The sequence below is a fragment of the Parasediminibacterium schistidii genome (genome assembly GCF_046546515.1).
GTDB lineage: Bacteria > Bacteroidota > Bacteroidia > Chitinophagales > Chitinophagaceae > Parasediminibacterium.
In genome coordinates, this window is the sequence record NZ_JBKHKJ010000004.1 from 115,343 (window position 1) to 208,252 (window position 92,910).

79 protein-coding genes (1 of these 79 running past the window's edge) are annotated in these 92,910 nt (G+C 39.4%); 47 read left to right on the forward strand and 32 right to left on the reverse strand.

Annotated elements, in window-relative coordinates; translation table 11 throughout:
- From ACHFIY_RS03535 to ACHFIY_RS03580, 10 genes are all read left to right on the forward strand, one after another.
- Positions 1-988: the 3' portion of a PDDEXK nuclease domain-containing protein gene (locus ACHFIY_RS03535; protein ID WP_410844680.1), read on the forward strand. Its footprint begins 641 nt before the window's first position; 988 of the gene's 1,629 nt are visible here — the last part of the coding sequence; its start codon lies beyond the left edge, outside the window; the stop codon is at positions 986-988.
- Between the two features lie 674 nt (positions 989-1,662).
- Entirely contained in the window at positions 1,663-2,538 is an 876-nt protein-coding gene (locus tag ACHFIY_RS03540) for an AraC family transcriptional regulator (protein WP_410844681.1), read from the forward strand.
- Between the two features lie 180 nt (positions 2,539-2,718).
- Complete coding sequence (locus ACHFIY_RS03545) at positions 2,719-3,531, forward strand: sugar phosphate isomerase/epimerase family protein (protein WP_410844682.1); 813 nt, start codon at positions 2,719-2,721, stop codon at positions 3,529-3,531.
- A 56-nt stretch (positions 3,532-3,587) separates the two neighbouring features.
- Positions 3,588-4,085 (forward strand): hypothetical protein, encoded by a 498-nt coding sequence (locus ACHFIY_RS03550; protein ID WP_410844683.1) that lies wholly within the window; start codon positions 3,588-3,590, stop codon positions 4,083-4,085.
- 155 nt (positions 4,086-4,240) lie between these two features.
- Positions 4,241-4,642 (forward strand): nucleotidyltransferase substrate binding protein, encoded by a 402-nt coding sequence (locus ACHFIY_RS03555; protein WP_410844684.1) that lies wholly within the window; start codon positions 4,241-4,243, stop codon positions 4,640-4,642.
- Entirely contained in the window at positions 4,639-4,947 is a 309-nt protein-coding gene (locus ACHFIY_RS03560) for a nucleotidyltransferase domain-containing protein (RefSeq protein WP_410844685.1), read from the forward strand. Before ACHFIY_RS03555 ends, ACHFIY_RS03560 begins: the two co-directional genes overlap by 4 nt.
- A gap of 355 nt (positions 4,948-5,302) precedes the next feature.
- Positions 5,303-5,884, forward strand: a complete 582-nt coding sequence (def, locus tag ACHFIY_RS03565; RefSeq protein ID WP_410844686.1) for a peptide deformylase — start codon at positions 5,303-5,305, stop codon at positions 5,882-5,884.
- A gap of 193 nt (positions 5,885-6,077) precedes the next feature.
- Entirely contained in the window at positions 6,078-7,007 is a 930-nt protein-coding gene (locus ACHFIY_RS03570; protein WP_410844687.1) for a hypothetical protein, read from the forward strand.
- A 91-nt stretch (positions 7,008-7,098) separates the two neighbouring features.
- Positions 7,099-7,401 carry a type II toxin-antitoxin system HigB family toxin gene (locus tag ACHFIY_RS03575; RefSeq protein ID WP_410844688.1) on the forward strand — a complete coding sequence of 101 codons (303 nt, stop codon included), beginning with the start codon at positions 7,099-7,101 and terminating at the stop codon, positions 7,399-7,401.
- A gap of 69 nt (positions 7,402-7,470) precedes the next feature.
- Complete coding sequence (locus ACHFIY_RS03580) at positions 7,471-7,782, forward strand: helix-turn-helix domain-containing protein (RefSeq protein WP_410844689.1); 312 nt, start codon at positions 7,471-7,473, stop codon at positions 7,780-7,782.
- 256 nt (positions 7,783-8,038) lie between these two features.
- Here ACHFIY_RS03580 and ACHFIY_RS03585 read toward each other — a convergent pair whose 3' ends face one another.
- The gene (locus ACHFIY_RS03585) at positions 8,039-9,241 is read right to left on the reverse strand and encodes an IS4 family transposase (RefSeq protein ID WP_410844690.1); all 1,203 of its coding nucleotides are present in this window, start codon (positions 9,239-9,241) and stop codon (positions 8,039-8,041) included.
- A gap of 95 nt (positions 9,242-9,336) precedes the next feature.
- On the opposite strand from ACHFIY_RS03585, the gene ACHFIY_RS03590 reads away from it, so the two are divergent.
- Positions 9,337-10,137: a hypothetical protein gene (locus tag ACHFIY_RS03590; protein ID WP_410844691.1), complete on the forward strand. Its 801-nt coding sequence runs from the start codon at positions 9,337-9,339 to the stop codon at positions 10,135-10,137.
- A 143-nt stretch (positions 10,138-10,280) separates the two neighbouring features.
- Here the strand turns inward: ACHFIY_RS03590 and ACHFIY_RS03595 are convergent, their stop codons facing one another.
- Entirely contained in the window at positions 10,281-11,957 is a 1,677-nt protein-coding gene (locus tag ACHFIY_RS03595) for a DNA polymerase/3'-5' exonuclease PolX (RefSeq protein WP_410844692.1), read from the reverse strand.
- 129 nt (positions 11,958-12,086) lie between these two features.
- Here ACHFIY_RS03595 and ACHFIY_RS03600 point away from each other — a divergent pair, with 129 nt between their 5' ends.
- From ACHFIY_RS03600 to ACHFIY_RS03620, 5 genes are all read left to right on the forward strand, one after another.
- The gene (locus ACHFIY_RS03600; protein WP_410844693.1) at positions 12,087-12,473 is read left to right on the forward strand and encodes a hypothetical protein; all 387 of its coding nucleotides are present in this window, start codon (positions 12,087-12,089) and stop codon (positions 12,471-12,473) included.
- Between the two features lie 6 nt (positions 12,474-12,479).
- Positions 12,480-13,241 carry an O-methyltransferase gene (locus ACHFIY_RS03605; protein ID WP_410844694.1) on the forward strand — a complete coding sequence of 254 codons (762 nt, stop codon included), beginning with the start codon at positions 12,480-12,482 and terminating at the stop codon, positions 13,239-13,241.
- 57 nt (positions 13,242-13,298) lie between these two features.
- Positions 13,299-14,420, forward strand: a complete 1,122-nt coding sequence (locus tag ACHFIY_RS03610; RefSeq protein ID WP_410844695.1) for an NAD(P) transhydrogenase subunit alpha — start codon at positions 13,299-13,301, stop codon at positions 14,418-14,420.
- A 99-nt stretch (positions 14,421-14,519) separates the two neighbouring features.
- A complete protein-coding gene (locus ACHFIY_RS03615; RefSeq protein ID WP_410844696.1) occupies positions 14,520-14,828 on the forward strand; it encodes an NAD(P) transhydrogenase subunit alpha part 2 in 309 nt (102 codons plus the stop codon).
- A 116-nt stretch (positions 14,829-14,944) separates the two neighbouring features.
- Positions 14,945-16,369 (forward strand): NAD(P)(+) transhydrogenase (Re/Si-specific) subunit beta, encoded by a 1,425-nt coding sequence (locus ACHFIY_RS03620; RefSeq protein WP_410844697.1) that lies wholly within the window; start codon positions 14,945-14,947, stop codon positions 16,367-16,369.
- Positions 16,370-16,982: 613 nt separating this feature from the next.
- On the opposite strand, the gene ACHFIY_RS03625 is transcribed toward ACHFIY_RS03620, so the two are convergent.
- Positions 16,983-17,375, reverse strand: coding sequence for a hypothetical protein (locus ACHFIY_RS03625; RefSeq protein ID WP_410844698.1), 393 nt, complete (start codon positions 17,373-17,375; stop codon positions 16,983-16,985).
- A 362-nt stretch (positions 17,376-17,737) separates the two neighbouring features.
- On the opposite strand from ACHFIY_RS03625, the gene bioB reads away from it, so the two are divergent.
- The 3 genes from bioB (at position 17,738) to ACHFIY_RS03640 (ending at position 20,242) form a co-directional block, all read left to right on the forward strand.
- The gene (bioB, locus tag ACHFIY_RS03630) at positions 17,738-18,739 is read left to right on the forward strand and encodes a biotin synthase BioB (protein ID WP_410844699.1); all 1,002 of its coding nucleotides are present in this window, start codon (positions 17,738-17,740) and stop codon (positions 18,737-18,739) included.
- A 264-nt stretch (positions 18,740-19,003) separates the two neighbouring features.
- Positions 19,004-19,393 (forward strand): ribosomal maturation YjgA family protein, encoded by a 390-nt coding sequence (locus ACHFIY_RS03635; RefSeq protein WP_410844700.1) that lies wholly within the window; start codon positions 19,004-19,006, stop codon positions 19,391-19,393.
- 456 nt (positions 19,394-19,849) lie between these two features.
- Complete coding sequence (locus ACHFIY_RS03640; protein WP_410844701.1) at positions 19,850-20,242, forward strand: tetratricopeptide repeat protein; 393 nt, start codon at positions 19,850-19,852, stop codon at positions 20,240-20,242.
- A gap of 195 nt (positions 20,243-20,437) precedes the next feature.
- Here ACHFIY_RS03640 and ACHFIY_RS03645 read toward each other — a convergent pair whose 3' ends face one another.
- On the reverse strand, positions 20,438-21,568 hold the full coding sequence (locus tag ACHFIY_RS03645; protein ID WP_410844702.1) for an ATP-grasp domain-containing protein: 1,131 nt from the start codon (positions 21,566-21,568) through the stop codon (positions 20,438-20,440).
- 175 nt (positions 21,569-21,743) lie between these two features.
- Between ACHFIY_RS03645 and ACHFIY_RS03650 the strand changes: the two genes are divergently transcribed.
- The 3 genes from ACHFIY_RS03650 to ACHFIY_RS03660 all read left to right on the forward strand — a co-directional run bounded on the left by ACHFIY_RS03650 (position 21,744) and on the right by ACHFIY_RS03660 (position 25,037).
- Positions 21,744-23,087 (forward strand): oligosaccharide flippase family protein, encoded by a 1,344-nt coding sequence (locus ACHFIY_RS03650; RefSeq protein WP_410844703.1) that lies wholly within the window; start codon positions 21,744-21,746, stop codon positions 23,085-23,087.
- A 242-nt stretch (positions 23,088-23,329) separates the two neighbouring features.
- On the forward strand, positions 23,330-23,752 hold the full coding sequence (locus tag ACHFIY_RS03655) for an OsmC family protein (RefSeq protein WP_410844704.1): 423 nt from the start codon (positions 23,330-23,332) through the stop codon (positions 23,750-23,752).
- Positions 23,753-23,873: 121 nt separating this feature from the next.
- Positions 23,874-25,037 (forward strand): trans-sulfuration enzyme family protein, encoded by a 1,164-nt coding sequence (locus ACHFIY_RS03660; RefSeq protein WP_410844705.1) that lies wholly within the window; start codon positions 23,874-23,876, stop codon positions 25,035-25,037.
- 186 nt (positions 25,038-25,223) lie between these two features.
- Here the strand turns inward: ACHFIY_RS03660 and ACHFIY_RS03665 are convergent, their stop codons facing one another.
- From ACHFIY_RS03665 to ACHFIY_RS03675, 3 genes are all read right to left on the reverse strand, one after another.
- On the reverse strand, positions 25,224-26,330 hold the full coding sequence (locus ACHFIY_RS03665; RefSeq protein WP_410844706.1) for an SGNH/GDSL hydrolase family protein: 1,107 nt from the start codon (positions 26,328-26,330) through the stop codon (positions 25,224-25,226).
- Between the two features lie 73 nt (positions 26,331-26,403).
- Positions 26,404-30,984 carry a T9SS type B sorting domain-containing protein gene (locus ACHFIY_RS03670; protein WP_410844707.1) on the reverse strand — a complete coding sequence of 1,527 codons (4,581 nt, stop codon included), beginning with the start codon at positions 30,982-30,984 and terminating at the stop codon, positions 26,404-26,406.
- A 62-nt stretch (positions 30,985-31,046) separates the two neighbouring features.
- Entirely contained in the window at positions 31,047-32,030 is a 984-nt protein-coding gene (locus ACHFIY_RS03675; RefSeq protein ID WP_410844708.1) for a YitT family protein, read from the reverse strand.
- A 1,487-nt stretch (positions 32,031-33,517) separates the two neighbouring features.
- Here ACHFIY_RS03675 and ACHFIY_RS03680 point away from each other — a divergent pair.
- The gene (locus ACHFIY_RS03680) at positions 33,518-34,498 is read left to right on the forward strand and encodes a DUF3078 domain-containing protein (protein WP_410844709.1); all 981 of its coding nucleotides are present in this window, start codon (positions 33,518-33,520) and stop codon (positions 34,496-34,498) included.
- A 149-nt stretch (positions 34,499-34,647) separates the two neighbouring features.
- Here the strand turns inward: ACHFIY_RS03680 and ACHFIY_RS03685 are convergent, their stop codons facing one another.
- The 5 genes from ACHFIY_RS03685 to manA all read right to left on the reverse strand — a co-directional run bounded on the left by ACHFIY_RS03685 (position 34,648) and on the right by manA (position 41,532).
- Positions 34,648-35,556: a histone deacetylase family protein gene (locus ACHFIY_RS03685; protein WP_410844710.1), complete on the reverse strand. Its 909-nt coding sequence runs from the start codon at positions 35,554-35,556 to the stop codon at positions 34,648-34,650.
- A 184-nt stretch (positions 35,557-35,740) separates the two neighbouring features.
- Positions 35,741-38,719 carry a 4-alpha-glucanotransferase gene (locus ACHFIY_RS03690; RefSeq protein WP_410844711.1) on the reverse strand — a complete coding sequence of 993 codons (2,979 nt, stop codon included), beginning with the start codon at positions 38,717-38,719 and terminating at the stop codon, positions 35,741-35,743.
- Between the two features lie 344 nt (positions 38,720-39,063).
- Positions 39,064-39,543, reverse strand: a complete 480-nt coding sequence (locus tag ACHFIY_RS03695) for a YkgJ family cysteine cluster protein (protein ID WP_410844712.1) — start codon at positions 39,541-39,543, stop codon at positions 39,064-39,066.
- An 88-nt stretch (positions 39,544-39,631) separates the two neighbouring features.
- Positions 39,632-40,198, reverse strand: a complete 567-nt coding sequence (locus tag ACHFIY_RS03700; RefSeq protein WP_410844713.1) for a DUF6580 family putative transport protein — start codon at positions 40,196-40,198, stop codon at positions 39,632-39,634.
- Between the two features lie 125 nt (positions 40,199-40,323).
- The gene (gene manA, locus ACHFIY_RS03705; protein WP_410844714.1) at positions 40,324-41,532 is read right to left on the reverse strand and encodes a mannose-6-phosphate isomerase, class I; all 1,209 of its coding nucleotides are present in this window, start codon (positions 41,530-41,532) and stop codon (positions 40,324-40,326) included.
- A gap of 29 nt (positions 41,533-41,561) precedes the next feature.
- Between manA and ACHFIY_RS03710 the strand changes: the two genes are divergently transcribed.
- Together ACHFIY_RS03710 and ACHFIY_RS03715 are read left to right on the forward strand one after the other, a co-directional pair.
- A complete protein-coding gene (locus tag ACHFIY_RS03710; RefSeq protein WP_410844715.1) occupies positions 41,562-41,912 on the forward strand; it encodes a YraN family protein in 351 nt (116 codons plus the stop codon).
- 159 nt (positions 41,913-42,071) lie between these two features.
- Complete coding sequence (locus ACHFIY_RS03715) at positions 42,072-43,166, forward strand: acyltransferase family protein (protein ID WP_410844716.1); 1,095 nt, start codon at positions 42,072-42,074, stop codon at positions 43,164-43,166.
- A 149-nt stretch (positions 43,167-43,315) separates the two neighbouring features.
- Here ACHFIY_RS03715 and ACHFIY_RS03720 read toward each other — a convergent pair whose 3' ends face one another.
- Positions 43,316-43,705 (reverse strand): DoxX family protein, encoded by a 390-nt coding sequence (locus ACHFIY_RS03720; RefSeq protein WP_410844717.1) that lies wholly within the window; start codon positions 43,703-43,705, stop codon positions 43,316-43,318.
- A gap of 114 nt (positions 43,706-43,819) precedes the next feature.
- On the opposite strand from ACHFIY_RS03720, the gene ACHFIY_RS03725 reads away from it, so the two are divergent.
- Entirely contained in the window at positions 43,820-44,827 is a 1,008-nt protein-coding gene (locus tag ACHFIY_RS03725; protein ID WP_410844718.1) for a lipid A deacylase LpxR family protein, read from the forward strand.
- Between the two features lie 1,278 nt (positions 44,828-46,105).
- Here ACHFIY_RS03725 and ACHFIY_RS03730 read toward each other — a convergent pair.
- A complete protein-coding gene (locus ACHFIY_RS03730) occupies positions 46,106-46,351 on the reverse strand; it encodes a DUF4926 domain-containing protein (RefSeq protein ID WP_410844719.1) in 246 nt (81 codons plus the stop codon).
- 372 nt (positions 46,352-46,723) lie between these two features.
- Here ACHFIY_RS03730 and ACHFIY_RS03735 point away from each other — a divergent pair, with 372 nt between their 5' ends.
- A complete protein-coding gene (locus ACHFIY_RS03735; protein WP_410844720.1) occupies positions 46,724-48,376 on the forward strand; it encodes a T9SS type A sorting domain-containing protein in 1,653 nt (550 codons plus the stop codon).
- Positions 48,377-48,557: 181 nt separating this feature from the next.
- Here ACHFIY_RS03735 and dnaK read toward each other — a convergent pair whose 3' ends face one another.
- From dnaK to ACHFIY_RS03760, 5 genes are all read right to left on the reverse strand, one after another.
- On the reverse strand, positions 48,558-50,453 hold the full coding sequence (gene dnaK, locus ACHFIY_RS03740; protein WP_410844721.1) for a molecular chaperone DnaK: 1,896 nt from the start codon (positions 50,451-50,453) through the stop codon (positions 48,558-48,560).
- 161 nt (positions 50,454-50,614) lie between these two features.
- Complete coding sequence (gene bshB1 / locus ACHFIY_RS03745; RefSeq protein WP_410844722.1) at positions 50,615-51,343, reverse strand: bacillithiol biosynthesis deacetylase BshB1; 729 nt, start codon at positions 51,341-51,343, stop codon at positions 50,615-50,617.
- Between the two features lie 175 nt (positions 51,344-51,518).
- The gene (locus ACHFIY_RS03750) at positions 51,519-51,770 is read right to left on the reverse strand and encodes a type B 50S ribosomal protein L31 (protein WP_410844723.1); all 252 of its coding nucleotides are present in this window, start codon (positions 51,768-51,770) and stop codon (positions 51,519-51,521) included.
- A 160-nt stretch (positions 51,771-51,930) separates the two neighbouring features.
- Entirely contained in the window at positions 51,931-52,422 is a 492-nt protein-coding gene (locus ACHFIY_RS03755; protein ID WP_410844724.1) for a YajQ family cyclic di-GMP-binding protein, read from the reverse strand.
- A gap of 485 nt (positions 52,423-52,907) precedes the next feature.
- On the reverse strand, positions 52,908-53,867 hold the full coding sequence (locus ACHFIY_RS03760; RefSeq protein ID WP_410844725.1) for a hypothetical protein: 960 nt from the start codon (positions 53,865-53,867) through the stop codon (positions 52,908-52,910).
- Between the two features lie 57 nt (positions 53,868-53,924).
- On the opposite strand from ACHFIY_RS03760, the gene ACHFIY_RS03765 reads away from it, so the two are divergent.
- On the forward strand, positions 53,925-55,082 hold the full coding sequence (locus ACHFIY_RS03765) for a methionine aminotransferase (protein WP_410844726.1): 1,158 nt from the start codon (positions 53,925-53,927) through the stop codon (positions 55,080-55,082).
- 960 nt (positions 55,083-56,042) lie between these two features.
- Entirely contained in the window at positions 56,043-58,445 is a 2,403-nt protein-coding gene (gene lon, locus ACHFIY_RS03770; protein ID WP_410844727.1) for an endopeptidase La, read from the forward strand.
- Positions 58,446-58,708: 263 nt separating this feature from the next.
- On the opposite strand, the gene ACHFIY_RS03775 is transcribed toward lon, so the two are convergent.
- The 3 genes from ACHFIY_RS03775 to ACHFIY_RS03785 form a co-directional block, all read right to left on the reverse strand.
- Positions 58,709-59,083, reverse strand: coding sequence for a nucleotidyltransferase domain-containing protein (locus ACHFIY_RS03775; protein ID WP_410844728.1), 375 nt, complete (start codon positions 59,081-59,083; stop codon positions 58,709-58,711).
- Positions 59,080-59,502 carry a nucleotidyltransferase substrate binding protein gene (locus ACHFIY_RS03780; protein WP_410844729.1) on the reverse strand — a complete coding sequence of 141 codons (423 nt, stop codon included), beginning with the start codon at positions 59,500-59,502 and terminating at the stop codon, positions 59,080-59,082. The genes ACHFIY_RS03775 and ACHFIY_RS03780 overlap by 4 nt, the downstream gene beginning before the upstream one ends.
- Positions 59,503-59,609: 107 nt before the next feature.
- Positions 59,610-60,869, reverse strand: coding sequence for an alpha-amylase family glycosyl hydrolase (locus ACHFIY_RS03785; RefSeq protein WP_410844730.1), 1,260 nt, complete (start codon positions 60,867-60,869; stop codon positions 59,610-59,612).
- A 49-nt stretch (positions 60,870-60,918) separates the two neighbouring features.
- Between ACHFIY_RS03785 and ACHFIY_RS03790 the strand changes: the two genes are divergently transcribed.
- Together ACHFIY_RS03790 and ACHFIY_RS03795 are read left to right on the forward strand one after the other, a co-directional pair.
- A complete protein-coding gene (locus ACHFIY_RS03790) occupies positions 60,919-62,244 on the forward strand; it encodes an APC family permease (protein WP_410844731.1) in 1,326 nt (441 codons plus the stop codon).
- Positions 62,245-62,403: 159 nt separating this feature from the next.
- Positions 62,404-65,328, forward strand: a complete 2,925-nt coding sequence (locus ACHFIY_RS03795; RefSeq protein ID WP_410844732.1) for a M36 family metallopeptidase — start codon at positions 62,404-62,406, stop codon at positions 65,326-65,328.
- A gap of 188 nt (positions 65,329-65,516) precedes the next feature.
- On the opposite strand, the gene ACHFIY_RS03800 is transcribed toward ACHFIY_RS03795, so the two are convergent.
- Positions 65,517-68,177, reverse strand: coding sequence for a LamG-like jellyroll fold domain-containing protein (locus ACHFIY_RS03800; RefSeq protein ID WP_410844733.1), 2,661 nt, complete (start codon positions 68,175-68,177; stop codon positions 65,517-65,519).
- 222 nt (positions 68,178-68,399) lie between these two features.
- Here ACHFIY_RS03800 and rfbF point away from each other — a divergent pair, with 222 nt between their 5' ends.
- From rfbF to ACHFIY_RS03825, 5 genes are all read left to right on the forward strand, one after another.
- Positions 68,400-69,179, forward strand: a complete 780-nt coding sequence (gene rfbF, locus ACHFIY_RS03805; RefSeq protein ID WP_410844734.1) for a glucose-1-phosphate cytidylyltransferase — start codon at positions 68,400-68,402, stop codon at positions 69,177-69,179.
- Positions 69,180-69,217: 38 nt separating this feature from the next.
- Positions 69,218-70,267 carry an NAD-dependent epimerase/dehydratase family protein gene (locus ACHFIY_RS03810; RefSeq protein WP_410844735.1) on the forward strand — a complete coding sequence of 350 codons (1,050 nt, stop codon included), beginning with the start codon at positions 69,218-69,220 and terminating at the stop codon, positions 70,265-70,267.
- A gap of 6 nt (positions 70,268-70,273) precedes the next feature.
- Complete coding sequence (rfbC, locus tag ACHFIY_RS03815) at positions 70,274-70,822, forward strand: dTDP-4-dehydrorhamnose 3,5-epimerase (protein ID WP_410844736.1); 549 nt, start codon at positions 70,274-70,276, stop codon at positions 70,820-70,822.
- Between the two features lie 51 nt (positions 70,823-70,873).
- On the forward strand, positions 70,874-72,100 hold the full coding sequence (locus ACHFIY_RS03820; protein WP_410844737.1) for a methyltransferase domain-containing protein: 1,227 nt from the start codon (positions 70,874-70,876) through the stop codon (positions 72,098-72,100).
- A gap of 146 nt (positions 72,101-72,246) precedes the next feature.
- Positions 72,247-73,431, forward strand: a complete 1,185-nt coding sequence (locus ACHFIY_RS03825) for an RsmB/NOP family class I SAM-dependent RNA methyltransferase (RefSeq protein ID WP_410844738.1) — start codon at positions 72,247-72,249, stop codon at positions 73,429-73,431.
- Between the two features lie 140 nt (positions 73,432-73,571).
- Here ACHFIY_RS03825 and ACHFIY_RS03830 read toward each other — a convergent pair whose 3' ends face one another.
- Entirely contained in the window at positions 73,572-73,862 is a 291-nt protein-coding gene (locus ACHFIY_RS03830) for a hypothetical protein (RefSeq protein ID WP_410844739.1), read from the reverse strand.
- A gap of 228 nt (positions 73,863-74,090) precedes the next feature.
- Here ACHFIY_RS03830 and ACHFIY_RS03835 point away from each other — a divergent pair, with 228 nt between their 5' ends.
- Positions 74,091-74,423: a DMT family protein gene (locus ACHFIY_RS03835; protein WP_410844740.1), complete on the forward strand. Its 333-nt coding sequence runs from the start codon at positions 74,091-74,093 to the stop codon at positions 74,421-74,423.
- 16 nt (positions 74,424-74,439) lie between these two features.
- Here ACHFIY_RS03835 and ACHFIY_RS03840 read toward each other — a convergent pair whose 3' ends face one another.
- The 4 genes from ACHFIY_RS03840 to ACHFIY_RS03855 all read right to left on the reverse strand — a co-directional run bounded on the left by ACHFIY_RS03840 (position 74,440) and on the right by ACHFIY_RS03855 (position 78,925).
- Positions 74,440-75,624 carry a Fic family protein gene (locus ACHFIY_RS03840; protein ID WP_410844741.1) on the reverse strand — a complete coding sequence of 395 codons (1,185 nt, stop codon included), beginning with the start codon at positions 75,622-75,624 and terminating at the stop codon, positions 74,440-74,442.
- A 274-nt stretch (positions 75,625-75,898) separates the two neighbouring features.
- Positions 75,899-77,167, reverse strand: coding sequence for a hypothetical protein (locus ACHFIY_RS03845; protein ID WP_410844742.1), 1,269 nt, complete (start codon positions 77,165-77,167; stop codon positions 75,899-75,901).
- 76 nt (positions 77,168-77,243) lie between these two features.
- Positions 77,244-77,423: a DUF6728 family protein gene (locus ACHFIY_RS03850; protein ID WP_410844743.1), complete on the reverse strand. Its 180-nt coding sequence runs from the start codon at positions 77,421-77,423 to the stop codon at positions 77,244-77,246.
- A 167-nt stretch (positions 77,424-77,590) separates the two neighbouring features.
- The gene (locus ACHFIY_RS03855) at positions 77,591-78,925 is read right to left on the reverse strand and encodes an OmpA family protein (RefSeq protein WP_410844744.1); all 1,335 of its coding nucleotides are present in this window, start codon (positions 78,923-78,925) and stop codon (positions 77,591-77,593) included.
- A gap of 928 nt (positions 78,926-79,853) precedes the next feature.
- On the opposite strand from ACHFIY_RS03855, the gene ACHFIY_RS03860 reads away from it, so the two are divergent.
- Genes ACHFIY_RS03860 through ACHFIY_RS03870 form a run of 3 tightly spaced genes read left to right on the forward strand, consistent with a single transcriptional unit; the run spans position 79,854 to position 81,420 of the window.
- Positions 79,854-80,105, forward strand: coding sequence for a type II toxin-antitoxin system Phd/YefM family antitoxin (locus ACHFIY_RS03860; protein ID WP_410844745.1), 252 nt, complete (start codon positions 79,854-79,856; stop codon positions 80,103-80,105).
- Positions 80,106-80,121: 16 nt separating this feature from the next.
- A complete protein-coding gene (locus ACHFIY_RS03865; protein ID WP_410844746.1) occupies positions 80,122-80,400 on the forward strand; it encodes a Txe/YoeB family addiction module toxin in 279 nt (92 codons plus the stop codon).
- Positions 80,401-80,451: 51 nt separating this feature from the next.
- Positions 80,452-81,420, forward strand: coding sequence for a YpdA family putative bacillithiol disulfide reductase (locus ACHFIY_RS03870; protein ID WP_410844747.1), 969 nt, complete (start codon positions 80,452-80,454; stop codon positions 81,418-81,420).
- A gap of 107 nt (positions 81,421-81,527) precedes the next feature.
- Here the strand turns inward: ACHFIY_RS03870 and ACHFIY_RS03875 are convergent, their stop codons facing one another.
- A complete protein-coding gene (locus ACHFIY_RS03875) occupies positions 81,528-82,001 on the reverse strand; it encodes a hypothetical protein (RefSeq protein WP_410844748.1) in 474 nt (157 codons plus the stop codon).
- 191 nt (positions 82,002-82,192) lie between these two features.
- Between ACHFIY_RS03875 and fbp the strand changes: the two genes are divergently transcribed.
- The 5 genes from fbp (at position 82,193) to ACHFIY_RS03900 (ending at position 86,041) form a co-directional block, all read left to right on the forward strand.
- The gene (gene fbp / locus ACHFIY_RS03880) at positions 82,193-83,209 is read left to right on the forward strand and encodes a class 1 fructose-bisphosphatase (protein ID WP_410844749.1); all 1,017 of its coding nucleotides are present in this window, start codon (positions 82,193-82,195) and stop codon (positions 83,207-83,209) included.
- 121 nt (positions 83,210-83,330) lie between these two features.
- Positions 83,331-83,846, forward strand: coding sequence for a hypothetical protein (locus ACHFIY_RS03885; RefSeq protein ID WP_410844750.1), 516 nt, complete (start codon positions 83,331-83,333; stop codon positions 83,844-83,846).
- Between the two features lie 98 nt (positions 83,847-83,944).
- A complete protein-coding gene (locus ACHFIY_RS03890) occupies positions 83,945-84,709 on the forward strand; it encodes an ABC transporter ATP-binding protein (RefSeq protein WP_410844751.1) in 765 nt (254 codons plus the stop codon).
- Between the two features lie 241 nt (positions 84,710-84,950).
- The gene (locus ACHFIY_RS03895; protein ID WP_410844752.1) at positions 84,951-85,475 is read left to right on the forward strand and encodes a YfiT family bacillithiol transferase; all 525 of its coding nucleotides are present in this window, start codon (positions 84,951-84,953) and stop codon (positions 85,473-85,475) included.
- Positions 85,476-85,477: 2 nt separating this feature from the next.
- Positions 85,478-86,041, forward strand: a complete 564-nt coding sequence (locus tag ACHFIY_RS03900; protein ID WP_410844753.1) for an NUDIX hydrolase — start codon at positions 85,478-85,480, stop codon at positions 86,039-86,041.
- A gap of 318 nt (positions 86,042-86,359) precedes the next feature.
- Here the strand turns inward: ACHFIY_RS03900 and ACHFIY_RS03905 are convergent, their stop codons facing one another.
- Positions 86,360-86,878 carry an NUDIX hydrolase gene (locus ACHFIY_RS03905; RefSeq protein ID WP_410844754.1) on the reverse strand — a complete coding sequence of 173 codons (519 nt, stop codon included), beginning with the start codon at positions 86,876-86,878 and terminating at the stop codon, positions 86,360-86,362.
- 195 nt (positions 86,879-87,073) lie between these two features.
- On the opposite strand from ACHFIY_RS03905, the gene ACHFIY_RS03910 reads away from it, so the two are divergent.
- Entirely contained in the window at positions 87,074-88,699 is a 1,626-nt protein-coding gene (locus tag ACHFIY_RS03910) for an ABC-F family ATP-binding cassette domain-containing protein (protein WP_410844755.1), read from the forward strand.
- A 71-nt stretch (positions 88,700-88,770) separates the two neighbouring features.
- On the opposite strand, the gene ACHFIY_RS03915 is transcribed toward ACHFIY_RS03910, so the two are convergent.
- A complete protein-coding gene (locus ACHFIY_RS03915; RefSeq protein ID WP_410844756.1) occupies positions 88,771-89,481 on the reverse strand; it encodes a DNA alkylation repair protein in 711 nt (236 codons plus the stop codon).
- Between the two features lie 26 nt (positions 89,482-89,507).
- The gene (locus ACHFIY_RS03920; protein WP_410844757.1) at positions 89,508-92,183 is read right to left on the reverse strand and encodes an AsmA-like C-terminal region-containing protein; all 2,676 of its coding nucleotides are present in this window, start codon (positions 92,181-92,183) and stop codon (positions 89,508-89,510) included.
- 186 nt (positions 92,184-92,369) lie between these two features.
- Here ACHFIY_RS03920 and ACHFIY_RS03925 point away from each other — a divergent pair.
- Positions 92,370-92,910, forward strand: a 541-nt coding sequence (locus tag ACHFIY_RS03925; RefSeq protein WP_410844758.1) for a Uma2 family endonuclease, incomplete at its 3' end; no start/stop codon positions are given.

The following is a 92,910-nucleotide window of genomic DNA, read 5'->3' on the forward strand; positions in this document are numbered from 1 at the left end:
AAGTGCACTTATGACACATATTACAAAGCTATTGTTAGAGTTAGGTGATGGATTTGCCTTGATGGGCAGGCAAAAAAAATTTGAAGTAAGTGGTAAAGAATTTTTTATAGACTTATTGTTTTACCATACAAAGCTTAGGCGTCACATTCTCATTGAATTAAAAATTGGTGAATTTGAGCCTGAATTCGTCAGTAAAATGAACCTGTATTTAGGCTTGGCAGATGACCAGTTAAAAAGTGAATATGACCAGCCTGCTATTGGTTTAATACTCTGCAAAACCAATAATAAAATAATAGCAGAATATGCATTAAGAGATACAAGCAAACCTATAGGCATAGCTGAATACAAAATTGCACAAATGTTGCCCGATGATATTAAAGGCGAATTACCCAGCATAGAAGATATAGAAGAACGTATGGACAAAGAACTAAAAGAACAGGAAACCCCAATAAATGCCAGATTAAAAGCTATCAAACAAAAACTAAAAAATATTCAGACAGAGGAAATACAAATACCAGTTAATTATGCCATTCTGCATAATTTGTTTTTTAACGAAGTCAAGTCACTGTATAAAGTGATTATAAAAAAGTTAACCGAGTTTAATGAGGATTTTTTATCCCATTCAATAAACTGGCAATGCTCCAACAAAAATTTTAATACCTACGAACAGCTAGATGAATTCTGGGCTGTTGAAAAAAATATTATTGGACTTAGAGATTTCATATTTAGTTACAGTTTTGACGGGTTTAAAAAAGCAGGTACAGAACATTTTAACGAGTGGGTTCAACTAAAATTAACAATCGATACCTACTATTATGGTTTTGTATTAATTAACCACAATAATCAACAACCATTTTTAAAAAAACTATATCATCAGACATTAACAGAGTCTGATAAACAACAAATCATTAACTCCATAATGACACAGTTAATGGATAGCATTGAATGGAAGATTGAAAAAATTACTAACTCAAAGGAAGCCTTATAATAGTTTTCCTGCCCTTGTTGGTCTTCGCTCCATTCTTCGCCGTTGTTGTGTCTCCGACCAACAACGAACCGATGGCAGATTACTTGCTTATACCGGGCGTCTTTTGGACAATAAAGCAATTGCTTCTAATCTATAAAAAACTTATCTTTGTACTATAAATGCACCTGATACAATGCATTTACAAAGCTAATGTCCCGGCATCAGTTTCGTAGTTCTTTTTTTACTAATATTAAGATAGTTGCAGTCCTCAAATTTGGTCTTGTATTTATGGCTGTAAAATATGCAAAAATTACGCACAAAATGAGCACGAATTACGCATAAAATGAGCATAAATTACTCAAAAAATAAGCACAAAATACGCACAAAACACGCAGAAAATTTTGTCGATATTGTTGATAATCAATGGTTTAAATGAGCGAAAGCAATTTTTGAAAAACGACAAAAGAGGAAAAAAAACACAAAATTGGCAAAACTGAAACTATTTTAATAAAAAATACTACGATATTGATATGATTTAAAATTTACAAATCTTCCTTTCTTGCCCTCTCCCTTTTGAGAACTTTTCTCAGCCTTAAAGGAGGGGTGAGGTTGCACTAGGTTGATTTTTTAATAAAAAAAGATAAGCTTTTAAGCATCCTTGCTAAACTTGCATAAAATATAGATAACAGCGCAGCATGGATCAGCAATTGAAAAAAGAAGGCTTTGCGGGGCAGAAATTGCATGTAATACCATCGGCAACATTAAAAAAAGCTATGGGGCATCCTTTGTGCAAAAACTTGTACATCACAGACATAGGCTATTACCCCAATGCAAAGTTCCATAACAGGGAAAGGGTGGCGGGCTGCCAGCAACACATATTAATTTACTGTGCCAAAGGCAAGGGTTGGTGCCAGGTAAACGATACCCTTTATGAAATAGCTGCCCATCAAATGGTAATTTTGCCGCAGCAAGCCCCTCACAAATATGGTGCTGATACTGAAAATCCATGGACTATATATTGGGTGCATTTTGACGGTCCTTATGCGGCCTCGATGATAAGCCATTTGCTAAAAGTTAGCAGCTTCAGGGCTGTGGACGTGCCTTTTAATGAAGCAAGAGATACCTTATTCGAAAAAATATATGCCCTGCTGGAAATGGCCGACAATATGGACAATATGGTGGATGCGCTTTTGGCTTTCCCTTATTATTTAACCAGTTTTGGCAATTCGGGTGCAAATCAGCGTTTGGAATTGCCTGATAATGACCCAATTGGCAAATCAATTGTTTTTATGAAAGCTCATTTAGCAGGGGCAATAACGTTGCAAGCCTTGGCCAATCAGGCGTGCCTGTCCGTATCGCATTATTGCACACTATTTCAAGAAAAAACACATAATTCCCCAGTACGTTATTTTGTTTTCTTAAAAATGCAATATGCCTGCCAGCTGTTAGAAAACACTAGCTTGTCGGTAAAGCAGATTGGGGTGGCTTTAGGCTTTGACGACCAGTTCCATTTTTCCAGGGTATTTACCAAAATGATAGGGGTGTCACCAAGGGGCTTTAGGAAACGTTGAGCCTTTAAATTTCAATAAATATATTATCAAGCAAGAAATACATAGGTGTATAATTGATACAAATGTTTTTTATAGATACATTCGTGGCAACAACTGAAAAGAGGTTGCTTGCTCATGCTTTTTTGCCCTTTGTAAATAGGTTGCGAGTCGTTGCTTTATTTTAACTTAAAAAAGATATTTATGCAATTATTATTTTTTTGCCCACGTTGGGGTCAGGAACACACCAGTTGGGATTCCTTTTTGCTAAACGTAAAAAACGCAGGTTATGACGGGATAGAAGCTAGTTTGCCTTTTGATGAGGCAGAAAAAAAAGAAATACTGGATGGGCTGGAAAAACATGGCCTTAAGCTAATAGCTCAGCATTGGGAAACAGTTGCAAAAGACTTTGGAACCCATTGCAAAGAATACGAGCAGCGATTGCTAAACCTTGCATCTGCAAAACCATTGCTCATCAACACGCAAACAGGCAAGGACTATTACACGTTTGAACAAAATGAAAAACTTATAGCCATAGCAAGGGGAGTTGCGGCAGCAACAGGCATAAAAGTAGTGCATGAAACACACCGTGGCAAGTTTAGTTTTGCAGCGCATATTGCGCAGCAATATTTTGAGAAAATTGACGATTTGCGCATAACCCTCGATATATCGCATTGGTGCAACACAGCGGAAACTTTTTTACATGACCAGGAAGAGGCCGTGGACTTAGCTATTTTAAGGGCAGACCATATCCATAGCCGCGTGGGCTATACAGAAGGGCCGCAAATTACGGACCCAAGGGCACCTGAATGGAAATATGCCTTGGATTTTCATTTGCAATGCTGGGACAAAATAGTTGATACAAAGCAAAAAGAAAATGCGCCTTTGCTTACCATTACGCCAGAGTTTGGGGCACCGCCCTATTTGCCATTGCTACCCTATACCCAGCAGCCCGTAGTAAGCCAGTGGGATGTAAATGTATTTATGATGAATTTGCTTAGGGCTAGGTATCAATAAAGTATTATTAGGAAAGTGTATGGGGTAAGGGTTAACTGAAAAATAAAAAAACTTTAGTGGACACTTCTTTTTACCTAGATAAATTTCAAAAGGCTGCCAGCCAACTTGACAAAAGCCTTCTTGCACAAAAGCAAATAGAAGTCGCTGTTGTGAAGTATAGGAAGGATCCTGTTGTTTTGAAATTATATAAGAGGGCATGGTCAAACCAGTTGCAAGATCCATTGACTGCTGAAACAAGGATTTTCTTTTCTGTTTGGGTAAGTGTTTCAGCCAGCGAAGAGCAAAAACTATTCTACAATATACATGCCTTGAAACTAAGGCAGCTGAAAGGGTATTGTATACAAAGCAGGAAATTTGCAAGCATTTTTAGAAGCAGCTTTAAAGAATTTGAGCATCAATGGAAAAATGTAAGCGTAAACTTTGGGCCATTAACACTAATGGAGGGCTGGCTAAAAACCGACTTGGAAAATTTGCAAGCAGATATTATAGGGCTTGCGAATAACTTTTTAGAAATAGCACATTTGGTTGACGACACGCTCGGCCACTTTAAGTAAGCTATGGCTTGCCTTGGGTTATGGGTTGTGGCAAAACTGAAATCTAAAACTTATATTTGCATGCTTAACAAAGGAAGTTTTTAATGATAATTTTACCCATTGTAGAACAGGGAATAAGTGTGGCTAAAGACTTTTTATGAATTTATAAATAAGCTATGGAAGAGGATACAAGATGGAAACAAAGGTTTGAAAATTTTAGTAATGCTTTTTCACATTTTGAGTATGCGGTAGTACAGTTGAAAACTCCAAATGACCTGGAAAAAGAAGGCACTATCCAGCGGTTTGAATTTACACATGAATTATCTTGGAAAGTAATGAAAGACTTTTTAGAAGATAAAGGCATAAAAGGAATAATAGGATCCAGGAATGCAGTGCGGCACGCTTTTCAAAATGGGTTAATTACAGATGGGCAGGTTTGGATGGATATGATAGAAAGCAGGAACAAGACAGTACATACTTATGTGGGAGAAATATTGACCCAAGAATACACGCTGATAACCAGATTGTATTATCCATTATTAGCTGCATTTTACCAAAAAATGAAAACTTACTTATGAAATTTGGATTGACAGAAACAACAATAGATAAAATAAACTCGGTGTTTTTAAAATACCCCGAAATAGAAGAAGTTGTAATATACGGCTCAAGGGCAAAGGGCAATTACAGGGAAGGGAGCGATATAGACATAACTATAAAAGGAGAAAAAGTAACCGATAGAACCCGCTCAAATGTTTCCTTAGATATAGACGACCTCAACACGCCGTATTTATTCGATATTTCGGTGTTTCATTTATTAAATGCAGAAAGCCTAACCAATCATATTAACCGCTTAGGGCAAATGCTTTACAAAAAAGGAAACTGATGGCCTTTTTATCCTATTGAAATGTTCTCGCCTGCGTTCCTTGTATTAAAACTCAAGTTTCTACTCAGGTATAATTTCACCACATAGCCACATAGCCACATAGCCACATAGGCACATAGATTTTCAGGTATAAAAAAGCCTCAAGCATAGAAAAAAAGTCTAACATAGGTTTTAAAATTAGGATATTTACGAAAAAATAAACCATTTTGAATAGCCTATCTGTGCTCTTTATGCTAATAAAACAATTACAGCTTGCAAGTTTCTTATCTATGTGGCTATGTGCCTATGTGGTGAGTAGTAACAAACTCAACACTAAAAGCTATATTTGCCTGCTTAACACAGGAAGTTTTTAATTATGATTTTACCCATTGTAGCCTATGGCACCCCGGTTTTGCGCAAAGTGGCCGTTGATATTACCCCTGATTACCCCGATTTAAAAAAATTGATAGACGATATGTGGGAAACCATGTACAGCAGCAATGGCGTAGGATTGGCAGCACCACAGATAAACCGTGACATCCGGTTGTTTGTAATGGACAGCAAGCAGATTTTTGAAAACCAAGAGGATGAAGACAAGGGCAAATATAACGACGAACCCGGCTACAGGAAAGTATTTATTAATGCAAAAATAATAGAATCGAAAGGGGAGGAGTGGGCTTACAACGAAGGCTGCCTGTCTATACCCAAGATAAGGGAAGACGTATTACGGCCAGAAACAATAGTGGTAGAATACTTAGACCAAGCATTTGTACAACATACAGACACTTTTACTGGCCTTACTTCCAGGATTATACAACACGAGTACGACCACCTTGAAGGCAAGTTATTTATCGATTACCTAAAGCCATTGCGCAAGAAACTGCTGCAAAGCAAGCTGACCGATATTGCCAAAGGCAAAGTAAAAGTGGATTATAAAATGAGTTTCCCGAAGAAATAATGTTACCATAAGGTGTTTTTTAGCCACAAAGTCACAAAAACACGAAGAAACACTAAGAAAAGAAGGTTAAAAGATTATTGATAACAAAATTTTCCTTCTTTTTTCTTTTTTTTCCTTAAAACTTTGTGCCGCTTTGTGTCTTCGTGCCTTTGTGGCAGATTAATCTAACTTGAACCTGAGTAGTAATTAAATAATGAAATATTGCCTTTTTTTTATTTATATTATAGGTTTTATAGCTGCTCACGGGCAGGATACGACCATTATCATCGACAATAAAAAATGGACATTGCCAGAAGTGGTAGTCAGGAACAACTTTGACTATAAAAAAGTATTACAGCAAATAAAAGACGACACTAGTTTCTACAAGGCGTTCAAGAATTTGCGCACACTCAATTACAGTTCTTTCAACGATATAAAAATGCTGGACAAAAAGGGGGGCATACAAGCAACCCTATATAGCAAAACACAACAGGTTCGTGCCAACGGTTGCCGCACCATGAATGTGTTACAGGAACAGGTTACGGGGGATATGTACACCGACTCCCACGACTATAACTACCTTACCGCTAAGCTATACGCATCCCTTTTTTTTACCAAAGGAAAGATATGTGGCGAAACAAATATTATAGCAGGCACAAACATTTCCGCAGAAGACAAAACTGGGATAGACAAGCACAAGGAACAGCTAAAAACCCTTTTCTTCAACCCGGGCAAAAAAATACCGGGCATCCCATTCGTAGGCAACAAGCTTGATTTGTATGACGACCGTGCGCACAAGCTATATGATTACAGATTAGATATACAGGATTATCATGGCACTACCTGCTATGTGTTTTCCATCACCCCAAAAGAAACACTTGGCCCTAAAGTAGATGATATTGTGGTGGACAATATGGTTACTTGGTTTGACCAGCGGACGTTGGAAGTGCTTGCCAGGAACTATTCGCTCAGCTACAAAGCAGGTGTTTATGATTTTGACGTGAGCATGGAAGTAGAAATGACCCATTTTAATGGCTTGTTAGTACCCAGAGTGCTTCGCTACAAGGGGAACTGGGGTGTTATTTTTAAAAAGCGGGAGAGAGGCTTGTTTACAGCTACGCTATTTGATTTTGGGAAGGAATAACTAAAGAAAATTTTCTATACTTTTATTTATAGGGAAAGTAACCAATATGGTTACTTTCCCTATTTTTGTAAAACAATACAGACTTACTTGAATGAATATTTACAACCGCAGTTCATTAATAGGCTTTTATAAAAAGCACCCAGATTGTAAGGAAACATTGGAAAAGTGGTATCACGATGTATTATCAAAAAATTGGAAGAAGCCAAACGATGTAACAAATGATTTTAATACTGCACGAACTGTGAAAAATCAACGTGCAGTATTTAAAATAAATGAAAATGATTATAGGCTAATTGTTGAAATAAATTACCCTAAAGGTTGGGTTTTTATTAAATTTATCGGTACTCATGCTATGTACGACAAAGTAGATGCAACAACTGTTTGCTTATTTTAATAAAACAATAAAAAATTAATTTATATGCAACTTAAAATAATTAAGACAAAAAAGGATTATAACTCAGCAATGCAAAGATTTGAAACTATTTTCCAAGCATCTGCTGGCACACCCGAAAGTGATGAAGCAGATGTGCTAGCATTGCTAATTAAAACTTATGAGGATAATCATTTTGTGATAGAAGCACCAACTCCACTTGCTGCTATTAAGTATAGGATGGAGCAGCAAGGGCTGTCTAACAATGAACTTGCGGGAATATTGGGATACAAAAGCCGTGTTACAGATATTTTCAATAAAACTAGGAAACTCAATATCAATATGATAAGGAAACTTCATGATAATTTGCATATTTCTTATGACACCTTGATTAAAGAGTATTGAACTTTATTAATGTTGGACTAAAAGATGGGTTGTAAAATAGGTTTTTATTGAAATGAATTAATCAAATTGCATTTCAATAAAATAAAAATTATGGACTTAAACGTTTTTAAGAAAAAAATTTTACAAGAAGCAGAAAATCCAAGTGGAAAGCAAGATATAATTTCATTGTTGTCCGACAAAAATACACTAGTCCCGTTTTTAAGTCGATTCTATATTGAAGTTACCCCATTTATCAAGTACAAACACATAGCAGGGGCTACCCCGATTCAAACAGGGATGTTTGAGGGTGTTTTTTGGGGTGTTTTTTCCTATATCCTTCCAGTAACTGCTTGATTCCAATATAGTTGAACAGGTGCAATTTGATGATGGTGACGAAAACGCTGAACGCCATCTTTGTATTGTGGTTCCTGTGTACAACAGATAGCAGTAGCAATGCGATGAGCGATACCCATATTTGTACTTCAATGGCATTCTGGTTGTCGCCCACAAAATATTGAAGTGGGAAGTTTTGTTTCAGTTTTTTAAAGAACAATTCAATTTTCCACCTGTATTTATACAGCAATGCAATGGTTTGTGCATCCAGTTCATAGTTGTTGGTGATGAATTCGTAGGCTTTCTGTTGTTTTTCATTCCACCATGCTACCCTCCTAAGCCTTATTGTTTGTTTGTCCCCGTTTTCGTCGGTATACGTTTGCGTGATGATGGTTTCCTTCAGTATGTTGTCCGGCGTGGTGTCATCGTGGAGGCACTCCAACGTGGTATCGTAAGCCGCATTTTCCATTTGCCTGGTAATAAAGAAAACGCCTGCATGGGTAAAGGCTGCATACTGCTTGTAATTGTTGTAGCCCTTGTCAAAAACAAGGTAAGACCCTTTAGGCAGCTGCAATGACTTGTAAATGTGCTGGTCATGGTCGGCAGCGGCGGAAAAATCAATGAAACAGGGCATCAGGGAGCTGCCATGCAGCACCGTGTTCTTTTTGATGCCCCCTTTCTTTCGCCCATTGTCCGAATGCCTGCCTGTGGTCTTGAGGATGGCCTTGAACAGGCCAAAAACCGTGGAATCCATCAGGAACAGGCGTTCCATCACTGCCTTGGGCAAACTGCTGTCCGACAAACGCGCCTTGTACAATTGGTATAGCTCCTCGTAGATGGCCTTGAAGACGCACGAGGGGCGGTTCTTGTTGCCATCGCTCAATGTGCTGCGGGGCGGCACGTAATCTATCCCCAAGTGGTTCAGCTTCCCTTGTGCGATGCCAAGCCCAGCTTCAATCTCACGTAATGAGGTGCTGCTTGTTACAACACAATAAAGCATGGCTATGAAATGTTCGTAGGTCTTTAGCCGCTTATAGTAATGGTTCCCATTTGCACGCTTGATCACAGGGGACAAAATTGACTTGTTGCACAAAGAAACTAGCTGCGAAAAAATATGCTGTCCGAAATAATTGTTACTTTGATTCATTGTTTTGAAGTGTGGTAACTGCAAAACAAACGAAAGGGTAGGTTAATTCCTACTCTTTCTATTTTTTGTCGGACAACAATGATATAATTTATCATTTGATTGAGAATTATTGTGCTGGAAAGGTAATCCTTCCGAATTATGAATTAAATTGCCCATTTATAGGAAGATGCAGACCGAATGAATATTCTTCAAAAAAATCGGAAGTTTTCAGTAAAGTGTGTGAAATATCATATAAAAAAGTTGAAATAAAACAGGGAAGATGCAATTATGACGATCAACAAGTTTTTTACGGGGCTTTAAACTGTCTTTCTTCAAATGCTACTACAATATCTACTATAGTTGCGGAAACTTGTATGGATTTTATAATAAACGAAACAGAGAATTTAAAATATTTAACAGTTAGCAGGTGGATAGTTGCAAGACCTTTAAATATAGTGATACTTCCATTTTCTAAAGCAAGCTTTACTCAAAATGAAACTTTTAGATTTGCAAAAGAATCTTTTGAGAATGATTTAAATAGTATTGGGATGAGGGACGATTTTATAGATTCCTATACTGAATTTTTGGAATTTATGAGCGATATTTTTTGTAAAATTGAAAATAAAAAGCTGTATTATAGAATTTCTTCAGCTTTTTATAATTTTATAATGGATGCGGCTAAAGAGGATATGATAGACTTTGATGGCTTGGTTTATCCAAGTGCAAATACTGATGCAGCAGGAGCAAATATTTGTTTAAAGAAAGAATTAGTTAAAAATGAAATTCTTTATTGTGAGCGTGTTCAAATGGTAAAGGGTACTAGAAGTAATCAAAATAAGAAACAATTAAATTTTTATCCAGCTTCAAATGAAGCATTTGTAAAAGCAGATAAAACATTTGAATTTAAAATTTGGTAAAAGCTAAATAGATAGCTAAACCTCGACTGATGCTATCGCCGGAAAAGTTTAATCATTCGGCTAAACGTTTGGACAGAAAAAAGTCTTTTTTGCCTTTTTTCTTTGTGCTTCTTTTTTCTCTTCATGCCTTGGAGGGAATAAAACTACCCTCGCTTTTTCTTTTGCCCTTCCACAAAAGCCTCAAATTGCGTTAAGCTAAAGCTGCTTAAATTTTGTGAGGCAGCAAGCCCTGCTTTCTGGGCGGCTAATACACCATACCTACAATCATTATAGCCATCGGTGCTGTGCGCATCGGGGTTGATGGAGATAAGTACATTTTTATCCAAGGCAGCTTTTATCCAGCGCCAGTCTATATCCAAGCGGCGGGGGTGTGCGTTTAGCTCTATCACCACATTGTTGGCGGCACAGGCATCTATTATCTTGGCATGGTTTACAGGGTAGCCGTTCCGGCTAAGTAGCAGCCTGCCCGTCATGTGGCCTAAAATAGAGGTGTATGGGTTTTCGATGGCGTTTAGTAAGCGCAGCATGGCTTTGTCCTCCTGCATTTTCAGGTTGGAGTGGATGGAGGCAATCACCACGTCAAACCTTGCCAATATTTCGGGTTCATAATCAAGGCTGCCATCGTTTAGTATATCGCTCTCAATGCTTTTGAATATTTTAAAAGGGGCAAACTGCGTGTTCAATTCTTCAATCTGTTCTTGCTGTGCCAGCACCCTTTCCACGCTTAGGCCTTGGGCATAAAAAGCTGTTTTGGAGTGGTCGCTAATTACTAGGTATTCATAGCCTTTGGTAATAGCGGCTTTCGCCATTTCATCCAGCGTATTTGCCCCATCGCTCCATTTGCTATGGCTATGGATAATGCCTTTTATGTCTTTGGTTTGTATGAGTGATGGGAGGGGGGCTTGCTTTGCCTCCTTAATTATTTCCGCTGTTTCCCGCAAGCAAGGAGGTATGTAATTGATGTTTTGCGCAGCAAAAATAGCTTCCTCGTTTGGGTAGCCAGCATTTGCATCCCAATCAAATTGCTGTTGCCATGCTTCAAAAAATGCCTCGATGCAACTAGTGGCAAACAATTGGCTATAAATACCAGTAGTAGTGACAGTATAAAAGCCGAGTGTTATATTTTCAGGACCTTTAAAGGAAGCATAATTGCCATTGTCTGCCATTTGCTCATATCCATTTTTTGTAAAAAAAGACGTGATGGTGTTTTTATCGGTAGTAGTTACCCAGTCCAGCGTGTCTATTACTTCCATCTGCCGCTTGAAAGCCCCTGTACTATAAAATTGCGGGTTCTTGAAAAATGCTTTCAATTTGGCTTCCACATTAATGGCAAAGTTTTCAATCTGCTGGTACAAATAGCTGCCTTGCGAGCCCAAATAAAAATTAATAGATTCCTTGATGCTTTGCTGGGTTTTCTCGCCAAAGCCTTTGTACAGCATCAGGCGGTTTTCTTCGCAGGCATACAGCAATTCGCCAATGGTTTCTATGCCTAGTTCTTTCCAGATAGTGGCAATTTTCTTGGGGCCAATGCCTTTTATGCTAAGCATTTCCAAAATACCGGGCGGGGTGTTGGCAATGTATTCGCCCAATAGGGTTAGTTTACCTGTTTCTATTTGCTCTATTATTTTTTGGCCAATGGCACTCCCAATGCCTTTGATGGCAAATATTTTATCCTCGGGCATATTCACTAGTTCCGCAGGTAGTTTTTCTATGGTATAGGCCGCCATGGCATACGACTTGGTCTTGAAGCTATTCTCCCCATGTATATCCATCAGTTTGCCCAACAAAGAAAAATTATCTGCAATGGCCTCGTTTGTCATAATTTGAAATGTTGTTTGAAGCCACCAAAGATAATGAGCAAGCGATAGTAATAATAAACGAAGTAAATAACCCAATTGCTTTTGCCCCTTTAACCCTACTTTAGCAAACTTTAAAAAAGGGCTTCATATATGTACAAAACCGTTACCATTTTATACCTTGTGCTATTTGGTTTGTATGTGCTTTTTACACGCCAACCTGACTATTTTGATGGCGAATTGTCGCCTGCAACCATACATTTCATGAAAGAAAGCACCACGCAATTGCAGCAGCCATATGCCTTTTTTTCGGTAGGCATTAAAAAATACACTGTTAGTGCCAGCTACCCACTTAGGCCAATAAAAGAAGGAGAGGAAGCAAGGGTAATTTACGAACCATCTGATCCCACTAAAGCAATATTGTATAGTGCTTGGGGCTATTGGTTGCTGTGGGATGAGTTGTTGGTATCAATAGGTGCTTACATTGTATTGTTCATGGTTGCTGTAAACATTACCAAAAACCCGGAGAAGGAGGAATAAAAATTCATGATACATTTTTTGCAACAGCTTTATAAACAATTGGTTTTCTATTGCAAGGCCGCCAACAGCAAAGGGCATGGTATGCACTCGCCTTTTGTATACGAGTTTATAACGGAGGTGCTAAACGACGATAGGCAATACTATGTGTTTGAAACCATTGAAAGTATTAAGCAGGAATTATTAAAAGATAATAGGATGGTGGATTGCAATGGCACAAACACAACTGTTTCAGCATTCGCGCAAAGTCTGTTGCCTGCCAAATACCATCAATTGCTTTTCAGGATGGTTGAGTTTTACAAGCCATCTACTATATTGGAAATAGGCTCTAGCCTTGGCATTGTCGCTTCTTATTTGGCTGCACCCAATGCTGCAAACAAAGTGGTAAATATTACAGGAAACCCTTTATTGGCACTTATAAGCAAGCAGGTTATTAGCGAGGCTGGTATACGCAATGCGGATATACTGTGTCAAAATCGTTTTTCCCTCGATGCTAATCGAGAAAAATTAACCAATGCTGATTTTGTATTGGTTCATTTGAATATGGATACCGTAGCTTTTGATTATACTGAATTGATACAATTGAAAGAGGCTTCTACCAGCACCATCTTAGTTTTAACCAATATACATGCCAATAAAAACAATGAAAAAGTATGGGAACAAGTAATAAATATCGCCACGGGAACGTATGCAGTAGAATTATTTAATATCGGTTTTCTTTTTTTTAGGAAAGAACAGTTGCTAAAGCAGCATTTTGCCGTTCGTTTTTAGTATCATTGCAACCGTTCAACATAAATTACTTTTAAAAGCAACACTTAACCAATTGCAATGATAGCAGGTATTTTAAAAGAACCACAAGGGGAAAACAGGGTATCCTTATTACCCGAGCAAGCAGCCACGTTAATAAAAAAAGGGATTACCGTTTTGGTAGAAGATGGTGCTGGCAACGGTGCTTTTGCCAATAATGCCTCTTACAGCGAAAAAGAGGTTAAATTGGCTACCAGAACCGAAGTATTGCAGCAAAGCGACCTCTTGTTTTCTATCCAGTTGCTTACCCCCGAGGACGAGGTATTGCTAAAGCCCAATGCAGTGTTGGTAGGTGTTTTCCAGCCATTGTTCCAGTACAAAACCATCCAGAATTGGGCTACAAAAGGATTTACTACTTTTAGCTTGGATATGTTGCCCCGTACTACCCGTGCACAGGCAATGGACGTATTGAGCAGCCAGGCAAATATTGCTGGTTACAAAGCGGTATTGGTAGCTGCAAATATGTTCCCACGCTATTTCCCAATGTTTATGACTGCAGCAGGTAGCATACCACCCGCCAAGGCATTGATTTTAGGCGCTGGCGTGGCAGGTTTGCAAGCAATAGCCACCGCCAAAAGGCTTGGTGCCGTAATAGAAGTTTTTGACACAAGGCCTGCGGTGAAAGAAGAAGTAATGAGCCTTGGGGCAAAATTTATAGAAGTAGAAGGCGCTGCCGATGCTAGCAAAGCAGGTGGGTATGCAGTGGAGCAATCGGAAGAATACAAGCAAAAGCAACAACAAAAACTAGCAGATTCGGCAGCCAAGGCAGATATAGTAATTACAACTGCACAAATACCGGGCAGGCAAGCCCCTATTTTATTGACCGAAGCCATGCTGGATAATATGAAAGCAGGCAGTATTATCATCGATTTGGCATCTGCCACAGGTGGCAATACCCCTTTCACAAAAAACAATGAAACCATCGTTTATAAAGGCATCACCATTGTTGGCAACAGTAATTTACCTTCCACCATGCCTTTTGACTCTAGTAAATTATATGGCAAAAACGTACTAAACTTCCTGCAGCTAATCCTTACAAAAGAAGGTGCAATTAACCTGAATTTTGAAGACGATTTAGTAAAAGGTAGTTGCATCACCTATAATGGTGCTATTGTAAACGACAGGGTAAAAACATTGGTATAATTATGAATTAGGAATTAAGAATTAGGAATTACAAGTCCCAATCCTTATTTCCTAATTCTTGATTTGATTCCTAATTCATAACTCATAATTCATAATTAAATGGTAAGTATTCTCTCTTTTATTCACGAAAACCAAGAAATCATATACATCGTTGCGTTGATGATTTTTTTGGGTATAGAAGTTATTGGCCGTGTACCCAGCGTATTGCACACCCCTTTGATGAGTGGTGCAAATGCCATACACGGCGTGGTGATTATCGGGGCTATTATCGTTATGGGGGAAGCCAGCGAAAGCAATTATATTGCTTTGGTATTAGGTTTTCTTGCTGTGATATTAGGCACATTGAATGTGGTAGGTGGTTTTGTTGTAACCGACAGGATGCTGGAAATGTTTAAGAAAAAGAAATGATTTTTTAGTTATAAGTTATGAATGATGAGTTATATGCGATATATAAAAGGCAAATAATTAATAATTCATAATTCGTAATTAACTCATAATTCATAACTCATAATTCATAACTCATAATGGAACTGAATATACTTACGCTTTGTTACTTAATTGGGTCAATCACATTTATACTAGGGTTGAAAATGCTTTCTAACCCTGCTACTGCACGGAAAGGCAACTTAATTGCCGCTGTGGGTATGGCAGTGGCTATTGCAGGTACTATTTTCTTGTATAATGACAAGGAAGGCAATGGTTTGCACAACTATATCTGGATTTTCGGAGGGTTAGCTATTGGTACGGTAGTTGGCTTTTTGGCTGCGAAAAAAGTAAAAATGACCGCCATGCCAGAAATGGTGAGCCTTTTTAATGGCATGGGCGGTGCATGTGCCGGTTTGATTTCTATTATCGAGTTTGGCCGTTTAGCAGAAAAACTTTCAGCAGATGGGGGGGATACAGAATCTACAGGTATCTTGATTACCATTTTCCTTGGCGTGATTATCGGCTCTGTTTCCTTTGCGGGCAGCATTATTGCATGGGGCAAACTAAACGGAAAAGTGAAAGATTTTTCTTTTCCCGGCCAGCAGATATTAAATACCATTTTGCTGTTTATCATGCTTTGCATTGCTGGCTACTTGGTCGTAAACCTAAACACGGCAAACGCCTACTTGTTTTATGTTATCCTTACAGGCGCATTGGTGTATGGTGTAATGTTTGTTTTGCCTATTGGCGGGGCAGATATGCCAGTGGTAATATCGCTTCTAAACTCTTTTACAGGCGTTGCTGCTGCTTGCGGTGGGTTCTTGTACAATAACAAGGTAATGCTTACGGGTGGTATCCTTGTGGGTGCTGCGGGTACGCTGCTTACCATATTGATGTGCAAAGCCATGAACCGTAGCTTGTTGAATGTATTGATTGGCTCTTTCGGTGGAAGCAAAGCCACAGGTGGTGCGCAGCAAACTGCAAGTGGTGGCGTATATAAAGAAATTTCTATTAGCGATTCGGCTATGGTGATGGCTTATGCCAACAGGGTAATTATTGTTCCAGGTTATGGCTTGGCAGTAGCACAGGCACAGCACGTGTGCCACGAACTAGAAAAACTATTGGACGAAAAAGGGGTAGAAGTAATATATGCCATACACCCTGTTGCAGGCCGTATGCCTGGCCACATGAACGTACTACTTGCCGAAGCCGATGTAAGCTATGACAAGCTGCTAGAAATGGAAGATGCCAACGATTTGTTCAAAACCACGGATGTAGTATTGATATTGGGGGCAAACGACGTGGTAAACCCTGCTGCTAAAAACGACCCGGCATCACCCATCTATGGTATGCCTATATTGGAAGTAGAGCAAGCGAAAACGGTTATTGTAAACAAACGCAGCATGAAGCCTGGCTATGCAGGCATTGAAAATGAATTGTTCTTCCAGCCAAAAACATCAATGTTGTTTGGGGATGCAAAAAGTGTTTTACAGCAGTTAGTTAATGAAATAAAGAGCTTGTAAGATATTATATTGTTGCCACAAAGGCACAAAAGCTCTAAGTAGTACAAAGAATTACATCACTTTGTGCATCTGTGCAGAGGGCATAAAAGGTTTTTATTAAAAAATCAACCTATCCCAACCTCATCCCTCCCGAAAGACCAGGACAAGTTACCCAAATGAAAAGGTAACAGGAACTGGGCAACAGGAAAATAATTGCATATTTTTAATAAAATAGATATTTTCTAGTATTATATTAAAATAGTTTCAGTTTTGCCATTTTTATGAGATTTTTACGCTGTTTCTTTTTTTCAAAAATTGTTACTGCCCTTGTAAGCCATTGATTATCAATAATAAAATCAAATTTTTGTGCTTATTTTTTGCTTATTTTGTGCTTATTTTATGCTCATTTTGTGCGTGATTTGTGCATATTTTACAGCTATAAATACAAGAGCAAATTTTGGGACTACAACTATCTTAATATTAGTAAAAAAAAGGCTACGATTAGGATACCAAGGCACTAGTTTTGTAGGTAGTTGATATCAAGTACATTTGTAGCAGAAAGATAAGATTTTTATAGATTGGGGGGTATCAGGACAAAGAAAAAAGTTTTATGCACCCATTTGTGCCTAATTAATCATCCCCTTTCTTTCAAAGATACTTTTGGGTAAAAGGACATAAATAATGTAATGATGCTTAGCCCTTGGAGAACAAATAATGCTGGCTGCTTTACCGGGCATTCACCAAAAAAACAAGTAGTTACTAGTAGATAGTTTCTAAAACTCCATGCCATATTAATGGCAGCGATAAACAAATTAGCCCGCTTTGCCCATAGCTTAGGGATGGCATATAAAACAATCATAATACAGCATAAAACAATATTGAGTAAGCCTGGCCTGCCAAAGTCAGTGCCGTTGGCATCCATCCCTTTAATAATAATATATGGGTTTTGCACAATGCTCCAAGGCAAGTAGCAAGTGGCAATAATTAAGATAGCTGTAATAATGCCTATTAATTGAGAATATTTCATGTATAGAGACTATGGTGAATTGAATGATTAAATGATTGGATTGCGTTATTTAAAAGTGTGCTACTATTAAGGTATTATTTTGCCACAAAAACACTTAGTCTCGAAGAATCACCAAGAAGAAAAGAATCCTTTTCTTTCTTTTCTTCTTCTCTTAAATATTTGTGCCTCTTTGCGTCTTCGTGCCTTTGTGGCTAAATAAACAAAATTGCACCTAAAGCGGTTTCATAATGCTGCAAATGTCGGGATTTAACTTTGCTTACCCAGCTTAAAAAAGAAGCGTTACTTCTTTCCCCCATATTTATTCCGTGATAGTTGTTGCCTTATATTTGTTGCTTTAATTGTTTTAAAAAAGGGTTTAATATATGGGAAACAGCGATATAAGGAGCGATTGGTCAGTGGCAGAAATAGCAGCATTGTACAACACGCCATTATTGGAGTTAGTGTTTAAAGCAGCCTCGCTCCATAGGCAATATAATGATACTGCCGAGGTGCAGGTTTGCACGTTGCTAAGCATTAAAACAGGCGGTTGCAGCGAGGATTGTGCCTATTGCCCGCAAGCCGCAAGGTATAGCACCGACGTAGATGTGCAGGCTTTGATGAAAAAAGAAGAAGTGCTGGAATATGCACAAAAGGCAAAGGATGCAGGGAGTACCCGCTTTTGCATGGGCGCTGCCTGGAGGGAAGTAAGGGACAATCGGGATTTTGATCGTGTACTAGACATGGTAAAAGGCGTAAATGAAATGGGCATGGAGGTATGCTGCACCCTAGGTATGCTTACGGAAACACAAGCCGAAAAACTAGCAGAAGCTGGCCTGTATGCCTACAACCACAACCTTGATACAAGCAAAGAACATTACAGCGAGATTATAACCACCCGCACTTACGACGACCGTTTAGAAACATTAGAGAATGTACGGAAGGCTGGCGTAAGTGTTTGCTGCGGAGGCATTATTGGCCTAGGCGAAACACATGACGACCGCATTAAAATGCTGCATACCTTAGCCACAATGCCCGTGCATCCTGAAAGCGTACCTATCAATGCGCTTGTGCCTATCAAAGGCACGCCATTGGCAGAGAACAAGAAGGTAGATATTTGGGACATGGTAAGGATGATAGCTACCGCAAGGGTGCTAATGCCAGCCACCATGGTACGGCTTAGCGCAGGCCGCACAGACATGAGCGTTGCTGAGCAGGCTTTGTGCTTTATGGCAGGTGCCAACTCTATTTTTGCTGGCGACAAGCTGCTGACTACGCCAAACCCAAGTTTTGATGAAGACAATGCTATGTTCCAACTACTAGGCCTGCAACCCCGAAAAGCATTCAAAGATGAAAAAGCTTATTTACGGGAAATGGTAGAAGCGTAAGGTTTATTTTAATTTTTTGAATTTTAAATTAAGTAGCTATAAGGGCGTATTGCATATTCTCTGTTGCATGGGATACCTTCTTTCATAGGGGCAGAAAATTTTCTGCCCCTCATTAGTTAATTCTATATCCTTAAATTTAGCCCAAAGAAAACAAACTATACTCTACAGAAAATGGCTTGCTAAAATCATCCTAATAAAAGCCTTTCAGGCTAATGGCTTCTATCATTAAAATCATGCTAATCATTTAATCAATGGTATAACCCCATGAAACAAAAACTCACTTACCTCAGTTTATTTATTTTTTGTGTTTGGTTGGCACTAGCTACCCGTAGCCATCACGAATGGTTCCCGCATATAGTGGTGGTTTATGGCGGCGATATTATCTGGGCTGGCATGTTCGTATTTTTCCTGCGTATATTTTTCCCAAAGGCAACACTTTGGAAACTAGCCCTTGTTAATTATGCACTAGGCGTGGCCGATGAATTTTCGCAATTAAACCATAGCAGTTTGATGGTGTACATACGCTCTAATTATTATGGGCGGTTGATGTTTGGTGTAGGTTTTTTGTGGAGCGATATTGTATGCTATGCCATTGGCACTTTAATAGGCTGGGCAATAGTAGCAATACTAGAAAAATACATATTCAGATTTTGATTTGGCAACTTTTGGAAAGTTGCCAAATCTACCAGTGCAAGCGAAAAATATTTATGCACCCACTTTATAGGCTATGCTGTCTTGTCGGTCAATTTGCTGTATATTAGGGTGTTATATTAAACAAAATGTAGTTTTCCTTTTGTTATTTTAATATAGTGCTAAGCAGCATTTTAGAAAGTTATTGGCTCAAATACTATGTACAATACAAATATGGGCATCGTTGTTGCCAAAAAACAGAAATCACATTTTTACTAAAAACCCCTGCGATCAATATGCGATAATGAATTCTTACATCCAAATTCCCAACTGAAAATATACCCCGCCAAATATTTCAGTTTTTAGTGTTGTTATGCGGTTTATATGCTTATGCTTAATTTTACTTGTCCAAAGAGAAATTGATTTAAAAAGCATAAACTGTATTTACAAATCAATTCATTCTTGTAAACTTCCCCATCAATGAGTTTATTAAAAAAACTGTTTTTTTTATCGCCTAGCCCCGAAGCCTGCTTCCAATTGGCTTTTGAAGCAGAAACAAAAAATAGCAATTACGGAAAAGCGGCCAAGCTATACGAAAAAGCAGCAAAAAAAGGCTTGGCAAAAGCACAGTTTTACTGTGGCTATATGTACATAAAAGGCAGGGGCGTGAAAAGGGATTATGAAAAAGCATTTTCATTAGTGCGTGAAGCTGCGTTGCAAAACCATCCTCAAGCCCAATACCTACTGGCACAAATGTACTATAGCGGCGAGGGTATAGAAAAAAATACAGCTTTAGGCGATGAATGGATAGCTAAATACAAAGAACACAACCTGCCCGAGGGAAGGTTAATACTTAGTTTTCACAATTTTTAATGGGCATCTACCGAAAAGACATGTTGCTACTCAGGTGCAAGTTTGGTTAATCTACCACGAAGGCACGAAGACACAAAGAAGCACAAAGTTTTAAGTAAAGAAAAGAGAAAAGAAGAAAAAAATGTTATCAATGCCTTTTAACTTTCATTTCCTTAATACTTCTTCGTGTTTTTGTGCCTTTGTGGCTAAAAACTATTAATGCAATAAGTCGAAAATCATTTTCCTCATCACCCTTCCAAAATAACGGGTATCGTATAACGGAATAAATTTCCAATAGCCTTTGTAATTGAATATCCACTTCAATATACCCTTAAAATCTTTCATTTTAAAGCAGCGGCGCATGTCCCGGTCAAAAAGGGCAATTTCTACTACCTTTTCCTTTTCTTTTGCAGTAGTTGCTTTTGTTGTTTTTACCCCGGATGAAATTTCACGCAGGCCATCAATAAAGCTGTCGTTTGTAAACCTGCTGTACGGCATCCACGAATTGGTGCGGGCATCTACTTCTATCAGGTAATAAGTATCCCTTTCTTTATGGTAGATATAGCCAATGCTCGCAAAACTGTTTAGCCCTGTTTTTTTGCCTAGCTCCCTCAGCAATTCTTCTATTTTATGGTTGCGCACATAAAACCGCTTGGTGGTAAAGGAGAATTCATTGTACATATAGGCGGCCACTTTTGCGCATTGATAGCGTATCAGCTCACCATTTTCAAACAAGGCTTCCACGCCAATGTCTTCGCCCGTAATAAACTCTTGTATCACAATATTTTTGGTATCGTGCAGTTCATTTAGCTTTTCTTCTAGTTCTTCTGGCGCATTGCATTTTCGTATGCCAGTGCCAGAAAAGCTAAAATCTACTTTCAGCAGCACAGGAAAGTTTAGCTTCTTGCTTACTGTTGCAAAATTGCTCTCCTCCACATAGTTAATATATCTTGGGGTTGCAATATTGTGTTTTTCAAATACGCGGCTCATCCCTATTTTAGAGGAGAGCATCTCCCGGTTTTCTATTTTGTTGATGGGCATTACCTTGGCAAAAAGTGCCTCTTCGTCCCCAATAGTTTCATTAATTAGCTGTATGGTTACATCGTCAAGCAGCATTATCTTATTATAGCTATCCCCTTTTTCTTTTACCAAGGAAATAAATTCCTTGGCAAACACCTCTTTTTCTTTACTTGCATCTATCCATTCGTCATGATACCTGTTCGATTTTAACCAGCTTGTTTCGCAGCAGTAAATAACCACTTTTTGGCCAGCCTTTTTAAACATGAAAGGTATTTCACCAGGGCTATCGAAAAAATCTGAATAAGAAACGAGTAAAGTAGTGTACATAATCTTCCTTGAACTAGTTAATTAAATTAAATATGCCACGACAAAAAGGCGTATTTCCAGGTTTATTTGTATTTTGTATTAATAAGCAAGAATATGATTTTATCTTTAACCGATTACTTATTATTGCATACTTTTTTTGCCAAGCTTAATTATTAGCGAAATAAAAATAAACCCCATGCCTGCTTTTAAATTTTCTTTCCTCCGCAGCAAACACTTCTTGGCCCTTGCAGGTAATGGGGTAATTTCTATTTTTAGCGTTGTGAACATGGCATTGATTTACCGCTCGCTCGATAAAGTGCAAGTAGGTACCTGGTTTTTCTTTTTAACTGTCCTAGGCTTGGCAGATGCCATTAGGAACGGTTTTTTATCTACAGCCACGGTAAAGTTTTATGCAGGAACCAAGCCTCAACGGGCAAAAGAAGTATTAGGTTCCGTATGGTTTCTGGCTTTGTCGCTTACTTCCTTGTGTGTGTTAATCGATATTGGGCTAATGCCGTTTGCTGCCTATATACACAACCCCGGTGCATTAGAAGCCATCCATTGGTTTGGGGTTACTTTCTTGAGCTCCCTGCCCTACACCATTACCTTTTGGATTTTGGTTGCCGAGGAACGTTATATCCCCATCCTTTGGCTAAGGATGATCAATAGCGGGTCTATGATTTTGATTGTTATTGTGCTAATGATTATGGGCAAAATGTCCCTTCACTATCTATTGTTATTTAATTTCCTCACCAATTGCCTTACCAGTGCGGCTTGTTTTATTGCTAGGTTCACGCATAGCCGTGCCTTTTTTAAACGCTCCAAGGCATGTATTATTGAACTGGCCAATTTTGGCAAATTTAGCTTGGCCACCAATCTTAGCTCTAACTTGCTGAGCAGTGCAGATACATTCATTATCAATATTTTTCTAGGTCCTGGGGCAGTGGCGGTATATAATTTGCCTTTGAGGCTAATGGAAATAGTGGAAATCCCATTGAGAAGCTTTATAGGAACGGGAATGTCGGCCATGGCAGCAGGCTACAACAGGAACGAAATGAGCCATGTGGCCTATATTTTCAAGAAATATTCAGGGATGCTCACCTGGGTTTTTATCCCTTTGGCCATTGGTGCTTTTTTCTTTGCCGATTTTGCCATTAGCTTATTAGGGGGGGGCAAATACAAACATACAGAAGCACCCAATATTTATAGGTTGTTTATGATAATGGCTATTTTTTATCCTATCGACCGCTTCAACGGCGTTACATTAGATATAATACACTTGCCAAAAGTAAATTTTTACAAGGTATTGGTAATGCTTGCCGTTTGTATTTCTACAGATTTAATTGGCGTAAGCATATTCAAAAATATTTATGGGGTAGCTTTTGCATCGCCTTTCACGTTGCTTGCTGGCATATTAGTGGGTTCTTTTGCCTTGAGGAAGCATATTGATTATTCTTTCCGGGGGGTGTTCATAAGCGGGTTTAAGGAATGCGTGGCCCTATACCACGAAAAAATTGGCTGGCGGTTTAAAAAGCATTGAAAATGCTTTGATATTATTTCGCCTCGAAGGCACAAAGACTCATAGTAACTGTTAAGAAATAAAGGAGAAGCAAAGAAAAAAGAAGATGATTTATGTTAGGAATTACTGTTGCCCTTCTTTTTCTTTATGCATCTTCGTTTTTTTGTGCCTGCGTGGCATGCAGTAACAAATGCTGCCAATCCAATACTTGAAACTTGCAAGCATTTCATTAACTTTGCCGCCTTTATTAAAATAGGAAGGATATGCCAGTAATAGAATTAGCAAGGATACACGGCGATTATGGCTTTGAAGCAAAAGACCAAAATGGCCATTCTGTAAGGATGGACAGCAGCCCCGAGAGCGGCGGTCAAAACTTTGGCGTACGCCCGATGCAAATGCTGCTCATGGGCTTGGGGGGGTGCAGTGCTATTGACGTAATCATGATTTTGAAAAAACAACGCCAAACCGTGCGTGATTATAAAATGGTGATTAAAGGCGAAAGGGAAGCAGGCAAAGAACCTTCGCTATGGCAAAACATAACCATAGAATTTCATATTTATGGTGAGGTTGATGAGGACAAGGCCAAGAAAGCAGTTGATTTGTCAATTAATAAATATTGCTCTGTAGCCGCTACTTTAATAGGCTCCGGGACAACGATTACCACAGAAACATTTGTACACGCCTAGTCATAAGTCGTAAGTCATAAGTGTTAAATAAGGCAAGAAAAAAGTACAACTTCATTTTTCCTTATTCTCCTCTTTCCTCTTTTGACTTACGACTTACAACTTACAACTTACGACTTAGAAGATGCATAAACAAACACAAGCCATACGCATACAATCGGCACAATCTTCAGAAAAGGAGCATTCAACGCCGCTTTTTTTAACCAGCAGTTTTACTTTCGATTCTGCCGAGGACATGCGTGCCGCTTTTGCCGATGAAACAGACGATAATATTTATAGCCGATACAGCAACCCCACGGTAGATGAATTTGTGGCTAAAATGTGTATGTTAGAAGGTGCAGAAGCAGGTTTTGCTACTGCATCGGGCATGGCTGCCGTATTCAATTCCATTTTTGCATTACTGAAAACAGGCGACCATTTAATTTGTTGCAGTTCTGTTTTTGGCAGCACCTATGCCTTGGCTACCAAGTTTTTGCCACGCTATGGCATAGAATGCACTTTGGTAAAAGCCAACAACCCAACAGAATGGGAAGCGGCTGTAAGGCCAAACACCAAGATGATTTACTTGGAAACGCCTACCAACCCCCAATTAGAAATAATTGACTTGGAATGGGCAGGGGCTTTTTGCAAAAAACACAACCTGATATTTAATGTGGACAATTGCTTTGCATCGCCTGTGTTGCAGAACCCTATTGCTTTCGGGGCAGACATTGTAAGCCATAGTGCTACCAAGTGGATTGACGGACAAGGCCGTGTTTTGGGTGGGGTAGTGGTAGGCAGGGCCGATTTAATAAAAGAAATTTATCTGTTTTGCCGCAATACCGGCCCTAGCATGAGCCCATTCAACGCTTGGGTACTAAGCAAAAGCCTGGAAACATTGGATGTAAGGATGGAAAGGCATTGCAACAATGCGCTTGCCATAGCAACAGCATTAGAAAAAAACGAAAAGATAAGCTGGGTAAAATACCCGCACCTGCCTTCGCACCCAGAATATGCAACAGCCATTAAGCAAATGAGCAAAGGCGGTGGCATATTGTGTTTTGAACTGAAAGGCGGCATAGAAAGCGGCCGCAAATTCTTAGATGCTTTGGAGCTGTTGTCCATGACACCAAACCTTGGCGACACCCGTAGCATAGCCTCACACCCCGCAAGTACCACCCACTCTAAATTGACAGAAGAAGAACGTTTATCTGTTGGCATCACGCCGGGTTTGATAAGGATTTCTGCTGGTTTGGAAAATGTACAGGATATTTTGAATGATATAGAACAGGCTTTGGCAAAGAGTTAAAATATTAATACTAATCAAATGCAAGTTTGGTTAATTTGCCACTAAGGCACGAAGATTCAAAGAGGCACAAAATTTTTAAGGGAATATGAAATGCTTTGCATTTCATATTCCCTTCTTTCTTTTCCTTAGTGCTACTTTGAGTCTTCGTGTCTTTGTGGCTATCTCATTCATTCCCGAAAAGCAATGTTACTTCCAATACTTCCCCTTCTCAATAAACCCAATCAAGTCCTCAGCCATGGCTTCCTGTTCCTGCACCCTTGGATGGCCGGATGTTTTTTTAAAAGGAAAAAAATGGGTAAATAGCTTGTTGTCTTTTAGCGAAGCCACAGCCGTGTCTATATAGCTTGGCCATTTGGAGCCTTCCCTAGTGGCATCCATATTGCCAAGGCAGCAAAGGATGGTTGCCTTGGGGTATTTGCCACGGATAGATTTTATAAAATTGGCATAAGCATTAATAATAAATTCCTCACTAGGTTTTTCAGTGCCAAAACGTGCTTTAAACTGTGGGTGTGTGGGCATGTTTACCAGCCAACTATCATTCTGGAACAGGTTTATTACTACTATTTCTGGTGTATACTTTGCAAAATCCCACTTGCTTGTAGAATCTTTAGGATTTAGCCGGTCATAAATGTCAGGCATTACCTCGGGGAACCAACTAATGGTAACGCCAATACCGCTTTTGGCAGTGCAGTGGTATTGTGCGTTAAAATGCCTTGCCGTGATAGCGGCGTATGTTTTGTAATTATTGAAATATTCAGGCCTGCCGTTGTCTGTGCTGTCGCTCGGTACTTCCACCCCATGCCCACAGGTGATGGAGTTGCCAAAAAATTCTATCTTCCTTTTAGGCTTTTTTGCGGGCTTGAGTATTTTGGCCAAGCTATCCAAAACAAACCCATAAAAGCGTGTGGTAATAAAGTCAGTATTGGTTACTTTGAACAACTCAACCTTGTGCTTCTTTTTGTCAAGGTTAGTTGCCAAGGTGTACAATTTCTTTTCTTTGTCCACTTTTATTTTTCTTGCAGTGCTGCTATCGCCATCCACAATTACATAATAATAGTTGTTGCCTTTTTCGTCTTCCAATATCGCACTAATAGTAGAAGTGCCTTTGGTACTAATGCTTACGCTTGTACCTGTCCAATAAAATTCGGCACAGGAATCATTTGTGCCAACCCGGCCCATATAGCTAAGCCATTTGTTGTTGGCTGCAATAAACTTGCCCGTGCTTGTTTGTGCAAACGAACAAGTATTGAATATGGCAACAAACATTAATGCGAGAACCAAACTTTTTTTCATTTTCTATTGTTATTTTTTTCCTTTTAATTTAGCTATACTAACCAATCCAAATTTTTGGCAATTTACAAGAATTTTACCTTATCAGCACCGTTACCCCTTGTTTGCTTACGGGTTCTTTTGTGTCATGATCTACATAATGTAGCATCCATACATAAGTGCCTGCATCTTGTGGCGTGCCGTTTACTTTCCCGTCCCATGGTTTTGTCCAGTCCTTGGTTTCAAATATCAATTGCCCAAAACGGTTAAATACTTTAAAATCTAGGTTTTCGGCTTTATAGGCATTTAAAGGGAACAGGTAGTCATTCAACTGGTCGCCGTTGGGCGTAAATGCAGATGGCACGTCTATATAGCAATTAGGTATTACTTTTATATGGTTGTAGGCGGTGTCTGTGCAGTAATTGCCGGTAATAATTAGCCTTACCAAATAATCGGTGGTGTTATTTGGGCGGGCGTAGCTTTTAGGGGATGGTTTTGGTGCAGTACTTGTTGTGTTATCCCCAAATTCCCACTGCCATTTGTTAATGATGCCCGTGCTGGTATCTTTAAAAATAGCTTTTTCGGTAGGGCATATATAGTTTAGCTCCTCTATAGTTGTGCCATTTTGTTTCTCTACTACAAAGCCAGCCTTAATATCATCATGCTCGTTTTTTAAGGTAATCGTTACATCTTTTTTATCGCTGCAAACATCATTGGCTACTATCAGCGTAGTTAGTTTTGGCGTAAATGTGTTGTAAATAATAGTTGTATCTTGTTTAGTGCTGGTAACGCCATTGCCAAAATCCCAGTTCCATTTGTTTACCCCATTTTTTCCATCGTGCATATAGGCAATAGTATCAGCTTTGCAGCCATATGCTACTTGAAAGGTAAAATCTGCATTTGCAGCATTCAAAGCGTTGAAACTTATAGACGAACCCACAGGAGTGGCTGCATTGCAATCGGCTGCCAAAAAGGTATTGGCTGTTGATTTTTTGATGGCTAACGTATATCTCCCCGCCACACGGATAGGGGATGCTAATACCAGCTGCACGGTGTCGCCAAATCCTGCGGCATTGCAGTTAATTATTGCATTGGCAATAGATACTACCGAAGGCCCTGTTATGCTGAAATTACTGCCATCTGCCGCTAGCGAACTGCATTGCAGCAAGCCCTTAAATATTACCTGCACGGAAGTGGGTTCACATGGCAGCACAGGTATTGTATCCAGCAATGCTGGCTTGAATGCTGTTACAACAATTGCTTTGTAGGCACTGGTATCCAAGCAGCCAATTGCATTTTTAACCACAAGCCTAGTTTTATAAGTAGTTGCGGTATCAAGCGAAGGGTACTTTTTAGGTAGTGGCGATTGCACGTGGCTGCTATCCCCATCGCCAAAACTCCATGCCCAATTGGTTAAATTGCCAAGGCTTTCATTGGTAAATGTTGCCATTACATCTGGGCAAATAATAGCTTGTGTGCTAAAAGCTGCTTTTACGGTATGATCAAGCGGCCTAATCAATAACAAGCTGCTGTCTGTACAAATACCATTCGTTACGATTAGTTTTAATGTTTTCGGGTTGAAATTATTGTAAATGAAAGTGTCTTTTTGCCCAGTTTTTACTATTGTGTCTGCTAGTACCCATGTCCATAAATTGATATTGTTTTTGCGATCGTGGCTAGTAATGAGGGTATCCTGCTTGCAGCCAATATGCACAATGGTATCTGAATTGGCAAACACATTGTTGAGTGTAGCAAATGCCAATACTGTATCTGGCGTAGCCACGCCACATTCGCTCCTGATACTGTCGCCATTGGCGGCTTTGTGTATAGCTATATGATAATTGCCATTTGTTTTTATTGGGGTTGAGAGGTTAATTTTAATGACACTGCCCAGACCCTTGTCATTACAATTTACAGTAGCTCCCAAAATATTAACTATGGATGGGCCAGTGATGGTAAAATTGCTGCCATCTGTGGCAATAGAGCTACATTTTACTGGGACATTAAATATCAGTTCTATTGTTGTGGCTGCGCAAGCTAATGCAGTAACGCTATCTGGCAGGCTAGGTACACCTGATTTTACCGTAATGGGCTTTAAAGTACTTGTATCTATACAACCAACTTGGTTGGTTACTATCAATTGTGCCAAATAAGTTTTAATACCAGTTACAAAAGGGTAAATTTGAGCAAGTGGCACTTGGGCATTACTGGTACTGCCGTTGCCAAAGTTCCATTTCCAGGCCACAATCACGCCTTGGCTCATGTCTTTGAATGTGGTTAACTCGTTCCCGCAAATGGTATCTGACAAGCTGAAACCTGTTTTTATAGTATGGTCAATTGGTTTTATTAATAATATGCTGCTGTCGGTGCAAATGCCGTTCGATACAATTAGTTTTAGTGGCTTCTGAGTAAAATTATTATATATAAAAGTATCTTTTTGCCCCATTTTAACGATTGTGTCTGCCAGCACCCATGTCCATGAATTTACGTTGTTTTTGCCATCATGGCTAGTAATGAGGGTGTCCTGTTTGCAGCCAATATGCACAATTGTATCAGCATTGGCAAACACATTGATTATTGTAGAAAAGGCCAATACCGTATCTGGCGTAGCCACGCCACATTCGCTCCTGATACTGTCGCCATTTGCTGCTTTGTGTATAGCAATATGGTAAATGCCGTTTGTTTTTATTGGGGTTGAGAGGTTAATTTCAACAACGCTCCCTAGTCCCATGCCATCACAATTAATGGTAGCTCCTGTAATATTAACAAGGGATGGCCCTGTAATGGTAAAGTTGCTACCATCTGATGCTATAGAGCCACATTTTACAGGGGCTTTAAATACCAATTCCATTGCGGTAGCTGCACAAGCCAATGCTGTAATGCTATCCGGCAGTACTGGCGTTGCAGATTTTACGGTAATTGGCTTCAAGGCACTCGTATCTATGCAGCCCACTTGGTTGGTTACGATTAATTGTGCCTGATAGGTTTTAATAATATTAGTTAAAAGGTAAGTTTGAGCAGCTGGCATTTGGGCTGTACTAGTACTGTCATTGCCAAAACTCCATTTCCATGCTGTAATCACTCCTTGGCTTTGGTCTTTAAAAATGGCTTGCTCATTACTGCAAATGGTATCAAGCAGGCTAAAATCAGCTTTTATGGCATGGTTTATAGGAAAAATACTGTCTATATTGGTATAGTTGCAAATGCCGTTGGATACCTGCAAACGCACTGCCTTTGGTGTGAACGTTGTATAAACAAAGCTAGTATCTTTAGAAGTACTGTATAATGTGTCGCCGATATACCATGCCCAACTGTTTGCATTATTGGTGCCTGTGGCAATGCCGACGTATTGCACTTTCACAGTATCTTGCTTGCAACCAGGATATACTTTGTACGAAAAATCGGCATTCACTTTGTTCACAGCCTTAAACTGCAGGGATGATTTTGGCGTAGGTACGCTGCACTCATTTATAATAGGGCTAAAATTAACATCGTTTTTCAATGAAATTTTATAATTGCCATCTGTAATAATGGGCTTTTTTAAATTAATAGATATAACCGTGCTAAGCGCATTGGTATCGCACACAGTAGTGGCACTAGCAATATCCACAGCATCAGGGCCCGTGATAGCAAATTGGCTGCCATCTGCTGCCACCGAGCTGCACCGGATAGGGGTTTTAAACACCAGTTGCAATTGCTGTGGGGCGCATGGCAATGGCGTGGTGATGCTATCCATTATTGTTGGCAACTGTGGCAAAATAGAAAACTTGAAAGTATCTAATAATGGGATGGTTGCGCTGCACAAATCCCCAATTTTATTGGTTGGGCTAGGTGCTAATTGGTAGTCGCCTACGGCTAACCCAGCCGCCAACTGGATAACGATAGAATCCATGTCAAATGCGTTTTTGCAGCCAACGCCTGTTACAGCCGCAATAGCAGGGTTGGTGCTTATATAAAAGTCGCTCCCGTCTGTAGCCATAGACTTGCACAGCATTTTTTTGTCTAGTTTTATGCCAATCTTATCCCCTGAGCAGTTTATGCTAATCTTTGAAATTTTTGGGGCAATCGGGTCTGTAATGGTGGCTGTGCTGCCACTGCCTCCAAAGGAAAGGGTATAACCATTTGTATTGTCCGTAGAAGTATAATGGCTAACAAGCATCAAATAATCATGCCCTGCAATAAGGGTAGGCATAGCACTGATGTTGGGTGCATCATAGCCTTCGCAGCCGTTGGCTTGCTGGCCACTGCTGTTTGCCCCAGTAACGCCGCCATTGCCAGACCAGTTACAGGCTACAAACAAGGATAAGTTTGTATATACTTCCTTCGGGTCATGCCCTGTAATATCAAATATTTGCCAGTCGTAATCATCAGTTGGGATGTTTGGTGTAATGGCAAAGGCAAATGTGCCAGTTTTAAAGCAGGTGAATTTGTACCAGTACGGGTTTATGTCTGTATAGGGTGTAGATAAGAATGGTATGGAGCAAATGGAATCGGGTATAGGTATTGAATCTCCGCCGCATGGTTTTACCTCGCTTTGGGAAAAAACATTGCTGCCGCATACAGGAAAAGCTCCGCCAACACTTTGCCCCAACTCTGGGCAAGCGGTTATTTGTGCCGCAGCCACATTAAGTAACAATAGCTGCACAATTAGCGTAACAATATGTCTATTAAGGGGCATTGGCAAAATTGCAATTGACTACAATGGTAAAATTAAGGATTAAGATTAAGCTACGGGTTCAATTAATTTTCATGCGACAAAGGCCTCTTTTTTATCATGCCGCCTTTGGTATCTTTCACGCTGCTCATCACTACAAACGAAAAAGGGTCTATTTTTTCTATTTCGGCGTTTAGCTTGTTTAGCTCTAATCGAGTTACCACGGTATAAACAATGTCTGCTTCCCTTGTTTCGCCAGTTTTGCCATAGCCCCGTTTCCCTTTATAAACTGTTACGCCACGCCCCATTACCGTAACAATCATCCGCCTTATCTTCTCGCTGTAAGCCGATATGATGGTTACCCCCGTATATTCTTCAATGCCTTCTATAATAAAGTCGAGTGTTTTAGAAGCAGATAAATAGGTAATCATTGAGTAAAGGGCTATTTCTACCGAAAGCAGGTAGGCGGCTGCCCCAAAAATAAAAATATTAATCACAATCACAATGTCGCCTATCGTGGTGCCAAACTTCCTGCTCAGGTAAATAGCCAATACTTCCGTGCCATCTATCACTGCCCCGCCCCTCACGGCAAAGCCAATGCCAGCACCAAGGAAAAAACCGCCAAACACGGCTACCAGCACATTGTCTTTGGTAACATCGGGAAAATGTACTGTAGCAACACATAAAGCAAGCCCCGATATGGCAAATGCCGTTTTGATGGCAAATGCCTTGCCCACTACTTTGTACCCTAGCAAAACAAAAGGGATATTGATACCTATAATCAATATATATAGTGGGATGGATGTTACATTTGATATTAACAAGGATATGCCTGTTGCACCGCCATCTATAAAATGATTGGTTAATAAAAAAACCTTAAAGCCAAAAGAGGCAGAAAAAATACCAATAGTGATTAATACAATATCTTTAATTAGCAATACGGCCGATAGCCTGAAATTGCGCACCCCCTTTGCTATTACAAAATTTGAGTAGCCCGGTTTCCCATTAGGTTTGCCCTTTTTTTTTGTTACAGATGTTTGAATGATGATTTGCTTCCAAAATGCGTTCATAGGCCATCTTTTCTAAAAGTACTAAAATGATATTGGAAGATAGAATAGCTTTTTCCTCGGCTATCTTAGCCTATCAAAGTTAACAGAATCTTGTGTCCTTTAAGCATTCATGTTTTGAATAGGGACATAAAAGTTTTTCGCTTTTATTAAAAAATCAACCTAGTCCAACCTCGCCCCTCCCGAAAGACCGGGAGAAGATACCTAAAGGAAAAGGTAACAGGCACAGGGCAAGGGGACAATATTTGCATATTTTTAATAATATTGATATCTCCTAGTTTATATTAAAATAGTTTCAGTTTTGCCATTTTCGTGGGATTTTTACGCTGTTCCTTTTTTCAAAAATCGTTACCAACCTTGTAAGCCATTGATTATCAACAATAATATCAAATTTTTGTGCTTATTTTGTGCTTATTTTATGCTTATTTTATGCGTAATTTGTGCTTGTTTTGTGCATAATTTATGCTCATTTTGTGCCTGATTTGTGCTTATTTTATAGTCGTACATCCAAGACCGAATTTTGAGACTACAACTATCTTAATATTAGTAAAAAAAGAGCTACGATTGGGATGCCAAGGCACTGGTTTTGTAAATAGTTTGTATCAAGCACATTTCTAGTACAAAGATAAAGTTTTTATAGATTGGGGCGTAGCAGGGTGCATTTCAAAATTTCGTTTTTTATTGTTTTCAATAGATTTCAACTGCAAAATCTAGGTTTAAAAAGTATCCTATATGGGGGAAATTTTGGATACTTATGGGGGAATATTTCCCCATATAGGATTTTTATTTTGGACTATATACCTATTCATGCCAATTTTACATTAAACGGGGAACTAAGGGCATCTTGGCCTTGCTTCCAGCATCGGATGTTAGTTGGCTTAGCAAAATGATAATCCACTATCAAAATCTTATCAGTTTCTTATCAATAAATTATCAATTTACTATAGTAAAACTATCATTCCATTATTAATCAATTATCACAAAATTCACTTAAATTATAATAAAAAATGAGGCTTAAAAATCACAAACAACTGAATATCAATGAGTTATAGGCAAAAAGGAGAAATAGCAAAAAAAATAAATCACTTAAAAGCAGAAAATAAGCCATTCCAAATCTTCGCTTAGTTCTTCTTATTCTCTCGTTTTTTCTTGCCCCCTCTCCCTTGTTCTTGCTCCCTCTCCCTTTGGAGAGGGTTGGGGTGAGGTCGGGAATTAGGGTACGCCTATCACCATCAATTATCTATCTTGCTGATAAATAAAAAAGGGGAATTAAAAGTGAAGATTTGAAATGCACCCGCGTATCAGGACAAAGCGAAAAAGTTTTATGCACCCTTTTGCATATTCTCAGAAAGGACTTTGTGTTTCCTTTTCGTAAATCCTTTTGTTTGCTTTATAGTAAAACCAAATGTGGAAAATAATACCCAAAAATTACATCCATCGAAAACAGCAAATACTGTAAATTATTATTTTTACAGGAAATTAATTTGTATATGAGAAAATGTTTCTTCCTTGTTTTTTTAAACTGTTCTATCACTTTTTTGAATGCCCAAGACATTGTAATAAAAAACCTAAGTACCGAGACTTCTAAAACAGTAACAAAAGAAGCTGACACTTCAAAATGGAACTGGAAGCATGGGGGATTAATCAATTTTACACTAAATCAAGGTTCCTTGAGCAATTGGGCATCGGGTGGCGACAATTTTTCAATGGCCATTAGTTCTTATTTCCACTTTTTTTACCTATACCAAAAAAATAGGGATTGCTGGGACAATAGCCTTGACATGAACCTTGGTTTTGTACAGACCAGCAGCCTTGGCAGCAGGAAAAATGATGACCGTTTTGATTATTTAAGCAAATACGATTATAAGATGGATACATTGGGCAAATGGTACCTTTCTAGTTTGTTCAACTTCCGCTCGCAGTTTTTTGATGGTTATACATACAACAACAATGCAGGTACTTTTGCTTCATCTTTTTTAGCACCTGCTTATGTGTTGCTATCAGTTGGCTTCGATTACAAGCCCCAACGCAGGTTGTCTATTTTCATGTCTCCTTTAACCTCGCGCTGGGTAATAGTGGCCAACAATGTGCTTGCCAAGCAAGCAGCTTATGGGGTAGATACGGGCAAAAGCTTTAAAAATGAAATTGGTGGTTTTGCCACCATCAACTATTCCAGCACATTGGATAAAAATATTAACTATAAAGGCAGGCTCGACTTGTTTTCCAACTATACACACAACCCCCAGAATGTGGATGTATATATGACCAATCAGCTTTCTTTTAAGATAAACAAATATTTTAGTGCTACTTATAGCCTCGATTTAATTTATGATGATGATGTGCGCATCTTTGGCCCACAGGGCAAATCGCCTGGGCTGCAAACAAAAAGCATATTGGGTATTGGCTTCCTGAAAGTGCTAAATACAAAGAAAAGGCTTATAAACGGGGATAAAATTAGGGTACTAAGCTAATTTTAATAGCCACAAAGACACAAAGGCTAGAAGTAGCACTAAGAAGAAAAAAGAAGAAAAAAGGAAAGTAGAATATTAAATACTTTGCCTTTTCTCTTTTCCTTCAACCTTTGTGCTCCTTTGTATCTTCGAGCCTTTTTTGCGGAAAATCAACTATACAGTTTTACTGCCGTCCTGAATGTATTGCAATGCGCATCCACAATAGTCCTTACATCGGGGCTGTACCCGCCGCCCATGGCCACAGCAACAGGTATTTTGTATTGTTGCAGCAGGGTAAATACCATTTCATCCCTTTGCTTGCAGCCATCTATGGTTACTTTTAGCTTGCCAAATTTATCGGTGTCTATTATATCCACACCACTTAAAAAAAAAGCAAAATCAGGCTTTATTGTAGCTAGTAAATGGCTAAGGTTTGTTTGCAGCAATTGCAGATAGGTTGAAGTGGTGCAGCCGTCGGCCAACCCAATATCCAAATTGCTTTTTTCTTTATGGAAAGGATAGTTACTAGCACCGTGCATACTAAAGGTAAATACCCTTGGTTCTTTTTCAAACAAACTAGCCGTGCCATTGCCTTGATGAACGTCTAAGTCAATAATCAATATTTGCTTTGCTAGTTTATTGCTTATCAAATAATTAGCTGCAATAGCCATATCGTTCAGTAAGCAAAAACCCTCCCCACGATCTGCAAAAGCATGGTGAGTGCCGCCTGCCACATTCAACGCCACTCCATCCCTCATCGCAAAATGGCAACAATCAATTGTACCTTGTGCAATGATTAATTCCCGTTTAGTCAATGCTGGCGACTGGGGAAAGCCGATTTTTCTTTGCTCTGCTGCCGATAGCGATTGGTTTAATAATTTATCTACATATTCAGCATCGTGTGTTTGCAGAACAATATCTAATGGGCATGGGTTTGGGGCAAATAGTTGGTTTGGCGTAATAGTGCCTTCGTATAACAATTGTGCTGGTATCAGTTCGTATTTCAACATGGGGAACCGATGCCCTTCGGGTAACGGGTGGGCATAGATAGGCGAGAAGGCGATTTGTATTTCGGGCATAAGTAGTAAGTGGTAAGTAATAAGTTCTAGGTTGTAGGTTATACGTTATGATGATGAGCCTTATAAAAAAAGAGAACATCAACTAAATTATAGCTGATGTTTTCTTTTTTGTTTCATGCAATATAAATATCCAACTTTTTCTTTTATTAATTCTTCGTGCAATTTTGTGTTTTCGTGGCTAAAATTACTTACGACCGCTTTCTTGCAACATGCTGCTAAACTGGTTGTTGAAACCATCCGCTTGCAACAAGTCTTCCAAAGAAATATGCATCCTATACCGCCAGTAGTTTTTGGGGTTTGCAGGCACATTAATACGTTCATCGTTAGGGTTTTGCCTCCTGATGCTTTCGTCTATGCCTAAAATATCCTGCAGCTGGAACACGCTCCACATGGCTGGGGAATATAGATGCTGCAATACAATGGCTTTATTTACCCACCCGCTGCAATAGTAAGGGGCAGTGCCCCATTGGCCTAGCTCGTAATTAAAAAACTGCTGTATCCTACCTTTGTCTTCTTCCCACCAGCCCCTAATGGTGCTCATGTCGTGGGTAGAAGGGGTTACAACGCTTAGGTAAGGCGCATCGTTGGGATGGAAAAATACCTTCCTAGGGTCTTTGGGCATCCTTTGTATCTCTAGGCTTAGCAGCCCCAATTGCTTCATTACTTCTGGCACGCAGCCTGGCACTAGGCCTAAGTCTTCACCACAAACCAGCATATTGGTTACGCTTTTCAAGGCAGGTAGTTTTTGCATGGCCTCGTGCATCCAGTAGTTGTCTTGCCTGCGGAAAAAGTAATTTACATACAAGCCGTCTAGTTTGTTTCTAGTCCCTTCATCCAAGTTTCTGAACGAGCTGGTGCTGCTGATATTGAACCTAAAATGGAATTGCTGCCCATGGCTACCTTCTACCTCAAACAAAATAACATTGCTGATAAGGTCAAACAGTCCATGTTTTATTTTGTCTGTAAAGCTGTCGGCATTCCAGTCAGATAGTTGTTGTTCAACTCCTCTTTGTGTGCTGTAGTTGTCTTTCAAGCTATAATTGCCATTTCCATGGTTGTGCAGGAATCGTTGTTTTACAAATTCATTGTCATAGCCAAATACGTCCCACAAAACTTTGTCGTTAATAAATGGTTTTGTGTAGCGGTCATAATCAAACCCAATGCCCCCCTCGCTAAACTCATTGATGTGCACGGGTATAGCTGGCACAAAATACCCCAATATGCCTTCTACTGCGTGCATGGGTATGCTCCATATCCTGAAAAAACCAAGGATATGGTCTATCCTGAAAGCATCGAAATAGTAGCTCATTTGCTCAAAACGTTGCTTCCACCATGCAAACCCATCCTCACGCATTTGTTGCCAGTTGTAAGTAGGGAAGCCCCAGTTTTGCCCTTTCACTGCAAAATCATCTGGAGGTGCGCCAGCTTGCAGGTTCATGTTGTACAGGTTGGGTTGCTGCCAAGCGTCTGCACCATTTCGGTAAATGCCAATGGCAATGTCACCTTTTAAAATAATGCCGTTTTTATGTGCATAGTCCGTAGCTGCTTTTAGCTGCACGTGCAGGCTGTATTGGGTAAAATAATGCAGGGCTATTTCGTTAAATGCTTCGCTTGTCTCATCAAGCAAAGCTGCAAATTCTTGTTCCTTATATTCTTGGTTCGATGGCCAGCGGCTAAAATCGGCAGTGCCGTTTGTATCCCTCAAATAACAGAAGCAAGCGTAAGGTACCAGCCAGTGCTTGTTTAGTTCAAAATAGGCTTTATACTCTGTTGATTTGAATGTTTTTTCTTTTTGCTGGGTGTACAATTGCCTGATAATAGCCCATTTTGCTGCGTTTACGGCTTCGTAGTCCACCTCGGGCAGTTCGTTTAGCCGTAACCTTTCTTGTTCATAGCTTACCACTACCTTTTTCCCTGCGGCTGTGCCTGCAAGCTCCGTAACATTCAGGTACATGGGGTGCAATGCAAAAGCCGAAATAGCAGCATACGGGTAGCTGTCAACCCAAGTATGCGTGGCCGTGGTATCGTTAATTGGCAAAATTTGTATCAGTTTCAGGCCTGTCCTCGTACACCAATCTACCAATGCAGGTATATCTGTAAACTCGCCAATGCCAAAACTTTTCTGGCTTCTTAGGCTAAACACAGGAATTGCTAGCCCTGCTCCCTTCCATGTATTGGCAGGGAATACCGCAAAACCATCATTCACAATTGTTTGAAGGTTTGTTTCGCTAGCCACCCGTTGCACCCGGTTGCTGCCATCTTCAAAACGAATAAACTGTTTTGTATTTACATCGTATATGCCATATTTATATTCAACTGGGAAAGTGTCTTTGCTCAAATCGCCCCTTGCTTCAAAATAAGGCGAGCCTTCTTCCCTTGACATTAATACCAGCGTTTCCAGCGACCAATTGCCCAAAGCCTTGCTGCTGCCACTAATGCACAATGTTTGCCCTGCGGTAAGCAAGGGAGCTTTTGCCTTAAAAATGTGAGTAGTTTTTGATGGGCTTTTTACCGTTATAGGTGTGTGATTGTTTTTTAGCAATACATTTTTGAACGGCTCTGAATAAAAAGCATTTTCAAAATAGCCCGCATAGTTCCAGGAATCCAGCAGCAGGGTATGTTGCTGCGAAAAAGTAGATGGATTGAATAATTTGTCGCTGCCCCAGTCGTAGCTAATGCTGCCATCGGCATTTTTCAAAAGGTACTTGTATGCAATGTTTTTATCTAGGGTTGCATCCACATCTAATGAAACGCCCCAACATTCATGGTCAATATAAGAAAGTACAACCGCTTTTTCAGGTTGGTTATTGCCTAACAAAGGGTGGTTGCCCAGAATATACAATGTTTGCCCAAACACAGTAAAAAACCGTAATTGGAAGCTAACCTGCTTGATATTTGTTGCTACAACTGCTGCTGCTTTTTTTGAAAGGGTTGCTTTTTCGCTTCTTTTGGCAACTGGCTTTTTCGTGGGTATTGAGAACGTGCCTACCTTATTCCCTGTTTTCGTGGCAGTGGGGCTATCGCTGCTTTTTTTGGTAGAGGCTTTTGCTTTAGTGGGCTTTTGAGTGGTTGCTGCAGCAGCAATTTCTTTATTGCTGTCGGCCTCTTTGGCTACCGCAGGTTGTAGTTTATCTGCAGCTATAGCAGGAATCGTTTTTTTCATTGCCAATGTTTTACAATTAAGGAGCAAATCTAATAAATCTAATGTGTAATTTGGACACATTAATTTGCCTGATTAAAAAATATTTTTTTGCAGGCGTTTATTAGCCACCTCCATTTTTGCTTCCACATGGCAACCAGTCGTGCAATAATAACTGTTTAAGCATCTAAAACCAACCTAAGCTTTATTTTAAACAAAAAAAAATGACAAACGGGAAGAGCTAGACGAAAAATTAAAAGGTGGCATTAAATTTTTTTACATTGTTATTTTGTATAATGTATTAAGGTTTATTGGCCAAATTGTTAGTCTTGCCCATTTTAAGTAGTAATTTAGTATTTAGTACCTTGTTATTTTTCAAAATTGGTTTCCAATTTCAATGCTTCCACCACATTGTAAATAATCGGGCAACGGTTGTAGTGCATAAAAGTGGTAAACAAACGCTTGTTAAAATGTGGCAGGTGCATGGCAGGAAATTCCTTGCAGCCGGAAAAGCGGTGTTCGTAAACAGTGCATTTATTCTCATTTAAAAAAGCACAGGGTATGGCATTTATTACCATCATGCTACTGCCTTTCTCCAAGTATTGGCTATCAAAACCTTCCCTTGTTTGTTGCAGGTGTGCAGCTAGTACGTCCGCTTCGGGTTCTGTAACGTTTATCATCAGGCTTTTGCAGCAATTGCCGCAGGCGGTGCAGTCTATATGCCGTGATATTGTGTCGTTCAGGCTGTGTACTATCGCATCAACATCTATGCCGGGTAATGTTAGAAGATACTGCTTAAAACGTAGGTTTTCTGCTTCTTTGTTGTTTGCTGATAGCTCAAGAGCCAATAAGTTTGTTTCTATTGTGTTTATTTGTTTTAGAGTGAGGATGCAACTTGGCGTAAATAATAGCTATTTGTATAAAGAAGTTTTGTTATCAAGCTATTATCAACCCACTTTGTTTCTTTATCAATCCATTATACAATAGCAAGAAAGAAGGCAGGTAAATAAGCGTAGCGGCTACTGAATGCTTATAAAAAGGCAAGCCATTTACAATACAAGCAACCAGCCCATTTATATCCCTGCTGTACGTTAATTGAGCAGATACCCACACACTGAAATTTGACAATAAGAAAAATAGGGTAGGTGCTGCAATTGCACCAATGAAAACATTCGTATAAGTTTTTCCTTTTAATGCCCAGCCAAGTAAAGTGGTGATTAACAGCAAGGAATAATTAAGCAACTGATAGGTATATAAACCAGCGAAAGGAAATAAATGTACCCTGAAAAGCACTTCAATAATTAAATCGCTGATAAACAAGGCCAACAAAGGAAGTAGGAACGAAGTGGATTTATCTTTTACCATCATGCCCGAAAACAAGGCAATAGCAATAACGGGCGAAAAGCCAGACCACGCTAACTTAGGCGAAAAAAATAATTTTGACAACGTGGTAATTGCTATTAAAATAACAGTGAACGTAAATAACCTATAATTCAACTTCATTGGTACTATTTAAAAAACAAAAATAGGTTGAAAAGCACCTAAGCGTAAACTTAATTTTTTAGAGGCTCATAAACCGGGGAATATATCCAATTTAAAACCCAAAACATAAAATTTAAAACAATTGCTTACGCTGGCACAAATGCCTTGAATAAGGTACATTTACCGGATGATTCTATGGTGTAGCTTTCGCCTGGAAGGATGGCAACTGCCCCCCCTTGCTTTATCACCATGTTTTTACTGCTGTTAATAACCGCACCGCCTTCAATGGCTATAATAATTTCCAGCGAAGTAGCTGTGGATGAATGGCTATTGTTGTTCAAGCTTATTTTCTTTATCCCAAAATCTGGCACTGGGCATGGGTACAATACTTCATTGTTGCCCACGTCTTGCCCCTTCATCACATTTGGGGTAACAGGCTCAAAAAGGGTATGTTTCATCAATTCTGGCACATCAATATGCTTGGGTGTCAAACCACCTCTCAGCACATTGTCGCTATTGGCCATCAACTCCACATTCTGCCCTTCCAAATAAGCATGAGGTATGCCGGCCCCTTGGAATACTGCCTCGCCAGGCTCGGCTTTCACGATATTAAAAAAATAAATAGAAAAAATGCCCCTGTCTATGTTTTTTACTTCGCTTCCATTTTCAAAAAGTTTGCTTACCCACCAGCCTGCATCGGCTTTGGTTAGTTCGTTGTTGGCTTTTCTCCTTAGTTCCCTTTTTACCAATGGGGTTACAAGATTGTCAATATCAACCTGGTCCATCTCCATTACAAACTGGTATAGCCCTTTGTAGCCCTCTTTCCTAAACAAGGCCACCAGCACGTTAAACTCTTGTATTTCCAGCAAGGTTTTGTGCAGGGCATCTTCTGTTTTAAAACCATGCAGCAGCCAAAACTCGCTCAAGGCAACCATTACCTCTGGCTTGTGGTTTTTGTCTTTATAGTTCCTGAAAGCTGCATTAATAGGTATGCCAGCCAGTTCTTCCTTGGCAAAGCCTTTTTCTGCTTCCACTTTTGTAGGGTGTACCTGTATAGAAAGCATATCGTTCACATCCAGTATTTTAAACAGGTATGGCAATTCGCCAAAACGCTTAAAAACTGTTTCTGTGATAGCACCGGCTGGATTGCTATTGATGTATTCGTTTAAAGGGATGCTACTTGTGCCATCAGAAATAATGGAGGCAGCAGATGGGTGGGCACCCATCCAGTATTCTGCACAAGGTTTGTGGACAGTATTGTCAAACCCTAATAACTGGGGGATATAAGTATAACCACCCCACGCATAATTTTGCACCTTCCCGGTCAATTGAAATGTTTTTCCTGTTAGTTGCATACTACATTTGTTTAAAATGCCGAATATACATGAAGAAAAAAGAAATTGGCGACAAAGGCGAAACAATTGCCGTAAACTTTCTTGAAAAAACTGGTTTTAACATTATTGAAAGGAACTGGCGACACAAACATTTGGAAATTGATATTATAGCAACCCAAAATAGAAAACTACATTTTATAGAAGTAAAAACAAGGACTAATACCTTGTTTGGGTTGCCAGAGCAAAGCGTAGGCAAAGTAAAGATGGAGCATTTGAAAAAAGCAGCGGTTGCTTATTTGCGAAACAACCCAGAATGGCTGCTAATCCAGTTTGATGTTATTGCCATCATGATAACCAAAGAAGGTAATGAGGTTTTTTTGATTGAAGATGTATTTTTTTGAAAATAGAACAATATTTACGTTTATTCAACAAACTACTACAAATGCGATAAATATATTTTATTTTCTTTGATTAATTTCAAACTCCTTATCTACTTTTTTAACTAATTGCTCATGCAACCCTTTTTAAAAGCAAAAATTAAATTTTTTTATTTGTTTTGTATGACAGTATTGCTGTTCGTGCACAACTACAATTTTGCTCCTTTTGTTACAACCCCATCAACACTTGTTACATCTTCTTTTTCCATTAGCAATTTTATTGAATACCTTTTTTCCAATTCAGTATTTAGGTTCCGGATTGGTTTGCTGATGATTATATCTGGTTATTTGCTTGGCAACCATTCCTATGTGCCATATCGAGCATTAATGACAAAAAAGATAAAAACTTTGGTTGTCCCTTATCTGCTAGTTAGTTTTATTAGTTTTTTAATAATTATCTTAATCGAAATTATTTTCATAGGTATCCATAGTTCACATGGTATTCTTGGAAAAAATATTGCCCAGTTTACTGTCAAAGATTACTTTTTTTATATTTTTTTATCGCCACTCCCTTTTCAATTATGGTATTTAAAAAGCATTTTTATGATGACGGCATTATCACCTGTAATTAGGTGGTTACTTCAAAAAATGCCACTGCAAACTTTTTTAATCATGTTTGCAATATGGATGTTCACTAATTATTTAGATGGGGAAACCAGGGACAGGGCATTTATTTTTTACATATTTGGTTATTATATTGGCATGAGCAATAAAGATATTTCCAAACCTATTTCGTTTCTAAATCCAAAAACAGCACTATCATTGTTTGTAGCTATCTCTTTTCTCCGTACAGGGCTAGCATTTCTAAACCCGCACATTTTTTTTAATGTTAAGTATGTACTAATAATGCTTTTTAAGGTAAATGAAATTGTTGGGGCATATGCGGTTTGGTTTTGTTTTGATGATATCATTAATTGGGTTGACGGGAAAAAATGGTACAAAACGATTGTTAATTCATCTTTTTTCATATATGCATTTCATGCACCCCTGTTAAATTTCATGAGTGATATTGCCATGAAAAGAAATATACCACATTTAATTTTATACATTGGGCTTCCTGCATTGCTTTTACCTTTGTTAATTGGTACTGATATATTGATTAGGAATAATTTCGCTAAATTCTATAGTGTGCTTACGGGAGGCAGAAATGCATTGGAAAATGCCAAAAAGCAAAAAAGATATTTTTTAAAAGTTGTTAGTATTAACGCTGCAGCTTAGCTCCCTGCTATAAAAAAAATTCTGATTTAATTACCACTTTTAGTTGCTAAATGTTGCTTTTTTTCAAAAAAAACTTCAGCTAACTATCTAAGTGGGGGGCTGCCATATTTATTTTTATTGGGGTAAGTGTATAAATAAAAATAACCTCTCTAATGTTTGGTTTTTGTGCTTTTTAAAGCCCAATAAACAAGTGCTGGTTGGAAAAATAACCTTAAAAATCTTTTCTTGTTGGTGTTTAAACCAAATGCGTTTCTTTTATCAATAAACTGAGCAATATTTCCCGGAAAAACACAAGTGAAAAAAGTGGCAGCTATTTTTCCTACAAATGCTTTATTTTCTTTAGCCAGCACCAAAGCACTACCCAAGGCTATTTCGGCGATTCCTGAATATAATACTGTGTCATCCTTTTCCAAGGGAACCCAGTCTGGTACTTGTGCCTGAAATTCTTTTCTTGCATAAGTGAGGTGGCCAATACCTGCAAATATTAAGCCTGCACCTAATAAAATTTTTGCTGTTGTTTTAACTTTTTCTTCATTCATGGTGTTTGTTTTTCTATGCTATGCAATACAAATGCTGTTCCATAAAAAAGAAAGGATAAAATAAGCAATTTTATTATAGCAACGTTCCTTGCAATAAAATCCAGAGATACTTATATGGCGTATATAGTTAAAGCGATTATGAAGTATTGTTACAATATTGTTTATTCCATCAGCCTGTTACTTATTTTTACTCAAAGCAATGCTCAAGTAATTGACAATACCTCCTCTTTCAAGCAAAGCCTTGGCAATAAGTATTTCCGCTTTCATTACGACAATGATTATTTTACTGCGACAGACCAATATTATACGCAGGGCATAACACTGGAATACGCCCATCCCGCTATTCAGAAATTCTTCACATCTTCCCTCTTAGTCAAACCAAGGCATGCAGACATTGTTTATGGTTTTCGATTTGATAATTTTGGTTATACGCCAACCACAATTCTTAGTGATACCATCCTGCATGGTGACAGGCCATTTTGTGGAGATATGTCTGTTAGCACATTTGCCATTGCGGTAGATACATTAAGGACGCAAATCATTTCGAGTACTTTTATTATTGGATTGATGGGGGAAGGGGCTGGTGGCAGGGAATTTCAGACTACCATTCATAAATGGACTGGCAACCACATACCACAAGGTTGGCAATACCAAATAAGAAATGATATTATCCTAGATTATCAACTGAATTATGAAAAGAATGTATGGGCCTATAAAAACTTCTTCTCACTTGATGCTACATCTGCACTTAAAGTAGGAACGCATAATGATAAGGTAACAAGCGGTTTTAATTTCATGGTGGGTAACTTTAATAACCGATTTGCATCGGTTGCCAATACAAGACCAATAAGAAAAAAAGTGCAATATTATTTCTATGCGCAATTGGTTGGAGGCATAGTTGGTTATGATGCCACATTGCAAGGAGGCTTGTTCAATAAAACGAGCCCGTACACTATCCCATCTTCTAATATCAGTCGCTTCACTTCACAATATGATTATGGCTTTGTGGTTTGTTTCAGGAAATTATACCTTGAATACACGCAATCGTATCTGACAAAAGAATTTAGCACTGGGTTTGACCATCGCTGGGGAGGGATAAGAATTGGATTCCCTCTTTATTAGCATTTTTCTTTTGATTTGTATTTTTAGCTTTCTTTTTAGTTGTAACTCATTGAAATACAGCATTTTAGTATTTTACTATAAATGTTTAATAGGGATTTAATGGTGATTTAATGGTGATTTATCGTGTATCAATGTTGATTTATCGTGTATCAATGTTGATTTATTGTGTATCAAAGTGGATTTATTAAGTATCAATGTTTATGCATGTTATATGGAAAATAAACCTTCATCCATAAAGGGGTGTAATGCGAAAATGCCGCTATATGTAAGGGCAAACGCATCAAAATTTAATCTGCACCTAATTGCCTATTTTATTCAAAAATGCCTCTTTTCAGTCCTTTTGCCTCATAGCCGGCGGGCTTCGTCTGCCTCTCCCCCAGCCCCTCTCCTAAAGGAGTAGGGTAGCTATCGCAACTCTATTTTATCCTTTGAAAAAAATATGCTACGCATTTTTTTCAATCAGCCTGCGGCTGACCGGATAAAATAAGGTGGCTTATGCCAGGACTGGTGTCAAACTCGAAGATCCGAGTAAAATGAATTTTGATGCGTTTACCCTGTGCTATATGTATACCTTTACCTTCAACCCAGATTTTACAGTTGAAAGCTATTGCAAGCTCCAACTACTTCAAACACAAGCACTTGCTTGAATTTTTGGCTTTATCATAGTGTACTATGTTTGCAGCCAAAAAATCGGCCCAAGTGTTTGTCTTTATTGCATTTTAGCCTTTCATAACGAAGTCAACTGCGAAATCTGGGTTCAACCGCCTTTGGTTTGATGTGAAATTAGTAAAGCTACTGGTATAGTCCAAAAATAAAATCCTATATGGGGGCAAAATTCCCCCATGAACATCCCAAAATTCCCCCATGATAAATAGTCTGTGAAAGGTGTTGTGTCCTGATTTCAAGATACTGAATAATAGTTTCTCAATACTTAGGAACGTTGTCAAAATAACTTTCCCCATTTAGACTTGGCAGGTAGTGTGTTCAGAATAGGCATAAATATCTTCGTACAGTTTTAAGCGGAGGTTTAACCACAAAGGACACAAAGTTTTTCGCAAAGAAATACAAAAGATGCTCCCTTTTAAGTAAAACGTTTCACTTAAAGGACACAAAGAATGTTGCAGCTGGACTACTAAACAGTAAATGTACTTACGCGTAGTATAGTTGAAAACGGCACGAAAACACTCCCTAGATTCTGAACAGCCTACCTGACAGGTATTGCAGCTACCCCCTACCCAGAATGGGGAAAGTTATTTAGGAAACGTTACTTAGCTGCCTTCAAGAATGTACATATTCTCGATAATTTACAACGCCGTGCAAGATTGGTTTTTGTATTGCACTTTCCGCTACAACAGTTATTTCCAAGGTATTTCCTTGGCCATCAAAAAACTCCAAGCAATAGCCATACTCCCCATTTTTGTTTTCTATTATTTCTACAATAGTAGCAATATCCCCTTTGATAAAGCCTAATTCAGGCAAGTCTTTTGCAAGCTGTACTTCGCTATATAATTCAAATTTGTTCATATAAATTTTATTATAGTGGGTATAAAGTTACAAAACGAAATTTATTATTTGGCAATTCTTCTAGCCAAATTGTTATAACTAGAGTATTTTTCAAAATTCCTATTACTGAATATAAGTTGCCAAATTCATTTGACTTTGATAAATCAGCATCATTGCTAATGGCAAGTTGTTTAATATGTTCTATCACAAATCGTATTCCATATTCTTTACTTCCAGAATCGGCTAGGGAAAGGCAGAGGGCTGCACAAGCTAAATAACCTGCTTTTATTTAACCTTGTACATAAGCCGGAATCATTCCTTATTTTCTTTCTGATTCCAGAAAATCAGTATCATCGCAGTTCAATCAATTTGCTTATTATTAAAAAAGGAATAATGAAAAATAATTTTATCCAGTTTTTAGTCGGTTTATTAATCTTGTTTTTTTTAGTAAACAATCCCTTACAAGCCCAATGGAGCGAGTTGGGTGGAACGAATAGTTATACATTTAATAATTCTATTTGGGGTAATACTACTGATGCAAGCGGCAATTTGTTTGCAGGAGGCTTATTTACAAACAACAAGGGTAACAATTATATTGCCAAGTGGAACGGCAACAGTTGGCAGGAGCTTGGCATTAGCAATTTTATATTTAATAGTTTTATTGTTACACTCGCCACCGATAATAGTAGTAATTTGTACGCCGCAGGCTATTTTACGAACGGCAGCATAAAGGAATATGTTGCTAAATGGGACGGTAATAGTTGGATGGAGCTTGGAGGTGCCAATAGTTCTACATTTAATAATCAAATAAGAAGTCTGGTCACAGATGCCGGCGGCAATATATATGCAGCAGGCTTTTTTACTAATGGCATTGGTAAGAAGTATGTTGCAAAATGGAATGGAAGCAGTTGGAGTGAGCTTGGGGGTATCAACAATTCTACATTTAATGATTACATAGGCAGTCTAACCACCGATGCCAGCGGCAATGTGTATGCAGCAGGCTATTTTAGGAACAGTATTAGTAAGCAGTGCGTAGAGAAATGGAACGGTAGTAGTTGGGTTGAGCTTGGGGGTACTAATAGTTCCACTTTTAATAATGAAATAAGATGTCTCACCACCGATGCCAATGGCAATATTTATGCAGCAGGAGGTTTTACAAACAATAATGGAAAATGTTATGTAGCAAAATTTAATGGCAGCAGTTGGAGCGAGTTGGGTGGCAGTAACAATTCTACATTTACTGATTACATTTATAGTCTCTCTACCGATGCAAGCGGGAATGTATATACAACAGGCAGGTTTAAGAATGGCAGCGGTAAATATTACGTTTCGAAATGGGACGGCAGCAGTTGGAGTGAATTAGGCGGCATCAACAGTTCTACATTTAATAATTGGATTTATAGTCTCACCACCGATGCCAACGGCAATGTGTATGCAAGTGGGGATTTCAAGAATAGCAATGGGAACCAATATGTTGCCAAATATACTAACCAAGCTATCACCCCCCTAACCCTGACCTCCTTTACTGCCAAAGCTACAGAATACAATACAGTAAATACCAATTGGCAAACGGCCACCGAAACCAATACCAGCCATTTTATAGTAGAGCATAGTACTGATGCCAAAGAATTTACCGCCATGGGCACCGTTGCTGCCATCGGTTCAGGCGCAAATACTTATCAGTTTACAGACTTATTCCCGAATAAAGCCATTAATTACTATCGTATGAAAATGTTGGATAAAGACGGCAGTTTTACGTATAGCAAAGTGGTGAGCGTTCAATTATCCATTGTCAATTGTCAATTGCAAATTAGCCCTAACCCTGTAAAAGAGTTGTTGACTGTGAAACTAAACAGTACTAAAAATGAAAAAGCCGTATTACAAATTGTAAATGCAGCCGGTCAAGCGGTAAAGCAAATTTCCATTTCCATACAAGTTGGGGCTAACAAAACAATTGTTCCCATCAGCATCCTTGCCAATGGCAGCTATACATTAAAAGTAAAATCAGAAAGCAATTGCTGGCAAGAACGGTTTGTAAAGGAATAAAAAATCACAACGCCATATGGTTCTAATTACTTTTGGAGCTGTTTTTAAATTATTGAGTACAAATTTCTCGTCATTTTCTCCTCGCTCAATATATTCATACCTCGGGAGAATACCCTAACTGGAAATAAAAAAAGCCCCTGCATTCCTGCAAGGGCTTTTTATTTAAAATTATAATCAGTGATTATTTCACTTCTTCAAACTCTGCATCTGTTACAGTTTCAGCATCTTGTGGTGCTGCGCCTGCGCCTTGTGGTTGTTCGCCACCTGCGCCTGGTGCGCCACCTTTGTAAATGTCTTCGCTGGCGGCTGTCCATGCGGTGTTTAGTTCTGCCATGGCAGTATCAATAGCAGCAATGTCCTGAGCTTTGTGTGCTTCCTTCAACTTGTTGAGTGAAGTTTCAATAGCGCCTTTCTTGTCGGCAGGTATCTTGTCGCCATATTCTTTAAACTGTTTTTCAGTTTGGAATATCAAGCTATCAGCAGCATTTATTTTTTCAATTTGCTCCCTTGCTGCTTTGTCGCTGGCTTCGTTGGCTTTTGCTTCGGCTTTCATTTTTTCAACTTCTTCCTTGCTCAAGCCGCTGCCAGCTTCAATGCGTATTTTTTGTTCCTTGCCAGTGCCTTTGTCTTTTGCACTTACATGCAACATACCGTTGGCATCAATATCAAAAGTAACTTCAATTTGAGGAACACCCCTTGGTGCTGGCGGTATACCATCTAGGTTAAACATACCCAAGCTCTTGTTTTGCGTAGCCAATGGCCTTTCGCCTTGCAATACATGTATTTGCACGCCGGGCTGGTTGTCGCTAGCGGTAGAGTAAGTTTCTGTTTTCCTTGTTGGGATGGTGGTGTTGCTGCTAATCATGGTGGTCATAACACCGCCCATGGTTTCGATACCCAAGCTAAGGGGGGTAACGTCTAGCAGTAATACATCTTTAACCTCACCTGTCAAAACGCCACCTTGTATAGCAGCACCTACGGCAACTACTTCATCTGGGTTAACGCCTTTGTTTGGTTTTTTGCCAAAGAATTTTTCTACAATTTCTTGTACTTTAGGGATACGAGTGCTACCCCCTACCAATATTACTTCGTCAATTTGAGAAATATTGTAGCCAGCATCTTTCAATGCAGCTTCGCAAGGTTTCAAGCAACGAGCAAACAAATTATCTGCCAATGCTTCAAATTTAGCACGGGTCAATTTCTTTACCAAGTGCTTAGGAACGCCGTCCACAGCAGTAATATAAGGAAGATTGATTTCAGTTTCTGAAGAAGAACTCAACTCTACTTTTGCTTTTTCAGAAGCTTCTTTCAAGCGTTGCAAAGCCATAGGGTCTTTACGCAAGTCAATTGCTTCTTCCGCTTTAAAGTCAGCAGCCAACCAGTCCATGATTACTTTATCAAAGTCATCACCACCTAAGTGTGTATCACCGTTGGTAGATTTTACTTCAAATACGCCATCGCCTAGTTCCAATACAGAAATATCGAATGTGCCACCACCAAGGTCAAACACAGCAATTTTTTGGTCAGCGTGCTTTTTATCCAAGCCATAAGCCAATGCTGCGGCTGTAGGCTCGTTTACTATACGGCGAACATTCAGGCCAGCAATTTCACCAGCTTCTTTGGTAGCTTGGCGTTGTGCATCATTAAAGTAAGCAGGAACGGTAATTACTGCATCTGTTACTTCTGTACCCAAATAGTCTTCAGCTGTTTTTTTCATTTTCTGCAAAACCATTGCAGAAATTTCTTGTGGTGTATATAAACGGCCATCAATATCTACACGAACGGTGTTGTTGTCGCCCTGAACTACTTTATAACCCCAATGGCTTTTTTCTTCTGTTACCTCATCAAAACGACGGCCCATGAAACGTTTTACCGAAGCGATAGTGTTTTGAGGGTTGGTGATTGCTTGGCGTTTTGCGGCATCACCCACTTTACGTTCGCCATTTTTCAAGAAACCAACAATGGAAGGGGTCGTGCGGCGCCCTTCTTCGTTTGCTATTACAACTGGTTCGTTGCCTTCCATCACAGAAACGCAACTGTTTGTTGTTCCTAAGTCTATACCAATAATTTTGCCCATAATATTTTATTTTACAAAACTTAATTTGTCAATCATTATGCCATAACGGGAATAGGGTGCAAAATTGTCAGCCATGCCATAGAATACTGATATTATGTACGTTAGCGGTTTATTTTAATGACGTTATTGCATAGGTATATATGCATTATACCATTTTAAGCCTAAGTAACGTTCTGTATAAAAGCATCAAAACTCCCAACCCCTAATACTTTTTCCGAGATAAAGCCTTCGGCATATTGCACACCAATGCGTTTGCCCAGCATTAACGCCCTTGCCTTTACCGTTTCTAAAAACTGTGGGGAGGATATATAGGTTTGTGGTTCGTCAGTACCGGGACTGTTAAACTGTGTAGTATAGCAAAGTATCGCTTCTATTTTTTTGTCATGCGCAGCAGTTATGTCCATCACGAAAGAAGGTTGAATAAACCTGTCTTGTATATAATGGAATATATATTTCGGCCTCCATGCTTCTTGGGGTTGCCCTTCGCTAAGGGTTTCTATTTTACGCAAACCCGATAAAAAAGCTGCATCCGATACCAGCTTGGCACTACGCCCATGATCGGGGTGGCGGTCTTCTGGGGCATTGCATAAGATAATGTCTGGCTGGTACTTCCTAATGGCAGCAATCACCAACCGTTGGTGGGCTTCATCGTTCTGGAAAAAGCCGTCTGCCATTTTCAGGTTTTCCCTTATGGTTGCCCCCATCACTTTTGCAGCATTGGCGGCTTCTGTGTATCGGGTTTCAACACTGCCACGGGTGCCTAGCTCGCCTTGGGTAAGGTCTATAATGCCTACTTTTTTGCCTTCGGCAATGGCAGTGATGATAGTGCCGCTGCAACCTAGTTCCACATCGTCTGGGTGAACGCCAAAAGCTAGTATATCTAATTTCATAGTTTGTTTTTTAGTAGCCACTAAGGCACAAAGGCTCAAAGAGGCACGAAGTTATTTCCTTTTCTTCTTAGTGTTGCTTCGAGCCTTTCTGCCTTAGTGGCAAAATAATAAACAAAAAAAATCCCGTTCAATAAAAACGGGACATTTTTTAATGTTATTGATAAAAGAAAGGTGATTAGTCTTTCTTGGCATAACGTTTTTTGAACTTGTCGATACGGCCTGCAGTATCAACCAATACATTTTTACCAGTGTAAAAAGGGTGTGAAGTATTGGAAATTTCCAATTTCACTACAGGGTATTCTTTACCATCTTCCCATACAATTGTTTCTCTTGTATTGGCGGTAGATTTGCTTAAAAATGAAGTCCCGTTACTCATGTCTTTAAAAACGATAAAGCGGTAACTAGTAGGGTGGATACCTTTTTTCATATATTTCTTTTTAATGAAGGTTATACGGATTTTGCCGTATTATTATTTTTATTTTATGGGCAGCAAAAGTAGGAAGTAATCTTTATGCAGCCAAAACTAATTATACCAAGGATAAATGATTTGGTTCTAAAATTCTTAATTCCTAATTTATAATTCCTAATTAACTTTTCATATTGTCAAACTGCAAGGGGAAGCCCAGCCCTGCTGCCCTGCATTTGGCCATTACTTCTTGCAGGTCGTCTATTTTTTTGCCAGTTACCCTTACTATATTATCCATGATGGCAGCCTGCACTTTTATGCCGCTGTCTTTTATCAGCTTCACTATTTTTTTTGCATCGTCCTGTTTTAGCCCATTGCGGACGGATACTTCTTTTTTTACCACTTTGCCGCTAGGGTAGGCCTCTTTTTCAAAGTCGAACGCATTGGCATCTATGCCTTGCTTCATGCCCCTGCTTATCAGCACGTCTATAATCTGTTGCAGCTTCATGTCGCTGTCGGCCTCTAGCTTCACGATAAAATCTTTTTTATTCAGCTCTATTACTACATGGCTGTTTTTAAAATCGAACCTGTTTTCTATTTCTTTTTTTACGGTATTGATGGCGTTGTCTAGAGTTTGCAAGTCAACTTTACTGGCAATATCAAATGATGGCATAATCGGTAAATTTTTTTGGCAAATATATACCACTGATTAAATGATTTGAATGATTATAATGATGGAAGCCCTTGATTTTAAATCGTGGTATAAAAATAATTTTCGGAAACCATTTTCTGACGGGTATAGCCTTAGTCTTTTTTTTATGCGGTGATATTATGAAACTATCATTGCTTCAAACCCTGAAGGGGTTGAACAATAGTAGCCACGGGTGCAACCTGTGGTAAAGAATAGCAATTGGGGATAATCTTGAAAGGGCAGAACTGTTTACGGCCTCATTTTTTAGACTGCCATGCAATAGAAGGTGATGGTAAGTTTAACCCCTTTTGGGATTGATTGCCGCTTCAAGCCTACCACGGGTTTCACCCATGACTACTATTGTTTAACCCTTTCAGGGTTTCTAGTAAAAGCATCAGCATCTCAAAAAAGTATCAGCCCCAACAATTGAGGTGTTTTGTACTTGATAAATCTATATGCCTATGTTATTAAATCACAGCCTTTGCCACTTTTTTCTTCTTTGGCTCGCTTTTTTTCACAAAAGTATCGTCAAAAAAGCAATCCATGTCGCGCCTGTTGCCGCAGCTTCCTTGTTCTTTCAAGGTTATCTCATTGCCATTGAACGTGAAATCTATAATGCAAGGGTCGCCGCTTTGGTTATAGATACCTGTGGTATCATCCTTCATTTGCAGCGTGCCTTTTAGCTCGCCCTTGCAAGTGCCTTCTTTTTTCTCAAAATGGATAAAAAACAAATAGTTCTTGGCATCTTTCCCATCACGGATGGAAATATAGTTTTTACTATCCGTTACATATTCGCCGCTTAGTTTGTTTTTTCTGGGGAACGTGTCTATGGGGTTAATCACAATGTCTTTTTTGGGGTCTTCGTTATTGTCATTTATTACTACCATAAAAACGCCAGCAGTATTGTAAACCCAGCCTACCCGTGAAAATTGCAATTGCTTTGTCTCTGCATTTGTTTTTTCCTTGCTTACTACAAATGTTGGTTCCCTATTAATGGAAAGAGAGTGCACATAACCATCGTTTGCATTGTCTGCAAGTAGGCTTTTGCCAGCAAGGAATTTGTTTTCCTTGTTAAATACCAATACTGCTACCTGTGTTTTTTTCTTCTGGGTAATATTAAGCAACAAGTAAATTTCTTTTTCCTTGTCAATCCGCCCAGCGGGGTGTATGTCGAATTTAGCATCGGTATTTACTAACTGCGTTAAAATACTGTCAGGCACAAACTGGCTAAGCACTACATGACTAATAGCAATTGTGTCGGCCAATGAATTGATATTGGTATCGGCAAGCGTGTAAGGCAATGTAATGGGGGCAAATGCCGCTATAAAATCTTTTGCCTTCACGGTGCTTGTGCCTGAAAGATCTGTTTTTTTGTGCTTGCAGCTAAAAAGCATAAAAGTAAGCAAAACCAATAAGCTATATTTCATGGGATGCGTAAATTTTTGATTCATATTTTTTACTGGGGGTTAAATACATTTGTCTTTATGATTTCAAAGTTACCCAACGTAGGCACTACCATTTTCACCACGATGAGCGCGCTTGCTGCCAAACACAAAGCGATTAACCTAGGCCAGGGCTTTCCAGATTACCCCATGGACGAACAATTAACCGCTTTGGTAACAAAAGCGATGCAAGATAACTACAATCAATATATGCCCATGGCTGGTTATGCGCCTTTGCTGGAAGCTATTGCCGCAAAAGTACAAAAGCTATATGGCACAACAGTAAACCCGCAGCAACAAATTACCATTACCCCTGGCGGCACTTATGCTATTTATTCAGCCATCACCGCCATGATAAATAAGGGAGATGAGGTAATTGTGTTTGAACCAGCGTATGACAGCTACATACCCAATATAGAAGTAAACGCGGGCAAAGCTGTAAGGCTGCAATTGCTACACCCGACTTATTCAATTGACTGGGCGGCTGTAAAGCAAGCCATCACGCCCAAAACACGCATGATTATCATTAACTCCCCACACAACCCATCGGGTGCAGTATTGAGTGCTGATGATATACAACAACTGAGGAGGGTAGTGGCTGGTACTGACATTTGTATTGTAAGCGACGAAGTATATGAACACCTGATTTATGACAACCTGCCACACGAAAGCATTTTGAAATACCCCGACCTGCTGGAAAGGGCTTTTGTTTGCTTTTCTTTTGGTAAAGTATATAACTGCACTGGCTGGAAGGTTGGCTACTGCATAGCACCCGAGGCATTTACAAAAGAATTTAGGAAAGTGCACCAGTTTAATTGCTTTAGCGTGAACAGCCCCATGCAGGTAGCATTGGCAGAACACCTGCAAGATGAGCAAGCCTATTTGCAGCTTGCACCCCAATTGCAAAGAAAGCGTGATTATTTTAGGGAATTGATGGCGGCTACACCTTTGAAAGTAGTCCCATCGCATGGCAGTTATTTTGAATTGTACAGTTATGGCGGCATTAGCAATGAAACAGAAAGCAACCTAGCAACTAGGTTGGTGACAGAGTGCGGCGTGGCCACCATACCCACATCGGCATTTTACAAAGATGCGATTGACAATAAAGTATTGCGGTTTTGCTTTGCAAAAAAAGAAGCAACTTTGGAAGAAGCTGTGGAAGGATTGAAGGGGTTTGAGTGGGAAATAGGAAATAAATAGATCAGTTTGTTAAAGCAAAATAAGTAATTTTTAACGCAAAGTACACAGAGCAACTTGCGCAAGTAAGTCGCAAAAGAGTTGCTAAAATAAAGAAAAAAGTTGCACTTAAAGGAGGCAAAGGCTATGAAAAAATGTTATTTAATACTGAGCGTATCTTTAATCCAAATTACTTAGCTTTCTTCTTATTGTTCCAAAACATAGATAATGCTTGTTTAGGTAGAAATATACTATATTGATATTGATAAAAAAAGAACTATGAAATCGCTATTAGTCCGAAAAGGCAGCTAGTTACCCTTGTTTCTGTGCAAAGATATGGTTTTGCCAATTATCTAGAAAATATGGGTGAGACTTAAAAAGATTTTTCGCTTACTAAATTCTGAAACGCCTGTTTTGTCCGTTTTTGAACTGGCGGAGTGGTCAAAAAAAAGTGGCTGCTAACTGATAATATACGCAACTCACTCGGGAAGGACTCCTGTCCTGTTTGTAGCCGTTACTTGATTTGCATAACATATTCGTTTATTTTTTTAGTGAAGTAACGATTAGGCATAGACCAGAGGCCATAAGCCAGTTGCTGATAGTAAAAAAAGGCTAGAAGGGATTATATGCCATTTGTTAACAGTGCTCTTGTAGACCTGGACTAGATAGGATTTCTTTTCGTTTTTGCCATCCCCAAACTCACCTTTTCGCATCCCCTCATAACTCACTACTGACCACTCACCATTCAGTATTTATAACCCATAACGTCATAATAAAATTTTTTATGTGCCAATTTGTACCTTCTTTGCATATAAACACGGAATGGCATTAATATTGACATTTCATTCCGGCTTTTGCATGAGCAGTTGCCAACTTTGCATATAAACACGGAATGGCATTAATATTGACATTTCATTCCGGCTTTTGCATGAGCAGTTGCCAATGCTAATGCGACATTTTGACTAAAATTTGAATTGACTTATAATGACAAAAAATAAATTGGTTTTTCAGGGAGACGATGAGTCCGATTTCATGCCCATAATACCTATTAACGAAAATGAGAGTGAGCAGGATAAAAACATGGTGATCCCAGATGAAATACCAATTCTTCCATTACGCAATACAGTCCTTTTTCCTGGCGTGGTACTGCCAATAACAGTGGGCAGGGACAAAAGCATAAAAGCGGTACAGGAAGCCTACAAATCCGATAAGCTAATTGGCGTGATAGCCCAGAAGGATACCAATGTTGAAAACCCAGAAGCGGCAGACTTGTGCAGCATTGGCACAGTGGCCAAAATAATCAAGCTGATAAAAATGCCTGATGGTGGCACTACCATTATTATACAAGGGAAAAAAAGGTTTGAATTGCTGGAAATAACAAGCGATGACCCATTTTTCAAGGCCCGGATTAACGTGCTGGCAGAAGATGAAAAACCTGTTAATGACAATTTTGAAGCATTTCTTGGCAGCATCAGGGATTTGGCTACGCAGATTATACATTTGTCGCCCAACCTGCCTACCGAGGCTTCTATTATCCTTAAAAATATAGAGAACCCTACTTTCCTTATCAACTTTGTAAGCAGCAACCAGAATGTAGAGCTGGTAGAAAAACAGGCTTTGCTGGAAACAAACGACATTACTGAAAGGGCTGAAAAACTGATACACTTGCTGCAACGGGAGCTTCAGTTTGCCGAGCTAAAAGACAAGGTAACCAACAGGGCTAGGGTAGAAATAGACAAACAGCAACGAGACTATTTCTTGCAGCAGCAACTAAAGAGCATTAAGGATGAACTCGGCGGCGACAGCAACGAAAGGGAAATAGCCGAGATGAAGAAAAAAGCCGAGGCCAAAAAATGGCCAGAAGCAGCTAAAACCCTTTTTAACAACAACGTGCAGAAACTGGAAAGGATGCACCCAACCACGCCCGATTATTCCGTGGTGTACAACCATCTTGATTTGTTGCTAGACCTGCCTTGGGACGAGCATACAGACGATAATTATGACTTAAAAAATGCCAAGAAAGTATTGGATACAGACCATTATGGCATGCAGAAAATAAAAAACAGGATACTGGAATACTTGGCTGTGTTGAAACTAAAAGGCGACATGAAAAGCCCTATCCTTTGTTTTATTGGCCCACCGGGCATTGGTAAAACATCGCTTGGCAAAAGCATAGCACATGCCGTTGGCAGGAAATATGTGCGGGTAAGCCTTGGCGGTCTGCATGATGAAAGCGAGATTCGTGGCCACCGCAAAACCTATATTGGGGCAATGCCAGGCAGGATTTTACAAAATATCCGCAAGACAAAAACATCGAACCCAGTAATGATACTGGACGAGATAGACAAAATAGGCAGCGACCATAGGGGAGACCCTTCCTCTGCATTGCTTGAAGTGCTGGATCCTGAACAAAACAATAGCTTTTACGACAATTACCTAGAGCTGGAATACGACTTGAGCAAAGTATTGTTTATTGCCACGGCCAATAATATTCAAAATATACAACCTGCCCTAAGGGATAGGCTGGAAATTATAGACCTAAGCGGCTATGCCGTGGAAGAAAAAATAGAGATAGCAAAAAAACACTTGCTACCCAAGCAAAAAAACGCGCATGGGCTAGATAAGGTAAAGCTGAAAGTGCCTGATAAAGTAATTGAAAAAATTATTGAAAGCTATACAAGGGAAAGCGGGGTAAGGGAGCTAGACAGGCAGTTGGCCAGCATCATGCGGTACCATGCCAAGGAAGTAGTGATGGAAAATAAATTTAGTGCCACAATGGCCTTAGCCGATGTGGAGAAAATTTTAGGTTCTGCCCGATATAGCAATGATATTTATAAAACAGTAAATATGCTAGGCGTAACCGTAGGCTTGGCATGGACTTATGTGGGTGGCGACATCCTTTTTATAGAAACCGTATTAAGCGAAGGCAAAGGCGAGCTGAAACTGACGGGCAACCTAGGTAATGTGATGAAGGAAAGTGCATCCACGGCACTTACTTATTTACAGGCAAATGCCAGCAAATGGGGCATCAACCAAGAAGATTTTGCCAAGAAAAACATTCATGTGCATGTGCCGGAAGGGGCAACACCTAAGGATGGCCCAAGTGCAGGCATTACCATGCTTACTTCCCTTACGTCTGCATTTACAGGCAGGAAAGTGAAGCCATATTTGGCCATGACTGGCGAAATAACACTGCGAGGGCAAGTATTGCCCGTAGGCGGCATTAAAGAAAAAGTACTGGCAGCAAAAAGGGCAGGCTTAAAAGAAATAATTATGTGCTGGCAAAATGAAAAAGACGTACAGGAAATTGACAGCACATTTATTACTGGCGTTCAATTCCACTATGTAAAAGAAATGCAGCAAGTGCTTGACATTGCACTGGTATAGTAGATTAGGTTTTAAATTCACAGATATTTAATGCAAAAAAATAGCTTTCTTGAAAAAGGAGGCTTTTTTATTTAACTGATAGTGGAAAGTAGCTTTATACAAGTAAGCAAGTAATAAAATAAACAGTGACTTAATACTTCGAGCGTTCGTGCCTGTGGCTAAAAAAAGCATATTCGATTTGATGAAGAGTAACAGAAGGGTATTCCGTTTTCAATTCCATTAGAAACAATTTGCTTTTTTCTTGTTTCACCAATGTGCACAGCCTATATGTTTTCCAGTCCGTCATTGGGTGCCTGGTTTTTATATTTAATACTGGCTTCAAGCAATACCATGCTTAAATTGCTATATAATACTTCGTGCTGTGCTTCTATGTTTTTATGAAAACTTTCAGGTAGCCTTGCCCAGTCAAACAATTCTACTACTATGGGTATGTTGCTTTCTTTTATTTTTTCTTTTACGTTTACAAAAACTTCGATGGGCATTTTTTGTAAAGATGGGGTTCGCATTACCAAATCAAGGTCGCTGCCTTCGTGCGCTTTGCCACTCACACGGCTGCCATAAGCCCATACTTCTATGGGTGTTTCTACACTGTTAAATATGGCTATCAAACGCTGCTTATCTTTAGCTCTCAGTATCATTCCCTTGTTTTTTTGATTGCTTCAGCAATTAAGGTTGCATCGGTAATGAAATTTGGTAACAGCACCAATGTTTCTTCGGCAAAGTTTACGCCATAATCGTGTGCGGTACTGTTTCGATTGTCTCGGTATTCTAAAAAGTTCTCACACAATTCTAGTGAAATAATGCTCCGCAACACACATTGCTTAAACACCTCTTTAAAATATAGTTGATCCACGGCTTTTGCGGAATGATAATAAGGCTTTAAGGTTTTACGCAGTAGTTTCCCACATTGTTCCAGGATAATTTCAAATTCCTTTACACAAGCCGAACGGTACATGTCATAATCTATTTCTTCTGGGTTGGCTTTTTGCAATAGCCCAAAAGCTTTTTCTAAAGTGCTAATGGACCGCTCTAAATAAGTGGTATCTATTTTAGTCATAATGAATACCTAAATTTTGATAAATTCATTTTTATGGCTTGTCTCAATTCATTTGCTTTTTGCATTTGTTCCAATAAAGTGGTAGAAAGTATTTGTTTTCTCCCCCATCATTTGCTATACACTATATAGTCATAAGCCATCAACTCGAATGTCTCCCCTTTTTTAAAGTTGTACCCCAACCCTGAGAAAATATTGGTAAACTCACCATCCAGCCAGTCATGGTCCACTTTTATATGTATTTTGTTGTCGCTGCCATAATTAATCAGTACCAAAACCACTTCTTGGTTGTGCCTACGCAAAAAAGCCATAACACAATCGTTGTTGGTAGGCAATATGAAGGTTTCGCCAATGGCTATTGCATCCCTTTTATGTAGGGCTAACAGGCTTTTATAAAAATCGTGCAGTTGCGTGGGCTTGTTCCAAATTATTTCATCCTTATTAAAAAACTCAAGCCGCTTTTTGCTAGGGCTTTCCTGCCCGCTATAAATAAGCGGCACACCCTTGCTCCAAGTGCAGGTAAACACAGCAAAACACTTAGCAGCGTTGCCAAATTTTTCATACTCGGTGCCGTTCCAGCTATTCTCGTCATGGTTGCTGGTAAAGAACAATTTTAATGCTTGGGCAGGGTACTGGCTGTAGCCATGCAAAATATTGTAGGTTTCAGACAATCCTTTCTTGCCTTTCATAAAATGTTCTGTGCCGTGCATCCATGCCCATGCATAGCTAACATCATATACATCATGGTAAGCTATATCTTCACATTCAGCCAACCAAAACAATGGTTTTATGGCATCGCACTGTTTCCTTGCCTCACTCCAGAAAGTGAGGGGTACAAGGTGTGCCATATCGCACCGGAAGCCGTCAATATTAAATTCCTTCACCCAAAAACGCATGGAGTTTATCATTTCTTCCCGCATTTCGGCATTGTCATAGTCTAGGTCTATCACGTCTTTCCAGCCATTGCGCTCGGTAAAATTGCCTTGCGAATCCGTCTTATAATATGCAGGGTTGTCTTTGGTCCAATGGTGGTCCCAGCCTGTATGGTTGGCTACCCAGTCGATGATGATTTTAAAATCCAGCTCGTGTGCATAATCAACCAGCACCTTAAAATCGCTCAAAGTACCAAATTCGGGGTTTATACCCACATAGCTGCTGCAGGCATAGTAGCTGCCTAGTGTGCCAAGCCGTTCTTTTTTGCTGATAGGCGTAATTGGCATCAGCCAAAGTATATCTACTCCCATGTCACGCAAACGAGGCAAATGCTTGCCAAAAGCTTCAAAAGTACCCTCGTGGGTATATTGGCGGATATTTACTTCGTATATATTGCTCCCTTTTGCCCAGTCAACGGTAGTGAATAGTGGCTCCATAGTTTATAAATTAATAATCCACAAAGAAATAGCTTTATTTTTATCTCCGATGAACGAAAACATGAAGCTGGAGAGAAAGATAAGCCTTTTACAGGCAACTGCCATCAATATGACGGACATGGTTGGCATCGGGCCCTTTGTGGTGCTGAGCGTTGTGGCCGAAATAATGGCTGGCCCTTGGTTTTTATATGCGTGGATAGCGGGGGCATTGCTGGCTTTTGTGGATGGCATGGTCTGGAGCCAGCTTGGATCCACCTACCCCATGGCGGGTGGCAGCTACAACTTTTTAAAAGAAGGCTTTGGCTCCAAATGGGGCAAGCTGATGAGCTTTTTGTTTGTTTGGCAAACGCTGATACAAGCCCCATTGGTGATAGCTTCGGCAGCCATCGGCTTTGCGCAATATTTTTCTTACATAGCACCTTTATCCGATTGGCAAAGCAAAGCCATGAGCGGCAGTGTGGTGTTGCTGATTGTTGCCTTGCAATACAGGAAAATAGAAGCCATTGGAAAAATAAGCGTGCTGCTGTGGATGGGCGTGCTGGCCACCATGGCATGGATTATTGGCGGGGGTATATGGCATGGCCATTTTATAGAACCTATATTGCATATAAACGATGGGTTAACCGTAAACCATGCTTTTGCGGCAGCCATTGGCTTTGCGGGTGTAAAAACCATGTACAGCTACTTGGGCTATTATAACGTATGCCAACTAGGCGGCGAAATCATCAACCCCCAGAAAAATATACCCAAAAGCATGTTTATATCTATTGGGGGCATTGTCGTGCTGTATGTGTTGATGAACATTAGTGTAGCATCTGTGCTGCCACTAGCACAGATGCAGCATAGTAAATTTGTGGTAAGCCTTTTTGTGCAGCAGCTAGCCGGACCCACATTTGCCACCATAGCCACGGTGTTGATACTATGGGTTGCTTTTGCATCGGTGTTTTCCGCCACGCTGGGCTATAGCCGTGTGCCTTATGCCGCTGCGCAGGATGGGGCATTTTTTCCCATCTTCGCCCGTCTGCACCCCACTAAGCATTTTCCCTATATATCCTTGTTGTTTTTAGGGGGCGTGGCATTTGTGTTTAGTTTATTGTTCAAGCTGAAATATGTGATAGATGCCATCCTAGCCATGCGGATATTGATACAGTTCATAGGCCAAGCCATTGGCCTTTTGCTATTGGTAAAAAGAAAAGGGAAAGCACATTTTGCTTGGAAAATGCCACTATACCCCCTGCCTGCCATACTGGCTATTGTGTTCTGGGCTTATATTTTTTATTCCACTGGCACTACCATGATGGTGGGGGGGCTTAGCGTGATTGGCCTAGGGCTTGTGGCTTATGGGGTGAAGGAGCTTGTGGTAAAAAAGGGGTAGGAAATAGCCTTTATCTTGGATAGCAACGTGCATATCCAGCTCGGAGGAAAGTGGTATTAATATTTTTTTAGATTTTTTTAGTAAGTTTCAATAATTGTACTAAACTTGTATCGTTATTAGATTAATGATAACCATAAATTAAGCCAAACAAATGTTATTATGAAAATTTCAACTTTACCCTTGTTGTTGCTTTTGCTTGCGAGTGGAAGCCTTTTTGCCCAAAATATTTCTAGCAAAGAAGTTGGCAAGCTATTGTCCAATACAAGCATTGCTAAAAAATCGAGCACGGAATATGTGGTTTCAAATGCTTATGAAGATGCCCAGCTTGGCCTAAAACATGTATATCTTCAACAAGCTTACAAAGGGATTAAAGTATATACCGCAATACAATCGATGGTATTTAAAAACGATACGCTGCAATACCAAACCAGCAGTTTTATCCCTGATATTGCATCAAAAGCAGGCAGTGCTACTCCTGTTGTTTCTGCACTACATGCTATTGGCGATGCTGCTACCTATTTGGGTTTATCAAAACCAGTGCAACTTTCAGAAATAAAGAACAGCTTTGATGCCAATAATAAAATTATTTTTTCCCCTGCTGGCATAGCCAAGCAAAATATAGCTACCGAGTTGGTATGGGCAAGTTACGACAATGGCAAAACGGTGCAATTGGCATGGAACATAAGCATTGACGTGGCTGGTTCAGACGATTACTGGAATGTGCGTATCAACGCCATAAATGGACAATTTATAAACAAAGATAATTATACTGTGTACGAAAATACCAGTATAAAAAAGACAACACCTGTTAAAAAAAAAGACCAAAAAGAAAACACATTAGCCATAGCTGACAATGCCACAATGATGGGGCAGCATATTACGGATGCACCGCCCCCTGGTGTAACTACTGCATCGTACAATGTAGTGCCTTACCCTCTTGAGAACCGCTTTGTAGGCAGTATTGCGTTGGAAACCGACCCCTGGTTAAAAGCAGGAATTGGCAACAATGCTATTACTTATGGCTGGAATTATGATGGGGCTACTGCCTATAATTATACAAGGGGCAACAATGTATATGCTTATGAGGATAGCCTGAAAAAAAATGCACCTGGAAGGCCAGCTTTATCTACCACGGCATTGCCTACGCTAAGTTTTAATTACACACCCGATTTCACATTGCAGCCAACCGACCCCAATAACCGCCAGTTTGCCACTACCAATATGTTTTACTGGAATAATATCATGCACGATTTATATTACCAGTATGGATTTACCGAGGCAGCAGGCAATTTTCAAAACGATAATATTTCTAGAGGGGGAGTAGGGACAGACTATGTAAAAGCAGAAGCACAAGATGGCGGCGGTACCAATAATGCCAACTTTAGCACACCTCCAGACGGCAGCAGTGGCAGGATGCAAATGTACTTGTACAATGCCGTGTTTAGCCCACTTACAATTACTAAGCCCGCTTACCTTGCCGGTATTGACTCATTCAAGGAAGGAGTAGTAAGTGTTAACAATTCGCTAAGAAAAGTTGGGCCAATAACTGGGCAGGTAGTACTATATTATGACAATGCCGCCGGTACTGTACACCAAGGTTGTGCCGCTGCCACAAATAATATTTCGGGTAAGATTGCGTTTCTCAATAGCTCTAGCTGTACTTATGCCAGTAAAATAAAAAATGCACAAAATGCTGGCGCTATAGCCGTGATTGTTGGCAGGACGTCTGGGCCAGCACTTTTAATGGGTGGCAACGACAGTTCAATTGTTATTCCAGCAATTATGATTTCTAGCACAGACGGCAACAAAATAATAGCGGCTTTAAATAAAAATGATACCGTGAATGCGACTATCGCTCCAGGGGTAAGGTTTGATGGCGCCCTTGACAACAGCATTGTATCGCACGAATATACGCATGGCATATCTAACCGCTTGACTGGTGGGGGGTCTAACACTTCTTGCCTCAGCAATAAAGAACAAGGCGGAGAGGGATGGAGCGATTATTCTGGGTTGATGATGACCACCGATTGGGCAACAGCGCAATTAACAGATGGCACTAAAGTAAGGGCCCATGGGCAGTATGCCAGCAGCCAAATACCGGGAGGATTGGGAAACAGGGTATATCCTTACAGCACGGATATGTCAATAGACCCACATACTTATAAAGATTTGACGAATGTGCTTTACAACGGCGAAGTACATTATATTGGAGAAGTATGGTGTTCTGCATTGTGGGACATGACTTGGAACATTATACAACAAGAAGGTACTATTAATAGTAATTTATACAACCCAGCAGCAGGTGGAGGTAATGCGATTGCCTTACAATTGATGGTAACTGGGCTGACATTGCAAAAATGTAGGCCAGGGTTTTTAGATTCAAGAGATGCTATTTTAGCGGCAGACTCTATTTTATATGGGTTCAAGCATAAATGTTCTATATGGAATGCTTTTGCGAGAAGGGGTATGGGGCTTAGTGCGGTTCAGGGGCTTTCTGATAGCACCAACGATCAGGTGCCTGCTTTTGATGTGCCAGTTTGCCTATTGCCATTGCACCTGCTTGGTTTTAAAGCTTCTCAATCGGGCAAGGGCATACAATTGGAATGGAATAATGCGGAGGAAATAAATACCAAGTTGTTTACTGTTGAATATTCAACTGACGGTAATAATTGGTCTTTATTGGCATCAGTACCAGCAAAAAATACCTCAGGGGCTAATAGCTACACATTTTTCCATGCAGCGCCTGCCGAGGGCAGTAATTATTACCGCTTAAAAATGACAGACATCAACGGCAGCTTTGCTTATAGCAATATATCCACCGTGAATATTGGCAGCAAAGCGGCTTTCAGCATTTATCCTAACCCTGTAAAAGCGAAGTTGTCTGTGCAATGGGCAAGTACAAAAGCCGAAAACAGTACATTGTTGGTTACAGATATGCAAGGGAAAATTTTGCAGCAACAACCTGCAAATGTTCAAAAAGGTAACAATTTGTTTATTTTAAATACCGCTTTGCTGGCAAAAGGTACCTATATTTTGATGATAAAGGGAGAAAAAACAACACAACAAGTATTTGTAAAAGAGTAAAGGGATTAATTGCAACAAAGGAACAAAGTAGCACGAAGGGTTTAAGAAAAGGATTGCATATTTTACACAAGTGAAGTTTAAAGCATAAAAAAAGGCCGCTCTTTTGAGGAGCGGCCTTTTAGTAAATGGTAACCTTTCATAGCAAATGCGCTTATATCAATAGCCTCGAAATGCAGGCTAGATTGTCATTAATCTATTTTTACTACTTTCTTATTGATTGTATCGCTATTAGTAGCAATAATTACGGTATAAACCCCTACTGGTAACGATTTAAAAGCTGGCAGGTTTAGAGCCGTGAGCCCTTTTGCAGCTTGCGCTTTTTGCTGTGCCACCATTTTGCCGTTTGCATCAACCACACGAATGGTAACTAATTCATCTTTTGCCAAATAAAGGCTTAGGTTCATGTTGCCATTGCGTACTGGGTTTGGCGATACCTCGGCAGATATAGATTTAAAGCCAATGGCTTGGTCAACTACAATGCTTATTATATTGCTGTATTTATAACTTCCATCCTTGTCTATCAGCCTTAAATGGTAATATACTTTGGTAGCAGTAGGGGAAACCTTATCTATATAACTGTATTCATTAATAGTTGCATTGCCTTTGGCAGCCAAAGTGGCTGCATTTTCAAATTCAATACCATCGTAGCTCCTCTCAATTACAATAGAAGCGGTATTTATTTCATTTGTAGTGGCAATATACAAGCTGGTATAAGGGCTCGTGATGGTATGTGCCGCAAAGTATTTGATGGTTGAAGGAAGTGTAGTTGGCAGAGAGTAACATATTTCAAGCCTTGCCCTTCTATTGCTGTCTGATGCTTGTGCCGCCTCAAAAACCATGGAATTGTAAGGGTTGTTTTCTGTTTGCATTTTTAACATCATGCCAAAATTGCTATCAGGTGTGCTTACCCATTTCTGTGCAAAATCAGATATGTCTAATGTATAGTCCTGTGCAGTAGAAGTGCTTTGCGGCAATGTTTTTTGTGTAGTAGTATCGATATTTGGGGTATTGATCCAAGAAAGCGTTATGGGAGACCAATTTGATGTTATTTTTTGAACTAAAACAGCATTCTTGGTGCCGTAGGTTGGTTGCCCTATTACACCATTAGTTGCACCCGTTGTTTTGGCATATAGATACAGGTTTGCACTATTAATTTTTGCATTTTTTGGGATGCTTGTCAAATCAATTGTTGTAAGCGTCCTCCCGTTATAATAAGGAAGGCCAATACTGTTTGCACTCCATGCAAACATAGCCAATTCGCCCTTACTTGTTTCAACTCCTGCACCAGGCTGATTGCTTATTTTATAAGAATTAAACAATGCAGAGCTCGTAGTCTCGGTAACTGCTAATTGCGAAGCGTTTGTTGGGCAGAATGTTGCGTTATAAAGTGATGTTACTTCTGCTTGATTTAATGCCCTGTTGTAAATACGGATATCATCTATAACGCCATTGAACCAATAAGGCGTGCTTGTAACAAGTGTTGGGTACCTGCCAATATATAAATCGTGAGGGCTTGTTAAAAAAGTAGAAATTGAATCTACATTTTGGGCTATCAAAGTACCGTTAAGGTAATATTTAGCCGTTTTGCCATCGCAAGTAATTACGCAATAAACCCATGTACCTTTTTGAACAAATGGGCCTTTGGCACTTGTTATCACCCCTGGTGCAGCATAGCTTTCATGTAGTGTATCGGGTGCCAAGCCAAAGCAATGGGTATTATTTGTATATGGGGCATCAACAAGATAACTTACAAATCTATTATTGTTATCCTCATCCACGCCAGTGCCTACAATATAATTTGCATGGCAATTACCTTGGTAAAAACCATTTACTTTTATCCAATGGCAAATAGAAAGTGTTTTGCTTGAATTTAAGGTAGTGTTGCCAGTTATGCGCATATAGCTGCTGCTGCCATCAAATAAATACGCACTATTGGGTTTACCAAACCTGTCGGGAGTTAATATGGCATTATTAAAAACAGGGTTGTTGTTATTGCCGCTGGAATCATTAGCATTGCCAGTAAAAGGATAGTAGGCCATTAATCCAGTGTTTAGGTTTACTGCTGACGAGTCAGTGTATAGAGTAGTTGCTTCTCGGGTATTTAATACCCTGTTATAAATTCTAATATCGTCTAGTACACCATTGAACCAAAAAGGATAGGCACTGTTATTACCTTTTCCAAAAAGCAAATCTGCGGTATTGGTAAACCCACTAAAGCCTGACTCGAAGTGCTGGAATTTCAAAACATTATTTATATATAATTTGGAAGTATCGTTGCCTAAAGTATATAGAATATGATACCATTGATTTTTTTGTACATATGGTTGGTAGGGATTGCCATTTCCACAACAAGTTGCACCATAAAAATTTTGATGAACAGTATCTAAAGGTAGCGAGCATGATTGTCCGTTGTTATAGCCAGTTGGCGAAAATATCATGTTATATGCTCCAAAACCGTTAGTGGTCGCATCATTTTTTTGCATTATTGAATTTACTTGACAAGCCCCACTATAAAATCCATTCACTTTTACCCACATACTAATTGTAATAGCAGTGGTGGAATTTAATGATGCGGCATTTTTAATTTGCATATAACTATTGCTGCCATTGAATAAATAGGCACTATTGGCATTGCCAAACCTATCCGTGGTTAGTGTGGCATTGTTAAAAACTGGGTTATTTCCATTGCCGCTAGAGTCATTTGCATTGCCGTTGAATGGGTAATAAGCCATTAAACCTTGGCTTAGGTTTACCTGTGCAAAAGAGGCAATTGAAAAAAGCAAAAAAGCTGCTACTAATAAGTTGTTCCGCATATTGCCACAACAATTTTTAGTTAAATTTTTATCCATAAAATAGTTTTAGCCCCAAACGAATTGAAGGGTTGATTTTTTAATAAATTCAAGTACATATTATATTACTCCTGTTATAGTACAAAAGGTTGGGTTTGTAGAAATTTTTTTTTAAAAAGTTATTCAAAGTAAAGCCTTTAAGAAACAGCAACTATTTCTTTTGCCTAGAAAATAGTGTAAAACCCAAAATGCCATTAGATTTGCTGCAATTTATTTGGCTATATGAAAGTAGTGATTTTTGCAGGTGGCCTCGGCACCAGGATTTCGGAAGAAACAGGTACTCGGCCAAAACCGATGGTAGAAATAGGAGGAAAGCCTATTATTTGGCATATTATGAAGGGCTATGCAGCACATGGGTACAATGAATTTATTATTTGCCTTGGCTATAAGGGCTATATAATTAAGGAATATTTCATGCACTATTTCCTGCACAATTCGGATATAACCATTGATGTTGCCAATAACCAAATGGAAGTGCACGGCACTAATTCGGAAAATTTTAAAGTAACTTTGGTGGAAACTGGTGCTACCACCAAAACTGCCGGGCGTTTAAAAAAAGTGCAAAAATATATTGGCAATGAGCCATTTATGCTTACTTATGGTGATGGGGTTGCAGATTTGGATATTAGCAATTTGGTGAATTTTCATTTGAAACATGGCAAACTAGCTACGGTTACGGCAGTAAACCTTGAGGCAAGGTTTGGCGGCATGGATGTAGATGCAGACGGGAAAGTATTGGCATTCAGGGAAAAAGCAAAAGATGAGGGCAAATGGATAAATGCTGGTTTCTTTGTGCTAAGCCCAGACATATTTAAGTACTTGGAAGGTAACATGGAAGAAATGATGTGGGAAGACAACCCACTGGAACAATTGGCCAATGCAGGCGAGCTGGTCGCTTACCATCATCATGGTTTTTGGAAATGCATGGATGCCTTGCGGGATAAAATAGAATTGGAAGCACTTTGGCAAGAAAACAATGCACCATGGAAAAAATGGGCATAAGGTAACGTGCTTTGATCCTTCAAATTATTTAATAATATATGCGTATTTTAATCGTTGGGAATTTGGGCTACATTGGTCCTGTGCTTACTAAACACTTAAAACTGAAATACCCAGGCTGCCATTTAATAGGCTATGATATAGGCTATTTTACGCATTGCACCACTACCAAGGGGCCTATGCCAGATATATACTTAGATACACAGTATTATGGCGATGTTCGGCAATTTGACGAAAACTGCTTGTCTAACATTGATGCGGTGGTATATTTAGCCGCTATATCAAACGACCCCATGGGTAATGTTTTTCAAAAGCCTACTTATGAAATCAATTGCGATGCTGCTGTTACAATGGCAAGCATGGCTAAAGCAAAAGGGGTGCAGAAGTTTATATTTGCCAGTAGTTGCAGTGTTTATGGCTATGCAGACGGATATGCCAAGACCGAGGACTCGTCTGTAATGCCTTTGACAGCGTATGCCGAGTCTAAGATAAAGGCAGAAACTTTATTAGAGCCATTGGCAGACACTAATTTTGAAGTATGTTGCCTACGGTTTGCCACGGCCTGTGGCTTTAGCGACAGGTTGAGGCTAGACCTAGTGCTGAATGATTTTGTAGCCTCTGCTTTGCTTTTGAAAAAAATAGAAATTTTAAGCGATGGCACGCCTTGGCGGCCTTTGATTCATGTTTCCGATATGGCTTTGGCCATAGATTGGGCTATCCACAATGCCATTAAAAATAGTTTTTTGGTAATGAATACTGGCAGCAACAGGATGAATGTGCAGGTAAAAGGATTGGCAGAGGAAGTAAGCCAAATTGTAAGCAATGTAGAGGTAAACATAAACAAGGATGCACAGCCCGACAAGCGATCGTACAAGGTATCTTTTGAATTATTTGAAAAACTGGCACCAGAAGCGTTCCAGCCGAAATATGATTTGGCGGCAGCTATTAAAGACTTAGTAATTGGGTTGGAGTGGATTGGTTTTTCCGATAACAATTTTCGCAATTCTAGCTTGATAAGATTGAACGTGCTTCAAAGCTATCTTGCCAACGGGGTCTTAGACAAAGGCCTTTCCTTTCAACATAAATCATAATAAGGAATGGATTTTAATGAATTGGCTATAGATGGTGTGTTTTCTATTCAATTGAAACCCCTTGGGGATGCGAGGGGGTGGTTTGCTCGTACTTTTTGCAAAGATATATTTGCAGAACATGGCCTTAATGGAGATTGGCAGCAGATGAACCACTCCTTTACTGCCCAAAAAGGAACTATAAGGGGGATGCACTTTCAATACCCACCCCACCAAGAAATTAAAATGGTACGTTGCATAGCTGGTGCTGTTTATGATGTGATTATTGATTTGCGTGAAGGTTCGCCAACATTCCTGCAATATGTAGGATTGGAATTAAGTGCCGCAAATACGAAAATGATTTATATCCCAAAAGGGTTTGCCCATGGGTTTCAAACCATCAGCGAAAATGCAGAGCTAGTGTACCAGCATTCTGCTGAATACAACCCAAAGGCAGAGGGGGGCATACGTTTTGACGACCCGGCAGTTGGGATTGTTTGGCCTTTGCCTGTGGCCGACACATCTGAAAAGGACAAACAGCACTTATATATAGATAAAGCAATTTTCAAAGGGATTTGAATACAAGTTTTTGCTTACTACTGTTATTAAAATAATTTATAATTTTCTTCCATGCAATGCAGATTTTGTACAACACCGCTTACCAACGTTTTCATAGATTTATTTAATTCGCCCGCCTCTAATTCATACCTAACGGCTGAGGAATTGAACGAGCCGGAAACATTTTACCCATTAAAAGTATATACCTGCCCCGAATGTTTCTTGGTACAGGTAGATGAATATAAAAAATCGGATGCTATTTTCGATAGCAACTATGCGTATTTCTCGTCCTATTCTACCAGTTGGCTGGCACACGCCAAAGCGTATGTGGAAAAAATGATTGGGCGTTTTGCATTTGATGCAAACTCACAGGTGATAGAAATAGCATCCAACGATGGGTATTTATTGCAATATTTCAAGCAAAAAGGCGTGCCTGTTTTGGGGATAGAACCCACTGCAAACACAGCTAAAGTAGCCCTTGAAAAAGGGATAAAATCGGTGGTTGATTTTTTTGGGGTAAGGCTAGCCAAAGAGTTAGTCGCAAAAGGTATAAAAGCAGATTTGTTGCTGGGCAATAATGTGTTGGCCCATGTGCCTGATATTTTAGATTTTGTAGGTGGGATGAAATATATACTGGCAGACAAAGGCGTAATAACAATGGAGTTCCCCCATTTGATGAAATTGGTAGATGAGAACCAGTTTGACACCATATACCATGAGCATTTCTCCTACTTGTCTTTTTACACAGTACAGCAAATTTTTGAGTCGCAGGGGCTTGAAATGTTCGATGTGGAGGAAGTATCTACGCATGGAGGCTCGCTTCGCATATATGCAAAGCATAAAGCAGATGCCAGCAAAGCAATAGCTGGCAATGTGGCTGCATTATTGGAAAAGGAAGCAGGAAAGGGCATGAAAACAATGGCCTATTACGAGGGATTTACCAAAAAAGCATTGAAAGTAAAGATTGATCTAATTAGTTTTTTAATAGAACAAAAAAGGGCAGGCAAAAAAGTAGCTGCTTATGGTGCTGCTGCTAAGGGTAATACTTTGCTAAACTACTGCGGCATTAAATCTGATTTGATTGATTATGTAGTAGATGCCAACCCACATAAGCAAGATAAGTTCCTACCGGCTAGCCATATACCCGTGCTTAGTGAAGCCCACCTGAAAAAAGACCAACCAGATTTTGTTATCATCCTTCCTTGGAACCTGAAGGCTGAAATAACAAAGCAATTGGCATATATAAGCGATTGGGGCGGCAAATTTTTAGTGCCTATACCAGAGGTGGAAGTACTTTAATTTTTTTTCGCCATAAAGGCACTAATACACGAAGAAGCACAAAAAAAAGAAGAAAAGAATTGAAATATTTTTTTCTTTCTCCTTCGTGCTGCTTGAGCCTTAGAGTCTTTGTGGCAAAAAAGCAGAAATGGCAAAAAACCAATGCAATGAGCAGGTACTATTCTTACTTAAATACTGCAAAGCAAATCATTGCCAGTTACGATGGGGCGTTGCCATTGGCTACTTGGCTAAAGCCATTTTTTGCTTCCCGCAAGCAAATGGGCAGCCGGGATAGGCGGGAAGTAGCCTCGATGGTTTACCAATATTACCGCCTTGGCAATTCTTTGCCAAATGCTATTGTAGAAGATAGGATTTGTTCAGCCATTTTGTTATGTAATAATTTGCCACATGCCTTGTTGGCATTGCTGAAACCAGACTGGAATGAACAAATAACGCTTCCTATCGATAAAAAATTGCCCTTAATTTATAATACAAATATTAAGCAACTATTCCCTTTTTTGGGCGAAACAGACAAAGAGGTGAATAATAATGATTTTATATTGTCGCACCTTATTCAGCCAGATTTATTTATTAGGGTTAGGCCATCCTACAAAGTACAAGTAGAAAAGAAGTTGCAAGCAGCAGGTATAGAATTTTTAGCTTATGAGCCAGACTGCCTTGCCCTAAACAATGCTACTTCTATTGCTAACTTGTTAGAAGTTGATAAAGAAATAGTAATACAAGATTATAGCTCCCAGCAAATAGCCCGGTTTTTGCAGCCATTAGCCAATAGCAAGCGCATGCTGAAAGTGTGGGATTGCTGTGCAGCTAGTGGTGGCAAATCAATTACGGCACTAGATACATTTGGCAATATCGACTTAACGGTAAGCGACATCCGCTTATCTATCATCCAAAATTTAAAGAAAAGATTTGAACAAGCGGGCATGAAGAAATACCGCTCATTTGTAGCCGATGCTTCAAAACCAGTTGCTCAATTAAAAGGCCAATTGTTTGATTTGGTTATTTGCGATGCGCCTTGCACAGGCAGTGGCACTTGGGGCAGGACACCCGAAAACCTCGTGTTTTTTAAAAAAGAAAATATTGGCAAATATGCTGGCTTGCAGCAGCAAATTATTGCCCAAACAGTCCGTAATGTAGCCGATGGCGGCTATTTCCTATATATTACTTGTTCTGTTTATAAAGAAGAGAATGAAGGTGCTGTGGCATTTATGCAAAGGCAATTCCCCGGTTTGCAATTGGTGCAGCAAGAACTAATTATTGGCTACACTAAAAAAGCAGATACTATGTTTGCAGCCCTTTTTAGGAAGGTGGATGTTTTACTCACCACATAGGCACATAGGACTCATAGCAAAAGAAGTTAAAAGGGTATTGATAACATAAAAAAGGTTCATTTTTTCTTTTCTTCTTTTTTATTCCCTTAGTGCAACTTCGCGTCTTCGTGTCTTTGTGGCTAGCGAAATTAATATACCTTTTAGTTCAACTGCAATGCTGGCAAGCGGTAATGCTGGCTATCATACACAAAAAGCTCCTCAATAATATAGTCCCAATATTTGTATAGCGGCGATTTTGACAAGTGAGCCGCTGCTTGCAACTTGGTGTCGCAGTTTAGGGTAATCCAGCTTGTTTGCGATTCCATGCTTACTGCATAGCTGTCTATGATGCCTTTGTTCATTAAATAGTTGATATAGGTACGGTGAGGAGGCACAAAAGTCATAAACTCATCATCCATTGTAAATTTTATAATTGCTTGATACTTTTTCATGTATTCTTTTTATACAGTTCTAAATAACAACTATTGTGCTGCCTTGCTTTTAATGGCAAACTGGCAATATTGGCACAACAATGTACGCATTAATACAATCAATAGTTATTCTTGCAAAAAAATATATTAGGTAACCAGATAGAAAAACTGCTCTTTGCTTAGGATATGCTATTGTCCTACATCAATCATCATTTATCTTTGTTTGTAGCTTATTAATTTAATAAAAAGATGCTGAAAGCTGTTTGTTTGCTGGTTTTGTCTAATATTTTCATGACGTTTGCCTGGTATGGCAATTTGAAAAATACGGGTTTGCCTTTGTGGAAAGCTATATTGGTAAGCTGGGGCATTGCTTTTTTCGAGTACTGCTTAATGGTGCCTGCCAACAGGTCAGGTTTTACCGATGGATTAAATGGCTTCCAGTTAAAAATTACCCAAGAAGTCATCACATTGGTGGTGTTTACCATCTTTGCCGTTTTGTATTTAAAAGAACCATTCCGATTCAATTACCTGATTAGCTTTTTGCTTATCCTGGGTGCGGTTTATTTTGCTTTTAAGAAATAGGTACAATTAATGTAAATTAGGATTTTGTAGCATACTGGACTTCGATAGAATTATATAAAACATTACATAATTCTGAAACGATTGTATCAATTTCATTTTTTGTAAGTGCTTCATGGTATAGTTTATTTATTTTACTATCACTTGCTGAATAACTTAACTCATATGCATTTTGAAAGAATTGAATCGTTATTTCACCCCCACTCAAACTTACTTCATTATTAATTTTGCGTAACCCTTTAGCATAGCAATTTAATGCCAAAAAAGGTTCCATATTTAATGGTGCAAGAGTAACCTGCCACAAACCGTTTGTAAAGTTATCAAATTCGTTGTTTATTTCATTAAATTTAAAACTTTCAGCCCTAATAAATGAAAAGTTCCCTTTTTCTACTTCTAACCCCTTAACAAATTCTATCTCCCTCGATATAAAAAGAGTATCAAAATTTTTAAGTTTTTCTTCCCAAGCGTGTGCTAATGGTACTAAAGTATTGAGAGCTACATTTTTAAGTGCATCATTGCCGTAAATAAGTTGTAGTCTCGAATTTGGATCTTCGCCTAATTGTCTTTTTAATAAATATAACTTTTTTTCCAAATCCCCTGGTTCTTCCAAGCTTTCTCCTCTAGCAGCTTTAATAGAAAGCTCTAAAGACCAGATAGCTTGTTCCCCAATATAGTTTACAAAAGATTCATAATCGCCAATATCTGCCAAATGCAAGACCCTTAAATAATTTGCTTTGTCTTCTGATTTAATAATAATAGGCGGCAGGTTGTTTTTAAGTAATACATAATTAATTAGCAACCGGGCTATTCTGCCATTGCCATCGTCAAAAGGGTGTATGCAGACAAATTTATAATGAAGCATGGCCGCTAAAGCCACAGGATGCAGGTTGTTTTCATTTGCCCTGTACCATTCTATTAGTTCCTGCATTTGTATTGGGGTATCAATCGGGGAAGCATACTCAAAAAGCTCGCCATTGGCAAGCCTTACAGAATTTGGATATTCTTTGTAATTGCCTATTTTTATCTGCCGCCTTGTTCCTTGCCCATCACCTGTTATGGCATCTTTCCAGAAAGGCCTTACTAAAATAATTTCATTTAGGTTTTTGATATGCTGTTCTGTAAGCGGCCTTTCAGTTTCTTTAGCCCAATCTTCTACCATGCGAAAAGCTACATCGTGGGCTTTCATTTCTTCATATTCCCGCATGGTATGGCTACCTTTTGTATCATCAAAAATGAGGAGCAGTTCCGTTTCCCCGTAAGTAAGCGTATTGCCTTCTAAATGGTTGGAATTATAATTAAATTCTAACCGGAATTTTTTATCTAATTTTTGCTTGTACTCAGGTTTTACAGGCTGTAGTTCCTTTAATAATTCTGCCAGCCTGTCAATTGTTTGTGAAATAGTACTCATGTAAAAATGAAAAGGATTTTATTAATATTGGGCAATTTACACATCTAATATAGCCAACCTTTCTGAAGTATTATATAATTTTATTTTTACGAGTTGCAAGTGCTATTTCCCTAAAAGGTATCATCCCCATCATAGGTGCAATTAACAAAGGGGCTACTAGGCTGCGGTAGCGCACGATAGCACCTGTAAAAGTAACAATATACCCATCTAGCAACAATATGCTCAAGGCAAAATAGAAACAGCAAATATAAAATGGCGGCATTAGTTTTTTATTACGGACGAGCCACAAGAAAGCAATTGTAATAATAAGATATATAATTATTTCAGCAAAAGACATGGCGTAAGCTGCATTTTTAATCTCGCTGATATGTGGCCTAAAGAAAGCAATGTCAATAGCAGTGGGCAGGTATTTTACAACGCTTTCAATGGTAGGGGCTAATACACGGGTTTTAATGGCCGATGCCCCATTTAGCAATAGGAATTCTTGGTGTTTATTTGTCAGGTAATACAAGGCATTGTAGCCATTGCCTAGCAAACTGATTATCATCAATGCTAACAGGCCTCCCATGTATACTGCTATAAAATAAAACTGGTGCCTTTGGTGGTTCCTGTCTGCCAGCCACCAGCTTGCCAGGGCTGGTACTAAGGCAAGGGCAAGGTAGTTTTTTATGAAAAAAATGAAAAGTATAGCCAAGGCAAAGAATAGGTAGTGTTTTGCAATTGCTTGTTTTTTAATCACTTTCTGGAAACTGTAAAACACGATGCCCAATGCAGAAAACAGCAAGCCATCTTTATGGATGCCGCTGCACCAAAACAAGAAAGAAGGCAATAAAAAAACACCAATAATCAATAGGTATTTATGGGTATTGCTATATGTTTTTACCAGTTTGTAAAATGCAACCAGTCCAAATAAATAACAAAAATTGAAAAAAACAATGTCGACATAATAGTTAGAACGGGTAAACACATTGGCAATGGCCAGCAATTTGATAATAATATTGTCTTTCAAATCGTTCCAGTACGAATTGGCGCCTACAAATAAGTTGCCCGCTTGTGCGTACCCATGCGAAACCAAACTTTTTACAAATAGGAGTGGTTCATGTAGAAGCAATTGTGTTTCTGGCAAGCTTTCCCTATAAAAACGCCATGTGTCTGCTGTGCCACTTTGTGACGGGAGGTTGAAATACAACCCATACAATACCCCTACGCCTACTTTGAGGCAGAATATACCAACCAACAAAAAAAGGCGTATGCCAGACTTCCTGAAAAATGTTACCCGTGTAATGATGAAGCAAAACAATAGTAAGTAAACCAAAAAAGGCAAGCAGTCAATTGTCATAAACCAACAGGGTTGTTGCTATAAAACATGAAAGTAAATAATAAAACCCATTATTGCTTGCTTATATTGGATGCTACTACTTCCTAAAAAATGGAAGCAGGAACATTTTAAACAGCATCAGTACTAGTACAATAACAAACATTAGGATGGATATGCGGTTCATGCCGTGCATATATTTCATCCATTGGGTGCGTTCTACGTTAGGATCCCTTTTCTTGATGTAAAGGTATTCTGCAAGTTGGTTCCAAATGCCCATATAGTTTATTTTTATATAGTAACAATAATGATGCAAGATAGTTGATGAATAACAACTAAATAAATTGGTCAACTTCCCGAAAATTCAAAACTTTCGCGAAGTTGGTACAATAAAAAACCTCCCCATTGCTAGGAAGGTTTTTTTATATAATTTATGCAAAAACTTATTTATTGATAAGTAGCTTTTAGCTCTACCCTTCTGTTTTTGCTACGTCCAGCTTCTGTTTTGTTGTCTGCAACTGGTTTTTCTGAACCATAACCTATCGCATCTAAACGAGTTACTGCTATGCCTTTCTTGAAAAAATAAGTCTTAATGGCATCAGCACGTTTTTGAGATAGTTTTTTATTTATTACAGCACTGCCCACATTGTCGGTATGCCCTTCAATAGACAGCTTGGTAGCAGGATATTTTTTCATGATTGCCGCAACCTCATCCAAAGGCTTGGTTGATTTAGCAGAAATAATAACAGACCCTAAGCCAAAGTAAATGCTTTTGGCAAGTTCATTTATTTTAGTTTGTATTTCTGGGCAGCCTGCGTTCGATTTTACGCCTGGTACCGTAGGGCATTTGTCTTCTTCATCATTTACGCCATCGCCGTCTGTGTCTGGTATTGGGCAGCCCATATAGCGTGCAAGACCCATTACCGTAGGGCATTTGTCTTCTTCATCGTTAATGCCATCGCCGTCAGTGTCAGGAACAGGGCAGCCATTGTATTTTGCAAGGCCAGCAACCGTAGGGCATTTGTCATTTTCATCATTTATGCCGTCTTTGTCAGTGTCAGGCACAGGGCAACCATCATATTTGGCTATGCCAGCAACCCTTGGGCACTTGTCTTTGCTATCTACTATACCATCGCCATCTGTGTCTTTCTCAACAACAGGTGGGGGAGGTGGCGTTGCAATAGCTTTTGGTTTCTTTGGTTCTACAATTGGGGAAGCGTACCCAATGCTGTAATTCAAGTTTTCAGCAGCAGCTCCGCCTACATGGTATCTGTAAGTGGTTTGCAAATAAAGGAACGACCCTTTCCCCACGTTTATTTGAATGCCGCCGCCAACTGGGGCATAAGCCATTAAATAATTCAAATTGTACATGGAACCACCAATGCCTGCTGTAAGGTACGGGTTGATAAGGGCTTTATCTGTAAACAATTTCAAATTCAAATGGGCATCTAGATCTGTTAAAAACCCTTCTTTGGTTGAAGTAACTTTGTTTTTGTAAGAATATTTTGCAAAAGTACCACCTAGTTGCCCCATGAAATCTAAATGGCTGGTAATGCCTTGAAAGTACGAAACGGATGCGCCTGGCAACAAATCGCTTTGCTTAGCGTATGTTTTATCTTTCCATGTTTTATTTAAAGATGTAGCACCAATACTCTGAGGCGTTACAAAGTCTTTCAAAAAAAAGCCAAACCCCACGGAAGGCAACCTTTTTAAACTTGTTGACTGGGCAAAAGTTTGCCCCAATAAACACAGTGCCAAAAGAGATAAAATTGTTCTTTTCATTCAGTTATTTTAATTGAGTAGGGCAAAAATACAGGTACAGAACCAATTTAAAGAAAATACTTAGGTGAGCAGCAGGTTTATTTATTCATATTTCTGCAATTATTTCAAAAAAATAGCTTTTGGTTAAAATATTTGATAGTGCAATAGGCTTTTTAATGAAAAAAAATTTAAAACTATATGCAAGTACCCCCTGAAATGTTGCCGGAAAATTAATAATTATATTTTCATAGGGGCTATCAACTTACTATCCATACCCAGCTTCAGTCCCAGCTGTTCACTGATATCCAAACATTAATGGGTGCATAAAAGTTTTTCGCTTTGTGGCGATATTCCCTAATCTTTAAAAACCTTATCTTTGTGCCAGAAATACACTTGCTAAAAAACCTAGATTAAATGTATTTTACAAGCTATCAACCAGTACTTGCATCAAAGTTTTTTTTTATTAATATTAAGATAGTTTTAGCTTAAAAAAATAGCCTTGTATTGATGGCTGTAAAATACGCAAAAATTACGCACGAAATGAGCATAAAATAAGCAAAAAGTATGCACGGATCACTCAAAAAATAGGCACAAAATACGCATAAAATTTTGCTGTTATTGTTGATAATCAATGACTTAAAGGCGAGAGGACGATTTTTTGAAAAATCGCAAATAGGAAAAAAGACCGAAAATTGTTAAAACTGAAACTATTTTAATAAAAAACCTAGAAAAAGTAATAGTGTAGAAATTGTATAAGTGTTCTCGTTTTGCATCCCATCTTCTTGTCCGTAGTGTGTTTGTTCCGGCTTTTGGGATAAGTGGGGGCAGGGTGTTACTAGGGTGTTTTTTCACTAAAAAGCGAAAAGCTTTTATGCACCCCCATTAATACAATTGTACATAATATTGTACAAAAAAACGTACTTTTGAAACAAGATAAAAATAAAAAAACATGAAAGCAATTTCCATATCTACATTAAGGAAAGGCATGAAAGAATACTTTGACTTTGTTTCCAATTCAAACGAAGTGATTGTTGTTCCAAGGAACAAGGAGGAGGATGCCGTTATAATAATGTCTATTCAGGAATATAATTCCCTAAAGGAAACTGAACATTTGCTTAGTACAAAAGCAAATAGGGATAGGCTACAGGAATCTATAAACCAAATTAGCGAAGGCAAAACCATTGCATATCAACTCGGCTAACACATTTTTATTAAGTATGAATATTGAATTTACTACTAGTGGCTGGGAAGATTTTAATTTTTGGCTTGAAAATGATGTGGATATTGCTTTTAAAATAAAAGACATGATTCGCTATATCCGCCAAGACCCATTTAAAGGCATAGGAAAGCCAGAACCATTGAAATTTGGATTAAAAGGATTTTGGTCTAGAAGGGTTACTGGTGAACACAGGATTGTTTATTGTGTTACTGGCAAAAAAGGGGTTGATCAGAAGTGTATCATTCTACAATGCAGGTTTCATTATGATGACAAATAACCCTTTCCTTTCCCTTAATGCTATATTGCCTTTGTTTTAAGCGTTGGTATCATGAACAATTACGATATTTTTATTATTGGTGCAGGCCCCATAGGGCTAGCCTGTGGCATTGCGGCAAAAAATGCTGGCCTTAGCTATGTGATTGTTGACAAGGGCTGCCTTACCAATAGCCTGTACAATTACCCGGCAAACATGACTTTTTTCTCTACCTCCGAAAAACTAGAGATAGGCAATGTGCCTTTTATGAGCCTGAATGCAAAACCCAATAGGCAGGAAGCAATAGAGTATTACAGGCGGGTGGTGCAGCTGCACCAACTGAACATACGATTGTTTGAAGCAATAGAAACAACAAATAGGGTAGGGGATGGCAGCTTTGAAGTGCAAACTACTAAGAAACGTTACAAAACTAAAAACATCATCGTTGCCACTGGTTTTTACGACATCCCCGTGCTGATGGGCGTGCCTGGTGAGGCATTGCCAAAAGTACTGCACTATTACAACGACCCGCATTTTTATGCTTTTCAAAAAATATTAGTGGTGGGGGCAAATAATTCTGCCGTGGATGTTGCTTTGGAAACCTGGCGTAAAGGCGCTCAAGTAACAATGGTTGTACGAAGCGAAGAAATAGGGCAGCGGGTGAAATACTGGGCTAGGCCTGATATCGTGAACAGAATACAGGAGGGTAGCATTAAAGCCTATTTCAATACAACAATGAATAGTATTACATCAAATACCGTAAACATTAACACCCCCGAAGGCATTGTAGAAATAGAAAACGACTTTGTATTGGCAATGACTGGCTACCAACCCAGTTTTGCATTGTTGGAGCAACTAGGCATAGAACTTAGCAATGATTCTATTCGCCAACCCTCCTACAACCCCGAAACCATGGAAACCAATCAGTCACATATATACCTAGCTGGAGTGGTTTGCGGCGGCATGAACACCCATAAATGGTTTATAGAAAACTCTAGGGTACATGCGGATATGATTGTAAAGAACATAAGTGGTCAGTCGTAAGTGGTGAGTGGTCAATGCAACAACTTCCCGAAAGTTTAAAACTTTCGGGAAGTTAATCCTAAGTCGTCACTTGTATGTGACAAGTACTGCCAACAAAACTTCTAGATTTATTCCACTAAATCATGCTTAGTGATTAAACTCACTTTTTGACGCTTATTAAAATATATAAATATAGTCCCCAAACTCATAATTCCACAGCTTGTTAACCAAAGCCAATACCCCAATTCGCGAGAAGTAATATTGGCGTAGGTTACTGATTCGTTTGCAGCTATTTTGGAAAACAATAAAAAGGATGCTGAAAATAAAACTGATAAAAAAGCGGCAATCGTAGAAAACAATGGTTTTTTAAACAACATAACCCAAGAATATAAAAGCAATGGGTTTGCAAGCCAAGAGGTTCCTGCTTTTCCAAAATCTAGCCAACCTATTAATAAGAGCAAAAATGCAGGTGTACCTTCACCTTTAATATTTTCATAGTAATCTGTCTTGAAGGCGTCTTGTGTAAGCGAAATTATAAATACAAGTATACTAGCAAACACAATAAGCTTTTTTGTAAGACTTGCTTTTTTTAATGCTTCCATGATTTTTGATTGATTATTAATAAAACGAAATAATAAAACTTTTCTTAAACTATAGCGGTATTTAATGATTTATGTACATATTGGTACTGACCACTTACTTCTGCCCGGCAACGTTCCCGGTACTTTTATTTCCAAAAAAAGTTACTCATTATTGCTGCCCCCTTATCTTTAGCACAAATACAAAATATATTATGATAGTTAACAGGAAAATCCTTACGCTGGATGAGTTTACCATCCAGCAGATGCGCCAGTTTCCCAGTGCCACTGGCGAGCTTAGTAGCTTATTGCGAGACATAGGCCTTGCCGCAAAGCGGGTGAATGTGGAAGTAAACAAGGCAGGGCTAGTTGATATTTTGGGCGATGCAGGGTCTGTAAATGTGCAAGGCGAAGATGTGAAAAAGCTAGACATTTATGCCAATAACCAGTTTATGGGTGTGTTGCAGCACGGCATTAGTTGTGCGGGCATTGGCAGCGAGGAGCTAGACGACTTTGTGGTATTTGACGATGAAATAAGCAACAACAGTAAATATGTTGTGCAGTTTGACCCATTGGATGGCAGTGGCAATATTGACGTGAACATATCCATAGGCACCATTTTTAGCGTATACCGCCGTATAAGCAAGCCAGGCGTGCCTTGCACAAAAGAAGACTTTTTGCAGCCTGGCAATAGGCAAGTTGCTGCTGGCTACATTATTTATGGTTCATCTACCATGTATGTATATGCAACCAAAAGGGGCGTAAATGGCTTTACCTTGGACCCTGCTATTGGCGAGTTTTGCTTGAGCCATCCAGATATTAAATGCCCGCCAAGCGGCAAAGTGTATTCTGTAAACCACGGCAATTTTTTCCAGTACAATGAGCATATAAGGGAATACATAAACGTTTGCCAGAAAAAAGACAAAACCAATGGTGGTCCCTACACCCAGCGCTATATCGGCAGTATGGTTGCCGATGTGCACCGCAACCTAATGAAAGGCGGCATTTTTATGTACCCGGGCACTACAGACAAGCCAGGCGGAAAGCTAAGACTGCTGTACGAATGCAACCCTTTTGCCTTTATAGTAGAAATGGCAGGGGGAAGGGCTACGGATGGCAAGCAACGGATCATGGACATCCAGCCCACCGAGCTGCACCAGCGCACGCCGTTTTTTGTAGGGAGCGTGGACATGATGGACGAGCTAGACACTTACCTAGAAAAAATTAAATAATCATATAGTTTATTTATAACACCATCGGCTTCTACAGTTTGTATGAAGCCGATTTTTTTTTTAGATTTGGCAAAGCATGTACATTTGGTTTTTATTCACTCAACCCAAAAAATCTTTATAGTTGAAGTATTCTTTTCTAGTGGCAAGGTTTGCGGGGTTATCTATTTTTTTGCTGATGCTAAGCCATCTGGCAGTTGCACAGCAAAGATTACCGCCAAAACAAATGACGTATATTGCCACGAACAAGCCCAATAGTATTTTTTACAATGATACTATTTACACGGGCAGTGCCGAATTCAGGCGATTGTTCTATAGGACGAGAGACCCACAGTTAATAGAATTGTACCAAATCCACCAGTTTAACAAGGTTACTGGCAGTGTGCTTGGTTCAGTAGGCACGGTTGCTTTATCTTTGGGGGCACTGTACGCTTCTGGCAACCATAAGGCAATAAGCAGGAGTGGGGGATGGGTAATGGCAGGTTCTGGCCTTGTTGCTGCAATAACAGGTGGGTATTTGCTAAACAGGGGCACGGGCAATTTAATCTTGGCAACAAGGGTATTCAATAAGAGATACGCTTTGCCAAGTGCAGCTATTGGTATCAGCGATAATGGGGTAGGGCTTGTAATGAAATTGTAATTAAGGTTTTGCAGGCTGCCAAAAATGCACAAAAAAGGGAAAAGAAGCTTACAACGTACAACTTAAAACGTATAACTTACAACGTACAACTATTAAGCATGGGCAAAGTAATTATAAAAGTAAACGGCTTGCACAAAAGCTATGGCAATTTCGAGGCCGTGAAAGGCATTAGCTTTGAAGTGCTGGAAGGCGAGATTTTTGGCTTGCTTGGCCCCAATGGCGCAGGCAAATCTACCACGCTGGAAATTATAGAAACGCTTAGGAACAAAACAAGCGGCGAGGTAGTAGTGGATGGGCTGGACTTGGACAAATCGCCAAGCGAAATAAAAAAAATAATTGGCGTGCAGTTGCAGGCAAGTGGGTTTTATCCCGGTTTAAATTTGGTTGAGTTAATCAACCTGTTTGCTGGCCTGTACAACGAACCAACTGATGCACTGGCATTGCTGGAAAAGGTAAACCTGAAAGACAAGGCAAAAGCAAAATTTAAAGAACTAAGCGGTGGGCAAAAACAGCGGTTTTCTATTGCTACCACCTTGATTAACAAGCCCAAGATTATTTTTTTGGACGAGCCAACCACCGGGCTGGACCCGCAGGCAAGAAGGAACCTTTGGGATTTAATTTTAGGCATCAGGGCGCAAGGTACAACGGTGATTATAACCACACATTACATGGACGAGGCAGAAGTGCTTTGCGATAGGGTTGCTATTATAGACAGTGGTAAAATAATTGCGATAGATTCCCCATCACAATTAATCGACAACCTTGTGGCTACGGGCTTTGAACGCCCTGTGCAGGTAAAAAAAGCAAACTTGGAAGATGTGTTTATCAACCTGACAGGGTATGCGATTAGGGAGGAGGGGTAGGTGTTCAGTCATAAGTCGTAAGTATTAAGTCATAAGTGGTAAGTAGTAAATAATAAAGCAAAACCCTGAAAGGGTTAAACAACAGTAGCCACGGGTGCAACCCGTGGTAGGCATTTATAGCAATTTTAAAGGCTTCTATATTGTTCCTAATAATAAAAGGCAATTACATCTTTGATGTCTTTTCTACGAGATATGCGGTTAAAAGTAAAAACTTAAAACTCAAAACATAAAACTTAAAACAATGAGCGATGCCCGTTACCCAATAGGTAAATACGTGCCTGAACCATACAGCGAAGAACAGAAAAAGGCTTGGCTGGAAATAATCCGCCAGTTGCCAGAGGCGATTGAATATGCTATCCTCAATTTGGATGAAGCCCAATTGAAAACCCCATACCGGGAGGGCGGGTGGTCTGTTATTCAACTGGTGCATCATGTTGCAGACAGTCATATTAATGCCTATATCAGGTTTAAACTGGGGCTTACTGAATTAAACCCTACTATAAAACCTTATGAGGAAAAAGAATGGGCTTTACTGGCAGACAATGACATAGTACCCATTAATGTTTCCATAACCTTGCTCCATGCCCTGCACCAACGCTGGTATGCAACCATAAAAGATTTGACTGACGAGCAATGGGAGAGGACAGTAGTGCACCCAGAGCATGGCAGGCAAATGAGCCTTTGGTTTTTACTGGGCATGTATGCTTGGCACAGCAAGCACCATGTAGCACACATTACTTCACTTAGAGAAAGAAATAACTGGTAAATATGCAAAGAGACTTGACATGGAAAACACTAGCATCGGAATATTTGTTGAAAGACACCTGGGCCACTATACGAATAGATACCTGCCAAAAGCCAGATGGTGTAATTATTGCCCCATATTATGTGTATGAATTCCCCAATTGGGTTACAGCCGTGCCATTTACAAAAGATGGCAGGATAATACTGGAAAGGCAATACAGGCACGCACTAGGCGAAACAATGTACGAGATACCTGGTGGCTGTGTAGACCCGTCTGACAAAAATTTTGAAGAAGCAATAGCAAGGGAACTTTTAGAAGAAACGGGGTATAAATTCGACAGTTTTGAATATTTGGGCAAAACATCGGCCAACCCATCTACCAATACCAACTTGATGCACATGTTTATTGCTTACGGAGGGGAAGAAGTGCAAGGGCAGGAGCTAGACCACGGGGAAGACCTTGAGGTTTTGATTGTAACAATGGAAGAATTTATAGAACTATTTGAGCAAGGGGCATTTATGCAATCAATGCATGTTACCTGCATTTATAATGCGTTAAGGAAAATAGGGAAGCTTCAATTGATATAAAAAAATAAGGGCCGTTGGGAACAACAGCCCTTTTTTCAACCCTAAACCCTTAAAAAACAATTAAAAGTAAGGAAATATCGTGCCACTTATTAAAAAATGATTAAAAAATGTTTTATTTTTTCCCATTTTAATAAATTATTGCTTCAAATCGGGTTGTTTGTAACTCAAAAATAAAAAAGTATGGTTTAATGCTACCAATTGCAGAAGTTTATAACTACTACTATCTTGCCAAAAACGAACACAGGCTGAAAGTAGTATTATATAAAAAATAAGAAAGCATATTGCTTCTTTTTCTAAGACTTTGTCTTTTTTTGTGTTTTAGTGCCTTTGTGGCAGATTTTCCAAATTATACTTCTGTGCATCTTTTTTTAAAAGCCTCACCACAATTTTGTCTATTGGCAAATGCAAGTCATCTTCTGTTAGTTTGTCCAATGCTATCCACCTCCTTACTTCGCTCTGCCCATTTGGGTCGGCGGTTTGCTCTGGGGCAAAGTCAAAAGGTATTGTTTTGGTTTCTAATAAGATAGGGTCTTTTGCCTGCACAAAATAATAAATGGCAACCATTTGGTGGGTACTGTTAAAAGCCGATTTTTGGTAATAGTCCGTTGTGTAAATATGCTCACCTATTTCCACGTCAAGCCCTGTTTCTTCTTTAAATTCCCGTTTTAGGCATTCCCTAGTGCCTTCCCCAAACTCTAAACCCCCACCTGGGAATTTCGTGAAATAATGCCCCCTTACATATTCGTCACTTACAAGCACCCTTTTTTGGCTATCTATCAATAAGCCATATACACGGATGGTAAAAGCAGCAACATTATCTACATTCAAAACAAGCATACGACAATACTTAAAAATAAAACTTACTAGAAATTAAACACTTCAGGTTGCACCTGCGGTCATTTTTATTCAACACTATTACATTTTTATGCAAATTTACCCATTTTGTTACTACCCAAAAACCAAAAATGTATTATCCATCGTTAGCCACTAAACCTTAATTTCGCAGCCTTAATAAAAAATTTTCTATTCAAGATGATTAGTGCAAGAAATATAACCTTGTCTTTTGGCAAAAGGGTGCTGTTTGATGAAGTAAACATCAATTTCACAAAAGGCAATTGCTATGGCATAATAGGTGCAAACGGTGCTGGCAAGAGTACTTTTATGAAAATACTGGCTGGGGAAATAGAACCCAATAAGGGCACAGTGGAAATTACTCCTGGCGAAAGGCTAGCCGTGCTGAACCAAAACCAATTTGCATTTGACGAAGAAACGGTTTTGAACACGGTATTGCTAGGCCATAAAAAAATGATTGAGGTAATGAAAGCGAAGGATGCCATCTACATGGATCCTGATGCTACTGAGGACGATTACATGCGTGCCAGCGAACTTGAAGGCGAGTTTGGCGAAATGGGCGGTTACACTGCAGAAAGCGATGCGGCTACTTTGCTGGGCAGCTTGGGCATAGATGAACAATACCACCAAAGCCTGATGAAAGATATACCCAGCAACTTGAAATTGCGGGTATTGCTGGCACAGGCATTGTTTGGCAACCCAGATATTTTGTTATTGGATGAGCCTACCAATGGGTTGGACATTGAAACAATAGGCTGGTTGGAAAATTTCTTGGCCGATTACGAAAACATTGTGTTGGTGGTGAGCCACGATAGGCACTTTTTAGATACGGTTTGTACGCATGTGTCGGATGTGGACAGGAGCAAGATTAAAACCTATACGGGCAACTATACTTTCTGGTACGAGAGTAGCCAATTGGCCGCCCGTCAACAGAATGACAAGAACAAAAAGAACGAAGACAAGCGAGCTGCTTTGTTAGATTTCATTGCTCGTTTCTCTGCCAATGCCTCTAAAAGCAAACAAGCCACCAGCCGTAAAAAAGCCTTGGAGAAATTGACCATTGATGAAATTGAACCCAGCAACAGGAAATACCCTGGTATCATCTTCCAGCCATTGCGGGAAGTGGGCAACCAAATATTGAACGTGGAAAACCTAAAAAGAACGGTTGATGGCAGGACATTGTTTGATAAAGTGAATTTTAGCGTAAACAAAGGCGATAAAATAGCCTTCTTAAGTAAAGATCCATCGGCAGTTACCAGCTTCTTTGAAATAATCAATGGCGACATGGTGGCTGATGGCGGAAAATTTGAATGGGGTACAACTGTTACCAAAGCCTACTTACCTGTAGAACACAATGATTTCTTTAAAAGCGGCGAGACATTGCTTGACTGGCTGCGCAATTTTGTACCTGCTCATGTAACAGATGCTGACGAACCTTTCCTGCGTGGGTTCTTTGGTAAAATGTTGTTTAGTGGCGACGATATTATGAAGAAAACCAATGTGCTAAGCGGTGGTGAAAAAGTACGTTGCATGGTTAGCCGGATGATGTTGCAAAACCCGAATTGTATTGTTTTGGACCAACCTACCAACCACTTAGATTTGGAAAGTATCCAAAGTTTCAATGAAGGTTGTAATACATTCCCAGGCATTGTGTTGCTAACATCGCATGACCATACCTTTATGCAGACAGTTGCCAACCGCATTATAGAATTGACACCTAAAGGCATCATCGACCGATTAATGACCTTTGACGAATATATGGAAGACAAGCGTGTGAAGGATTTAAGGTTAGAGATGTATGCTTAGTTTATTTAAGTAGCAAAATATGATGGAGGCTGCCCTAGTTATTAGGGCAGCTTTTTATTTTAAACAAGGGATTAGCACTTTACTTCTTTTTTCTTTTTACCAATTGCCCCTTTGTTTTTTACTTTCATTATATATTCCACGGCATCGGGTACTTTGCAGGCAGTGCCGTTCATGTTTACTTTTACAAAGCCAATTGTTTTAGCCGCAGCAATTGCATCTTCTGTCATAGGGGCTACATAGCTGCCTAATGCTATTACAAAGCCGTTCATTTTATGCCTTACTCTATTACCTGCACTATGAATTGTTTGTACTATCCTGCCTAGCATTTCCTTTAAAAAAGGGATGTCTAATTGTTCATCAGGTGTTAGTGCTACATGGCAGCTTAATGTTGCCCATCCAGCAGTTGCTATAAGCGGTTCTGGATTATCAATCCATTCCAAAGCTAACTCATAACCATATTTTCCTTGCGAAGCCACCCAAGGTACTGTATACTCATAGATATTGCTTGATTCAGCTTGCCTTACCCACTGGTTCAAATCTTCTTTGGTCATTTGGTTGTCGTCAGTTACAAGCCCAGCCAAATACATCGCATCGGCATTGCCCGTTGCATACAGTTCCTTGGCAAGAGGGTAGTTGGTTTTAATTTTCTTTTGCAGCTTCTTTAGGTTTTCAATCTTTACACCAAAAAAAGGCTCTTTTATGCCGTGTTTCAGCCATATTTTTTTTACGTTTTCTTCACCCATAGCTTGCAGCTCGGCCATGGTTTCTTCAAGTGTAGGCATGGTGCTTGTTTTTATAATTATATTCCCTACCCCTTCTTCTTAAACGGGTTAAACCCTTTCAGCAACCCTTTTCCTGCTTCTTCTATTGTCTTTTTAGGGTCAACGGGTTGGCCAGTGCTGTCTTTCTTGTTTAGCAACTGGTTGGCAAGCTGTGTTTTTGCTTGTTCCACCAATTGTTGTTTCACAGCGGCAATAGTGTCTTTTACGGCAGAGGTTACTGCTTTTTTGGTGCTGTCTATTTTTGCTTGGGCAAAGTCGGTTACTTGTTGTTTCAAGTCGAGGGCAAGGCTGCTGGCAGCTTGCTTCAAATCTGTTTTCACGGTTGGGTTGTTCATAAAGCCACCTAGTTTCACTTGCAGGTTCACAATGTCCGCCAGTTTCACAGGCACGCCTTTGCTAGCGGCTTGGGAAGCGAGGTTATTGATTAGGTTATTTCCTTGCGTACCCATGAGGGAGCGTGGCAGTTTTAAGTTCACGGTATAGTCAATCGATTTGTCAAACCCGTTTAGCCCGCCAATTTCCATGTCTATATCTTTCACTTTTACATTAAATGGTTTTATCAGCACTTTGCCATTGGCAAATTCAAACACGCCTTTTAGGTCTTTCAGCGAAATATCTTGTGTTAGTTGATTGATATTAAGCGTTTGGGCCACTTTTGCCACTGGTGCAAATTTGCTCAACACGCCTTGTATCAACAGCATATCACCATTGCCCGATAGGCTGTTCATGTCTGGCATCATATTGTCGCCCAGTTTGCCTTTCATAGTAAACTGCGAGCTTACTTTGCCACCTAAATATTGCCCAACGGGCATTATTTTCTGCACCGTATTAAAGGTGTAGAATGTTTTTTGTATATCCACATTCGTTAAATTATACGTCAACGAAATATCTGGTTTCTTTTTGTCTAGTTTGGTAGAATAGTAGCCACTAACCGCCATTTGCCCGTCCAGCGCATTACCTTTAATATTGTTTAGTTTCACCGTTTCGTCTGCAATTTGCATGGCACCAGAAAGGTTTTGCAAAATCAGGTTGTCATATACTACTTTGTTTATTACGGCATTCAGTGTTAGGTTTAGGTTGGCAGGCACTAAAAAAGGTGCGGCGGCAGGGGTGTTTTTGGTAGCCGTGTCTGTAGAAACGCCCATTAATTCATTCAAATTTACATCGCCCGCTTTTAGAGTTACAACGCCCTCCAATGGTTCATTTTTCAGCGCATAAGGTATCAGGTTGTTGATGTAGCCGTTGGCAGCAAAAGTTGTTTTCATGTATTGGCCGTCCATATTGCTAAGGGTTACGTTCTGCGGGTTAAACGTCATCAACATATTGTTGATTTTAACGCCTGAAGGGTAATCTTTGGAAGCATAAAAGAAATTACCTAACCCAATCGTGCCCTTTGCATTAAACTTGTCGTATTGCTTGCTTTTCAATGTGCTTGCATTGCCATTCATTGATGCGTCGGCAGTTAACAAGCCAGCCAGTTGCGTGCCGTCTTGCAGTTTTACAAATTTGGTTACTTTAGATAAATCTAGCCTCCCCTTAGCAGCCGCATCTATATACATATCCGTAACAGGGTTTTTTACCAGCACTTTAAAGTCAAAAGGCTCGCCCGCCATTTCTATATGCCCTTGTGGCACATCAATCACTGTATGGTCAGTAACTCCGTCTGGATTGTCCACTTTCACAGCGAAATTGATATTTTTTACCGCCTCTGGCAATTCGGGGTATTGGAAGAAACCGTCTTTTACTTCCAAGTTCAGTTGGTAGGCTGGTATTTGCTTGCTGTTGTAATTGCCTTTTACAAAACCATTCAGCAACGCAGAACCGCTGGTTTTGATGGAAGCAAAATTGTTTTGGTAAATAGCAGGCACAAAAGATAAGATATTTTTAAAATCGGTGGACGGTGCTTTGAAATGGATGTCCATGCCATAGGTAGTGTCGTTCACAAATTGGAAGTAGCCGCCCGTGCTGAGTTGTAAGGCGTTCAAAGCTATTTTGTCTGTCTCGAATGTGTATTTTTTGTTGGGGTTGTCTATCGTAATGTCTAGGTCTATGCTGGTTTTTATTTTGTTCAAGTAAGGCACACCGCCAAAGCTAAAGTTGAGCGTGTCGGCCGTGGTTTTGGTAGATAGCGTAAACAAGTCAGAAGTAAAGTCGCCCTTCCCGCTGTGTTCAAGGTTAACTATTTCCATGTTCATGTTCATGCCTTTGTCTATATAGCTGATATAGCCATTGTGTATAGCGTATGCTTGCAGGTTCAATTTGAAAGGCTTGCTTTCTGTGGTGGTTGTTGTGGTGTCTGCCGAAGGTTTTGTAATGTTCCAGTTGGCACTGCCATCTTTCAGGGCAATGGCATGGATACGTGGCTCGTCTAGGTTGATGGTATATATTTTCATTTGCCCACCGCTGATAACGCTCATCAAATCCAGCGAAACATCAAAACTTTTCACGGACAAAAGCGTGTCGGAAGAAAATTGATCATTGCCCACCACCTGCAAGCCATGCAAATCCACGGACAACTTAGGGAAATGCCTGAAAAGCGACAAGTCCACATTGGTAAAGTCAACCTTTGCATTTAGATTTTTATTGATCTGGGTTTTAACGGTCTCAATTATTTTCCCTTTAAAAATAAAAGGGATGGCGGCCGCCGCCACTACCACAATCAACAAAACAATCGCAATAATTTTCAATATTTTCTTTACCATGATTTATAGTTTTTACACTCGCTGCCAAATTAAGAACTATTTGCAAACATTGGCGGTTAATTGTTTTTTAATGTGGGTAAAATAATCGCTAAAACTTATATTTCTAAAGACTTTTATACAACTTTTAGCAACTTTTTTGTACATAACTTCCAAATCTTTTTTATGTTTGAAATGGCACAAAAAGTTATGAAACAAATTATATGCGATAAAATTTTCACGGTAGCGGAGTATATTCATTATGAATTGGCTTCCGAAAGCCGCCATGAATTTATAAACGGGCAATTATTTGAAATAGCAGGGGGAAAAGATATTAACAATGAACTAGCTTTAGCATTGGCATTTATGTTAATGCAATTGCCGAAAAGCAAAGGGTATCAAGTGTATGCAAATGACGTGAAAATTGGCATCCCACATGAAGCGAAATATTACTACCCCGATGTTTTTGTAACCAAAGAAGCAAAGACGGAAGGGAATAAATACATTAAATCTGAACCAGAATTAATTATAGAAGTGGTATCCGAATCAACACAAATAAATGATTATGTCGATAAATACATCAACTATACAAAAATCCCTTCCCTTCAATATTATATGATTGTAGAGCCTGAAACAACTTTGATAACCCTTTATGCCCGTGAAAATGGCGGATGGGTAACACATAAATATACCAATAAGGAAGATGAAGTGCAACTTCCATTTTTAGGAATAGCTTTGCCTTTAATAAAGA

What these genes read in the sequence shown, in the direction of transcription:
- ACHFIY_RS03545 (WP_410844682.1), top strand. Translation starts at nt 2,719, where the DNA reads ATGCAATTATTATTTTTTTGCCCACGTTGGGGTCAGGAACACACCAGT.
- manA (WP_410844714.1), bottom strand. Translation starts at nt 41,532, where the DNA reads ATGCAACTAACAGGAAAAACATTTCAATTGACCGGGAAGGTGCAAAAT.
- ACHFIY_RS03790 (WP_410844731.1), top strand. Translation starts at nt 60,919, where the DNA reads ATGAACGAAAACATGAAGCTGGAGAGAAAGATAAGCCTTTTACAGGCA.
- ACHFIY_RS03755 (WP_410844724.1), bottom strand. Translation starts at nt 52,422, where the DNA reads ATGCCATCATTTGATATTGCCAGTAAAGTTGACTTGCAAACTCTAGAC.
- ACHFIY_RS03865 (WP_410844746.1), top strand. Translation starts at nt 80,122, where the DNA reads ATGAATATTGAATTTACTACTAGTGGCTGGGAAGATTTTAATTTTTGG.
- ACHFIY_RS03585 (WP_410844690.1), bottom strand. Translation starts at nt 9,241, where the DNA reads ATGAATCAAAGTAACAATTATTTCGGACAGCATATTTTTTCGCAGCTA.
- ACHFIY_RS03840 (WP_410844741.1), bottom strand. Translation starts at nt 75,624, where the DNA reads ATGCGGGAATATGAAGAAATGAAAGCCCACGATGTAGCTTTTCGCATG.
- ACHFIY_RS03580 (WP_410844689.1), top strand. Translation starts at nt 7,471, where the DNA reads ATGCAAAGATTTGAAACTATTTTCCAAGCATCTGCTGGCACACCCGAA.
- ACHFIY_RS03825 (WP_410844738.1), top strand. Translation starts at nt 72,247, where the DNA reads ATGAGCAGGTACTATTCTTACTTAAATACTGCAAAGCAAATCATTGCC.
- ACHFIY_RS03750 (WP_410844723.1), bottom strand. Translation starts at nt 51,770, where the DNA reads ATGAAAAAAGGTATCCACCCTACTAGTTACCGCTTTATCGTTTTTAAA.
- fbp (WP_410844749.1), top strand. Translation starts at nt 82,193, where the DNA reads ATGATAGTTAACAGGAAAATCCTTACGCTGGATGAGTTTACCATCCAG.
- ACHFIY_RS03635 (WP_410844700.1), top strand. Translation starts at nt 19,004, where the DNA reads ATGAAACAAAAACTCACTTACCTCAGTTTATTTATTTTTTGTGTTTGG.
- ACHFIY_RS03625 (WP_410844698.1), bottom strand. Translation starts at nt 17,375, where the DNA reads ATGAAATATTCTCAATTAATAGGCATTATTACAGCTATCTTAATTATT.
- ACHFIY_RS03900 (WP_410844753.1), top strand. Translation starts at nt 85,478, where the DNA reads ATGCAAAGAGACTTGACATGGAAAACACTAGCATCGGAATATTTGTTG.
- rfbF (WP_410844734.1), top strand. Translation starts at nt 68,400, where the DNA reads ATGAAAGTAGTGATTTTTGCAGGTGGCCTCGGCACCAGGATTTCGGAA.
- ACHFIY_RS03540 (WP_410844681.1), top strand. Translation starts at nt 1,663, where the DNA reads ATGGATCAGCAATTGAAAAAAGAAGGCTTTGCGGGGCAGAAATTGCAT.
- ACHFIY_RS03810 (WP_410844735.1), top strand. Translation starts at nt 69,218, where the DNA reads ATGCGTATTTTAATCGTTGGGAATTTGGGCTACATTGGTCCTGTGCTT.
- ACHFIY_RS03725 (WP_410844718.1), top strand. Translation starts at nt 43,820, where the DNA reads ATGGCGTATATAGTTAAAGCGATTATGAAGTATTGTTACAATATTGTT.
- ACHFIY_RS03620 (WP_410844697.1), top strand. Translation starts at nt 14,945, where the DNA reads ATGGAACTGAATATACTTACGCTTTGTTACTTAATTGGGTCAATCACA.
- ACHFIY_RS03675 (WP_410844708.1), bottom strand. Translation starts at nt 32,030, where the DNA reads ATGAACGCATTTTGGAAGCAAATCATCATTCAAACATCTGTAACAAAA.
- ACHFIY_RS03830 (WP_410844739.1), bottom strand. Translation starts at nt 73,862, where the DNA reads ATGAAAAAGTATCAAGCAATTATAAAATTTACAATGGATGATGAGTTT.
- ACHFIY_RS03615 (WP_410844696.1), top strand. Translation starts at nt 14,520, where the DNA reads ATGGTAAGTATTCTCTCTTTTATTCACGAAAACCAAGAAATCATATAC.
- ACHFIY_RS03855 (WP_410844744.1), bottom strand. Translation starts at nt 78,925, where the DNA reads ATGAAAAGAACAATTTTATCTCTTTTGGCACTGTGTTTATTGGGGCAA.
- ACHFIY_RS03735 (WP_410844720.1), top strand. Translation starts at nt 46,724, where the DNA reads ATGAAAAATAATTTTATCCAGTTTTTAGTCGGTTTATTAATCTTGTTT.
- ACHFIY_RS03800 (WP_410844733.1), bottom strand. Translation starts at nt 68,177, where the DNA reads ATGGATAAAAATTTAACTAAAAATTGTTGTGGCAATATGCGGAACAAC.
- ACHFIY_RS03785 (WP_410844730.1), bottom strand. Translation starts at nt 60,869, where the DNA reads ATGGAGCCACTATTCACTACCGTTGACTGGGCAAAAGGGAGCAATATA.
- ACHFIY_RS03850 (WP_410844743.1), bottom strand. Translation starts at nt 77,423, where the DNA reads ATGGGCATTTGGAACCAACTTGCAGAATACCTTTACATCAAGAAAAGG.
- ACHFIY_RS03555 (WP_410844684.1), top strand. Translation starts at nt 4,241, where the DNA reads ATGGAAGAGGATACAAGATGGAAACAAAGGTTTGAAAATTTTAGTAAT.
- ACHFIY_RS03780 (WP_410844729.1), bottom strand. Translation starts at nt 59,502, where the DNA reads ATGACTAAAATAGATACCACTTATTTAGAGCGGTCCATTAGCACTTTA.
- ACHFIY_RS03685 (WP_410844710.1), bottom strand. Translation starts at nt 35,556, where the DNA reads ATGCCCGAAATACAAATCGCCTTCTCGCCTATCTATGCCCACCCGTTA.
- ACHFIY_RS03720 (WP_410844717.1), bottom strand. Translation starts at nt 43,705, where the DNA reads ATGAATGAAGAAAAAGTTAAAACAACAGCAAAAATTTTATTAGGTGCA.
- ACHFIY_RS03765 (WP_410844726.1), top strand. Translation starts at nt 53,925, where the DNA reads ATGATTTCAAAGTTACCCAACGTAGGCACTACCATTTTCACCACGATG.
- ACHFIY_RS03710 (WP_410844715.1), top strand. Translation starts at nt 41,562, where the DNA reads ATGAAGAAAAAAGAAATTGGCGACAAAGGCGAAACAATTGCCGTAAAC.
- ACHFIY_RS03795 (WP_410844732.1), top strand. Translation starts at nt 62,404, where the DNA reads ATGAAAATTTCAACTTTACCCTTGTTGTTGCTTTTGCTTGCGAGTGGA.
- ACHFIY_RS03860 (WP_410844745.1), top strand. Translation starts at nt 79,854, where the DNA reads ATGAAAGCAATTTCCATATCTACATTAAGGAAAGGCATGAAAGAATAC.
- ACHFIY_RS03665 (WP_410844706.1), bottom strand. Translation starts at nt 26,330, where the DNA reads ATGAAAAAAAGTTTGGTTCTCGCATTAATGTTTGTTGCCATATTCAAT.
- ACHFIY_RS03835 (WP_410844740.1), top strand. Translation starts at nt 74,091, where the DNA reads ATGCTGAAAGCTGTTTGTTTGCTGGTTTTGTCTAATATTTTCATGACG.
- dnaK (WP_410844721.1), bottom strand. Translation starts at nt 50,453, where the DNA reads ATGGGCAAAATTATTGGTATAGACTTAGGAACAACAAACAGTTGCGTT.
- ACHFIY_RS03875 (WP_410844748.1), bottom strand. Translation starts at nt 82,001, where the DNA reads ATGGAAGCATTAAAAAAAGCAAGTCTTACAAAAAAGCTTATTGTGTTT.
- ACHFIY_RS03905 (WP_410844754.1), bottom strand. Translation starts at nt 86,878, where the DNA reads ATGCTTGTTTTGAATGTAGATAATGTTGCTGCTTTTACCATCCGTGTA.
- ACHFIY_RS03650 (WP_410844703.1), top strand. Translation starts at nt 21,744, where the DNA reads ATGCCTGCTTTTAAATTTTCTTTCCTCCGCAGCAAACACTTCTTGGCC.
- ACHFIY_RS03820 (WP_410844737.1), top strand. Translation starts at nt 70,874, where the DNA reads ATGCAATGCAGATTTTGTACAACACCGCTTACCAACGTTTTCATAGAT.
- ACHFIY_RS03640 (WP_410844701.1), top strand. Translation starts at nt 19,850, where the DNA reads ATGAGTTTATTAAAAAAACTGTTTTTTTTATCGCCTAGCCCCGAAGCC.
- ACHFIY_RS03890 (WP_410844751.1), top strand. Translation starts at nt 83,945, where the DNA reads ATGGGCAAAGTAATTATAAAAGTAAACGGCTTGCACAAAAGCTATGGC.
- ACHFIY_RS03660 (WP_410844705.1), top strand. Translation starts at nt 23,874, where the DNA reads ATGCATAAACAAACACAAGCCATACGCATACAATCGGCACAATCTTCA.
- ACHFIY_RS03845 (WP_410844742.1), bottom strand. Translation starts at nt 77,167, where the DNA reads ATGACAATTGACTGCTTGCCTTTTTTGGTTTACTTACTATTGTTTTGC.
- def (WP_410844686.1), top strand. Translation starts at nt 5,303, where the DNA reads ATGATTTTACCCATTGTAGCCTATGGCACCCCGGTTTTGCGCAAAGTG.
- ACHFIY_RS03575 (WP_410844688.1), top strand. Translation starts at nt 7,099, where the DNA reads ATGAATATTTACAACCGCAGTTCATTAATAGGCTTTTATAAAAAGCAC.
- bshB1 (WP_410844722.1), bottom strand. Translation starts at nt 51,343, where the DNA reads ATGAAATTAGATATACTAGCTTTTGGCGTTCACCCAGACGATGTGGAA.
- ACHFIY_RS03560 (WP_410844685.1), top strand. Translation starts at nt 4,639, where the DNA reads ATGAAATTTGGATTGACAGAAACAACAATAGATAAAATAAACTCGGTG.
- ACHFIY_RS03680 (WP_410844709.1), top strand. Translation starts at nt 33,518, where the DNA reads ATGAGAAAATGTTTCTTCCTTGTTTTTTTAAACTGTTCTATCACTTTT.
- ACHFIY_RS03730 (WP_410844719.1), bottom strand. Translation starts at nt 46,351, where the DNA reads ATGAACAAATTTGAATTATATAGCGAAGTACAGCTTGCAAAAGACTTG.
- ACHFIY_RS03690 (WP_410844711.1), bottom strand. Translation starts at nt 38,719, where the DNA reads ATGAAAAAAACGATTCCTGCTATAGCTGCAGATAAACTACAACCTGCG.
- ACHFIY_RS03570 (WP_410844687.1), top strand. Translation starts at nt 6,078, where the DNA reads ATGAAATATTGCCTTTTTTTTATTTATATTATAGGTTTTATAGCTGCT.
- bioB (WP_410844699.1), top strand. Translation starts at nt 17,738, where the DNA reads ATGGGAAACAGCGATATAAGGAGCGATTGGTCAGTGGCAGAAATAGCA.
- ACHFIY_RS03775 (WP_410844728.1), bottom strand. Translation starts at nt 59,083, where the DNA reads ATGATACTGAGAGCTAAAGATAAGCAGCGTTTGATAGCCATATTTAAC.
- ACHFIY_RS03605 (WP_410844694.1), top strand. Translation starts at nt 12,480, where the DNA reads ATGATACATTTTTTGCAACAGCTTTATAAACAATTGGTTTTCTATTGC.
- lon (WP_410844727.1), top strand. Translation starts at nt 56,043, where the DNA reads ATGACAAAAAATAAATTGGTTTTTCAGGGAGACGATGAGTCCGATTTC.
- ACHFIY_RS03920 (WP_410844757.1), bottom strand. Translation starts at nt 92,183, where the DNA reads ATGGTAAAGAAAATATTGAAAATTATTGCGATTGTTTTGTTGATTGTG.
- ACHFIY_RS03910 (WP_410844755.1), top strand. Translation starts at nt 87,074, where the DNA reads ATGATTAGTGCAAGAAATATAACCTTGTCTTTTGGCAAAAGGGTGCTG.
- ACHFIY_RS03655 (WP_410844704.1), top strand. Translation starts at nt 23,330, where the DNA reads ATGCCAGTAATAGAATTAGCAAGGATACACGGCGATTATGGCTTTGAA.
- ACHFIY_RS03610 (WP_410844695.1), top strand. Translation starts at nt 13,299, where the DNA reads ATGATAGCAGGTATTTTAAAAGAACCACAAGGGGAAAACAGGGTATCC.
- ACHFIY_RS03600 (WP_410844693.1), top strand. Translation starts at nt 12,087, where the DNA reads ATGTACAAAACCGTTACCATTTTATACCTTGTGCTATTTGGTTTGTAT.
- rfbC (WP_410844736.1), top strand. Translation starts at nt 70,274, where the DNA reads ATGGATTTTAATGAATTGGCTATAGATGGTGTGTTTTCTATTCAATTG.
- ACHFIY_RS03700 (WP_410844713.1), bottom strand. Translation starts at nt 40,198, where the DNA reads ATGAAGTTGAATTATAGGTTATTTACGTTCACTGTTATTTTAATAGCA.
- ACHFIY_RS03595 (WP_410844692.1), bottom strand. Translation starts at nt 11,957, where the DNA reads ATGACAAACGAGGCCATTGCAGATAATTTTTCTTTGTTGGGCAAACTG.
- ACHFIY_RS03915 (WP_410844756.1), bottom strand. Translation starts at nt 89,481, where the DNA reads ATGCCTACACTTGAAGAAACCATGGCCGAGCTGCAAGCTATGGGTGAA.
- ACHFIY_RS03715 (WP_410844716.1), top strand. Translation starts at nt 42,072, where the DNA reads ATGACAGTATTGCTGTTCGTGCACAACTACAATTTTGCTCCTTTTGTT.
- ACHFIY_RS03870 (WP_410844747.1), top strand. Translation starts at nt 80,452, where the DNA reads ATGAACAATTACGATATTTTTATTATTGGTGCAGGCCCCATAGGGCTA.
- ACHFIY_RS03760 (WP_410844725.1), bottom strand. Translation starts at nt 53,867, where the DNA reads ATGAAATATAGCTTATTGGTTTTGCTTACTTTTATGCTTTTTAGCTGC.
- ACHFIY_RS03895 (WP_410844752.1), top strand. Translation starts at nt 84,951, where the DNA reads ATGAGCGATGCCCGTTACCCAATAGGTAAATACGTGCCTGAACCATAC.
- ACHFIY_RS03670 (WP_410844707.1), bottom strand. Translation starts at nt 30,984, where the DNA reads ATGCCCCTTAATAGACATATTGTTACGCTAATTGTGCAGCTATTGTTA.
- ACHFIY_RS03645 (WP_410844702.1), bottom strand. Translation starts at nt 21,568, where the DNA reads ATGTACACTACTTTACTCGTTTCTTATTCAGATTTTTTCGATAGCCCT.